The 115,343-nt window shown below is 39.3% G+C and carries 75 protein-coding genes and 5 pseudogenes (2 of these 80 cut by a window edge); 48 read left to right on the top strand and 32 right to left on the bottom strand.

Going from position 1 to position 115,343, the window contains the following annotated elements:
- A protein-coding gene (locus ACDG22_RS03605; protein WP_270230299.1) for an esterase crosses the window boundary here: on the top strand, positions 1 to 99 show its 3' portion. The gene continues 1,098 nt to the left of window position 1, outside the view; the window shows 99 of its 1,197 coding nt (coding positions 1,099–1,197); its start codon lies off the left edge, out of view; its stop codon occupies positions 97 to 99.
- 38 nt (positions 100 to 137) lie between these two features.
- Positions 138 to 2,489: a beta-glucosidase gene (locus ACDG22_RS03600; protein WP_270230300.1), complete on the top strand. Its 2,352-nt coding sequence runs from the start codon at positions 138 to 140 to the stop codon at positions 2,487 to 2,489.
- Between the two features lie 496 nt (positions 2,490 to 2,985).
- Here ACDG22_RS03600 and ACDG22_RS03595 read toward each other — a convergent pair.
- A pseudogene (locus ACDG22_RS03595) lies at positions 2,986 to 4,271 on the bottom strand (glycoside hydrolase family 20 zincin-like fold domain-containing protein).
- Between the two features lie 422 nt (positions 4,272 to 4,693).
- On the opposite strand from ACDG22_RS03595, the gene metG reads away from it, so the two are divergent.
- The 9 genes from metG (at position 4,694) to ACDG22_RS03550 (ending at position 15,728) form a co-directional block, all read left to right on the top strand.
- The gene (gene metG / locus ACDG22_RS03590; RefSeq protein WP_007566160.1) at positions 4,694 to 6,736 is read left to right on the top strand and encodes a methionine--tRNA ligase; all 2,043 of its coding nucleotides are present in this window, start codon (positions 4,694 to 4,696) and stop codon (positions 6,734 to 6,736) included.
- Positions 6,737 to 6,843: 107 nt separating this feature from the next.
- Positions 6,844 to 8,298 carry a lipopolysaccharide biosynthesis protein gene (locus tag ACDG22_RS03585; RefSeq protein ID WP_270243147.1) on the top strand — a complete coding sequence of 485 codons (1,455 nt, stop codon included), beginning with the start codon at positions 6,844 to 6,846 and terminating at the stop codon, positions 8,296 to 8,298.
- Positions 8,295 to 9,215 (top strand): hypothetical protein, encoded by a 921-nt coding sequence (locus ACDG22_RS03580; RefSeq protein WP_148315645.1) that lies wholly within the window; start codon positions 8,295 to 8,297, stop codon positions 9,213 to 9,215. The genes ACDG22_RS03585 and ACDG22_RS03580 overlap by 4 nt, the downstream gene beginning before the upstream one ends.
- Positions 9,216 to 9,220: 5 nt before the next feature.
- Positions 9,221 to 10,225, top strand: coding sequence for a hypothetical protein (locus ACDG22_RS03575; RefSeq protein WP_177593078.1), 1,005 nt, complete (start codon positions 9,221 to 9,223; stop codon positions 10,223 to 10,225).
- 22 nt (positions 10,226 to 10,247) lie between these two features.
- Entirely contained in the window at positions 10,248 to 11,141 is an 894-nt protein-coding gene (locus ACDG22_RS03570; protein WP_220445403.1) for a glycosyltransferase family 2 protein, read from the top strand.
- Positions 11,142 to 11,144: 3 nt separating this feature from the next.
- The gene (locus ACDG22_RS03565; RefSeq protein WP_270212184.1) at positions 11,145 to 12,056 is read left to right on the top strand and encodes a glycosyltransferase; all 912 of its coding nucleotides are present in this window, start codon (positions 11,145 to 11,147) and stop codon (positions 12,054 to 12,056) included.
- A gap of 52 nt (positions 12,057 to 12,108) precedes the next feature.
- Complete coding sequence (locus tag ACDG22_RS03560) at positions 12,109 to 13,371, top strand: glycosyltransferase family 4 protein (RefSeq protein WP_278676730.1); 1,263 nt, start codon at positions 12,109 to 12,111, stop codon at positions 13,369 to 13,371.
- Positions 13,364 to 14,119 carry a glycosyltransferase family 2 protein gene (locus ACDG22_RS03555; protein ID WP_007566146.1) on the top strand — a complete coding sequence of 252 codons (756 nt, stop codon included), beginning with the start codon at positions 13,364 to 13,366 and terminating at the stop codon, positions 14,117 to 14,119. The genes ACDG22_RS03560 and ACDG22_RS03555 overlap by 8 nt, the downstream gene beginning before the upstream one ends.
- A gap of 73 nt (positions 14,120 to 14,192) precedes the next feature.
- A complete protein-coding gene (locus ACDG22_RS03550) occupies positions 14,193 to 15,728 on the top strand; it encodes a M48 family metalloprotease (RefSeq protein ID WP_022125779.1) in 1,536 nt (511 codons plus the stop codon).
- 266 nt (positions 15,729 to 15,994) lie between these two features.
- On the opposite strand, the gene ACDG22_RS03545 is transcribed toward ACDG22_RS03550, so the two are convergent.
- Entirely contained in the window at positions 15,995 to 18,490 is a 2,496-nt protein-coding gene (locus tag ACDG22_RS03545) for a hypothetical protein (RefSeq protein ID WP_370858777.1), read from the bottom strand.
- Positions 18,491 to 18,587: 97 nt separating this feature from the next.
- Between ACDG22_RS03545 and ACDG22_RS03540 the strand changes: the two genes are divergently transcribed.
- Together ACDG22_RS03540 and ACDG22_RS03535 are read left to right on the top strand one after the other, a co-directional pair.
- Positions 18,588 to 19,283 (top strand): 5'-methylthioadenosine/adenosylhomocysteine nucleosidase, encoded by a 696-nt coding sequence (locus tag ACDG22_RS03540; RefSeq protein WP_040311757.1) that lies wholly within the window; start codon positions 18,588 to 18,590, stop codon positions 19,281 to 19,283.
- A 17-nt stretch (positions 19,284 to 19,300) separates the two neighbouring features.
- Positions 19,301 to 19,780 carry an S-ribosylhomocysteine lyase gene (locus ACDG22_RS03535; RefSeq protein ID WP_007566136.1) on the top strand — a complete coding sequence of 160 codons (480 nt, stop codon included), beginning with the start codon at positions 19,301 to 19,303 and terminating at the stop codon, positions 19,778 to 19,780.
- Between the two features lie 121 nt (positions 19,781 to 19,901).
- On the opposite strand, the gene ACDG22_RS03530 is transcribed toward ACDG22_RS03535, so the two are convergent.
- From ACDG22_RS03530 to rpsO, 4 genes are all read right to left on the bottom strand, one after another.
- Positions 19,902 to 21,536 carry a DUF5123 domain-containing protein gene (locus ACDG22_RS03530; protein ID WP_370858776.1) on the bottom strand — a complete coding sequence of 545 codons (1,635 nt, stop codon included), beginning with the start codon at positions 21,534 to 21,536 and terminating at the stop codon, positions 19,902 to 19,904.
- A 26-nt stretch (positions 21,537 to 21,562) separates the two neighbouring features.
- Positions 21,563 to 23,632: a RagB/SusD family nutrient uptake outer membrane protein gene (locus tag ACDG22_RS03525; protein ID WP_370858775.1), complete on the bottom strand. Its 2,070-nt coding sequence runs from the start codon at positions 23,630 to 23,632 to the stop codon at positions 21,563 to 21,565.
- Positions 23,633 to 23,645: 13 nt separating this feature from the next.
- The gene (locus tag ACDG22_RS03520; protein ID WP_302973418.1) at positions 23,646 to 26,876 is read right to left on the bottom strand and encodes a SusC/RagA family TonB-linked outer membrane protein; all 3,231 of its coding nucleotides are present in this window, start codon (positions 26,874 to 26,876) and stop codon (positions 23,646 to 23,648) included.
- Positions 26,877 to 27,282: 406 nt separating this feature from the next.
- Complete coding sequence (rpsO, locus tag ACDG22_RS03515; protein ID WP_007566128.1) at positions 27,283 to 27,552, bottom strand: 30S ribosomal protein S15; 270 nt, start codon at positions 27,550 to 27,552, stop codon at positions 27,283 to 27,285.
- Positions 27,553 to 27,731: 179 nt separating this feature from the next.
- Here rpsO and ACDG22_RS03510 point away from each other — a divergent pair, with 179 nt between their 5' ends.
- Entirely contained in the window at positions 27,732 to 31,535 is a 3,804-nt protein-coding gene (locus tag ACDG22_RS03510; RefSeq protein ID WP_370858774.1) for a family 78 glycoside hydrolase catalytic domain, read from the top strand.
- Between the two features lie 108 nt (positions 31,536 to 31,643).
- Entirely contained in the window at positions 31,644 to 33,446 is a 1,803-nt protein-coding gene (gene typA, locus ACDG22_RS03505) for a translational GTPase TypA (RefSeq protein ID WP_270212189.1), read from the top strand.
- Positions 33,447 to 33,714: 268 nt separating this feature from the next.
- On the opposite strand, the gene ACDG22_RS03500 is transcribed toward typA, so the two are convergent.
- Positions 33,715 to 35,679, bottom strand: a complete 1,965-nt coding sequence (locus ACDG22_RS03500; RefSeq protein ID WP_270230302.1) for an LTA synthase family protein — start codon at positions 35,677 to 35,679, stop codon at positions 33,715 to 33,717.
- Positions 35,680 to 35,840: 161 nt separating this feature from the next.
- Between ACDG22_RS03500 and ACDG22_RS03495 the strand changes: the two genes are divergently transcribed.
- The gene (locus ACDG22_RS03495; RefSeq protein ID WP_270230303.1) at positions 35,841 to 37,202 is read left to right on the top strand and encodes a purple acid phosphatase family protein; all 1,362 of its coding nucleotides are present in this window, start codon (positions 35,841 to 35,843) and stop codon (positions 37,200 to 37,202) included.
- A 170-nt stretch (positions 37,203 to 37,372) separates the two neighbouring features.
- Here the strand turns inward: ACDG22_RS03495 and ACDG22_RS03490 are convergent, their stop codons facing one another.
- Both ACDG22_RS03490 and ACDG22_RS03485 read right to left on the bottom strand, forming a co-directional pair.
- On the bottom strand, positions 37,373 to 38,083 hold the full coding sequence (locus tag ACDG22_RS03490) for a glycosyltransferase family 32 protein (RefSeq protein ID WP_270230304.1): 711 nt from the start codon (positions 38,081 to 38,083) through the stop codon (positions 37,373 to 37,375).
- A gap of 5 nt (positions 38,084 to 38,088) precedes the next feature.
- Positions 38,089 to 39,003 carry a lysophospholipid acyltransferase family protein gene (locus ACDG22_RS03485; protein WP_270230305.1) on the bottom strand — a complete coding sequence of 305 codons (915 nt, stop codon included), beginning with the start codon at positions 39,001 to 39,003 and terminating at the stop codon, positions 38,089 to 38,091.
- Positions 39,004 to 39,134: 131 nt separating this feature from the next.
- On the opposite strand from ACDG22_RS03485, the gene ACDG22_RS03480 reads away from it, so the two are divergent.
- The 4 genes from ACDG22_RS03480 (at position 39,135) to ACDG22_RS03465 (ending at position 44,978) form a co-directional block, all read left to right on the top strand.
- Entirely contained in the window at positions 39,135 to 40,967 is a 1,833-nt protein-coding gene (locus ACDG22_RS03480) for an ABC transporter ATP-binding protein (protein ID WP_270230306.1), read from the top strand.
- A gap of 417 nt (positions 40,968 to 41,384) precedes the next feature.
- Positions 41,385 to 42,554: a glycosyltransferase gene (locus ACDG22_RS03475; RefSeq protein ID WP_270230307.1), complete on the top strand. Its 1,170-nt coding sequence runs from the start codon at positions 41,385 to 41,387 to the stop codon at positions 42,552 to 42,554.
- 18 nt (positions 42,555 to 42,572) lie between these two features.
- Complete coding sequence (locus ACDG22_RS03470) at positions 42,573 to 43,730, top strand: glycosyltransferase (protein WP_270230308.1); 1,158 nt, start codon at positions 42,573 to 42,575, stop codon at positions 43,728 to 43,730.
- A gap of 6 nt (positions 43,731 to 43,736) precedes the next feature.
- The gene (locus tag ACDG22_RS03465; RefSeq protein WP_333492523.1) at positions 43,737 to 44,978 is read left to right on the top strand and encodes a glycosyltransferase family 4 protein; all 1,242 of its coding nucleotides are present in this window, start codon (positions 43,737 to 43,739) and stop codon (positions 44,976 to 44,978) included.
- Between the two features lie 41 nt (positions 44,979 to 45,019).
- On the opposite strand, the gene ACDG22_RS03460 is transcribed toward ACDG22_RS03465, so the two are convergent.
- The 5 genes from ACDG22_RS03460 to ACDG22_RS03440 are packed head-to-tail and all read right to left on the bottom strand — an operon-like array spanning position 45,020 to position 49,904.
- Positions 45,020 to 45,940 (bottom strand): glycosyltransferase family 8 protein, encoded by a 921-nt coding sequence (locus tag ACDG22_RS03460; protein WP_270230309.1) that lies wholly within the window; start codon positions 45,938 to 45,940, stop codon positions 45,020 to 45,022.
- Between the two features lie 9 nt (positions 45,941 to 45,949).
- Complete coding sequence (locus ACDG22_RS03455; protein WP_185150260.1) at positions 45,950 to 46,861, bottom strand: glycosyltransferase family 2 protein; 912 nt, start codon at positions 46,859 to 46,861, stop codon at positions 45,950 to 45,952.
- Between the two features lie 6 nt (positions 46,862 to 46,867).
- Positions 46,868 to 47,713, bottom strand: a complete 846-nt coding sequence (locus tag ACDG22_RS03450; RefSeq protein ID WP_007567024.1) for an alpha-1,2-fucosyltransferase — start codon at positions 47,711 to 47,713, stop codon at positions 46,868 to 46,870.
- On the bottom strand, positions 47,710 to 49,176 hold the full coding sequence (locus ACDG22_RS03445; protein ID WP_083779547.1) for a glycosyltransferase: 1,467 nt from the start codon (positions 49,174 to 49,176) through the stop codon (positions 47,710 to 47,712). The genes ACDG22_RS03450 and ACDG22_RS03445 overlap by 4 nt, the downstream gene beginning before the upstream one ends.
- Positions 49,177 to 49,187: 11 nt before the next feature.
- A complete protein-coding gene (locus ACDG22_RS03440) occupies positions 49,188 to 49,904 on the bottom strand; it encodes a glycosyltransferase family 2 protein (protein WP_040311845.1) in 717 nt (238 codons plus the stop codon).
- A 151-nt stretch (positions 49,905 to 50,055) separates the two neighbouring features.
- On the opposite strand from ACDG22_RS03440, the gene pdxB reads away from it, so the two are divergent.
- On the top strand, positions 50,056 to 51,066 hold the full coding sequence (pdxB, locus tag ACDG22_RS03435) for a 4-phosphoerythronate dehydrogenase PdxB (protein WP_270230310.1): 1,011 nt from the start codon (positions 50,056 to 50,058) through the stop codon (positions 51,064 to 51,066).
- Here the strand turns inward: pdxB and purN are convergent.
- Positions 51,052 to 51,621 carry a phosphoribosylglycinamide formyltransferase gene (gene purN, locus ACDG22_RS03430; protein ID WP_007567032.1) on the bottom strand — a complete coding sequence of 190 codons (570 nt, stop codon included), beginning with the start codon at positions 51,619 to 51,621 and terminating at the stop codon, positions 51,052 to 51,054. The genes pdxB and purN overlap by 15 nt on opposite strands.
- A gap of 152 nt (positions 51,622 to 51,773) precedes the next feature.
- Here purN and ACDG22_RS03425 point away from each other — a divergent pair, with 152 nt between their 5' ends.
- The 3 genes and pseudogenes from ACDG22_RS03425 to rnc form a co-directional block, all read left to right on the top strand.
- On the top strand, positions 51,774 to 52,010 hold the full coding sequence (locus tag ACDG22_RS03425; RefSeq protein ID WP_007567505.1) for an acyl carrier protein: 237 nt from the start codon (positions 51,774 to 51,776) through the stop codon (positions 52,008 to 52,010).
- 15 nt (positions 52,011 to 52,025) lie between these two features.
- The gene (gene fabF / locus ACDG22_RS03420) at positions 52,026 to 53,291 is read left to right on the top strand and encodes a beta-ketoacyl-ACP synthase II (protein WP_007567508.1); all 1,266 of its coding nucleotides are present in this window, start codon (positions 52,026 to 52,028) and stop codon (positions 53,289 to 53,291) included.
- Positions 53,292 to 53,294: 3 nt separating this feature from the next.
- Positions 53,295 to 54,033: pseudogene (gene rnc, locus ACDG22_RS03415) on the top strand (ribonuclease III); the annotation flags it as partial.
- A 266-nt stretch (positions 54,034 to 54,299) separates the two neighbouring features.
- Here rnc and ACDG22_RS03410 read toward each other — a convergent pair.
- Positions 54,300 to 55,286 carry a DUF5106 domain-containing protein gene (locus tag ACDG22_RS03410; protein WP_270230311.1) on the bottom strand — a complete coding sequence of 329 codons (987 nt, stop codon included), beginning with the start codon at positions 55,284 to 55,286 and terminating at the stop codon, positions 54,300 to 54,302.
- A 127-nt stretch (positions 55,287 to 55,413) separates the two neighbouring features.
- Entirely contained in the window at positions 55,414 to 56,427 is a 1,014-nt protein-coding gene (locus ACDG22_RS03405) for an ATP-dependent 6-phosphofructokinase (RefSeq protein ID WP_270669069.1), read from the bottom strand.
- Positions 56,428 to 56,579: 152 nt separating this feature from the next.
- On the opposite strand from ACDG22_RS03405, the gene ACDG22_RS03400 reads away from it, so the two are divergent.
- From ACDG22_RS03400 to ACDG22_RS03385, 4 genes are all read left to right on the top strand, one after another.
- Positions 56,580 to 58,085 carry a GH3 auxin-responsive promoter family protein gene (locus ACDG22_RS03400; protein WP_007567513.1) on the top strand — a complete coding sequence of 502 codons (1,506 nt, stop codon included), beginning with the start codon at positions 56,580 to 56,582 and terminating at the stop codon, positions 58,083 to 58,085.
- Positions 58,082 to 60,004, top strand: coding sequence for an Ig-like domain-containing protein (locus ACDG22_RS03395; protein ID WP_270230313.1), 1,923 nt, complete (start codon positions 58,082 to 58,084; stop codon positions 60,002 to 60,004). Before ACDG22_RS03400 ends, ACDG22_RS03395 begins: the two co-directional genes overlap by 4 nt.
- Complete coding sequence (locus ACDG22_RS03390; protein ID WP_007567517.1) at positions 60,001 to 60,804, top strand: DUF3108 domain-containing protein; 804 nt, start codon at positions 60,001 to 60,003, stop codon at positions 60,802 to 60,804. Before ACDG22_RS03395 ends, ACDG22_RS03390 begins: the two co-directional genes overlap by 4 nt.
- A 378-nt stretch (positions 60,805 to 61,182) precedes the next feature.
- Positions 61,183 to 63,789: a Kelch repeat-containing protein gene (locus ACDG22_RS03385; protein WP_370858773.1), complete on the top strand. Its 2,607-nt coding sequence runs from the start codon at positions 61,183 to 61,185 to the stop codon at positions 63,787 to 63,789.
- Positions 63,790 to 64,127: 338 nt separating this feature from the next.
- Here ACDG22_RS03385 and ACDG22_RS03380 read toward each other — a convergent pair.
- Positions 64,128 to 65,342 (bottom strand): annotated as a pseudogene (locus tag ACDG22_RS03380) (transposase).
- Between the two features lie 235 nt (positions 65,343 to 65,577).
- On the opposite strand from ACDG22_RS03380, the gene ACDG22_RS03375 reads away from it, so the two are divergent.
- Positions 65,578 to 67,866: a GH92 family glycosyl hydrolase gene (locus tag ACDG22_RS03375; RefSeq protein ID WP_270245268.1), complete on the top strand. Its 2,289-nt coding sequence runs from the start codon at positions 65,578 to 65,580 to the stop codon at positions 67,864 to 67,866.
- Positions 67,867 to 67,874: 8 nt separating this feature from the next.
- Here the strand turns inward: ACDG22_RS03375 and ACDG22_RS03370 are convergent, their stop codons facing one another.
- Positions 67,875 to 68,735 (bottom strand): transposase, encoded by an 861-nt coding sequence (locus ACDG22_RS03370; protein WP_270212257.1) that lies wholly within the window; start codon positions 68,733 to 68,735, stop codon positions 67,875 to 67,877.
- A 205-nt stretch (positions 68,736 to 68,940) separates the two neighbouring features.
- Between ACDG22_RS03370 and ACDG22_RS03365 the strand changes: the two are divergent.
- Positions 68,941 to 71,508 (top strand): annotated as a pseudogene (locus ACDG22_RS03365) (glycoside hydrolase family 3 C-terminal domain-containing protein).
- Between the two features lie 76 nt (positions 71,509 to 71,584).
- Here the strand turns inward: ACDG22_RS03365 and cysS are convergent.
- Positions 71,585 to 73,063, bottom strand: a complete 1,479-nt coding sequence (gene cysS, locus ACDG22_RS03360; protein WP_022125373.1) for a cysteine--tRNA ligase — start codon at positions 73,061 to 73,063, stop codon at positions 71,585 to 71,587.
- 269 nt (positions 73,064 to 73,332) lie between these two features.
- On the opposite strand from cysS, the gene mnmA reads away from it, so the two are divergent.
- From mnmA to ACDG22_RS03340, 4 genes and pseudogenes are all read left to right on the top strand, one after another.
- On the top strand, positions 73,333 to 74,463 hold the full coding sequence (gene mnmA, locus ACDG22_RS03355) for a tRNA 2-thiouridine(34) synthase MnmA (protein WP_260401376.1): 1,131 nt from the start codon (positions 73,333 to 73,335) through the stop codon (positions 74,461 to 74,463).
- Positions 74,464 to 74,725: 262 nt separating this feature from the next.
- Complete coding sequence (locus ACDG22_RS03350; protein WP_177593737.1) at positions 74,726 to 75,628, top strand: serine O-acetyltransferase; 903 nt, start codon at positions 74,726 to 74,728, stop codon at positions 75,626 to 75,628.
- A 42-nt stretch (positions 75,629 to 75,670) separates the two neighbouring features.
- Positions 75,671 to 76,120 (top strand): annotated as a pseudogene (locus ACDG22_RS03345) (copper resistance protein NlpE); the annotation flags it as partial.
- A gap of 12 nt (positions 76,121 to 76,132) precedes the next feature.
- Positions 76,133 to 76,483 (top strand): copper resistance protein NlpE N-terminal domain-containing protein, encoded by a 351-nt coding sequence (locus ACDG22_RS03340; RefSeq protein ID WP_227994775.1) that lies wholly within the window; start codon positions 76,133 to 76,135, stop codon positions 76,481 to 76,483.
- 91 nt (positions 76,484 to 76,574) lie between these two features.
- Here the strand turns inward: ACDG22_RS03340 and ACDG22_RS03335 are convergent, their stop codons facing one another.
- Positions 76,575 to 78,596 carry a glycoside hydrolase family 65 protein gene (locus ACDG22_RS03335; protein ID WP_370858772.1) on the bottom strand — a complete coding sequence of 674 codons (2,022 nt, stop codon included), beginning with the start codon at positions 78,594 to 78,596 and terminating at the stop codon, positions 76,575 to 76,577.
- A gap of 267 nt (positions 78,597 to 78,863) precedes the next feature.
- On the opposite strand from ACDG22_RS03335, the gene ACDG22_RS03330 reads away from it, so the two are divergent.
- From ACDG22_RS03330 to mnmD, 6 genes are all read left to right on the top strand, one after another.
- On the top strand, positions 78,864 to 80,270 hold the full coding sequence (locus tag ACDG22_RS03330; protein ID WP_007567433.1) for a THUMP domain-containing class I SAM-dependent RNA methyltransferase: 1,407 nt from the start codon (positions 78,864 to 78,866) through the stop codon (positions 80,268 to 80,270).
- A gap of 20 nt (positions 80,271 to 80,290) precedes the next feature.
- Positions 80,291 to 82,573: a S9 family peptidase gene (locus ACDG22_RS03325; RefSeq protein ID WP_370858771.1), complete on the top strand. Its 2,283-nt coding sequence runs from the start codon at positions 80,291 to 80,293 to the stop codon at positions 82,571 to 82,573.
- A gap of 32 nt (positions 82,574 to 82,605) precedes the next feature.
- The gene (gene purD / locus ACDG22_RS03320) at positions 82,606 to 83,880 is read left to right on the top strand and encodes a phosphoribosylamine--glycine ligase (protein WP_007567436.1); all 1,275 of its coding nucleotides are present in this window, start codon (positions 82,606 to 82,608) and stop codon (positions 83,878 to 83,880) included.
- A 97-nt stretch (positions 83,881 to 83,977) separates the two neighbouring features.
- Positions 83,978 to 84,919, top strand: coding sequence for a hypothetical protein (locus ACDG22_RS03315; protein WP_007567440.1), 942 nt, complete (start codon positions 83,978 to 83,980; stop codon positions 84,917 to 84,919).
- The gene (locus tag ACDG22_RS03310; RefSeq protein WP_007567442.1) at positions 84,895 to 85,356 is read left to right on the top strand and encodes a YqaA family protein; all 462 of its coding nucleotides are present in this window, start codon (positions 84,895 to 84,897) and stop codon (positions 85,354 to 85,356) included. Before ACDG22_RS03315 ends, ACDG22_RS03310 begins: the two co-directional genes overlap by 25 nt.
- A 29-nt stretch (positions 85,357 to 85,385) precedes the next feature.
- Positions 85,386 to 86,039, top strand: coding sequence for a tRNA (5-methylaminomethyl-2-thiouridine)(34)-methyltransferase MnmD (gene mnmD, locus ACDG22_RS03305; protein ID WP_040311887.1), 654 nt, complete (start codon positions 85,386 to 85,388; stop codon positions 86,037 to 86,039).
- Between the two features lie 77 nt (positions 86,040 to 86,116).
- On the opposite strand, the gene ACDG22_RS03300 is transcribed toward mnmD, so the two are convergent.
- From ACDG22_RS03300 to ACDG22_RS03290, 3 genes are all read right to left on the bottom strand, one after another.
- Positions 86,117 to 87,736 carry a BNR-repeat neuraminidase N-terminal domain-containing protein gene (locus ACDG22_RS03300; protein ID WP_007567446.1) on the bottom strand — a complete coding sequence of 540 codons (1,620 nt, stop codon included), beginning with the start codon at positions 87,734 to 87,736 and terminating at the stop codon, positions 86,117 to 86,119.
- A gap of 151 nt (positions 87,737 to 87,887) precedes the next feature.
- Positions 87,888 to 91,493 carry a glycoside hydrolase family 2 TIM barrel-domain containing protein gene (locus ACDG22_RS03295; protein ID WP_007567447.1) on the bottom strand — a complete coding sequence of 1,202 codons (3,606 nt, stop codon included), beginning with the start codon at positions 91,491 to 91,493 and terminating at the stop codon, positions 87,888 to 87,890.
- Positions 91,494 to 91,652: 159 nt separating this feature from the next.
- Positions 91,653 to 93,488, bottom strand: coding sequence for an alpha-L-fucosidase (locus ACDG22_RS03290; RefSeq protein WP_007567455.1), 1,836 nt, complete (start codon positions 93,486 to 93,488; stop codon positions 91,653 to 91,655).
- Between the two features lie 267 nt (positions 93,489 to 93,755).
- Between ACDG22_RS03290 and ACDG22_RS03285 the strand changes: the two genes are divergently transcribed.
- The 7 genes from ACDG22_RS03285 to ACDG22_RS03255 all read left to right on the top strand — a co-directional run bounded on the left by ACDG22_RS03285 (position 93,756) and on the right by ACDG22_RS03255 (position 104,744).
- Positions 93,756 to 94,613, top strand: coding sequence for a metal ABC transporter solute-binding protein, Zn/Mn family (locus ACDG22_RS03285; protein ID WP_270230501.1), 858 nt, complete (start codon positions 93,756 to 93,758; stop codon positions 94,611 to 94,613).
- Between the two features lie 4 nt (positions 94,614 to 94,617).
- Positions 94,618 to 95,385: a metal ABC transporter ATP-binding protein gene (locus ACDG22_RS03280; RefSeq protein WP_270230502.1), complete on the top strand. Its 768-nt coding sequence runs from the start codon at positions 94,618 to 94,620 to the stop codon at positions 95,383 to 95,385.
- Between the two features lie 179 nt (positions 95,386 to 95,564).
- Complete coding sequence (locus ACDG22_RS03275; protein WP_270230503.1) at positions 95,565 to 98,900, top strand: DUF2723 domain-containing protein; 3,336 nt, start codon at positions 95,565 to 95,567, stop codon at positions 98,898 to 98,900.
- A gap of 117 nt (positions 98,901 to 99,017) precedes the next feature.
- Positions 99,018 to 99,629 (top strand): polysaccharide deacetylase family protein, encoded by a 612-nt coding sequence (locus ACDG22_RS03270; RefSeq protein ID WP_007567466.1) that lies wholly within the window; start codon positions 99,018 to 99,020, stop codon positions 99,627 to 99,629.
- A gap of 169 nt (positions 99,630 to 99,798) precedes the next feature.
- Positions 99,799 to 102,189 (top strand): TonB-dependent receptor, encoded by a 2,391-nt coding sequence (locus ACDG22_RS03265; protein WP_270230504.1) that lies wholly within the window; start codon positions 99,799 to 99,801, stop codon positions 102,187 to 102,189.
- A gap of 23 nt (positions 102,190 to 102,212) precedes the next feature.
- Entirely contained in the window at positions 102,213 to 103,610 is a 1,398-nt protein-coding gene (locus tag ACDG22_RS03260; protein ID WP_270230505.1) for a DUF4374 domain-containing protein, read from the top strand.
- Positions 103,611 to 103,619: 9 nt separating this feature from the next.
- Positions 103,620 to 104,744 (top strand): PepSY-associated TM helix domain-containing protein, encoded by a 1,125-nt coding sequence (locus tag ACDG22_RS03255; RefSeq protein WP_270230506.1) that lies wholly within the window; start codon positions 103,620 to 103,622, stop codon positions 104,742 to 104,744.
- 90 nt (positions 104,745 to 104,834) lie between these two features.
- On the opposite strand, the gene ACDG22_RS03250 is transcribed toward ACDG22_RS03255, so the two are convergent.
- The 5 genes from ACDG22_RS03250 to ACDG22_RS03230 all read right to left on the bottom strand — a co-directional run bounded on the left by ACDG22_RS03250 (position 104,835) and on the right by ACDG22_RS03230 (position 109,382).
- A complete protein-coding gene (locus ACDG22_RS03250) occupies positions 104,835 to 105,629 on the bottom strand; it encodes a gluconate 5-dehydrogenase (RefSeq protein ID WP_007567476.1) in 795 nt (264 codons plus the stop codon).
- Positions 105,630 to 105,758: 129 nt separating this feature from the next.
- Complete coding sequence (dacB, locus tag ACDG22_RS03245; protein WP_007567477.1) at positions 105,759 to 107,159, bottom strand: D-alanyl-D-alanine carboxypeptidase/D-alanyl-D-alanine endopeptidase; 1,401 nt, start codon at positions 107,157 to 107,159, stop codon at positions 105,759 to 105,761.
- 3 nt (positions 107,160 to 107,162) lie between these two features.
- Complete coding sequence (lpdA, locus tag ACDG22_RS03240; RefSeq protein ID WP_270669006.1) at positions 107,163 to 108,503, bottom strand: dihydrolipoyl dehydrogenase; 1,341 nt, start codon at positions 108,501 to 108,503, stop codon at positions 107,163 to 107,165.
- Positions 108,504 to 108,538: 35 nt separating this feature from the next.
- Complete coding sequence (locus ACDG22_RS03235; RefSeq protein ID WP_007567484.1) at positions 108,539 to 108,940, bottom strand: hypothetical protein; 402 nt, start codon at positions 108,938 to 108,940, stop codon at positions 108,539 to 108,541.
- 10 nt (positions 108,941 to 108,950) lie between these two features.
- Positions 108,951 to 109,382 carry a PH domain-containing protein gene (locus tag ACDG22_RS03230; RefSeq protein ID WP_007567486.1) on the bottom strand — a complete coding sequence of 144 codons (432 nt, stop codon included), beginning with the start codon at positions 109,380 to 109,382 and terminating at the stop codon, positions 108,951 to 108,953.
- Between the two features lie 152 nt (positions 109,383 to 109,534).
- Here ACDG22_RS03230 and nadB point away from each other — a divergent pair, with 152 nt between their 5' ends.
- Positions 109,535 to 111,130 carry an L-aspartate oxidase gene (nadB, locus tag ACDG22_RS03225; protein ID WP_007567490.1) on the top strand — a complete coding sequence of 532 codons (1,596 nt, stop codon included), beginning with the start codon at positions 109,535 to 109,537 and terminating at the stop codon, positions 111,128 to 111,130.
- A 333-nt stretch (positions 111,131 to 111,463) separates the two neighbouring features.
- On the opposite strand, the gene ACDG22_RS03220 is transcribed toward nadB, so the two are convergent.
- The 3 genes in view from ACDG22_RS03220 to ACDG22_RS03210 are tightly spaced (at most 18 nt apart) and all read right to left on the bottom strand, a layout consistent with a single transcriptional unit that may run on beyond the window.
- A complete protein-coding gene (locus ACDG22_RS03220) occupies positions 111,464 to 112,171 on the bottom strand; it encodes a DUF3823 domain-containing protein (RefSeq protein ID WP_040311890.1) in 708 nt (235 codons plus the stop codon).
- An 18-nt stretch (positions 112,172 to 112,189) separates the two neighbouring features.
- Positions 112,190 to 114,079, bottom strand: a complete 1,890-nt coding sequence (locus tag ACDG22_RS03215; protein ID WP_270230510.1) for a RagB/SusD family nutrient uptake outer membrane protein — start codon at positions 114,077 to 114,079, stop codon at positions 112,190 to 112,192.
- A 5-nt stretch (positions 114,080 to 114,084) separates the two neighbouring features.
- Positions 114,085 to 115,343, bottom strand: partial view of a SusC/RagA family TonB-linked outer membrane protein gene (locus ACDG22_RS03210; RefSeq protein ID WP_270230508.1) — the 3' portion only. Its footprint extends 1,939 nt past the window's final position; only the last 1,259 of its 3,198 coding nucleotides appear in the window; its start codon lies off the right edge, out of view — the gene reads right to left on this strand; the stop codon is at positions 114,085 to 114,087.

Genomic DNA, 115,343 nt, shown 5'->3' with positions numbered 1-115,343 from the left:
GGATATAAATATACTTACTATGAAACAGGTGAAGGACATATCTGGAAGAACTGGAGAATATATCTGACAGAGTTTGCTCCTCAGCTGTTCAAAAAATAATATAACTAATTTACAATAACATACAACGATTTAATAATATGAAAAAACAACTTTTTTCGGTGGCAATAGCCGCCACAACGTTAGTTGCTTGCGGACCAAGTCTCCCTCAGTTGGGTAAAGCTTCAATAGAAGAAGTCATTGCAGCCATGACTTTGGAAGAAAAAGCGCATCTGGTTATCGGTACGGGTATGGCAGGCTTCTCTGGCGACAGTGCCGTTATCGGAAAAACAAAAAATCTGGTTCCCGGTGCAGCCGGAACAACTTACCCAATCGAACGATTGGGTATTCCGGCTGTCGTACTAGCTGACGGTCCTGCTGGGTTGCGTATTGACCCAACTCGTGAAGGTGACTCTGCAACTTACTACTGTACACACTTCCCTATCGGAACATTATTGGCTTCTACCTGGAATCAGGAACTGGTAGAAAACGTTGGTAAAGCCATCGGTAATGAGGTTTTGGAATATGGAGCCGACGTTTTGCTGGCACCGGCACTGAATATTCATCGTAATCCTCTTTGCGGACGTAACTTTGAATATTACTCAGAAGATCCGCTGGTATCTGGAAAAATTGCTGCTGCTTATGTAAGAGGTGTACAGAGCAACGGAGTGGGAACATCCATCAAACACTTTGCTGTAAACAATCAGGAAAGCAATCGTATGGCTGTAGATGCGCATGTATCGCCAAGAGCCTTACGCGAAATTTACCTGAAAGGATTCGAAATTGCTGTAAAAGAATCGAATCCATGGACCGTAATGTCTTCTTACAACTATCTGAACGGGGTCTATACTTCAGAAAATCCAGAACTGCTTACTACCCTTTTGCGTGATGAATGGGGATTTAAAGGTATGGTTATGACAGACTGGTTTGGAGGTAAGGATGCAGTAGCACAAATGGAAGCCGGAAATGACATGCTGCAACCTGGACTCGACAGACAGTATGAAGCAATTGTAAATGCGGTAAAAGAAGGTACATTGGATGAGGCAATCTTAAACCGCAATGTAGAACGTATTCTTAACATGATTCTGCAAACTCCTCATTTCAAAAAATACAACTATTCCAACAAACCCGATTTGCAGGCTCATGCCAACGTTACCCGCCAATCGGCTACCGAAGGTATGGTTTTACTGAAAAATGACAATCAGACTTTACCATTGAATTCCAACATTCAGAAAGTTGCATTGTTTGGATGTACTTCGTATAATTTCATTGCAGGAGGAACTGGTTCTGGAAATGTCAACCGTGCCTATACAGTCTCTTTGCTCGATGGATTGAAGAATGCTAATTTCCAGGTAAATGATGAATTGAAAAACATCTACCTGAAATATATTGCAGAAGAAAATGAGCGCAATAAACCTAAAGGAGATAATCCATTAGTAAAATTCTTACCCACTCCATTACCTACTGAAATGGCTCTGTCAGCAGATCAATTAAGTAACTGGGCTGCTCAAACAGATATTGCATTAATCACTTTAGGACGTATGTCGGGAGAATTTGTTGACAGAAAGGTTTCTGATTTCAATCTATCAAAAGAAGAATCTAAATTGATCAACGATGTATGCAGAACCTTCCATGCCGCAGGTAAAAAAGTTGTAGTTATCTTGAATATCGGTGGAGTGATTGAAACCGATTCATGGAAAAATCTGCCGGATGCTATCCTCTGTGCCTGGCAGGCAGGACAAGAAGGTGGTAATAGTGTAGCAGATATCTTGAGCGGAAAGGCTTATCCATCAGGTAAACTAACAATGACTTTCCCTGTTAAATTTGAAGATGCAGCTTCATCTGCCAACTTCCCGACAGAAGGTGCTATGGGCAATCTGAGTAACATGGCCGATCCTAAAGAAAAGAAGTCTGATGTAAAACTGTGGGACTATACAGATTATGAAGAAGATATCTACGTAGGTTACCGTTATTTTGACAGTTTTGAAAAACAGGTTTCTTATCCATTCGGATATGGTTTGTCATACACAACATTTGAATACGGAAATCCAAAAGTGAAAACTGAAAATGGAATCTATACAGTAACCGTAAATGTTAAAAATACAGGCACACAGCCAGGAAAGGAAATCGTAGAACTTTATATTTCCGCACCTAAAGGAGGAGAATTGAATAAACCAGAAAAAGAATTAAAAGCATTTGCCAAGACTAAAGAATTAAATCCTGGCGAAACAACATCCGTTACAATGGAAGTAAAAGCATTCGATCTGGCTTCTTACAACGAGAATTCTTCTGCATGGGTAATAGACGGTGGTAATTATCAATTCTTGATAGGAGCTTCTTCACGTGATATCAAAGCTACATTAGATGTAGTAGTTACTGGTGGAGTTGAAAAGACTAATAATATATTGCATCTGCAAAGTCCTATCAATATACTAAAAAATAACCCATTCTGATGAACACATGCTTTTCTACAAATAAAAATGCGGATATAGCATGAACCATATCATCTTTGAGTACAGCAACTTAAAGATTGATAACAATAAATTCACAGCTGAACGATATACTGCCTCTGGTAATAAAATAAAAGCTGACAACCACACCAGATAAAAAGCATATCGTTTTCAGCTGTGATTAGATTACTTCTCTCACACCTGATCTACGCCGCTTACATATCAACAAAGTAATATGATGACTAACCTTTAATAATGAAAATCGGATATTGGAAAAGGTAAATTTAAGATTCAGTGTGGTAACAAAACCTTATTATACCCACTGACAAAAACAACGGCTACCCAAATCTGTGTGAAGACTTCAGGTAGCCGTTTTTAACTTATCGTATAGTTTGGACCAATCTACTTCGGTTTACTTTTAGAAAAGCCCGATATATTCATTAACTTTCAGGGCACTATACGAAACAAGATCAAACTCTTATCATAAAATTATATTGTATCAACGTGGAGTACATATTAAATTTTTCACCTTCCCATTGAATCCCATTTGAGTATCTCCTAATTGCTTCAATGGGAATATCAAGGTTTCCTGATACCATATACGGTCTTTTCTCTGATGCTTAACATTGAATACTTCACCTATGCGTCCTTCCAGTCTTTCCAGAAGTTGCCCGTCTACAAACAAAGAAGTGCCTTTTATATCTCCTTCTATCCGTATCTTAGTCCACTTTTCTACTGGCAAACGATAAGCATGAAATACAAATTCATATCCATCACGACGGAAAGCAAACTTGCCTGTATTTTGCCAGTTCGTTATAAATTCCGAATGAGGCCCCTTGAACAATATAGCATCAATGTTTGGAATAGAATCCGGATAAATTTCAAACTCCACAGCATAAGGATAACCTATTTCGTCAACAGAAGTAGTCACCACATCTGTTTATACAAATCCGGATGATCCATACCATACTCTTTGTTGTCAGCTGCTAATCGAGGATTATAATGGGTAAAAGCTAAGGAATGAGCTGGTACGTCTATTTCCGGAATCACATTCACTCCATAGGTAGCGGCCATTTTCTGAAAATCCTGAAACTCAGCCTTTGTATAAGATCCATCCTTTGCAGTCAGACCGGGATAACGCTCACTTTCTAACCGGAAGGCTGCATACGTCTTGTCCCAGTCATTTCCGAAAAACTCAACAAAGCCATTGTCATTCAAATGAACTTGTAACTCATTCAGTTTATAGAATGAAAGGATTTTTACATAATCACGCAGGTAATCCATTGTAAAGAACTTACGTGCCACATCAATCATGAATCCTCGGTTCGGATACAATGGAAAATCTGTAGCCTGCCCTCTCATCAGCCCCTCCGGCTGATTATGAATCATCTGCAACAAGGTTCTCGTCCCCCAAAATACACCTTTAGCAGTAGGAGCTTCAATAGTTACTCCATTACGTACATCCATCCGATATCCTTCATCACCTAATGTCTTATCTGGTTTACTTAAAGTCAAAAACACAGCCCCTTTTTCTTGTTTACCAATTACCACACGATAATTCCAGCCAAACATCTCTTTCAGATCTTGCACCAGAATCTCAGCACTTTGCTTTAATGCCCCTTCCTCATCTGAAGATATAATCACTTTGCCCGATTCCGGCAATACCATTTTGCCTTTGGCCGGTTTCCACTGCTGCAATGCAGGAATTACTTGTGGTACGTTTTGAGCTACAACTGTCATCAACCCGCATAACCACATTATACCAAATAAAATCAGATGTTTCATTTTATTAGATTTTAAATTTAAGGTTTTGAAATAAGATATCATTGAAAATCAGAATATAAAGCTTAAAGTATTACTAATAATAAAAGATTTTCACTGTCGTTTCAGCAGTTAAAATTACATAGATTATTGTATAGCAAGTGATTATTAGACAGAATTTGTAGAAATGCATAAAAACATTGTAATAACTTTAGCAGTCGGATACAGATTTCTAGAAAAGTCAAACAACAATCAACGCCGTATGTTCCAAGCCATTCCAAATCTTTTTAAAGAAATTTCGATCTTTCTTATAACGATAAATACGATAACCCAGATAAAAAGAAAAGAGAAAATTCTCTTAGCCATTTTCCATCAATGATAATTCCCAAATAATCCTTATCTTTGCGCATCATAAGTTTGCAACTTAAAATAAACTATATACGTATATGGAAAAAAAATTCAAACGAACAACCGTTACATCAGCTCTACCATATGCTAACGGTCCGGTTCATATCGGACATCTGGCTGGAGTTTATGTACCAGCGGACATCTATGTGCGCTACCTGCGCCTGAAAAAAGAAGATGTTTTATTTATCGGAGGATCGGATGAACACGGAGTACCTATCACTATCCGTGCAAAAAAAGAAGGAGTCACTCCGCAAGATATCGTAGACCGCTACCACACACTGATCCGCGACTCATTCAAAGAGTTCGGAATTTCGTTTGACGTGTATGGACGTACCTCTTCTAAAATTCATCATGATACCGCATCTGACTTCTTCCGTAAGCTGTACGATAAAAATGAATTTATCGAAAAGACTTCCATGCAGTATTACGACGAAGAAGCTCATACATTCCTTGCAGACCGTTATATCACTGGAGAATGCCCGCGCTGTCACGCAGAAGGAGCTTATGGCGACCAATGTGAAAAATGTGGAAGTACACTCTCTCCTACTGAACTGATTAACCCGAAAAGTGCAATCAGCGGAAGTCAGCCTGTAATGAAAGAAACTAAACACTGGTATCTGCCACTCGACAAACACGAAAGTTGGTTACGCCAGTGGATCCTGGAAGATCATAAAGAATGGCGTCCGAATGTATATGGACAATGTAAGAGCTGGCTGGATATGGGCCTTCAACCACGTGCCGTAAGCCGTGACTTGGACTGGGGTATTCCTGTACCGGTAGAAGGAGCCGACGGTAAAGTGCTTTATGTATGGTTCGATGCTCCCATCGGATATATTTCAAATACCAAAGAATTATTGCCTGACTCATGGGAAAAATGGTGGAAGGATCCGGAAACACGTCTTATCCACTTCATCGGAAAAGATAATATCGTATTCCACTGCATCGTATTCCCGGCTATGCTGAAAGCAGAGGGTAGCTATATCTTGCCTGACAACGTTCCAGCCAATGAATTCCTGAATCTGGAAGGTGACAAGATTTCAACATCACGCAACTGGGCAGTATGGTTGCACGAATATCTGCAAGATTTCCCAGGAAAGCAGGATGTATTGCGTTATGTTCTGACAGCCAATGCTCCAGAAACAAAAGATAACGACTTTACATGGAAAGATTTCCAGGCTCGCAACAATAATGAACTGGTAGCTGTATACGGAAACTTCGTAAACCGTGCGATGGTACTTACTAACAAGTACTTCGATGGTAAAGTTCCTGCTTGTGGTGAATTGAATGATTACGACCGTGATACACTGAAAGAATTTGCTGACGTAAAAGCAGAAGTAGAAAAACTGTTGAATGTCTTTAAGTTCCGTGATGCACAGAAAGAAGCAATGAATCTGGCACGTATCGGAAACAAGTATCTTGCCGATACAGAACCTTGGAAGCTTGCCAAGACAGATATGAACCGTGTTGCTACTATTTTGAACATTTCATTGCAGTTGGTTGCTAACCTGGCAATTGCTTTCGAACCGTTCCTGCCTTTCAGCAGTGAAAAGTTACGTCATATGCTGAATATGGAAAGTTTTGAATGGGAACAACTGGGACGTACCGACTTGTTATCAGAAGGTCATCAGCTCAACAAGCCTGAATTGCTATTCGAAAAAATAGAAGACGAAACAATTCAAGCACAAGTAGACAAATTGCTTGCAACTAAAAAGGCAAACGAAGAAGCTAATTATAAAGCTAATCCAATCAAGCCAACCATTGCATTCGAAGAATTTGAAAAACTTGATATCCGAGTAGGAACTGTATTGGAATGTGAAGTAGTTCCTAAAATGAAGAAACTGCTGAAGTTCAAGATTGCCGACGGTCTGGAGAACCGTACAATCGTGAGCGGCATTGCCCAGCACTACAAACCGGAAGAACTGATAGGTAAGCAAGTCTTATTTATTGCTAACCTTGCTCCACGTCAGTTTAAGAACGGACTGGTCAGTGAAGGTATGATTCTTTCTGCCGAAAACTTCGATGGCTCGCTTGCCGTAACTTCAGTATTGAAAGAAGTAAAACCAGGAAGTGAAGTGAAATAATTCTTCCTTCTGCAATATTAGTAAGCGGAGAATCTCAAATCCTCAAAACTTGAGATTCTTCGCTTTCATTACCACTACACCTATCCACACTAAAACGCTTGTAACACATGCCCGAACAATCACTTAAAGAAAAAACCGCCAAAGGACTTCTGTGGGGTGCGATCAACAACGGAGTTCAGCAAATTCTTGTTCTTGCTTTTGGCATTATTTTAGGGCGATTGCTTTCTCCATCCGAATACGGTATGGTAGGTATGCTTACAATATTTACCCTGATTGGTAACTCGCTACAAGAAAGCGGATTTCGTGCCGCATTGGTTAATCTGAAGGAAATCAGGCATGAGGACTATAACGCTGTATTCTGGTGCAGCACGTTTATCGGAATAGCAGCATACCTGATTTTATTCTTCTGTGCCCCGTTAATAGCTCGTTTTTACGGAGAGCCGGAATTATTGCCATTATCCCGTTATTGCTTTCTCGCCATACCGATAGCCAGCTTAGGAACCGTACAAGGAGCATATCTCTTCCGCAATCTGAAAGTACGACAGCAAGCCATATCAGGAATACTCGCACACATCATATCAGGATGTCTGGGAGTCACATTAGCCTTTTATGGGTTTTCTTATTGGGGTATCGTCACTCAAAGCCTTACTTACCTGATAGTTGTAACTCTCTGCTCCTGGCATTTTTCATCATGGCGTCCAACATTGCATATCGATTTCAGTCCGCTGAAACCTCTTTTTTCATTCAGCAGCAAAATTTTGATAACTAACATTGCCAATCAGATAAACAACAACATCCTATCGGTTGTACTAGGTAAATTCTTTACTTCGCAATCAGTCGGAAACTATAATCAGGCCAATAAATGGAATGCAACAGGGCATCAGTTTATCACAGGCATGCTAAACAGTGTGGCACAACCTATATTAGTAAAGGTGCGCGACGACCAGGAACGAGAATTACGGGTTTTCCGGAAAATACTCCGGTTCGTAGCTTTCATAGCTTTCCCTGCCATGTTTGGCTTATCAACGGTTACACGTGAACTTATTCTTATCACGGTAGGAGAAAAATGGACAGGCAGTATTTCTCTGATGCAACTATTATGCATAGGAGGAGCTTTCATCCCTATCAGCACACTGTTTTCAAATCTTATTATCAGTCAAGGGAAATCAAACATCTATATGTGGAATATCATATCACAAGTAGTTCTACAGCTGATAACAGTACTCTGCATCATCATGATGAAAGGCAGTATACAAACAATGGTGATAGTTTATGTATGTATCAATATCATATGGCTGTTTGTCTGGCGCACCTATGCCCATCGATTCATCGGTCTTAAGTTTCGTATGCTCATGTCCGACTTGCTTCCTTTCATGTTACCAGCTATTATTGCCTGCTGTATTGGAGGAATAGCAGCTTCATTGATTGGAGGACATATCATTGTGACTTTTATCATTAAGATATTAGTAGCTGCAATCTGTTACATGGGAATTATGAAACTAAGCAATGCAGAAATCATGCATGAATGTATCAATTACTTGCTAAAGAAAAAAGTATCATGAAAGGTAAACTGTATATCGTCAGTGCTCCGCGATTTATCTTCGACGGACTCACTCCCGACAGGCAAGAGAGAATCGTATATCTTCCCGACTTTTTAAGTTTCCCGAAAACTCGCTTCAAGCAACTGACAAGAGCATTACTTGTCGGACGTATACACTTGCCTAAGAAAATACTATATACCTGGTTTCAGAAAGAATATCTGGACCAGATGCTTCAGACCAAAGCAGGTGATGCCATTCTGATATATGAGGGATGTAATGTAAATGTATTGAAGGCAATCCGTTCTTTAATACCATCCGGAGTAACATGCCATATTTATTATTGCAATCCGATTCATACTACGTTCAAAAATCCATCAGAAGATTTAAAGAAAATACAGCAACTGGGATATGAACTCAGTACATTCGATCCGAAAGATGCAGAACGGTACAATATAAAATTCGCCAACCAGTATTTCAGATATCCGGCAGAAGATATACCAGAAGAACCTGCTTCCGACTGTTTTTTCTGTGGCTTAGCTAAAAACCGCATCCATGAATTACAGGCATTAAAAGAGCTGCTGGAAACAAACGCATTAACATGCAACTTTATTATACCCGAAACAGCTAAAGAAGGAATTTCATATGCAGAATATCTGAAACAACTGTCGCTATCACGCTGCGTGATAGATATTAACCAATCCAATCAAACTGGTCTGACCCGACGGCCGTTAGAAGCTTTGTTTTATAATAAGAAGCTGATAACAAACAATGCAGATATCCGGCGATACAACTTCTATAATCCAAAAAATATATTTATTTTTGGGATAGACTCAACCGAATTTCTCAAAGAGTTCGTAAAAAGTCCTGTTGACAAAATACCCGAACAGATACGACAGCAATACGATATTAATACATGGATTGACCAATATTTACCTTGAAAGCCATGCATACACCAGTTAACTATATAACAACCTGGTTCTACAAAGAATCGAAAGAAGAAGCCAGTTTCTACCCCCAACTGGGACAGAAAGGAAGTTCCTCACTTGTACACTCCATTTACATGCAGATACAAGTACCTTTCTTCGTAACGTTCAAGCATTATAATCCAGATGCCCAATTTATCTTCTTCACCAATTTAAATCAGAAAGAGTTGCCCGACTATCTCATCCGGCTTTTCCATAAACTGAATGTAGAGGTCGTAACATTACCCTATACATGCAAACCACCTAAAGACTGGTATCCGGCATGGCAGAACCAGTTTTACTTGTACGATATTCTGAAGTACATGGACGGCCGGATGCTAGAAAATGATACATTACTCATCAGTGATGCCGATTGCTTGTGCCGTACACCTTTGAATACGCTCTTCGACGCTGTCCGTAAAGATGGAAGTGCACTTTATGAATTCATTACCGACAGAACATACTCCATCAACGGTATTACACTTCCCCAGATGGAAGAGGTATACCAGTCGTGCTACGGCAAGGAGGCAACAAGCTCTATCACGTATTATGGAGGGGAGTTCGTTGCCTTACGCAAAGATATAATCAGCAAAATAAATATCGCTTATCCTCAACTGTGGGCATTCAATCTGGAATACGGAAAACAACATCCGTTCAAGCTGAATGAAGAAGCCCATATATTGAGTTTACTTGCCGAACATTTGAGCATACGAAACACAACGGCAAACCGATATGTGAAACGTATGTGGACTACTCCTCATTTCAACAACGTGCAACCCGGCGACGAAAACTATCCGGTATGGCATTTGCCATATGAGAAAAAGCGGGGATTATACTACCTGTACAGATTGATAGGAGAAAAGAGTGAAATAACAGATGAAGCCGATTTCTGGGAAAAAGCAGGAAAATATACAGGCATTCCTCATATCAGTCTGAAGAAAAAAGTAAAAGACCGTCTTACCACATTATGGATGAAATTCAAATAATTTATCACGATAAACGACCAGCATGATGAAAATCCTGACAATCATTGTTTCATATAATTTCGAAAAATGGATAGAGCGATGTTTAGGCAGCTTGAAAGCATCATCACATCCTACCGATATTATCGTGATAGACAACTGTTCGAATGACCGGACGGTAGAGATTATTAAAACCCAATATACTTATGTAAGACTGATAGAAAACCATGCCAATTTAGGATTCGGCAAGGCTAATAATATCGGCATGCAGCTTGCATTAAAGGAAGGATATGATGCAGTTTTTCTGCTGAACCAAGACGCATGGATAGGAAGTGATACGCTTGCGACACTGGCAGAACAGTCTGTAAAGCATCCTGAGTTTGGCATTCTTTCTCCCGTACATTTAAACGGAAGCGGAGAAGAACTCGACAAAGGGTTTGCTTCATACGCTCAGCTCGCAAGCATCAATAACCTTCCCCACAGACATGAGCCCATATCATGCCCGTTCATCAATGCTGCTTTTTGGTTTATTCCAGTCAGCACTTTACAGCGGACTGGAGGATTTTCTCCTCTCTTCTACCACTACGGAGAAGATAAAGATTATGTAAACCGCCTGCACTTCCATCAATATAAGATAGGCTATATTCCGACCATATATGGTTGTCACGACAGAGAATTCCGCAAAGTTTCTTTCGAAGGATTCTTGCGTGCGGAACGTGTCTATCTGCTTTCAGAATATGCCAATATCAATTATCGCTTCACACAAGCATTTGCTTACGGTATTTTGGCAGGAATCAAGAAACTTACAATAGCCCTTTTAAAAGGACATATCAAATATGCCAAAGGATATGCTTCTACCGTTTTCAGTTTACTCAAACAGAGTAAAGCTGTAATTCAAGTTCGTAAGCAAACCAAACAAATTCACGCCAGTTATCTTTAAACCATGACATACGCACCTATTCTGTTATTCGTCTACAACCGTCCGGAACATACCCGACAGGTTGTTTCTTCTCTGCTACGCAACAAAGAAGCAGCAGACAGCCCTTTATTTATCTATGCCGACCAAAGCCAAAAACCTGAAAGTGATGCTGCTGTACAAGAGGTACGCCGATATATACATAGTATCAGCGGATTTAAAACAATAACCATTATCGAACGTGAAACGAACTGGGGACTTGCACGCAACATCATCGATGGGGTAACAACACAAGTCAATCACTTCGGAAGGGTTATTGTACTGGAAGATGACTTGATAGTAGCTCCCTATTTTCTGAAATTTATGAATGATGCACTAGAGGTTTATAAGGACGAACAGCGGGTGGGACATATTCAGGCATGTGACTTTACAAAAGACATATCACTGCCTGATACTTTCCTTATCAAGTGGACAGGCAGCTGGGGATGGGCAACATGGAGCCGGGCATGGAAGCATTTCAACCCTGACGGCAAAGAACTGCTTGCACAACTGGAAGCACGTAACCTGACACGATACTTCGACTTTAACGGCAATTACCCTTTCACTCGAATGCTACGCCGGCAAATAGAAGGGAAAAATAACTCTTGGGCTATCCGCTGGAACGCCAGCCTTTTTCTAGCTGATATCTTATCGTTGAATGTAGGGAAATCACTGATACAAAATACCGGATTCGACGGAAGTGGAACAAACTGTGGTGGAGGTGGTCTGTACGACTCCACTCTATGGCAACAACCTCTTCCTGTAACACTTATTTCCCCGACAGAAGAAAATCAGACAGCACGAAAGGTATTCGAAAGATACTATCACCAGACAAATTGTTTCTGGGCAAAAGCAATTCGACGTATCAAACGCACGTTAAAGGGAGATTTTGGCGCCTGATTCGGAAGAAAAAAAATAAAATGAATTACCTTTGCACAAAATTCAGGAAGCAATGAGAGTATTAATCATCAATACTTCCGAGCGAATCGGAGGGGCAGCGATAGCGGCAAATCGTTTAATGGAGGCACTCAAAGGCAAAGGTATAAAAGCCAAAATGCTGGTGCGCGACAAACAGACAGATCAGGTTACAGTCGTACCACTGAAAAAATCATGGAGACATATCTGGCAGTTTGTTTGGGAACGTGTAATTATCTGGAAAGCAAACCATTTCAAAAAGCACAACCTTTTTGCTGTTGATATTGCCAGCATGGGAACGGATATCACTTCATTGCCGGAATTTCAGCAAGCCGATGTCATACATTTACATTGGATCAACCAAGGAATGCTTTCGCTGAAAGATATACAGAAAATCATTGATTCCGGAAAACCGGTCGTATGGACCATGCACGATATGTGGCCTATCACGGGCATCTGTCACCACGCACAAGACTGTACAAAGTATCAGACTCAGTGTCATACTTGTCCGTTGCTCTATAAAGGCTCCAAGCACGACCTCTCATATCAGGTTTTCCTGAAAAAACAGAAACTATACAAAAAAGCCAATATAACGTTCGTTGCTTGCAGCCAATGGCTCGAAGAACTTGCCAGACATAGTGTACTGGCTTTGGGACATTCGGTTACCAATATACCTAACCCCATTAATACCAACCTTTTCCGTCCGTTAAACAAAACACAGGTACGTAAGAACCTGAATTTACCGACTGACAAGAAACTACTTTTGTTCAGCTCGATGAAAATAACCGACCCGAAGAAAGGTATAGATTATCTGGTAGAAGCATGCAAGCTGATCCAGCAACAGCATCCTGATTTCTGCAGTTCACTGGGAGTAGTAGTCGTCGGAAAAGAGTCACAACAATATGCCGATCTTTTTCCCTTCCCCATCTATTGCCTGAGTTATGTAGGAAACGAAAAAGAACTGGTAAACATTTACAATGCTGTCGATTTGTTCGTAACACCTTCGCTACAGGAAAATCTGCCTAACACGATTGTAGAAGCAATGTCGTGCGGCATTCCATGTGTAGGATTTAACATTGGCGGCATTCCGCAAATGATTGACCACCTGCACAACGGCTATGTAGCCCAATACAAATCATCAGAAGACCTCGCCAATGGTATATGCTGGTCGCTGAATGAAGGAGATTATGCAAGCCTCAGCGAAGAGGCACGGCGAAAGGCTGTAGATACATATTCAGAACAGATTGTCGCCATGAAATATATCAAGATTTACAACCATATTACAGGGGAAAATGCATAATATCACACATCTGCATCCGAAGTTTTCCATTATTACTGTAACCTATAATGCCGAAAACGTTCTGGAGGATACTATTCAAAGTGTCATAACCCAGACTTATAAAAATGTAGAATATATCATCGTAGACGGCAAATCGACCGACAAGACAATGGAAATAGTCGGCCGATACAAGGAACATATCCATACAGTTGTAAGCGAACGCGATAAAGGATTATATGATGCCATGAACAAAGGCATAGCCTTAGCCACGGGAGATTATGTATGTTTTCTGAATGCCGGCGACGAACTGCATGAAGATGATACCTTACAGTTGATGGTGCATTCACTGGCAGGACTTAACGAACTGCCGGACGTAATATACGGAGAAACAGCCATCGTGGATGAAGAAGGACATTTCTTACGGATGCGGAGACTTTCTGCTCCTGAACAACTTACATGGAAAAGTTTCCGTGAAGGTATGCTGGTCTGTCATCAAGCTTTCTTTGCCCGTCGTGACCGCGCAGTCAAATACGATTTGCACTATCGTTTCTCTGCCGACTTCGACTGGTGCATCCGTATCATGAAACAAAGTAAGATACTTCATAATACTCACCTTACTTTAATAGACTACCTGAACGAAGGGATGACTACACGCAACCACAAGGCATCGCTGAAAGAACGCTTTCGCATTATGTGCAAACACTACGGATATGTATCAACTGTCATGAGACATCTATGGTTTGCATTGCGACTGATACTTCACAAATAATAACGATGTTTCTTTTCATGGTCCAGTAAAAAACACTACATTGCGATACAGAAACTATAAACTTATCGCAATAATGAAACAACTTGTCCTAATTTTGTTCTTTTTATGTACTATATGTACAGAATTATCCGCGCAGAAAAATATCACTAGTCTTAGTCCGACTATCAACATCAAAGGAGTAGTAAAAGAAGATATCAGAGAGATAAAAGCCGGCACTCCTTTTACTCTCCAGCGCTTTGTAAAACTGACACAATACCAACCAAGCGACCCCAATTACCGGCAAGCAGTATTGATTGTCAACGGACAACAACAAGGTGTCGGCCTCAACGATATGTATAAGCTGGAGTTTACTCCTACCGATCCGAACACGTTCTGGTTGGCCGCACAGATCAACTCCAGACTGGTACAGTATTACGAAACCAAAGGACTTCAGGAAACCATGAGAAAAGAAATGGAAAATGAAGCCAACACCTATCTCGACGAGTTGGAAAAAGCAGGAATGATTTATGAGGACGCTGCCATGGAAGACTACGTACACTGTATCATGTTGAGTATGATTCCCAAAGAATTCATAGCCGAACGATATGGAATGCCTTATATACGTATACTGAAATCTCCCAATCCAGATATCTTGATGCTAAGCAATAATTGTATGCTGGTTTCAAGCGGATTGCTTACACTGCTCGATACGGAAGATGAATTATTTGGCATGCTTGCCAGAGAAACAGCACATTATGTTCTCGACCATGCTGTAATAACCGTCAACAAAAATATCAACCGCGCCAATCGGGCTGCCTTCTGGGGTGGTGTAGCCGATGTTGCAGGCCTGGCCATCGAAGCTGCGCTTTACAACAAATATGAAAACTATGTACCAGGAGCTATCTTTACAACCAATGCCATTGTACAGACACTGGTCAATTATGATATATACAACCGCATGGGACTGGATTATTCCAAACAACAGGAAAAGGAGGCCGATGACGTTGCTGTCCAGTTTATGCAATTCATGAAAAAAGATCCTTCCGCACTGATTTCAGCACAGAATAAAATCCTGCAATATTATCTGGAAATAAAGGATAAAAGCGTATTGGAAAAATACGGTATATATAGCAGTCTGGAAGAAAGACTTACCAGATTGCAGAAAAAATACCCACTAAAGGAAACGGGAAAAGATCCTATCTACCTGAAACGTACAAGCGGATTGATCAGCTTCTCTGCAGCCATGATGGAATACAATCGGGATTATATACAGGCCATGAAGTTAGCCCAGAAAAATATAAATAACAAGATGGCTTCATCCGATGACTATGTAGTCATGGCAAAGTGTATCATGAAACAAGATAACAGTGCAGAAAGCAACCTGAACAGTTGGGAAATGCTGAAGAAAGCCGAATCACTGGGTGAGTTTTCTAATGTGAATATCTCAAAACAGAAGATTCTCTTATTGTTGCGCGACAATAAACAAAAAGATGCCGTTGCCGAAGTCAATCAATACATCCAAATGTTGAATGATATCAAACAGACTCCTCATAGCGAAACCGATGAACTATGGCTGGCAAAAGAATACCATTGGGCTACCACGTTGATGAAACAGTTATATATTCTGTAATTCTCTCAAAATAAAAGGATTACTACAAGAGAAAATTCATCAGCATAATAACAAGAAAATATCAGCATGTTTTCCTCCAAACATGCTGATATTTTTTTATTTTTCGTACAAATATTTTTCAGAAGAAAAGGAAGAGTTTTCAGAGAGCTCTTCGAGAGAAAATAATATGCCCTTTACTTCTTTATACAAACTCAATAGTATAAAAAGTAAAGGGCATATCTTATGTTAGTCTGACAAACATTTATATCAGACAAGCGGTGTCATACTTATTCTTTTCTTCGTTTACGAAGCTGCAAGACGACAGCAATAACTGCTACAACAGCCAATATTCCCAAAGCAACAAACGCAACAGTTTCGGTAACATGCAATGATTTCGGATCGAAAACAAAACGTACTGTATGTTTACCGGCCGGAACATTCATTGCACGAAGAATATAGTCGGCACGTCCGTGAACTGTTTCCTTATCGTCTATGTAAGATTCCCAACCCGGATAATAGATTTCAGAAAATACTATTACTCCACCCTTCTGAGAATTAACTTCATAAACCAGTTCATTCGGTTCATAACTTTTCAGAACAACTGTACTCAAGCTGTCTTTTCCTGCTCCCGAATCTTTTACAGCTTCGGCAAAGCGTTTGTCTACTACAGCCACTTTGGCAGGATCAATCTGATGAATAGCCTCTACTTCTTCGTTGGCATTGTTCACATACTGAACCTTATCTACAAACCAAGCGTTGCCCAAGGCATACGGATTGAATATAGGAGCTGTAGAACCACCCTGAAGCGGGAAAATAAAGTAACGGGTATTCAACATGTTCAGTACAGGGAAATGAACGGGATCTACCTTTGTCATATCTCCACCTGCTGCCGGAAGTTCTTTAAACAAGGCAGTCATTTCACCCTGGATATGCTCTTCTATCATTTCCTGATAACGGCGCAACTTGGCTGCGTGATAACCTCCGATACTCTTATGCCAGTACGAAGTCTGGTTTTCATTAAATGTATTGCTAGCCAGATTCAGTACACGATAATCGAGTGTCTTGTCTTCCAGAATCTTCTTATCCGTTTCCGAAGGTTGCAGGAAAGGCTGCATCTCTGTTCCTTTAGCCACAAACTGTTCGTCGTACAAATAACGCTTATTCACGCTCCACATATCTACCAGACACAATATAGTCAGCGTAGCGACAAGCAACCCGGCTTTCAGTTTTCCGGCACAATAAGCCCAAAGTAATGCCACACCAATCAATATGATAACAAAACTTCTCCAAGCATCCGACGTAAAGATAGCTACACGCATATCTTCCAGGTTCATCAGGATCGGAGCAAGCTGTTCTGCCGGAATAGCGTTTTGCAAAGCGCTCATTTCCATGCTCGAAACATACGACGGGAAGAATACACGCGGAGCAACAGCAAACAACAAGGCCAGTCCGCCTGTCAATCCCAGACTGATATAAAAAGCTTTTGCTTTTTCTTTTAATACAGAAGGATGTTCAATCACTTCCTTCAATGCCATGATAGCCAACAACGGAATGGTAAATTCTGCTATTACAAGAATAGATGATACAGCACGGAACTTATTGTACATCGGGATATAATCGATAAAGAAATCGGTCAGTCCCATGAAATTCTTTCCCCACGATAGTAAAATAGAGAACAGTGTACCGCCCAGCAAAGCCCATTTCATCGGACCTTTTACTATAAAGCAGCCCATAATAAACAGGAACATTACGAAAGCTCCCACATATACCGGTCCCGAAGTTCCAGGCTGTTCACCCCAGTACTGCCCTATCTGACTGTACAGTCCCATGTATGTCGGATCTGCTTTCTTCATAGCCGTTTCATTCTGTGAAAGAGGAACAGATGCCCCACCCTTTACATTAGGAACAAGCAATGAAAAAGTTTCTCCTATACCATAGCTCCACTGAGTAATATAATCACGCTCCAGTCCACTTCCGGTCTGATTGGCAGAGTGTTCTTTTACCAGTTCACTCTTTCCGCGCATACTTTCCTTACTGTACTGATATGTATGATATATATTCGACAGATTCACACATATTCCCAATATTCCGGCAACAACCAATACTCCAGTCGATTTCAAGAATTGCGGAAAACGTTTCTCCTTCCATGCCGAAACACCATAGGCTATTGCAATGAACAGCATGACAAAAAGGAAATAGTAAGTCATCTGCACATGGTTTGACACGATTTGTAAAGCAACAAACAATGCAGTCAGCAAACCACCCCACAAATATTTTCCTCTATATATCAAAACCATACCTGCGATAGTAGGCGGTATATAAGCAAGCGTTACAAACTTCCAGATATGTCCGGCAGCAATAATAATAAAGAAATAAGAAGAAAAAGCCCAGATAATAGCTCCCAGAGCAGATAGCCAGACTTTAAAATTGAATGCACGAAGCAGGATGTAAAAACCCAGCAGCATGATAAAAATATATCCGGCATAGGTAGGAAGAAACAGCCGGTAGATTTCCTGAACAAAGTTCAATGTACGACTCGACTCATATCCCGGAGCCAGCTGATAAGTCGGCATACCGCTAAACAATGAGTTTGTCCATCGGGTAGCCTTACCATGCTTTTCATAGTATTCCTGATGTTCTCTTCCCGCTCCGATACCTGCTACAGCATCATGTTGTGCCAGGATACGTCCCTCGGTAATAGCCGGAAAGAAATAGGCGACTGATATAATTGCAAAGAGTACAATCGCCACAATATCAGGGACAAGTTTCTTTAATTGATTCATACAGAAATAGTTTATTAATTAATGTTTTCAGGCAGCAAAGATAACACAATAGTCCATGAAAAATAGTAACTTTGCCATCGAAAATCATAAAAATAATATGAAAATAGGAATCATAACCGCCATGTCTTCAGAGCAGAAGCAACTGGCAAACCAACTGAGAGACAAGACAGAATGTACCAAAGGTCCCTTTAACTACATTGAAGGAACAATCAAGAACAATACAATCATACTGATGCAATGCGGTATCGGTAAAGTAAATGCTGCCGCCGGAGCAGTAGAGCTTATCCGCAATTTTGAACCTGACTGCATTATCAGTACAGGAGTAGCCGGAGGCATTGATTCTTGCCTTAAAGTCATGGATGTAGTAGCAAGCCGACAGATTGTGTATCACGATGTATGGTGTGGCGAAGGAAATGCTTACGGACAAATTCAAGGACTTCCGACTTTTTTCGACGGTAATGAAACACTTTACGACTGTGCTCTGTCGCTTGATACAGAAACAGCCATCCACGGTGGACTAATCTGTAGCGGTGATAAGTTCATTACAGATCGCAGTGAACTGGAAACAATCAAGGGAAACTTCCCCGAAGGTCTTGCAGTAGACATGGAATCTGCTGCGATTGCCCAAGTTTGCTACCTGTACAAAGTACCTTTCATCAGCTTCCGCATTATCAGTGACACTCCGGGAGCAGACAAACATTTCGAACAGTACCAGAATTTCTGGGGAGAAATGGCCGACCGTTCATTCCATGTTACTGAAACATTCTTAAAGGCTTTGCCAAACAAATTATAATAAAAGACAAGAAGATTATGAAGAAAATCCCAAGTTTTACTGTCGATCATATCCGTCTGTTACGCGGTATTTATGTATCACGCAAAGATACGGTAGGAAACGAAATCGTAACAACATTCGATATCCGTATGAAGGAGCCGAACCGTGAGCCTTGCCTCAGTCCATCGGCCATCCACACCATGGAACATCTGGCTGCAACTTTCCTGCGCAATCATCCTGTATGGGCCGACAAAATTATCTACTGGGGCCCGATGGGTTGCCTTACTGGCAACTATCTGGTTGTAAAAGGTGATCTTGAATCGAAAGATATCCTTCCATTGATGCAGGAAACCTTCCGCTTCATTGCCGGTTATGAAGGTGATGTACCCGGAGCCAGCGCTAAAGATTGTGGCAACTATCTGATGATGAATCTTCCGATGGCCCGCTGGGAAGCTGCAAAATATCTTCACGAAGTATTAGAGAATATTACCGAAGCACAACTTCAGTATCCGGAATAAAATAGATAATAAAAAAAGAAACTCCCTTATATTTGATCATTAATGATAATATACAATCAAATATAAGGGAGTTTTTAGTTACCTAATTTAAGAAGAAACTCAAATTAGGTAACTAGAAGGTTTAATTAGCCCACCAGCGCGGATCTCCAGCAACACCTTCACCGTCAAATTTCAGTTCTGGTTTAAAACGGAAATCACCATTGGTAGGATCGATAAACAGATCATCGCTTGTGTATTCCAAACTAATGGCATCATTAAATTCTCTCCTATCAATTACCATATCAGATGTCACATAACAACCAGCATAACTTAGCCAACCGGAATAATCACTATTACCTGAATTAACTTTACTTCCTCCATTAGGACCAGAGAAAATACAATTAGTGATAGTAATCATCTTAGGTTGCTTTTCTAAACGGAACATCTTAGGAATACCTGTTTCATTATTATAAAAGGTACAGTTAGAGAACTCAAATTCAGATAAAGCTACACGCAGGTCAATAATCTGATTGCCGATTTCCCATAATGTACAGTCTGTTATAGAAATGGAACTTAACGTTCCAGCTTTCCCTATATTCAATAAACCATATCCACTTAAGCCAATATTCTTTAATATACAATTATCAATATTTATACTTTCAGCCATTGCGTCATTAGAATTCATTCGAATAATGCTACGAGGAACTTCACGAACTGTACATCCAGTAAAACTGATATTCGTAAAGCAATTACCATTACCTATTTCGACAAGGAATTGTGATCCTCCATTACTTAATACATCCATATACTGAACATAGAAGTTACCCATTGGAGCAGAGAAAGTAAACTTACTCATTTCCAAAACAGGATTTATTCCATTCACAATATTACCTGATAAATAAATATTCTTGATTCCTTCAGGAATAATTATTTCATCAGCCTTGTAAACCAACCCTCCCTCAAAAGCAAGAGTCACATCTACAGGTGCTTCAACTGTACCAGCAACGTTAGCTAAAACCATATTAATATCATCTTGAGGAGTGACATTAATCAAGGTTGAAGTAGATGAGCCTAAAGTTCGGAAAGTATACGTGCCTCGTAAGATTCCATCATTTAATATTTGAGCAATATAATTAGTTCCAATTTGCAAATCAGAGATAACTAATTGCCCATTCTGTAATTCGGTATCTGTCAATTGATGATCTTCAATCCAAAGAGTATCCGTATCAAGTTCAGGTTCATCATTTTGTATTAATTGGCCATACTTAATATTTGTTGCTTCCTTTTCAATATCCCACTGCAATGTAGCACTAGTAATTCCTGGAACAACCTTAGTAAAGATTTGCTCAGCAGGTGTATCAAAGCAAAGAGCTGTCCATCCAGACTCTTTACCAGTAAGATCATCCACACCTTTCACTCTAATTGAATAACGGCTAGTACCATGAAGATCTTCAAATAATAAACGATATTCGGTAGCTGTTACTGTACTTTCCTCTTTATAAGCGGTCAGTGTATCAACTAATGCCGTTTCAGTACGTACAATATTATTAAAAAGAAGGCTGTCTCCCTCACTAAATTCAAATACATATTTGGTAGCATCTATAACCCCTGTAAAACTAACAATTACAGATGTAGGCCTTTCCTCCACTATATCAAAATGAATAGGACGATACATATTATCATAATTCGGGTCATATCCCCAGTTATTAGGGTCTTCACAAGAAACAATCAAAAGATTGAGCAGGCCCAATAAAATCAATAACCTATTTAGTTTCATAATTCTCAATTTTAATAAAACAAGTATCAATATCCATACGAATTGGACAAACATCCATTCGATTTATAAACATCTTCATAATAAATAGGATAAAGATGGCGATAATTACATTTGCCATTTCCCATCTGACTTATATTCTTTAAAATATAATCTTGAATCTGTGCTCCCCATTGTAGTTCTTGTAACAATCCAGTATAATCATAGGATGCACGTAATCCAGATGCACAAGCACACACTTTAGCTGAGTTCTGAATTAAAGTTTTTGCTGCACTCTCATCTTTGCGTTCCCAATAGTTTCCGGGGAACCAGCGTATTTCTCGATAAATCTTAGGATTCGGATTGGCATTTCGATTCATATAGAAATTAACAGAAGACCAGTCAATAAGCTCACCATTTAAATTGCTTCCTTCATAAGTATAATATAATACTTGCGGAAAATCACTTGGGTTATAAGTTTTATCAAAAATCTGCACGGTCTTTGTACCATCCATCATATATAGCATAGCCTTCTTCATATCTTCGATTTTACTATCCAATAATCCCCAACGTACTAAATCTAATTTACGGATACCTTCACCTCCAAATTCCCAAGCACGTTCATTAACTATGGCTTCAAAGAAATCTGAATCATATGATGAAACTTGTGGAGAATCAGCTCCAAATGCACGTTGACGTACAGCTTCCAAAGCCTGACGAGGACTGATTCCGGCTACTGAATTTATCATATCGGCACTACCATTCAATGCATAACCAGCTTCCGCAAACATTAACAGCACATCAGAATAGCGCATAATAATCCAATTTATACCGGTCGGAGTTCGACTAGTTGCAGTAGCTGCAATACTGCGGTAAGTGTCAGAAGTCCACCAAAAACTCCATTTACCTAAACGCACATTCATTATATCATTATTCATTATTTCACGGTTGCCACCATCCACATCCGAATCTTTTTTATAAGTAGGCCAATAACATGCATAGTCACGACGCTTATCAGCTCTATCGAATGAATAGAAATAATAAGCATTCGTACTTACATAAGTACCACCGAATCCACGTTGTCCATAACCTATATTTCCATCCATGGCACGTCCCATCAGTGTTCCTATATCCCCACTATATCCAACACCATTAGCAACTTCAAATAAATTCTCGTTATATGCATTATAATCTAACCCACAAACTGTTTTCCATATATCTCCATAATCGGGGTCCAATGCATGAGGATTCTCTGGATCTGCAATCAACTCTGCACACTGCTGCTCAGCAATTTCATAATAATCACGCCAGTTTTTAGGACGTCCTACATAAAAACCGTTTGTTTCTTCCATCCCAGGATTACCTTCAATGTTAGGATAATGTTCTACATTCGTATCATCAAAAGCATTTCCATCACGTACAGACCAACCACCTGCAAACAAAGCAATACGTGCCAATAAACCTTTTGCAAAACCTTTAGTTACACGTTCACTATTATAATCTGAAGTTCCCATCCAAGGCAAATAGTTTATCGCTTCTTTCATTTCTTTTATTATACAAGAATAGATACTGTCACGATCAGTCTTTCCCATATACACATTCGAAAGATCAGAATTAGACATACCTTCTTTATAAGGAACATCTCCATAGCGACGTACCAATTCAAAATAAGCTAATGAACGCAGCACCAAGGCCTCACCTAAATATCCCTGTAAAGTCTTAGATTCAGATAACTTAGTAGATTTACGTAAACCATCAACTGTAGTACTTGCTAATTCTGCCATTTTAAAAATACCTTCCCATTTTGTATTTTCCAAATACCAATTACACCAATAATTAGCAATACCATTATCTGCCCCTGCAGTAGAAGGATCTTTTTGATAGCCACTAGCCAATTCTATATCAGAGACACCTTGCCAATTGACAGACATTTTTTGTCCGTACACATAACTATCACACAGTTGAGAATAAATACCCATTATAGCTGACCGTGTCATACCCTCATTCTCATAAATAACCTCTCCTGTCTGTTCCGACAAAGATTCTGTATCTAGGAAATCACTACATGAAGCCATACACAGGCATCCAAATAGTAATATTATTGATTTATATTTTTTCATTATTCTATTTTATTTAAAATGTTACATTTACTCCTACTATATAAGAACGTGATTTGGGATAAGCTGAATAATCAAATCCCATAACCATCTTATTAGAACTTGTATTCACTTCCGGATCTTGTCCACTGTATCCTGTAATACACAACAAATTACTACCTGTAGCATACAATCGTAAATTACGTACTCCAAACTTTCGAGTTAAATTTTGAGGAAGCGTATAACCAAGTGTTAATGTTCCTAGACGTAAGAAAGAACCATCTTCTATTGCCCAATCTGTCATAATCGAGTTATTCATCAAAGGATGCCAGATTGTAGCATTTGCATTAAGTTCTTGTAAACGAACAGGATCTGCATGTGCACCATAATAGATATTATATCCAGTTTCCGGATCAATTGTAGCAAAACGATTTGCCAGACTCATTTCCGAACTCATATTTTGATAACGTTTTGAACCAACAAACGAGGTGTAATCTATTTTATTAGCATTGAACACATCATTTCCATAAGACCAGTTAAATAAAGCAGTGAGGTCAAATCCCTTCCATCCTGCTGAAACACCAAAACCTCCAGTATGTTTAGGTAATGCATGACCTATTACCTGACGATCGTTATCTGCATCAAGATGCCCATCTCCATTTAAGTCTTTTAATTTCAAATGACCTGGACCAAAATACTGACCACTATTAGTCAACAGTTCTTCTGTCACATCGGGCACTCCTTCTTTTAAAACCCAACGCTGAGTTGTTTCGTCAAAATTAAAATCATCAAAAGTATACATACCGTCACAAACATAGCCATACATCAAACCAACTTCCTGTCCAACAAATACACGATAATTATCACTACCAACTTCTACTTTATCACCTTTAATAATCATTTCAGTATCCTCTGAGCCATAAAGCGCATCTACTCTATTTTTATTGAAAGCTATATTAAAATTAAAATCTAAAAAGAAATCTTTCTTATTTATTAAATTGGCATTCAATGAAAGTTCGACACCACGGTTTGTAGTCTGTCCTAAATTCTGATATTGAGTTCGATAACCAGAAACAGAAGGCAGCTGTATCTCCATGATCAAATCCTTTGTTACATCATTATAAAAATCGAAAGTAACATTTAATCTATTCCAAAAAGTCATATCCAATCCAAGATTGGTAGAATACTTTGACTCCCAGGTTAAATTTTCGTTACGCAAACGAGTTGATGGCTGCAAGCTGCTTTGTCCTATTTCATTCTGATAATAAAGATTCTTTGTATTAGTTACAGGGCTATAAGTCTGACGCCAATAAGATCCTACACGAGCATTACCAGACTTACCATAACTAGCACGCAATTTTAAGTTATTAAACCAGTTCCGAACAGAATCCATAAACTTCTCGTCACTAATTCGCCATGCTAACGAACCAGCAGGAAAAATTCCCCATTTATTACCTGGAGCAAAAACATTTGTACCATCCGAACGTAATGTAAAAGTCAAATAATAGCGGTCATTAAAAATGTAATTTAAACGTCCAAAATAAGACATGCTACGACTAGGTTCCTCAATAGTAGTATAAGTCGGTTCAGAAGTACCGTTATTCCACATTGCTAGAATATTATCTACTGTATAATCTGCAGGATAATAATCTGCATTTATTTCCATTTCATCACGTTGAGAATGTTTAGCTTCCCAACCTGCCATAATACCAAATCTATGTTTCTTCTGAATATCAAATTTATAATTCAATATAGTACGTAATGCCCAGTTATTTCCATTCCAATACTGACGTCGAGCAACAGGCTGTCCTGCCTTACTATTAGCTTCACCTGTATTTGCTAACCAAATATTATCCGTACGATCATAAGAATAACCATATGTACCTTCTGCACGCCACTCCAAACCTTTGATAATATTCCAAATTAAAGCTACATTATAGTTATTGTTAAACTTAGTCTGTTTTTTATACTCATTTGTAATATTAAACATCGGATCATTCAAGTTACTAATATTTTCTATCAGTATTTCATCATCACCAGCCAAATCCTCATCCGAGAGGTCTGTCAATGTTCCGATATTAGGATATTTAATCGCATCACGAAGTTTTGAGCCGCTAGATACACTTGGGCCATCAACCACTCTATTGGTCATTTTTGCATTAAAGTCTAAGCGTAATTTATCTCCAAACTTTTTAGTCAACTTTAAATTCAAATTATCACGTTTAAAATTAGAAACAGACATTATATAGCTTTCATCATCATGCGTATAGCTTAGACTATAGATCAAATCTTTACTACCTCCACTGATATTCAAATTGTAATTCTGCTTAATACCTGTATTTCCGAATAACATATCCTGCCAATTCGTTCCAACACGAGCCTTATAATTATTAATATCCTCCCAACGACCAAATTTGTCAAAGAAACCTGCATTATCAGAAGAATCCAATTCACGCTGTAAATACACATATTCATAAGGAGAAAGCACTTCCGTCTGATTATACATCCGGCTAAAGCCAACCGAAGCGTTAAACGAAACTTCTGTACGTCCAGTACGTCCACTCTTAGTTGTTACCAAAATAACTCCATTAGCACCTTTCGCACCATAAATTGCCGTAGAGGAAGCATCCTTTAATACATCAATACTTTCAATATCTGTAGGTGGTATATCATCAATACCACTAACTTCAAATCCATCTACTATAAAGAGCGGCTCATTACTTTGAGTAATAGAACCACCACCACGTACACGAATACTGACAGAAGCATCAGGAGAACCTTCGGAGGTAATTACGCTAACACCAGCCAAACGACCTGTAAGTGCACTTGAAGCAGAAGTCACAGGAATATTCTTCAATGTATTTTCACCTACAGAAGATATAGCTCCCGTCAAATCACGTTTACGAGCATTACCATAACCAACGGAAACAACCACTACCTCATCAAGCAACTGAGATTCATCCTCCATCTTAACCTTCAAAAGTTTACCAGGCTGAGATACAACTTCTTGAGGTTTCATTCCGATATAGGTAATAACAAGTACCTTTTTCTTCTCAGAAACCGTAATAGAAAACTTTCCATCCAGATCCGTAACTACACCATTTGTTTTATTGCCCTTTTCAATGACAGTAGCACCAATAATAGGTTCACCGTTTGAGTCTGTTACGATTCCTTCCACAGTAATACGCTGGGCTAGAGCCTCTATCGGTATCATAAAACATAACACCCATAAAAAAAATAGCCAGCTTCTTTTCACTTCCTTTTTCATGATATATTATTTTAGTTCAACAAAATCAATTGGATAAAACCACTGTAACAAATTGATATAATATAAATATGGAAAATATTTCTCCTCAATAATTGAGATATATTAAAATCAATAAGCTATAAGATTTTAAGTTTTTTTTGTTTTTGCAGACAAATTTAAGCTACCACATTTTTTATAAAGTGAACTATTTATTCTTTTTTGTATACAATTTGGGATATAAAAATGTAATTCTATAGGAATCAATGAGTTTAAATAATTCAACAAATTTACAAGAAGGTTAGCAAGGTAAAAATTGGTTCATCAATAAAAGCTCGGTTAATTTTTTCTTTAACAACAAAACACAAATCGAGCCGTCCTTCTTTCGAAGAGGCGGCTCGATTTGTGTTTTGTTGCAGCAAGTAATGAATTACTTACGCAGACCGAGTTCCTTAACAATAGCACGGTATCTTTCGATATCGCGGTTCTTCAAGTAAGTCAGCAAAGAACGACGCTTACCTACCAGTGTTGTCAGAGCTCTTTCAGTGCTATAATCTTTTCTGTTGAGCTTCATGTGCTCAGTCAGGTGAGAAATACGGTATGAAAACAATGCAATCTGTGCTTCAGGTGAGCCAGTATCAGTGTTAGACTTTCCGTACTTTTCAAAGATTTCTTGTTTTTTAGCTGCGTCTAAATACATAATTTTGACTGTTTTTTATTATATAATTCTGATTTGCGGGTGCAAAGATAGTGATAATCTTCCGTTATACAACACTTTTCTTCTTTTTTATATACAAAAAATGAAAGAAACATGCAGATTTTCATTATATTTAAAGCTTTGAAAATACAAACAATCCAAAAACACAATAAAACTGCATTATGAAAACTACTTATTTCATCAAGACAGTACTGCTCACTTACTGTCTTATTCCGGCTGTCATACTTGCCGAAAATGTATCAGTTACCCACTTAAAGACTGAACAGCTTAGCAATCCGATGGGAATTGGTACTACCAATCCACGCCTAGGATGGCAACTGGAATCGGACAAGCAAAATGTGATGCAAACAGCCTATCATATTCTAGTGGCTTCTTCGCCTGAACTCCTGGCACAAGACAAAGGCGACATATGGGATTCTGGAAAAGTTCAGTCATCCAGTTCGCAATGGGTTCAATATGCAGGAAAACCATTAAAGAGCAATGATTTATGCTACTGGAAAGTTAAGAGTTACACTACTGTAGGAGAAAGTGAATGGAGCCAGCCTGCAACATGGAGCGTTGGATTATTAGGGGAAGTAAAATGGAAAGGCCGGTGGATAGGACTGGATAAAGTTTTCCCATGGGAAAAAGAAACAGCCCACAGCCGCCTCAGCGCACGCTATTTACGCAAAGAGTTTTCCATCAGTAAACCGATAAAGAGAGCTACTGTATTTATTTGCGGACTCGGACTCTACGAACTTTTTATCAATGGTCAGCATATAGGCAATCAAGTCTTGACACCTGCACCCACTGACTATCGGAAAACGGTGTTATATAATACATTCGATGTTACTTCCCTGCTGACAACCAATAACGCCATAGGAGTTACATTAGGCAATGGACGTTATTACACCATGCAACAAAAATACAAATCATATAAGATTGTCAATTTCGGTTATCCCAAACTACGCCTCAACCTGCTTATAGAATATACTGATGGCAGCAAAGAAACAATTGCAACTGATACCAGCTGGCGCATTACAGCCAATGGTCCCATACGCAGCAATAACGAATATGATGGAGAAATTTACGATGCACGCTATGAATTAGGCGACTGGACAAAACCCGGTTACGATGACAGTCAGTGGCTCGAAGCCGAACGAGTAGGTATGCCAGGAGGTACTCTCCGCTCTCAAATGACTCCCCCAATGACTATCGTACAAACAATTAAGCCCATCAAAATCTCTCCTCTAGGAGATAAATACATACTCGATTTAGGACAAAACATCGCTGGATGGATTCGTATGAAAATAAAGGGAAATACAGGTGATACAATCCGGCTACGCTTTTCTGAAACGCTCTCCGCTAACGGCGAACTGTACCGGGATAACTTCCGACATGCGGAATCTACCGACTATTATATATGTAACGGAAAAGAGAATGGGGCGACATGGGCTCCACGATTTGTTTATCACGGATTCCGTTTTGTAGAAATCAGTGGCTACAAAAATGCTAAACTGTCTGATTTCACGGGAGAAGTTGTCAGTGATAACCTGGAACCAATCGGAACATTCGAATGTTCTGATACCACATTAAACCGCATTCACCAAAATGCATGGTGGGGAATACTTGATAATTACAAAGGTATGCCAGTAGACTGTCCGCAGCGTGACGAACGTCAACCTTGGCTCGGCGACCGTACAATGGGCTGCTGGGGAGAAAGCTTTTTATTCGATAACAGCACATTATATAGTAAATGGACACGTGACATCTGTGAGGCCCAACGCGAAGATGGCTGCATTCCCGATGTGGCCCCAGCCTTCTGGATGTACTACAGCGACAATGTCACATGGCCGGCAGCTTTGCCTTTTGCCTGCGACATGCTGTATACACAGTTTGGAAATCGTGAACCCATAGAACGCTGTTATCCTTACATTCGTAAGTGGATGTTACATCTCCATAAAGAATATCTAAAAGACGGATTAATTACCAAAGACAGATACGGTGACTGGTGTGTTCCACCAGAATCTCTGGAACTGATTCACAGCAAAGATTCTGCACGTATAACCGACGGAACCCTGATATCTACAGCATATTACATTAAGCTTCTTGATATGATGAGCCGTTTTGCATCCCTCCAGAATCTTGAAGAGGATAGAAACCAATGGCAAGCATGGGCCAAAGAAATGAAAGATGCTTTCAATAAAAAATACCTGCATATCGAACGTGGAACATCACAAAAGCCCGGTAACCCACTTTATCCGGATAGTATCCGCTACAGTAATAATACTGTCACAGCCAATCTGTTGCCTTTGGCATTCGATATCGTACCAGAAGATTGCCAGAAAGATGTTACAGGCCAAATCATAGCCAATACCATTCTCCGAAACGGAGGTCATATAGGTTGCGGAGTCATTGGAGTACAATGGCTCTTGCGTGAACTCTCCCGAAGAGGTTTTTCCGATGTAGCATTCTTACTTGCATCAAACAAAACCTATCCTTCATGGGGATATATGGCTCAGCAAGGAGCTACTACGATATGGGAATTATGGAATGGCAATACCGCTAACCCAGCAATGAATAGCGGAAATCATGTTATGCTGCTGGGCGACTTACTGCCATGGTGTTATGAAAACGCAGCTGGAATACGTAGTGACCGTGAAAAGACAGGGTTCAAGCACATTATATTAAAGCCTGACTTCAGCATCCAGAACTTATTCTGGGTAAACGCCTCTTATCGTTCATTGTATGGCAAAATAGAAAGCCGTTGGAAAAAGACACTGACTCATGTAGAGTGGGACATCACCATCCCGTGCAATACCACAGCAGAAGTCCATTTCCCTGATGGCAGCATACAGCAAATAGGATCGGGAAAATATCATTATGCCGTAGAAATACCAGCTATTCATCCCGCTGTCATCCAAAATGAATTTCTATACGAAAAGGCTCCTTTCCCCGAATGTCATGCCTCTACGATTGCAGAACTCGACAATGGCGATTTGGTAACTGCTTTCTTCGGTGGCACAAAAGAACGCAATCCCGATGTATGTATCTGGGTATGCCGTAAATCTCATGACAGCAATACATGGACTGCACCGATAAAAGCAGCCGACGGTGTGTTCGATTTAGACGATCCTGATGCAGCCATAGCCGGTGTAACCGCCGACATAAAAGATCATCGTAAAGCTTGTTGGAACCCAGTCCTGTTTCAAGTTCCGGGAGGCGACCTGCTACTTTTCTTCAAAATAGGATTAAACGTTCCCGACTGGACGGGCTGGTTGGTACGTTCAAAGGATGGAGGAAAAACCTGGAGCAAACGTAAACCGCTTCCCAAAGGCTTTTTAGGTCCCATTAAAAATAAACCCGAATTTATAAACGGAAGAATCATTTGTCCGTCAAGCACGGAAGGAAATGCCGGCTGGCGCATACATATGGAATATTCTGACGACATGGGAAAGACATGGAAAACAACAGGTCCGATAGATGCAGAGCAAGAGTTTCTCAGCCAGCATCAAGGTATTGGAGCTGATGATTCCTTGAAACGCCCCATACAAGTTATCCAGCCCAGTATACTCAAACATAAGGATGGAACGCTGCAAGTAATCTGCCGTACACGAAACTCCCATCTGGCAACCTCATGGAGCAAAGATAATGGAACAACCTGGAGTAAAGTGACTCTGATCGACGAACTTCCCAACAATAATTCCGGAACCGACGCTGTTACATTGAAAGATGGAAGACATGTATTAGTCTACAATAACTCCAAACCACAACTTCGTGCAAAAAAAGCAGTACGTACTCCACTCAACCTTGCTTTATCCGAGGATGGTACCCACTGGACACCTGTACTTACTTTGGAAGATTCTCCGATACGTGAATACTCCTATCCTGCAATCATACAAGGAAAAGATGGAAAACTACATATCACCTTTACCTGGCGCAGAGAACTTATCAAATATATGAAAATAGACTTAGACAAACTCTAAAGACACAGTTTATTACGCTCATATCAGAATAAATAAAAACTTCTGTATCTTTACGTTTTTGCGTTCAATAAAAAAGTAGTAAATTTGCAACCAAATTATAGGTATAGTATGCAAGATATTAGAAACATTGCCATTATTGCCCACGTAGACCACGGAAAAACTACACTGGTGGACAAAATGATGCTGGCGGGACACTTATTCCGCAATGACCAAACCAATGGCGAATTGGTACTGGATAACAATGATCTGGAACGTGAAAGAGGTATAACTATCCTTTCTAAAAACGTATCCATCAATTACAACGGTACAAAAATCAACATTATCGATACTCCGGGACACGCCGACTTCGGTGGAGAAGTAGAACGAGTTTTGAACATGGCAGACGGATGCATCCTGCTGGTTGATGCGTTCGAAGGTCCGATGCCACAGACACGCTTTGTATTGCAAAAGGCTTTACAGATCGGATTGAAACCTATTGTTGTTGTCAACAAGGTAGATAAGCCAAACTGCCGTCCGGAAGAAGTTTACGAAATGGTATTCGACCTGATGTTCAGCCTCAACGCTACAGAAGACCAGCTTGACTTCCCTGTTCTTTACGGTTCTGCAAAGAATAACTGGATGGGCGAAGACTGGAAAACTCCTACCGGCACTATTACTCCATTATTGGATGCTATCGTTAAATATATACCGGCTCCTCATCAATTGGATGGTACTCCACAAATGCTGATTACCTCTCTTGATTATTCTTCATATACCGGACGTATAGCCGTAGGTCGTGTACATCGCGGAACACTTCGCGAAGGCATGAATATCACATTGACTAAACGTGACGGAACAATGGTGAAATCTAAGATCAAGGAAGTTCACACTTTCGAAGGATTGGGCCGCAAAAAGGTAGAATCAGTTTCTTCAGGTGATATCTGTGCACTTATCGGTATAGAAGGATTCGAAATCGGTGATACTATCTGCGATTTTGAAAATCCGGAACCACTGCCACCTATTGCTATCGATGAACCGACCATGAGTATGCTGTTCACTATCAACGATTCTCCGTTCTTTGGCAAGGAAGGTAAGTTTGTTACTTCACGTCACATCCACGACCGCCTGATGAAAGAGCTTGACAAGAACTTGGCATTACGTGTACGCAAGACAGAAAATGAAGATGGAAAATGGATTGTTTCCGGACGTGGTGTATTGCACTTGTCTGTATTGATTGAAACCATGCGCCGCGAAGGATACGAACTTCAGGTAGGACAGCCTCAGGTTATCTTCAAAGAAATAGACGGTGTAAAATGCGAACCGATTGAAGAACTGACCATCAGCGTACCCGAAGAGTTTGCCAGCAAGATGATTGATATGGTAACACGCCGTAAAGGTGAAATGGTTTCTATGGAAACTCAGGGTGACCGCGTAAACATCGAATTCGACATGCCTTCACGTGGTATCATCGGTCTGCGTACCAATGTACTGACAGCTTCACAGGGAGAAGCTATCATGGCTCACCGCTTTAAAGAATATCAGCCATATAAGGGTGAAATTCCTCGCCGTACTAATGGTTCTATGATTGCAATGGAAAGCGGAACAGCGTTTGCTTATGCTATCGACAAGCTGCAAGACCGTGGAAAATTCTTTATTTACCCGCAGGATGAAGTATATGCTGGTCAGGTAGTAGGAGAACATGTTCACGAAAACGACCTTGTCATCAACGTTACCAAATCGAAGAAACTGACAAACATGCGTGCTTCCGGATCGGATGATAAAGCTCGTATCATTCCTCCGGTAATCTTCTCACTGGAAGAAGCTTTGGAATACATCAAAGAAGACGAATATGTAGAAGTAACTCCAAAGAGCATGCGTATGCGTAAAGTCATTCTGGATGAAACAGAACGTAAGCGCGCAAATAAGAACTGATAAAGAATACAGAATAAAAGCTAAATTTCAACTTCAGAAAATAAACTTTTAATCTGATTTTAGATTTAACTATATATAAAACAGCCCTGTCATTCACTTTAAAAGCTGAATCTGACAGGGCTGTTTTATATATAGCTAACTATTAAAACCTTTCGTCCATTAAAAGAAGGAGAGTTTCACTCCATTCTTTTTCAAAATAGAGCAACAACCATAAGCAATAGTTATAGAAAATTATTATATTCTTTGCAGAGTTTGACACAAAGCGAACTTACTCTCTGTAAACCAGATCATTCGAGTTCATACGTTGCATATACTGCTGGATAAACGATTTCACTTGTGTTTCCATAGCCCGAAGTGTGTCCTGAGGCATGGTATCCTTCACATCATCTTTCAGTAAACGGTCGGTACGGTAACGATAAGCTTTCAGCACTTTCTCTCCATCGAACTGAATCATGTAATCTCCCTTTACAAACTGATAGACATTTGTACCCATTACATTATTCACTGAGAATTTCTCAGCAGCCGGAGTTTGGAGTGCATCCTGTCCGAAACTGATATATGGGCGATCATAACCCAGCAATCCCAGTACAGTCGGCATAATATCTATCTGCTCGACAATCTTGTCCTCCATACCGCGAAGTTCCGGCATACCGGGAGCATAAAACAAGATAGGAACACTATACAAACCCAAGTCGGTCATATACTCTGGATATGTACCAAAGCTGGTATGATCGGCAGTTATCACAAACAATGTATTATTGAACCAAGGCTGACGGGAAGCTTTCTCAAAAAAGAGCTGCAAGGCATGATCCGTGTAGCCGATACAACGCTGAAGCGGAGTTGGTCCGTCTGGAAACTTTCCTTCATAACATGCTGGTATTGCAAACGGATGATGTGAACTTGCCGTAAATACGGAAGTAACAAACGGCTGCTTAAATTCTGTCATCTTATCACAATAGTATTGCAGAAACTCTTCGTCCCAGATAGCCCATGTACCGTCGAAATCATCATCACCGTGATAGCGAGGATCTTCATTATACTCCGTACGTCCGTAATAATCAGTAAATCCTACTGAACGAGCAAAGGCCTGAAATCCCATCGAACCGTTCATAGCCCCATGGAAGAAAGCCGAATAATATCCTTTGTTCTTAGTCAGCTCACCTGCAATGCTGGATACATCGTTCAGCGAAGCCGGTGTAAGGAAGAACGGCTCAACAAAACTCGGTATGGACGACAAGACCGAAGGCATTCCCTCGATACTCTTTCGCCCGTTGGCATAAGTATATGTAAAACTCAGACTCTTTGTCAACAGTGAATCGATAAACGGTGTATAACCCTTATATGTCCCGTTATCCAGATCAGGATTCAGCTTGCCTACAAATTCTTTCGTAAAGCTTTCCCAAATAATCACAACCACATTCATCGGCTTGAACTGTACTGAATCGGCAGGAACATGTACCGGAGAATATACGGCAAGTGCTTCACTTTCGGGCATATAGTCGGGAACAATAAAAGCCTTTTTCCCGAGTGTACGGAAAATAGAAAACGGTGTATTCAGCACCACCCCCGCATCCAGCGGCCGGTCGACATACTGATTGGCATTACTAATGGTAATCGGACGTGTAGCAGTTGTCATACCTCCACGCATACCAAATACTGTAAACGGTATGGCAACCAGCAAAGTAACGGTCTGTATCAGATAATATTGCCACTTGCTATATACCGGAATATTCCGTGGTGCCCGATACAATTTATAAATAGCATAACAGAACACTGCCGCCAATACCACCAGATACCAGTGCGAAATAAACTCATCCATGAAGATAGAAGCCAGATTACCCCCACCCTCATTGCTAAATTCCTGAAAGACACTCATGGTAGTACGCCGTCCGGAAAAACGGAAATACACACAGTCTACCAGATTCGATATCAGGAAAAAGCCATTGACTACCGTAAAAATCCAGCGGACAACCTTATAAAAGGTAGCATTCTCTTTCCAATGAAACGGCAGCAGAAACAATAAAATAAACAAGGCATTGCTATACAAAATGGCCGTCGTATCGAAAATAATACCTGCTCCGAACATATTCAGCGCATATTCTCCTGTCAAGTTCTCACTGAACAGACGGAAATTCTCAAGCAAAAAAGTCAAACGGCAAAGCGAATAACACACATAGATAATGAACAAATTCCATATCAAGGAAAAGACATTCGAAAACAATTCTTTTTTCATTGCCAATGTTTTTGGAGGTTAAGAGCGACAAAGTTAACGATTATTTTCCAAACCCTCTCAAGACCTTATTTTAAAATAACTTTTCTGTAAAACAGAACACAATATAAGAAATTTAAAGTACCATTTTCTATCTTTGTAACCGAATAACAATCTGTTACAACATGAAAAAGAAAACTATCATCCGACTTAGCATCACATTGATTGTCATCGCGGCACTCGCACTGTGGATCAATTCACGCTGGAGCGCATGGTTCCACAACGAAGCAGAACTTCCTTATGCACCGCAGTCAGAACCCGGACGAGTACTACTCACTTTCGGCGATGAAAACGAACTGTCGCGCAATATCAGCTGGCAGTACGACTCTATAGTCGTACCGTCGCATGTCGAATTGGTAGATACACTTTCGAAAGATACCATACAAATCGATGCACAAGGAGAAATTTTCCAGTCACGTAGCGGAAAGGCAGCATACTACGTTGCCAAACTCCGTACCTTACAACCTGACCGCTATTATACTTACCGCGTTTGTAATGAAGGCAAGACCTCATCCTGGTATAGCTTCCGTACATACAATCAGTCTACCCGCAACGATTATTCATTCATGTATGTAGGCGATGTGCAAGACAGCATCAACGGGAAAGCAAACCATTTTTTCCGTGAAGCATTGCAACGTCATCCCGATACAGAGTTTTTTGTGTTCGGAGGCGATCTGACCGAACGTCCAACTGAACAACGCTGGGAAGAAACATATCGCGGGCTGGATTCCATCGGACAACAATACCCTGTCATCACCGTTACAGGAAACCACGAATACCTGAAATACATCATTCGCAAACTGGAACGCCGCTTCTCACTGGTATTTTCATACTATCTCGACTCAATGGTAGGCGAAAATCAAGTATATACTCTGAAGTATAACGACATGCAAATCTTCTGTCTCGACAGTAACCGCGAGTTCTTCTACCTGTGGACTCAGAAAAAATGGTTAGAAGAACAGCTCAAGAAAAGCAATGCACGATGGAAGATCGTCGTACTTCATCATCCGCTATACTCCATTAAAGGCAGTATGAACAACCTGTTTCAACGTACCATGTTCAACCCGCTGGTTGAGGAATATGGAGTCGATCTCGTACTGCAAGGACACGAACACGCTTATGCCCGTATGACTGCCCACGGTGAAAATGGAGAAGCCCAAGCACCTGTTTATACAGTCAGTCACTGCTCACCCAAAAACTACTACATTGAGTTCGACAAGCGGTTCGACAAGTTCGGAACAGGTAGCCGTTACTATCAGCAAATCCGTGTACATGGCGACACCCTCACCATGAACGCCTACGATGCCACGACCAACGACTTATACGATGCTGTCGATATAATAAAAGATAAAACCGGAAAATCCCGACTGGAAGACCGTGGAAAAGAGATTCCCGAAGCACTGATATTCCATTCCAACGGCGGAAAAAAAGAAGAAGCCTTCCAGAAGCGAATCGATGAATACAAACAGCGGAAAGGTATCCAATAAATATAAGATGAAAAAAGGATTTATGACTTTTGAAATGTCATAAATCCTTTTTCCATCTTATATTAAGCAATTATCCTTTCTTTTGATTTTCCAGTTTCAACTGAAGCAGAATCCCTACCAACGTAATAGCAATCATGAACCACCAAAAGCGGATATATCCAGTATAAAACTTATTTGCCGAGCAGATAAAATCTTACCGCATTACAGAAATGCTTGAACGAACGTTCCAGTTTCCTGCCAAACTTATGGTCACGCCAGCTTCCGTACACCCGATGTTCCCCAAAAGCATCCGGACTATGCTTGAAGCGGCTTCTTGGCGACAACCAATGAGTAGGATATATATGTATACCATCCAAATGCTGTTCCTCCTCCTTGCAGACATATCCCCTGCGTTCGGCAACACTTCGCATGATATACGGAGAAACCGTCTGGTCCAGCGAACCGTCAGGACGGATAAAGTCCCGTTCCTGATAATACTCAAAGACCTCCTTACAGAAATCATTTCCCTTTGAACCGATAAAGAACGCGGCCTGAATACCATAATCGGTTTCTCCTTCTTCCCACCGCTCATTAAACGTAGCACATCCGGTTTCAGGAATAAACCGGTCGAAACGCTTACGCAGATAAATATCACTGTCCATATACACGCCACCTTCTTTATATACAGCATAAAAACGGACTACATCTGCCGCAAATGCCCATTTTCTGACCGACAGCGCCTGGTCTATATATTTACAACCGATAGCCTTTGCATCCTCGTACGTCCAGACACGTACCTTATAATCAGGAAGAACACGCTTCCAGCTTGCCAGGCAAATCTTGATTTCCAGCGGATAAGGATCCTTACTGAACCAACATAAATGAATAATTTTCGGGGGCATGATATCTACGAATTTTGAGTGTTCCACGACATTTTCAACCATTCTTCTTTTGTCCGTTTCCATCGGTTATGACTCCACAGCCAATACGCAGGAGCTTCCTTTATCTGTTGCTCCAGATGTTCCGAGTACATATCCGTCAGCCGATACTCAGGCAATTCGGCAGGATGCAAGGTCAGCAGTTCGAAAGAAGCATGATAGTATCCGCGCTTTACCCGTGTTACTTTCAGGTAGTAAACGGCAGCATCCAGCCGGCGCCCTATGCGTTCCGTTCCTTGAAAGAAAGCAGTATCCCGGTTAAAAAACTTTGTCCAGTGGCTCATCCCTTCCCATCCAGGCGCCTGGTCGGAAATAAAGCCTATCATCACTTTCTTTTCTCCTCTGCTGAGTGTAACCAGCCGGCGTAACGTCTCCTTCATCGGAATAGACTCACCGCCGAACTGTCCGCGAAGCCGGAGAAACAATTTATCGAAAGCCTTGTTATATAAAGGATGATAAATCTGTCCACAATGTATTTCGGGCAGCCAATATTGTAAAGAAGCCACATACTCCCAGTTACAGTAATGTCCCAAATAAAGAAAGCAGCATTTTTTATTTTCTCTTCCCAATGTTTCCCGCACCTCATCCAGTCCGCTAAAAGTCATACGCTTCATCATCTGCTTTTTCGACATCGAAAACAACTTGATGGTTTCTACTACATAATCGCAGAAAAAATGATAAAACTCTTTTTCTATTTTCAGAATCTCTTCTTCGGTCTTTTCCGGAAATGAGCCGGCTATATTTCGGTGTACGATATCCCGACGGTATTTCAATCCGTAAAACAACGGTACAAACAGCAGGTCGGATATGAAATAGAGTACCCTCAATGGCAGCAAAGAGAGCAGATACCAGAAGAAAAAAACCAGATAATATATGAATTTCATTGAATTGCCATGTTTCTGTTAAATTGCAAATTTATAAAATAATATGCAAAAGCCCCCTCTTTGTATCAAAGAAAACAATAAATTACACTATCTTTGTGCACTATATTTATTATAACAGAAGTATTTCCTGCATGAAAGAATTTTTCCAAATGATGCGGCGGTTCATTTCGCCCTACAAGAAATATGTAGTCGGAGCTGTAGGTCTCAACCTGCTATCCGCTGTATTCAATGTTTTCTCTTTTTCTCTGCTTATTCCGATATTGAATATCCTGTTCAAGACTGGAGAGTCAGAAAAAGTATATCATTTTATGGAATGGGGAAGCGGAGAGCTGAAAGACGTTGCCGTAAATAATTTCTATTATTACGTATCCGAATTGATAGAAATATTCGGCCCTGCCACTACTTTACTCTGGCTGGGACTTTTCCTTGCAGGAATGACCCTGCTGAAAACCGCATGCTATTTCGGTTCTACAGCCATCATGATTCCGCTTCGTACCGGTGTAGTACGCGATATCCGCATCATGGTTTATTCAAAGGTAATGTACCTCCCACTCAGCTTCCTATCTGACGAACGAAAAGGTGACATCATCGCCCGTATGAGCGGCGACGTTGGCGAAATAGAAAACTCCATCACCAGCTCACTCGACATGCTGTTGAAAAACCCGATTCTTATCATCTCTTATTTCGCCACCCTGATCGTAACCAGCTGGCAACTTACCCTGTTTACCATCATCGTGCTGCCAGTTATGGGATGGATCATGGGACGTGTAGGACGTAAACTGAAACGCCAGTCACTCGAAGCCCAGAACAAATGGAGTGAAACCATGTCGCAGCTGGAAGAAACATTGGGCGGCATGCGTATCATCAAGGCATTTATTGCTGAAGAAAAAATGATAAACCGTTTCGTGAAGTGTAGCAACGAATTCCGCGACGCGACCAATCGTGTAGCTATGCGCCAGAGTCTTGCCCACCCGATGAGCGAGTTCTTGGGAACCGTACTCATCGTACTTGTACTTTGGTTTGGTGGTTCACTGATTCTAAGTGCTAACTCTACCATCAACGCTTCTACCTTTATTTTCTATATGGTGATACTTTACAGCATCATCAACCCGTTGAAAGATTTCTCCAAGGCAAGTTACAATATCCCGAAGGGGCTCGCTTCAATGGAACGTGTAGACAAGATTCTGAAAGCTCCAAACAACATTACAGAACGCACCGATGCCGAACATATCAGCGAGATGAAAGAAGGATTGGAGTTCCGCAATATATCGTTCAGCTACGGCACACACGAAGTACTCCACGACGTCAGCCTGAAAGTACGCAAAGGACAGACTATTGCATTGGTAGGACAAAGTGGTTCAGGAAAGTCAACACTAGTCGATTTAGTTCCCCGCTTTCACGATGTGCAGGCTGGTGAAATTCTGATAGACGGAAAAAATATTAAAGATCTGGTAGTAAAAGACCTCCGCGGACTGATAGGTAATGTAAATCAGGAAGCCATCCTGTTCAACGACAGTTTCTTCAACAACATTGCTTTCGGTGTAGACAATGCCACCATGGAACAAGTCGTTGCCGCTGCCAAGATAGCCAATGCCCACGATTTCATTATGGAAAGTGAAAAAGGCTACGACACCAACATTGGCGACCGCGGCTGCCGTCTTTCAGGAGGACAGCGTCAGCGTATCTCGATAGCCCGTGCCATCTTGAAAAACCCGGCCATCTTGATTCTGGACGAAGCTACTTCTGCCCTTGATACAGAAAGTGAACGTCTGGTACAAGAAGCTTTGGAACGTTTGATGAAGACCCGCACTACTATTGCTATCGCACATCGCTTGTCGACTATCAAGAATGCCGACTGCATTTATGTACTCTATGAAGGCCGTATCGTAGAAAGCGGCAAACACGAAGAGCTGCTTCAGAAAAACGGTTACTATAAACGTTTGAACGATATGCAGGCTCTGTAGATTCTTACCATACCAAACGCATAATATACCAAAAGGTCTTGTATAAAAAAGAAAAGTACAAGACCTTTTATTTTTTTCTCTACAAATTTTACTTCTTTTTTGTACAATAGGTTCTATGGATTTGTACAAAAAATAAAAAAAGATGAGGATGTTTTTAGAAAAACATGCTGAAATTTTCTAATAATTAAATATAAAAAGGACATTATAGCCAAAACAATAAAAAAAAATTTACCTTAGAATGGAATATGTAATTTATATTTACAAGCTCTGAAACAAAAATCAATCATAAACCTTCCTTAAACGAAATACTACAGAAGAAGCAATGTTAAATAATATATAAAACAAAAAAAAGGGAATATTATTCCCTAAATTTGTAAATTCATAATATCATAATAATACATTATTTCCTACAAACCTATGAATAAAAAAGTTGCATTTTATCACAATGCATTCCCTTATGGAGGAGGAGAAAGAATAACTATAGATATAGCGAATTATATCTATGATAAAGGTTACGAAGTTTATGTCATAACCTCAAATCTCAACCCACATACATCAAACCATATAAAGGCTGTAGAAGTAACAAAACAAATACCACACACAGAACAAAACACAACTAATTTTATAATTCAATTTATCAAAGAGAATCACATTGATATATTTATTACTTTAGAACTTAATACGCAGTTCCTCTATGAAGTAAAAAAACGAACTCAATGTAAAATTATTTATGCTCTCCATAATGTTCCGTTATGGGAGGCTATTGATCGTTATTATAAACGAAAAGAAAAAAGTCGTCATTCAATTTGGAAATCCCTAAAATGGTACACATTAACCAATTTAGATTATCACCTTTTCAAAAAATGCGACAAAAAATACATTGCAATATACAAACAAATGTACCAAAACGTAGATGCATTAACTGTATTATGTGATGCATATAAAAAACAATTAGCTACTTATTTCGAAGATGATAAACGTATTCATGTGATAACAAACCCTGAATACCCTCGTTTAAATCCTAATTTAGACAAGAAAAAACAAATTATATACTCTGGCAGACTTTTATACTCTCATAAAAGAGTAGATCGTTTACTTACTATTTGGAAAAAAATATACGAAAAAATTCCTGATTGGGAACTTGTTATTGTAGGCGATGGACCAGAAAGAAATAACTTGGAACGTTTAGCAAAAAAATGGGATTTAGAAAGAATTTACTTTATTGGATACACTCCTCATGTAGATAATTATTATAAAGATGCATCAATTCTCTGCTTAACTTCTACATTTGAAGGATGGCCATTATGTTTAACAGAAGCTCAAGCAAATGGGGTTATACCTATTTCTTTTAATTGTTGCGCTGGCATAGAAGCTATTTTAGGTCCCAATAAGGTAAATGGTATCCTCGTCCCTGACGGAGATATAAATGCATTTGCAAAAGAATTAATTGAATTAATCAATAACCCACAATTAATGGAAGAAATCCGAAAAAACGTACTGAAAAAAGTTCTTACTTATTCTCCCGAACTTGTAGGGGAAAAATGGCTAAACCTGTTTAATACCTTATTAGAGAATAGTAATAATTAATCATCTGTTTAATTTCTTATGAATAAAGTACTATTTTATCATGACGCATTCCCCTTTGGAGGAGCAGAAAGAATAACTTTAGACATTGCAAACTATGTTTATAATAAGGGGTATGAGGTATATGTCCTGACCCCCAAACTTCATGTTGCTTCTTTCAAACATTTGAAGGCAATAGAAATAGTACCTAAATCTTCAAAAAATAAGAAAGCATATATAAACCACATCATAAAATTTATTAATGACTATCAAATTGATATATTTGTAGGACAGTCTCTCGACCTTCTTCTCTACCAAAGCATCAAAGAACAAACCCAATGTAAAGTTATCCGAGCTTTACATAATGTACCTATGTGGGAGTCTATCGATCGTTATTACAGGAGAAAAGGAAAAAGCCGTTTTTCCATATGGGAGTTTATCAGATATACATTTACATACATTAATTATTACTTTCTAAAATCTTACAACAAAAAATATATAACTCGATACAAAGCAATGTATGATAACATAGATGCTTTGACAGTATTATGTGATGCATATAAAAAACAATTAGCAACTTATTTTAAAGATGATAAACGTATTCATGTAATCACAAATCCAGAATATCCTCGCTCAAATCCCAATTTGAACAAAAAGAAACAAATTATATATTCAGGCAGACTCTCTTACCCTCATAAAAGAGTAGATCGTTTATTGTCTATTTGGAAAAAAATATATAAAGAAATTCCTGAATGGGAACTTATTATTATAGGTGATGGTCCAGAGCGGAATATATTAGAATTATTAGCAAAAAAATGGAAATTAGAAAGAATAAAATTTATAGGTTATATACCTGATGTAGATATCTATTATAGAAACGCTTCTATTCTTTGTTTAACTTCCACATTTGAAGGATGGCCATTATGTTTAACTGAAGCTCAAGCAAATGGAGTCATACCTATTTCTTTTAATTGTTGTGCTGGCATAGAAGCTATTTTAGGTCCCAATAAGGTAAATGGTATCCTCGTTCCCAACGGAGATATAAATGCATTTGCAAAAGAATTAACTGAATTAATCAATAACCCACAATTAATGGAAGAAATCCGAAAAAACGTACTGAAAAAAGTTCTTACTTATTCTCCCGAGCTTGTAGGGAAAAAATGGCTAAATCTGTTTAATAACTTATTAGAAGTAAAATAAATTCAGATGAAAAAAATTGCATTTATCGTTATAAGATACGGACAAGAAATCAATGGAGGTGCAGAATTACATTGTAAAATGTTAGCAGAAAGATTGGTTGACAAATATCAGGTAGAGGTACTAACAACTAACCTAAAAGGCTATAGCAATCAAGAAAATATATTCAAAGAAGGAGAGGAAGTTATCAATGGCGTATTGGTACGTAGATTTAAAACGGATTCTTATAAGCGAAAGGGACATCGCCCCAATGTGTGGGCTACTCGGTACATACGTTCAATCCGATTCTTTTTATACAAAATGCATCTGCTACAATATATAGCGAACTGCATTCCTATATGGAAATGTGGGAAAAAAGGGAGTATTTATCTCTATCGGAAAAATTGTTTTTACTCTTCCGAATTATTCACTTTTATACGAAAACATAAAGAAGATTATGATGTCTTTATACCTATAACAATAGATTATCCAGAAGTTTACTATACCGTTACACGAGTTAAAGAAAAGGCTTTATTAATACCAACAATGCACTACCAAAAAAGTTCATTCTATCCAGGAATGACTGAAATCTTTACACAAGCTGGATATATTGCTTTTAATACACAAGCAGAACAACAACTTGCAGAAAGAATTTTTGGCAAGCACATGTCCCCCCATGGAGTTGTTAGTGTTGGATTCAACATATTTCCACCAGCAGAATGGAAAGAAACTACAGTAAAATACCAGTTACCACAAGAATACTTATTATATGTAGGGAGAGTGGAGAATAGCAAGCTAGATCACATTTTTGATTATTTTCTGACATATAAACAAAAGCATAAAGAATCTAATCTTAAATTAGTATTGGTTGGCGGTATTTTTATGGATAAAATAGAACATCCAGACATAATTTATACTGGTTTTGTAGAAGAAGAAGAAAAAACTGCCATCATTAATCATGCCAAAATTATTGTAAACCCTTCCAAATATGAGAGCTTATCATTAATACTTTTGGAAGCACTTAGTCAAAAGAAAGTTATGTTGGTAAATTATCAATGTAATGTCATGAGAGAGCATTTCAAAAATAGTAATCAAGCTATTGCTATTTATAAAGGCAAAAATGACTTCATAAAACAACTTTACCAACTTGACACTTCAGATATTCTTAGAAAAGAAATGGGAGAAAGAGGAGCTTTATATATACAAGAAAATTATAATTGGGATATTATTATGCAAAGATTAATTGCCCAAATCGAGAATATCGGTCAATAAATTTATGAGGGTGTGTCAAAACTGACATACCCTCATAAATATTAATAAAATAGATTTAAATACTTACTTCGTTTCAGCCCCAATGTATAGGGAAGAAAATGTATAAAACGATGCAAACGAGGTTTCCAATTATTTAAAACATTTTCTCCTTTCCAAGGTGTCAAATCTTGATACTCAAAATACAAATGTCTTAATGGATGCATACAATGATATTGCCAAGGCTTACGCGAAGAATAATGCAATATTGCAGGATGTAAAATAGTATCTATATACGGTGGACACCAATCGGCTGTTTTACCTTTTGGAACACGATAAGCACCTTCTTGCACATTCCACTTCATATCGACCAATACTCTATGCTCATGTAACAAGCCGTTTAATAAATCCTGATCGTTATATAACACACGCTCCGGATTATCTTTATAATAAGTCTTACATTGCTGCTCGATATTATGCTTCCGCCAATAATCCAAATTCAATAATAATACTCCTCCATTAAAATAATTATATGAAAGATCGTACCCCAAACGATTACAATGCACCGGATTAACGGTAAAATCGTCTGGAACACCAGCCAATGCTTTACCTTCCAGATTTGTATTCCAAAAATCATCTAACGGTTTCAAAACCAAAATATCACTATCCAGATAAAGAGCCTTCTTCACTGAATCAGGAAGTAAAGAAGCCAAAAGACAACGATAAAATACAACCATAGGCAACCTTTGTCCTTCCCAGCGTATAGCATATCCTTCCAATTTTTCCTGAGGAACTTCATAAAAAGCAATGGAAGCTCCATACGTTATCGCCAAGTCCGACAAAACCGTACGGTCTGCTTCCGACAGTCCATTGGCAACTACATGCACTGTAATATCCGAAGGTGTATCATTTTTTAAGATAGAAACCATTGTTACAGCACAAAAACGTACAAACTTATGATCAATGGTAAATACTATATGCTTCATATCTTCCAATTATTTATTCAGGTTCTTGAAAAAATCTGCCATTGTATGGTCTTCGTGTATATATCCGTCTGCCTGCAAACGGTCGAAGACACGGCTTCCTATCACACGGTCGTATTCCTCATTCAGTTTTCCTTCTTTATACAAGCCATAAAAATAGCGCCAGTGACGTCCACCATGTTTACTGGGATTCTGCTCCAACTGCTTTCCGCCATTAATCATTTTCTCCAGAAACTGCTGACGGCCTCGGATATTATAATGATAAATACGGATATCACTTTTGCCGGAACGCTTGGGGAACATGGCTACCTTATGATTTCCCATCGAAATCCGGATGTATCCACGGGTACGGTGCATTACCTTAGGTATTTGTCTGCCAAAAAGTGAATAAGGGGAAAGATCATACTTATCCGTATCTGTTACAGGGTCTACAACATATTTCCATTCACGAAACGACTTACCTTCCTCAGGATACATATTCCGTATGGCGCACTTTATCACATTATCAGAAACATGTTTCAGTCCACTTTTCAAATTACCCGAAGGAGCATACCAAAACTCGTCAGCATCGGCATTGATAACCCAGTCGGCATGAAAAACAGTTTTAGCACACCAAACCATACGATCCACCCATTTTTTCTGGCGATAGTCGGTTGCCGGCTCCTGAATAATTTCTTTTATCCATCCCAATTCTTTATATTTACGAAGAATGTCTGGAGTATGGTCGGTTGAGTTATTATCAGTTACAATAAATCCATCTACCCCCATCTGCTTATGGAATATCAGGTTTTGTTCCAGTAATTCTTCCTCGTTCTTCACCAACAATGTCATATAAAGAATTGGATGAGAAGGCCGGCGCCAGCAGAACAAACTTTCGCACAAAGCATAGGTTACTTTCTTTATTAACGAAAAAATGATACTCATGGCAATTTAGTTTATAGGTACTTTTATCCATCTTGCTGGATAAATATAAGGAGTTTCTTCTTTCATAAACCAGCGAGAAGGAACAATAACAGTTTTATTCTTTCTCGGATTTAACCATGCTCCCCACCAACTGAAAGTACTATTACAGATAATATGGTTTCGACAATGACTCATCAGCATCATATCCTGCCAACTGTCATTTCCTTGATTCCAATCTATGTAATGGGCATTAGATAAAGATAAATTCTGTTTCACCCATTCTATATCATCAGAAAAAACATAAAAAGAAGGAGTTGAGTCATGCTTTTTCAATTCGGCTATGGCATTTTTATAATAGGGCAACTGACAGACACATCCGGCATTTGCCCAGAATTTCGGAAGTAAATAATCACCGCGACGAATGTGTATTGATACAGCATGCTCATCGGCATCTATTACTTTCATCATTTCACGACTCCGGATATTTATCAATTCCATATTAAAACAGAAAGTCTTTCTAACATCATCTTCGATGTCAGCAAAGAAACGCTCCGACTGATAAAATCCTTTGAAATAGATCAACGGCCAAGCATATTTTTTCTCAAAAGCTTCCATGGAGCCGTTTTTCTGTTTTCGCTCATAAACGACCTTACACAGTAAGAATTCCATAAGTTTCTTAAGTGTACGATTTATACAAAACTCGGTATGGGGCAAAGCAAATACCCGGTTCATTTCATATCCGTGATGTACATGGTAATGCATCATATCCGATAAGTCTATCTTTGTATGAGGAAAAAGTTTCTTCATCTTCAGATAGAAGGCATATATAAACATCTGGTTGCCTAAGCCACCTGTCATTTTTATTAGTCTCATATGTGGGCGTTGTTATACTTCAAAATCAGTTTCAAACATTCGTTGGCATCGAAACCTCTTGCCTTGGCGTATTCATCGGCAAGAATGGCAAACATTTCCGGCGTTCCCGGAAGGCGTTCAAAGTTACGGCAACCTTCTTCCATATTGACCGTGCGGAAACGGATACGGTTCAGGTCTATTATTTCTACCTCTACACCTTTGTCTGTATGCCGGAACAGGATATTCCCTCGCGAATAGTCTTTATGCAGATATCCTTTTTCATGGAGTGCAGCCGTTGTACGGGCAATGGCACGCAAAATTTCTTCTTGACCGGGGAAATCACCTCGCATCAGATTGACATACGAATATGGGCATTCCGACTTCAGACTGATATAATAGCTGCGTGTGAAAAGCAGTCCGTTACGCTCGGTATAATAGGCTACTGGAGCAGGACTTCCGATTCCTTCCCGACGGAGCATTTCGGCATACTCGAACGAACGTTGTGCTTTCGACGAACGGAACACTCCGTATGCGATGCGGTTAATCAGGTTAGGAACACGGAAGGACTTGATTACGACTTTCGTTCCGTACCAGTCCATTTCACGCAGTTCGTTGCGTCCTTTATAAATCACCGTTCCACTATCGTATTTAAACAAAGCAGGCAGGGCTTTTACATAACTCGTCAATGTACGGAAATCAGATGCCACATATACTTTCCGTGGATGAAACAAACGATAGATACGGTTCAGCAGTACCGACCACGAACGGCAATAGTGAAGCGGTCCTCCTAACTCACGTTCAAAAAACTCCGGATGACGCGCATTTAAAGCGTCTATCAATTTTCTCTTTAAACTACGATCGGACACACGTTTAGAACCAGTTCGTACCCGATAATACACTGACACCCGAGACAAGGCTACAACCTTTCCACCATCTTTTAACATAGCAATCCAAAAGGCCCAATCCTCTCTTGCAACAATATGCTTATCATAGCCGCCTACCCGTTCCCAATCTGATTTCCGATACAAAGCACAAATAGGTATCATATTCTTCCGGGCCAGCAACTTACGCGAAAAAGGAGGTAATTTCCATTCACCTTTACGGTTACCGAAATATTCAGCACGAGGACATACAGCTTTTATTTTCATGTCAGACAATATCACATGTACTGCATCAGACACAAAGGTTTCACTCATCTTGTCGTCGGCATCAAAAGGCAGTATAAACTCCCCTTTCGCCAGCCGAACAGCCTGATTTCGGGCTGCACAAGCTCCCCCGTTAGGTTGGGTATAAGCGCGTACACGCTGATCTTTCTTTGCATAGTCACATGCGATACGATACGAAGCATCTTTCGAGCCGTCGTCTACCACCACTACTTCGAAGTTCGGATAATCGGAAGCCAGTATAGAGTCGAGTGTTTCCGGCAGAAAAGCCTCCATATTATATACGGGTACTACAACCGAAACCAAAGGGGATTTATCCATATCTGCAATCATTAAATTTTATCGAGTCCTTTCGTATATTTCAACCAATAGTATTTCAAGGGATTCTTATATTTCAGTTGTTTCCACGGACGGCTTCCATGCGGACGATGCCAAACAGGAAGAGTGGTAAACAGATAGTTCTGAAAACCTTGTTTCAGGGCTTCGTGTGAAATGGTTACATCAAACCAGTTTTTTGTCGGGTCGAGCTGACGGAAATCGAAAGCACGGAGAAACTCCGGGGTAAGCAGTGAGCAACAGAAACTGCAATGTTTCTTTTCCGGATATACCTTGCCTTCATTACCTTTGGCATGCAAATATGGATAGTTGATAACTCCATTCTCGTCTACAGTTACAGCTGCCGCAATGGCACATCCTCTACGTGCTGCTGCTCCGTCGTACAATTCCTGTAAGGTGTTCTTCTTTACTACAACATCCGACTCTACAATAAGCAGACCTGCATCGTCGGCAATAGCCTCTTGCTGAGAGCGTTGAAGTACCAGCAGATAGTTTGGAGAAGGATGAGTTGTAATGTCGGATAAATTGACCAGACGAAAATTCAATTCTTTGGAAGCTTCCTCCAGACGTTTGGTGTTCTCTTCTGTACTGAAGTCATTGTACACTGTATAAGTAAAAGGAACTTTAATGTCGGAAGCTAAAATGGCACGCACTGTTTCGAGAGTAAAATCTATCGAATCTTTTACTGGAGTTATGATATGCAAACATTTCATATGAACATCATTATTAAAGTACAAAGGTAGATAAATTACCAACACTAGGTAGACAAAATACCAACATTTTTCAAATCTACACAAAGATTTCATTTCATCCAATTATAAATGTAAAAAATACTACCTTTGCACGACTTTAGAAAAAGCAAGTATGAAAGTTATCGTTGACAATAAAATACCTTATATAAAGGAAGCTATCGAAGCGCTCGCCGATGAAGTGGTTTATTTGCCGGGAAAAGAAATTACTCCGGAAGTCGTAAAAGATGCTGATGCACTGATTACCCGTACACGTACTCGCTGCGACCGTACCTTGCTGGCAGGCAGTAAGGTAAAGTTTATTGGAACGGCCACCATCGGATTCGATCATATCGACACAGTTTATTGTCACGAAGCAGGTATTACATGGAGCAACTGTCCGGGATGTAACGCCGGTGCAGTTGAACAGTATCTGCATTCATCATTATTACTGTTAGAGCAGGAAAAGAGCATCACACTGAAAGATGCTTGTCTAGGCATTGTCGGAGTAGGACATGTAGGCAGCCGCATCCAGCAACTGGCAGAGCGTTTAGGAATGCGCGTGCTCCTGAATGACCCTCCTCGGGCCGATCATGGAGAAAAAGGATTTGCCGATTTGCATACACTGGCATGCGAATGCGATATCATAACTTTTCATACGCCACTGGAAAGAAGTGGGAAATATCAGACTTATCACCTGGGAAATGAATCTTTTTTCAACCAGCTGGAAAAGAAACCGTACATAATTAATACGTCACGCGGAGAAGTTATAGAAACTGAGGCAATTCTGAATGCTTTAGCTACCGGGAAAATATCTGGAGCTATAATCGATGTGTGGGAAAATGAACCGAATATTAACCTTGAGCTGTTAAATAAAGTATTTATCGGCACTCCACACATAGCCGGATATTCTGCCGACGGAAAAGCAAATGCTACCCGAATGATACTGGAATCATTTTGTCGTTTCTTCGGAAAAGAAATGAAATTCTCTATTGTTCCTCCCGAACAACCGCATGTACCTTACGACAGCGACGAAAACGTCCGCCAGTTACAGATGTACAATCCGCATCTGGACTGTGAAGTCTTGCGTGCACACCCGGAAACATTCGAACAGTTGCGTAGTGAATACCATTTACGACGGGAATGAAAGCAAACGTTCTATCACTTGTGGATAGTATGTGTATTCCAGTGCATGCACGCGCTGAGCAAGGGTTTCGACGGTATCATCGGATAAAACGGGACATTTCGCCTGAAAAATAATATCTCCCTGATCGTAATGTTCATTAATATACTGAATAGTAATACCACTTTCATGTTCACCCGACGCCAGAACTGCTTCATGAACGTGCATACCATACATTCCTTTTCCTCCAAATTTAGGAAGTAACGAAGGGTGTATATTTACTATTTTATGTGCATAATCATGCAATATATCTTCTGGAATACGCGACAAAAAACCTGCCAGTACGACAAAATCGACTTTGAAGCTTTTCAAAACCTCAAGTCCCTTACCCGCAGCAAAATCCTGTGGAATTATGATCTCGCATGGAACATTCAGGATATGAGCACGCTCAACAACACGGGCGGTAGGACGTGAGGCTATCACAACTGCTACTTCCACCGTAGCATGACCACTGAAATAACGGATAATGCGTTCGGCATTTGTTCCTTCACCCGAAGCTAAAATGGCAATTTTTTTCATTGATTCACCTTTTTTGTGCACATAATATATAAAATTGTGCAAAGAAATTGCATTTATTTGGCTGAATATTTGTATAGAACGAGAAATATTTATTCCTTTGCACCGAAAAATAATTAAAATTATTCTATTTATAAATTTAAAACAAGAAAATTATGTCTGAAATCGCATCAAAAGTACAGAAAATTATCGTTGATAAATTGGGCGTAGAAGAATCAGAAGTTACTCCAGCAGCTAGCTTCACTAACGACCTGGGTGCTGACTCTTTGGATACAGTAGAATTGATCATGGAATTCGAAAAAGAATTCGGTATCTCTATTCCTGACGATCAGGCAGAAAAGATCCAGACTGTAGGCGACGCTATCTCTTACATCGAAGCTAACGCAAAATAATTTAATTCTACTTTTATGGAATTAAAGAGAGTAGTGGTAACAGGTCTTGGTGCGCTCACACCGATAGGTAATACTGTTCCTGATTTCTGGAACAACCTTATCAATGGAGTAAGCGGAGCAGGGCCTATTACTCATTTCGATGCATCTAAGTTCAAGACTCAGTTTGCTTGCGAAGTAAAGAACTTCAATGTGAACGATTTTATCGATCGCAAGGAAGCTCGTAAGATGGACTTGTATACACAATATGCCATCACTGCTGCAAAGGAAGCTGTAGCTGATTCCGGAATTGATGTCGAAAAAGAAGATTTGAATAAAATCGGAGTTATTTTCGGAGTAGGTATCGGAGGACTTCATACTTTCGAAGAAGAAGTTCTGAATTATGCACAGACTAAAGATACTATCGGTCCGCGCTTCAGTCCGTTCTTCATCCCGAAAATGATTGCAGACATAGCATCTGGTCATATTTCTATGATTTATGGCTTCCATGGACCTAACTTCACTACTACTTCTGCGTGTGCATCATCATCAAATGCTATCGGTGAAGCTTTCAACCTGATTCGTTTGGGTAAAGCTAACATGATCGTTGCAGGAGGTGCTGAAGCAACAATCTATCCGGCTGGAGTAGGAGGTTTTAATTCTATGAATGCATTGTCTACACGTAATGACGACCCGACTCATGCTTCACGTCCGTTCAGCGCAAGCCGCGACGGTTTCGTAATGGGAGAAGGAGCCGGATGTCTGATTCTGGAAGAACTGGAGCACGCTAAAGCACGTGGCGCGAAGATTTATGCCGAACTGGCCGGAACAGGTGCTTCTGCCGACGCTTATCATATAACAGCCTCTCATCCGGAAGGTCTGGGTGCGAAACTGGTTATGACAAACGCTCTGGAAGATGCAGGTATGCAACCGGAAGATATCGACTATATCAACGTACACGGTACTTCTACACCAGTAGGAGATATTTCAGAAGTAAAAGCTATTCAGGCTCTGTTCGGAGAGCATGCTTATAAGCTGAATATCAGTTCTACTAAATCAATGACAGGTCACTTACTGGGAGCTGCCGGAGCTGTAGAAGCTATTGCCAGCGTACTGTCTGTGAAAAATGACATTGTTCCTCCAACAATCAACCACGAAGAAGGTGATAACGACGAACAAATCGACTATAACCTGAACTTCACATTCAATAAGGCACAACATCGTACTGTTCGTGCTGCATTGAGCAACACATTCGGTTTTGGTGGACACAATGCATGTGTAATCGTAAAAAAATACACTGAATAAACTGTGTTTAGCAATATAACTGATAAGATAAGACTTCTTTTCCGCAAGGATAAGGAGCCTTATCTTTGTTTTTACAAAATGCTCGGATTTTATCCGAGAAATATAGAAATCTACCAACAGGCCTTGTTGCATAAATCGTCTTCAATAAAAGCCGGTAAAGGACGATTACTGAACAACGAACGACTTGAATTTCTGGGTGATGCCATTCTGGATGCCATAGTTGCCGATATCGTATATAAAAAATTCGAAGGTAAACGAGAAGGTTTCCTTACGAATACACGTTCCAAGATCGTACAACGCGAAACCTTGAACCGTGTAGCCGTAGAAATAGGACTGGATAAACTGATAAAATACACTACACGCCAGTCTTCACATAACAGTTATATGTGTGGAAACGCTTTCGAAGCACTTATCGGAGCTATTTATCTGGACCGTGGATATCGTGCATGCAAGAAGTTCATGGAAGAACGTATCATCAACCAATACCTGAACTTAGAAAAAATATCACGCAAGGAAGTCAACTTCAAGTCGAAACTGATAGAATGGAGTCAGAAAAACAAGTTCTGTGTAGAGTTTAACCTGATAGAACAATCACTCGACAGCGATCAGAATCCGATTTTTGAAACGCAAATTACCGTAGAAAATATTCCGGCAGGTACAGGCAAAGGATATTCTAAAAAAGAATCCCAGCAAGAAGCTGCACATGCAACTCTGACTAAAATAAAAGGCGACCCACAATTTATTGACGCCATTTTTGCAGCTAAAGCAGAAAGAGAAAAAGCAGCAGAAACTGCCGAATCGGAAAATACAACAGCTATACACGAAGAAGCTATAGCAGTCGAAGAAAGTATTAGCGTTCGGGAAGAGGAAATTCCAGAAGAGCACTTCGTAGATACTGAACGTATTATTGCAGAGGCTGAGGAAGTTGCTTTCCGTGAAAGCAAATAAAAACAAACGAGTCAGAAGTTGTAGTCTAATGGACTTTCCAACTTCTGACTCGTTTGTTTTTCAGTATAATATTTCACTACATATTTTTCTATAAGAAACGTCTTTAAGAATTACTTTTTTATCTCCATCAAGTAGGTAAAGTGATGGCATTGCTTTTAAATCATACAAGCAACGTTGCTTAATTTCTTCACGGTCAGTTCCAACAATCCACTCCTTGGGCAATTCACTTATAGTTGTCTTCCATACATCTAAATTTCCTTCTGTATATATAGCTAGAACAGTAAGATTTCCAGCATCAACCTCTTGCTGAAGCAATTTATCATGTAGCATTTCCATCATGACATCATGGCAACTTGGACATTCTGGATCATAAAAAACTAATAAAAGCCGATTCTTATTAACCCTTGTCTGATATAATGTATGCCTACTGCCATCCGGAAGATAATATATAAAATTCATAGCCCTCTGACCAGGAGAATTCTGATTTATCAACTGTAGAGTAAATAGTAACGAACTCTTTTTTAAGTCATCTACATATTTACTTTCTAACATACGTTTCAAAAACAGAACATATAGACCTTCATTATAATAAGGAGAGTTTGGATTATACAAATAATCTTCCATCATCTGTAGAAATATTTTTTGTGCATAAGCCTGCTGTTCTAAACCACCACAAAAGTTATCTATACATTCTACTTGCTGCCTCTCAGCTAATGTCCCATCTGCCAATATAGCTAAAAAATCAACTATACCCTGTTCTGTTATATTCCGATTATTTACTAACGCCGTATCTGCAAAATTAAAATTATCCCAATAATGCGCTATCAGATAAGCTTTACGCTCTTCTGGCTGTGTAAGCATTGCAGGTATTTCAGGAAAAGGGAAAAATGATCTTATCTTTTCTTGCTGTTGTACTATTTCTTTATTAACAGAATTCTTCTCTTCTTGCACTTTATGATAACAAGAAGTGATTCCCAATATTAACCAAGCATATATCCCAAAACAATTAAACTTACCCCATTTCTTATTATGAATTATTTCCTTCATACTTTCCATTATTTCTTGTGGGACAAATTCATTTATTAAAAATATCTGTATCCTAAATAAGGGAAATTTATAACACAAATGACATCTCCACCATTATTACGGAGAAAATATATAAGCCATTTACTCCCTATCCAAAACAGATTCCCATTCTTCGTCCTTGAATAACCAAATCGTGTTCCTCTGTTACTAATTTCAATTTTCCAGCTACCTCACCTAAAGGTACAGAAGTTATTTCTGAACCTCTCAAAGAAACCATTCGACCAAATTGTCCACTTGCAATCAGCTCTGTAGCATGTCCTCCCATACGAGTAGCTAAATTACGGTCGAAAGCTGTAGGGCCTCCCCCACGCTGTATATATCCCAACACCGTTTCACGGGTTTCAAAGCCTGTTTCATATTCTATTTCCTCTGCAATATACTGTGCAGCTTTCTTGCCTCCCAGTGTAGGAATACCTTCTGCAACTACTACGATGGAATAAGGCTTACCCTTCTTCAGGCGGTTAATAATAGTATCACCGATACGATGTATATCGAAAGGAATCTCCGGCAACAGAATAATATCTCCTCCACCTGCCATACCTGAGTAAAGTGCTATCCATCCCGCTTTGTGTCCCATGACTTCAATAACCATCACACGCTGATGTGCACTAGCAGTGGAATGTAATCGGTCTATTGCTTCAGTAGCAATGCTTACAGCAGAATCAAAGCCAAAAGAGATATCGGTCCCCCACACATCATTATCAATCGTTTTAGGTACAGTCACGACATTTACTCCAGTTGCAGCCAATTTGGCTGCAGTCTTTTGTGTACCGTTTCCACCAATACACACAACACAATCCAGCTTGCGCTCACGAATTGTTTTCAACATCATGGCTGGCTTATCTTCCGAAACAGGTACATTTGCTCTATTCTTAAAAGGCTTCTCACGCGATGTTCCCAATATGGTTCCGCCCATGCTCAGCAGTCCAGTCAGAGAGTTCTCATCCAATGGAATAATATCGTTATCCAGCAAACCACGAAATCCACTGCGTATTCCGTAAACTTCCATCCCATAATGGCTGATTGCCGTTTTGCAAACTCCTCTGATAGTTGCATTTATACCAGGGCAGTCGCCTCCCGATGTTAAGATTCCTATTCTCATAACCTTTAAATTTTCACTACTTGTGGTAAAGTTATAAGAAAAAAGTGTAGATTTGTGATTTCTGAAAGGAAAAATCTCTATTTGAAAGAGAAATAGCCTAACTTTGCAGATAAAGATAAAGATATAGATAAGAAAAAGAAAAATATAAATAAATGGTTTCAACAAAGTTAATCGGAAAGCTATTTGTTTCGCGACAAAAGGAAATAGACCGGTACGCGAAGGAGACAGAAGCTATCCAGGAACATGTGTTCCGAAAACTTATACAAACCGCCGCCGCTACGGAATGGGGAAAGAAATATAATTATGCCAACATACGTACATACACTGATTTTCAGCGTGTACCTATACAACAATATGATGATGTAAAAGGTTATGTAGACCGTATGCGACATGGAGAGAAAAACATTTTATGGCCCGGACAGGTAGTATGGTATGCTAAATCATCGGGAACAACCAACGATAAAAGTAAATTCATCCCTGTCAGCAAAGACGGATTACGCCATATTCACTATAAGGGAGGAACAGACGCTGTAGCCCTTTATCTGCGATCAAACCCTCAAAGTAATTTCTTTTCGGGCAAAGGACTGATTTTAGGAGGAAGCCACAGCCCTAATTACAATCTGAAAGATAGTCTGGTAGGTGACTTGTCGGCTATTCTGATACAAAATATTAATCCATTAGTAAACTTCATCCGCGTACCGAGCAAAGACATAGCATTGTTAAGCGAATTTGAAGAAAAAGTAGAACGGATAGCTGAAACAACTATTCACGAAAACGTAACCAATCTTTCAGGAGTTCCGTCGTGGATGCTTGCCGTAATTAAACGTATCTTGGAAAAAACCGGTGCCAAGCACCTGAACGAAATCTGGCCTAACCTGGAAGTCTTTTTCCACGGAGGAGTATGTTTCACACCATATCGAGAACAATACAAGCAGCTGATTACAAGCGATAAAATGCATTATATGGAAACATACAATGCAAGTGAAGGTTTCTTCGGACTGCAAAGTGATCTGAACGACCCAGCCATGTTGCTGATGTTGGATTACGACGTCTTTTATGAATTCATTCCATTGGAGGAAATAGACAATCCGGCTCCAGCCATCATACCACTGGCAGATGTAGAAATCGGCAAGAATTATGCAATGGTAATCAGCACCTCCTGCGGACTATGGAGATACATTATTGGAGATACGGTCAAGTTTACGCAAAAATCACCGTATAAATTTGTAATTTCCGGCCGTACAAAGCATTTTATCAACGCCTTCGGCGAAGAGTTGATGGTAGATAATGCAGAAAAAGGCCTGGCACGTGCCTGCGCCGCAACAGGTGCTCAAGTACTAGAATACTCAGCTGCACCGGTATTTATGGATGCTAATGCAAAATGCCGACATCAATGGCTGATAGAATTCAGTACTATGCCCGACTCTCTGGAAAACTTCAGACATACACTTGATAAAGCATTGCAGGATATCAATTCTGATTATGAAGCCAAGCGTCATAAAGATATTACGTTGCAGGAACTGGAAATTATCGTAGCACGCCCTAATCTGTTCCACGACTGGTTAAAGCAAAAAGGGAAACTGGGCGGACAACATAAAGTACCGCGTTTGAGCAACAACCGTGACTACATCGAAGAAATGCTAAAACTTAATATATGAAGCCCATACCTAAATACATAGCCATATTACTGGTAATCATCGGATTCTATGCATGTGCAAGTACCGGATCACCTGATGGAGGACCTTATGATGAAGATCCCCCTAAATTTATACGTGCTATACCTGAGCCAAATGCAACCAATAATACTCGTAAGAAGATTTCAATCGAATTTGATGAATTTATCAAACTTGAAAACGCTTCTGAGAAGGTAATCATTTCTCCACCGCAAAAAGAAAGCCCCGAAGTGAAAACTAGCGGAAAGCGTGTACTTGTAGAGTTTTTCGATACTTTACAAGAAAATACTACCTACACAATCGACTTCGGCGATGCTATTGTAGACAATAATGAAGGAAACCCCTTGGGACAATTCTCATATGCTTTTTCTACCGGAGATAGAATTGATACCATGCAAGTATCGGGTACTGTATTAAATGCCGAAAATCTGGAACCTATAAAAGGAATTCAGGTAGGATTGCATAAAAACCTGAATGATTCGGCCTTCACCACACTCCCATTCGATCGTATCTCACGTACTGACAGTCGCGGACAGTTCACTATCCGTGGTATTGCTCCAGGCAGTTATCGAATTTATGCTTTGATGGATGGAAACCAGAACTATCTGTTCGATTCAAAAACAGAAGTAATTGCTTTTCAGGACTCCGTCATTGTACCCAGCATGGAAGGTGCTGTCCGCCAGGATACATTATGGAATGAGAAAGATACAACAAAAATTGATACAATAAAACAAGTCAACTATACTCGCTTTTTGCCAGACAATATCATATTACAGGCATTCAAGGAAGAAAGCAGTCTCCAGTACCTAATGAAGAGTGAGCGCCCCAAAACAACGCAGTTCTCACTCTATTTCAGTGCTAAATCGGATACACTACCCACTTTAAAAGGGTTAGACTTCGATGAAAAAGAATTGATTGTCGAAGCCAATCCGCGCAACGATAGCATTCTTTACTGGATAAAGGATACCGCTCTGTGCGAACGTGATACCCTGACTTTGCAGCTGGATTATCTCGCAACAGATACTCTTGGAAAACTGGTTCCCAAGACTGATACGTTACGTATGATAAACAAAATACCAAAAGCTAGACGACTCGCTTTATTGGAGGAAGAGAATAAGAAAAAAGAAAAAGAGCGTAAAAGACGTGAAAAGAAAGGAGATACGCTAACCGTAGAAACTCAATTTCTGACTGTCAATACAGATGCACCTTCAGTGCTCGACCTAAACCGAAACATTGTACTGAGCTTTGAAGAGCCTCTGGCCAGTATAGATACATCGGCCATACACATGAGTACAATGGTAGACTCTGTATGGCAGGATATACCTTTCATTTTTCAAGCAGACAGTGTAGCTCCACGGCGTTATCAGATACTGGCAAACTGGCAGCCGGGAGTAGAATACAAGCTAACTATTGATTCTCTTTGTTTTAAAGGTATTTACGGTCTGTCTTCTGATAAAATAGAGAACACACTAAAGGTTAAGACGCTTGAAGATTACGGAACGCTTTACCTGAACATCGTAGGTGCAGGACCACACGCTATCGTACAACTGTTGAACAGCAGTGATGCCGTAGTACGCCAGCAACCAGTTACAGATAAAAAAACATGTGACTTTTACTTCCTGCAACCAAGTACGAAATACTATATCCGACTGATTAACGATAATAATAATAACGGAAAGTGGGATACAGGACTTTATGAAGACAAACGTCAGGCAGAAGAAGTTTTTTACTTCCCCAAAGTATGGGAAATGAAAGCTAACTTTGAGTTTGAGGAAACATGGAACCTACATGCTACCCCACTCGACAAGCAGAAACTGGATGAAATAAAGAAACAGAAACCTGACGAAACCAAGAAGATAAAAGACAGGAATAAGGAACGAGCCAGAAATCTAGGAAGGTCATGATAAAGAAAATCTTTTTATGCCTGTGCCTCCTGATAGGAGGTACGGCAGCTAAAGCACAATGCGGCGCTGAAAACGATGCAATTAAACCGGGAGAAACACTAAGTTACGAACTGAAATTCAACTGGAAATTTATCTGGATAAATGCAGGTTGGGCTAAAATGACTGTCAATGAAACGACACACAAAGGTCAGCCTTGCCTGAAAACAGACTTGCAGTCGTACACAAATAAAAAAATAGACTTTTTCTTCAAGATGCGTGATACATTAACATGTATTACTACACAACAGTTGGAGCCTTTATATTTCCGTAAAGGAGCAGAAGAAGGAAAACGCTATACTGTAGACGAAGTGAACTTCAGCTACCGCAATGGAAAATGCATTGTCGACCAGCAACGTACCTTATATGGTAAGACAGATAAAAAGCATGATGAAATGCCTGTGTGTGTTTACGACATGCTGAGTATCTTGCTGCAAGCTCGTTCATACGATCCTTCGGATTACAAACCGGGAGTAAAAATACTATTCTCTATGGCAACAGGTCGCGCCATAGAAAAACAGACTTTGATTTATAGAGGAAAAGAAAACTTCACCTCTGAACAAGGAGTTACTTATCGTTGCCTGGTTTTCTCACTGGTAGAATATGTAAACAACAAAGAAAAAGAGGTTATCACCTTTTATGTAACCGACGACCGTAACCATCTGCCAGTCCGACTGGATATGTATCTGAACTTTGGTTCAGCCAAGGCATTCCTCACCGATATAAAAGGAAATAGGCATCCGTTGACTTCCATTGTAAAATAAATATCAGACACAAGATTATATTAACTCGCCCTAAGCAAGGTTATCTTAAAAATAGATGACATTGTTTAGGGCGAGCTTTCTTTTAAAAAAAAGATGCTGAAAAGCCCAAGAAATTCTGTACAAATTTTCAAAAAAGATCGAGAAGAATTTCCTAAAAGATGCTGTTCTTTTTCCTATACTTTATAAATATGATCTCAGAATAATGCTAAGCTTACTTTAAAACCTTATCCAACACAGGTTTTAAAGAAATTATTCATGCGTTTACTCTTCGCTCCCTTTACTAAATATTTTGCAATTACAATAATTCATAATATTATTAGGAATAAAAGATAAAAGTCATAATTTTGTGATAATTTAATAATAGAAACTCACAATCATATGATATTTCACCGACTCCATCAAATTATAATTTTACTGATATATCTTTCATTATCAGCAACTTCTTACGGGTATACATTTGAGCATAAAATTGAAAATTATGGATTAACATTTGCTGCCCATACAGTAGACCAAGATCATCGGACAAGCTTAATCTTAAACTCAGGAAAAGGAATATCATTCCCTGCAGAAGGTTTTATAATGAACTTTGACATCAAATTACGTCAAGAATTATATACTTATGGATACATATTAAGAGTTATATCACATAATGATCAAAATTTAGATTTAGTTTCTTATCTGTATGACTCTAAGATCAGTATCATTTCTGGATCTAGCCATGAGAAATCTCAAATGGTATATCTTGCCGATTCTATGTTAATAAGAAAAGATCAATGGATGCCAATACAGATTCAGTTTTTTCCAAACTCAGCCAAAATAAAAATCAATGGAAAAAATATATATCTATCACATTCTTTTCGCGATTTTAATGATGTTCAAATTATTTTTGGAGCCAGTAATTTAGGACGTTTTTTTTCTGGAGATGTAGCACCAATGTCTATAAGAAATCTTTCTCTTCAATCTCTTCAAGGAAAAACTTTTTATTATTGGAAGTTAGACAGAAGTAGTAAAACCACTAATAACTTTGTCTATGATAGTATTTCTGACTTACCAGCATATGTAAAAAATGGGAAATGGGAAATAGATAAACATTACCATTGGCAACGGGTTACTTCTTTTGAGATTGATTATAAGAATCCTCAACTTGCATTTGATGAGATAAAAGGTAATTTTTTTGTAGCTTCAGATAAAAAACTATATACATATAATGTCAATAATAAAACTTTAGATACCCTATCATTTAAAGGGGCTCCTTTTTTAGGAGTTTCCAGTCAAATGCTATTTCATCCATTAAAGAAAACTCTCCTTTCATACAATATTTATCATAATAAATTAAATTGGTTTAATCCAACAACATCTTCATGGAGTGTCAATCAAAAAATAACAGTAGATGACAATCAACATCATAATCGTTTTTTTGACAAAGATCACGATAAACTATATCTTTATGGAGGATATGGCAGACATCAATATAGCGGGGCACTTTACGAATATAATCTAAAAGACAATTTTAAATGGTCTCAAATGAATTTAGATACACTGATCTCTCCACGATATTTATCAGCTTTAGGAAAATATTCTGATAATAAACTACTTGTTCTAGGTGGATATGGAAGTCATTCAGGAAAACAGGAAGACTTTCCTCAAAACTTTTATGATTTATATTTATTGAATTTGAACACTGGTACATGCAAAAAACTATGGGAGATGAATCATACTGACGAACATTTTGTAATGGGTAATTCTGCTATCGTTGATACTCTTACTAACAGCATATATGCCTTAACATATAGAAATGATTGTTACAATACAGCTATCTACTTAAGCCAATTCTTAATTAAGACAAACAGACCTATAAGACAAATTGTTAGTGATTCTATTTTATACAAATTCAGAGATATCTATTCATATTGTGATCTTTTCTATCATCCTAATGATACCTCACTTTATGCTGTTATATTAGAACCTTCAAAGAATGAAAGTTCTTTATGCCGTATTTACAAATTAGCATTTCCTCCTTTAATACCAACCAGAACTTCTAATATTGAAAATAAATCAGATAAATGGGGGTATTTGACGGGAATAACCATATTTATTTTAATATTATTGATGCTTCATTGGAGAAAAAAAAGGCAACAAGTAAAGAAGCTTCCAGAAACAAAAACCCTCAATAATTTATCTTTAGCAGAAAAATTAGAACATATACCTTTGGAAATTACTACTCAAAAAATCAATAGAAAGGAAGTTAAATCTACAATTTTTCTAGTAGGAGGCTTTCAAGTTTTTGATTCTTTAGGACAAGACATTACAGGAGATTTTACCCCAACATTAAAACATTTATTCTTATTCTTACTTCTAAATTCTATAAAGAATGAAAAAGGAGTTACTTCGCAACGTCTAGATGAAACTTTTTGGTTTGATATGAGTAAAACAAGTGCTGCTAATAATCGCAGTGTCAATATCCGTAAATTAAGACTGCTGGCAAGCAAAATAGGAGATATTACAATAGTACATAAAAATGGCTATTGGTTTTTAGAATTAGGAACTAATGTTACCTGTGATTATTATCATATATCTGCTTTACTAGAAGATCTAAAAAATAGGAAACAGGAAAATTTGTCTATAGATAAAGAGAAACTAGAGTTATTATTGACCTGGAGTAGTCCTGGAAGTTTATTACCTAATATCAATATTGAATGGCTTGATGAATATAAATCAGATTATTATGTAAATATAACTGACACTTTGTTAGAAATCGCAACTTTAGATAGTATAAAAGATGACCCACGATTATTATTCCGTATTGTAGATGTAATCTTAGCAATCGACTGCATTGATGAGGATGCCATTCGTTTAAAGTGCACTCTTTTATACAAAATGGGACATAAAGGTCTATCTAAACAGTGTTATGACAAATTCTGCTCAGATTATGAGCGAATATTAAATACACCTCCCGAATTTTCTTATGAAGAATTTGTTCGTTAATTTGACAATCTCTCTCTTTAATAAAAAACCGAGGTCGTTTCGAAGTTGAAACGACCTCGGTTTTTTATTAGAGGATACATACCTTTTGTTAAACTTTTAAAATTTCACATTTTTATTACTATTACAATTGCTATTAAGACAAAATTAAGAGTGAATTAATAGGGTAAACCTATATTTGTGCTAAAAATCAATATAATTGTTAAACCTTTAATATTCAATCACTATGACAAATTCAACTTAATTATTTCTGAATTTTCTTTGTTTAATCAGATTCTAATAATGAATAAAACTAATTCCACTAATATTATGATCAATAGTTCGTTAAAAATTCGCCAAGCCTAAGCGGCTCTGGCAGTAAATAAAATGAGTTCTTTGAAAAGTTTGTCAATAACTTGCGGGTCTGGGCTAATCCCAAACACGCAAATAAATCGTTCAAGCATATAAGCATTGTGTATGAAAGACTTGCAGGAGGATATGGAATAGGTTATTCCGAGCCTCTTACATGCCGCTTTGGCCAAGTTGACAGCAGCAAGCGATGCATTGAAGTGAAAATCCAATTTCCTGAAGTCGGTAGACTGGCAGCTGGTGATTCCTGCATGCTGCTTGCCATCTCTAAAGAAATTCCAACTGGAACCTGGTTCTGTAATAATCCAGCACCTCGCGTCCATCCATGGAATCGTCTGTAGAGAAATAAAGTTGCCACTTGTCTGTTCTTCCGTCCATCGGATACCAGATGGCTAAGGAAACATACCTTTTGAAAGCTTTAGCATAAACCCTCAATCCGTATAGCTTTCCTTTGTTCACCTCGTATTCCTTGCACCGGGTCAAATCCAGATTGGCAAAGTCAATCCTGCCGTCAAACCACTTGGGATGACCACGTTTTCCTGTTTTCTTTTCCAATGTCGGATAGTACAGGACAACATCATTCCTAAAGCGGCTGATAACATGGAAACCGTTCTCACACATAGGCGTTACGAAAGTTTCCTTGGAAAAGAATGCGTCTGCAACCACCGTTTTGGATATGCTTTGCAGCTTGTCTTTTCTGCTGATAAGATAGCAGCTGTACCAGTCAACAAGGTTCTTGTCCATATTATCCAAGGTCTTACAATCCGGTGTCTGAATGGAACCTAAAGTCATGCATTCATGGTTGTCGATGTCAATGATACCGATGCCCATGATTTCCAATCCTCGCTTGTACTCTCCTGCACAACCGGACCAGAAGTAACCTATCCAAGGTGTCTTCTTGCCTGATTTGGGAATATGGAAGGGTCGATGGCAATGGCTTTTCTTTTGCCTGTGAGATGCTTGCTGATGATAGATCCGTTGAACGCAAACCAGTCGAAAGTTTCATGCTCAAAAAGGTTACGATAAGTCTGTTCTGAGAAACAGCCATATCTGCCCAATTGAAGGAAATTTATACGATCCGGGATGACCATGAATAATTTCATGGTGTCCATGAATGCTTTTTCAAAAGGTTTGTGTATATTCGCTACTGATTTGAGAGCCGACAGGCACTCGGATTGGTATTGCATAAGGAGTGTTTCTTTAGTCATAATCAGAAGAGTTCAGAGACTTCTAATTTACTAAGAAATAACGAATTATGCAATACTTTCCTCCTTTATTATCAGTAGGTTAGCTCTCTTTTCTCAGCACATTTCTTCATGCTTAACCATTCGTTTTTGACAACATTTCAATGACCTCTTTAGTGTTTCCGAACCAGCTTTTGCCGGTTCTATTGTTTAACTTTTAATCTTTCGGTAAAAATTTACCGAAGTATTGTAAAAAACTATGAAATTATATTACTCTATTATTATAAGCATAACTTTCATGCTTCTCTCTTGTAAATCGAATCCTGATATTAATAAACAGCTAGAACCAGTTGATTATGTAAATCCATATATGGGTAACATAAGTCACCTATTAGTTCCAACATTTCCAACAATTCACCTTCCTAATAGTATGCTGCGAATATATCCGGAAAGAAGTGACTATACAGACCAGCAATTACATGGATTACCCCTAGCTGTAACAAGCCATCGTGGTTGCTCGGCTTTTAACTTAAGCCCTCATCAAGACAACAATCTATCTCCTGTCATCAACTATAGCTATGATCATGAAATTATAAAACCATATTATTATGAGGTTTTACTTGATGAAGAGCAAATAAATATAAAATATGCCCCTTCACATCAATCTGCCATTTACCAAATTGAATATCAACAGGCAGACCGTCCTGCATACATAATGATTAACTCCCGAAATGGAGGAATAAAAATTGATAATGGTACAGTAAGTGGATACCAACAACTAGAAAATAACACGCGCATATACCTATATATGAAACCTGACATCACTCCTCTACAAGAAGGAATTTTAGAGAATAAGCAGATAAATTCCTTTATAAAAGAGGCCAAGGGAAATGATGCATGTGCCGTACTCCACTTCCCTAAAGGAACTAAGACCGTTAATTTATATTATGGTATTTCTTTTATAAGTGTAGAACAGGCCCGTAAAAATATGGAGCGTGAACTAACAGGAGCAGATCTGAATACAATATTAAAAAAAGGACGGGAGATCTGGAACAAAGCATTGAGAACAATTCAAGTTGAAGATAACAATGAAGAAAACAAAAGAGTCCTATATACCTCATTTTATCGTGTATTCGAACGTCCTGTTTGCATCAGTGAAGATGGACGTTATTTTAGTGCATTTGATGGTAAAATTCATGAAGATAAAGGTAAACCATTCTATACGGACGATTGGATCTGGGATACTTACAGGGCTGCACATCCACTACGATTGTTAATTGACGAAAAAACTGAAACTAATATAATTGATTCATATTTACGTATGGCTGAACAAATGGGAAATATGTGGATGCCCACCTTCCCTGAAATCACAGGTGATTCCCGCCGTATGAATTCCAACCATGCTGTTGCAACAATTGCAGATGCTGCAACTAAAGGTCTGAATTTTAATCTAGAAAAAGCTTATGAAGCATGTCGTAAAGGCATAGAAGAAAAAACTTTAGCTCCATGGTCTGATGCTAAAGCCGGTTGGATTGATGAATTTTATAAAATTAATGGATACATACCAGCTTTACAAGAAGGAGAACAAGAAATAGATAAAAATGTACATCCATTCGAAAAACGTCAAGCCATAGCAGTTACGTTAGGAACAGCTTACGACCAATGGTGTTTATCTCAAATTGCTCGTATTTTAGGTAAAAATAAAGAAGCTGACTATTACTCAAAATGTGCTTACAATTACCGTAACGTATATAATAGCCAGACAGGCTTTTTCCATCCCAAAGATCAAAAGGGGAAATGGATAACCCCATTTGATTATCGTTATTCTGGAGGGCAAGGAGCACGCAATTACTATGGAGAGAACAATGGATGGATATATCGCTGGGATGTACCTCATAATATTGAAGATTTAATTTCTTTAATGGGAGGAAAAGAAAAATTTATTTCCAACCTAGATCAGATGTTCCTTGAACCATTAGGAAAAAGCAAATTTGAGTTTTATGCACAATTACCAGATCATACAGGAAATGTAGGGCAGTTTTCAATGGCTAATGAACCTAGTTTACATATTCCATATTTATATAATTACGCCGGACAGCCTTGGAAAACTCAAAAACTTATTCGCACATTATTAAAAACTTGGTTCCGTAATGACTTGATGGGAATACCAGGAGATGAAGATGGAGGAGGCATGTCAGCATTTGTTGTTTTTTCTTCATTGGGATTCTATCCTGTAACTCCAGGGTTTCCCGCTTATAATATAGGAAGTCCTCTGTTTTCCAAGACAAAAGTAAAGCTTAGTAATGGAAAGATATTTGAAATTGAGGCGCAAGGAGTATCGGAAGAGAATAAGTATATCCAATCTGCTAATCTGAATGGTCAAAAATGGAACAAGCCTTGGTTCAGTCATGATGATATAAAGAACGGTGGCAAACTAATTTTAGTAATGGGAAATAAGCCGAATAAAACATGGGGTAATACTCCTGATGCAGTTCCTCCTTCAACTGATAAATTATATAATAATGCCAATCAGCAGTTGGCTTTCTGATTCAAACATTAAAAATTAACAAATGTAAGTAGAGCAATAGCCAACTTTCCAAAGGTATGTACCAACAGCCCTTTGGTAGCTCTTACTTTAGATGCTCTTTGAATTTCTGTTTTTTCATTCAGCCAGTTGAAAAAGGATTCGATAGGTTGTCTGACTTTAGAAACGGCTTGCGAGAAAAGGTCTCTTGCAGCTTTCTCCCTCTGTTTGAGAACTTCCGGTTCCCCTTTAATCTCTTTATGCGGAGTAAGCACTTTAACCGGATTACTCTCATTAAAGAAAGAGAAATCGCTGTAAGTCTTGTCCGCAAGCACCGTCTTTCCGGATAGGTATGGCACGCATTCGCTTTTGAATACGGTCAGGTCGTTGTCCGAAGCCGGTGTCAGAGTTATCATTTCCGGAAAAGGAAAGGTTCCCTCCCTACGCTGTCCTACCATATGCAGTTTCATGCCATAGTAGTACATGTTCTTAGTGGAGCAATACCCTTTTGATGTTATCTCCGTAGCTACTTTCCCCTCTCGGTTTTTCCCTTTACAGGTCACTATCGGCATAGAATCGACAATGGATATAATGGAGTCGCAATCCTTGGGCTTGAATGATTGTATCATGGTTTCCACCAGCACCTTAAATGTTTCTGAAAGCATATTTAGGCGTCCGCAAAACGTTTGATAAGACGGCAATTTTGGAAACCATGATGACAGATACTCCTTAGCGAAGGTATGTATCTCCTTGATGTTGAAGTATCTCTGGCAGTACCCGCAGAACAGATAGATGGTAAGAACCTCCTCATCCGTAAACTCAGGATTGGAATTGTTACTGAATCTCTGGCAGTGGAAACGCAGAGAAGACTTATGGACATCACAGATATACATATACAAACCTATTAGTATTAACTTTTTCTCCTTGGGAATCATAATTAGAAAAATGAGTGGTTTTATTCTTCTAATTTACTGATTTTCAAGGAGATTGTAAAATAAAACAATGAGGTAATTGACTGAATTACAAACTTTTAAATCAAGAATCAGAAGATGTTTTCAACTGCTGATTCGCATTAATAATTAATATTCCCAAAGTGCCATGAACAGAATTAAGAAAATTAATTTTGCCGGACTGTTGCTGATAATAGCCTACGTAATTCCGATGCAGGCTCAGGAATTGTATAAAAACGAAGATGCACCTCTTCACGAACGAATCATGGATTTATTATCCCGACTTACAGTGGAAGAAAAGGTAAGCCTATTGCGCGCCACCTCTCCAGGTATTTCTAGGCTAGATATACCCAAATATTATCACGGAAATGAAGCTTTGCACGGAGTAGTCCGTCCTGGGCGTTTCACTGTGTTTCCTCAAGCTATTGGTTTAGCTGCTACTTGGAATCCAGAATTACAATATCAAGTAGCTACTGTTATTTCAGATGAAGCACGTGCACGCTGGAATGAACTGGACCAAGGTAAATTACAGAAAGGCCAATTTAGTGATTTACTAACTTTCTGGTCTCCAACAGTCAATATGGCTCGTGATCCCCGTTGGGGGCGTACCCCAGAAACATATGGTGAAGATCCTTACTTGAGTGGTACGATGGGAACTGCTTTTGTTCGCGGATTACAGGGAGATGACGCCCGTTATCTAAAAGTCGTGTCCACACCTAAACACTTTGCAGCCAATAATGAGGAGCACAATCGTTTTGAATGCAATCCGCAAATTTCAGAGAAGCAATTAAGGGAATATTACCTACCGGCCTTTGAGGCTTGCATAAAGGACGGAAAAGCTGCTTCCATCATGTCTGCTTATAATGCCATAAACAATGTTCCTTGTACGTTGAATTCGTGGCTGTTAACCAAAGTTTTGCGACATGATTGGGGATTTCAGGGATATGTGGTATCCGATTGCGGAGGTCCCTCCTTGTTGGTTAACGCACATAAATACGTGAAAACGAAAGAAGCGGCAGCTACGTTGTCTATCAAAGCAGGTCTTGATTTGGAATGTGGTGATGATGTTTATTATGAACCGTTGTTAAATGCCTACAAACAATATATGGTAAGTGATGCCGATATTGACTCGACCGCCTATCATGTTTTAAAAGCACGAATGCGGTTAGGCCTTTTTGACAATGGTAAAAACAATCCTTATACTAAGATATCTCCGTCTATAATCGGTTCAAAATTGCATCAAAGAGTGGCACTTGAAGCAGCCCGTCAATGTATAGTATTACTTAAAAATCATAATTGGGTACTGCCACTTGATACAAAAAAATTAAAGTCAATTGCCGTAGTTGGAATCAATGCTGGAAACTGTGAGTTTGGTGATTACAGTGGTTCGCCAGTGATAGCCCCTATTTCTATTTTGCAAGGCATAAAAGAACGGGTAGGCAAAGATATTAAAGTTGTATATGCCCCATGGAGGTCCGCTGTAGATGGCATGGAGCTTATCCAAGGAATTAGTTTCCCAGATGGGCTGAAAGCTGAGTATTTTGATAATATCCAATTGAAAGGTATCCCCAAAGTAAGGAAAGAAGAGTGGATTAACTTCGAACCTGGAAACCAAGCACCGGATCCGTTTCTTTTCAAATCACCTTGATCAGTTCGCTGGACAGGTAAGCTACGTCCTACAGTTACCGGACGATATGTACTCAGCTTCACTTCGGACGATGGTTGCCGTCTGAGCATTGATGATAAAGTGCAGATAGATGCATGGCAAGGACATTCAGTACGTACAGATACAGTTTCCGTATATTTGCAAGCAGGAAAGGATTATCATTTGAAGGCCGAATATTATGACAATCGTGATTATGCCGTGGCAAAGTTACAGTGGAGTGTTCCTAAAGTAGGTAAAACAAGCCGATTAGATCTGTATGGCGAAGCCGGGAAAGCTGTACGTGAGTGTGAGACAGTGATTGCGGTATTGGGAATCAATAAATCGATAGAGCGTGAAGGACAAGACAGAAGTGACATCTTGCTTCCGGAAGATCAACAGGAGTTCCTGCAAGAAATATATAAGGTAAATCCTAATGTCATTGTAGTACTTATTGCTGGTAGTTCATTGGCAGTCAATTGGATGGATGAACATATACCAGCTATTGTTAACGCTTGGTATCCTGGTGAAAGTGGAGGTAAGGCTGTGGCAGAAGTACTTTTTGGGGATTATAATCCAGGAGGACGCTTGCCATTGACTTACTATAAAAGTTTAAAAGATTTACCTGATTTTAATGATTATGATATTACCAAAGGACGTACATATCAATATTTTAAGGGAGATGTGCTTTATCCTTTCGGATATGGTTTAAGTTACACAACATTTAAATATTCAAATTTACAAATAAGTGACGGCCTGAATGAAATTTTAGTTTCTTTTCAACTGAAAAATACAGGTAAATATGCAGGTGATGAAGTAGCACAGATTTACGTACAGCTTCCCTCTCGCAATGAAATAATGCCTATAAAAGAGCTAAAAGGATTCCGACGCATAACTTTAAAAAAAGGAGAGGAACAGGAAATAACAATTAAATTGCGTAAAGACCTACTGCGCTATTGGGATGAAACTCAAGGTAAGTTCCTGCATCCTTCGGGTACCTATACGATTATGGTAGGAGCATCTTCGGCAGATATCCGTCTTCAGCAATCACTAACTATTGACATGAATCAATAATAAAAACACCAACGCGGATTCATGCAGATAAAAGTTGCACAAATCCGCGTTTATTCTATTACTCAAAAATACAGGTTTACTTGTTCAATTTCCAGGTAAATCCGTCTTTTGTATCTTTTACTTCAAAGCCTAATGCAGCCAGTGTATCACGAATCTTGTCGCTGGTAGCCCAATCTTTATTAGCTTTTGCCTGCATACGCTGTTCGAGAAGCATGTCTACCACCTTGCCAAAAGCTTCTTCACGCGCCGCATTGTTTTCAGCCTCAGCTTTCAATCCCAAAATATCGAACACAAAGGTATGGAATACACTCTTCAACTCTTCAAGGTCGTCGGCACTGATAGTTGCTTTCTTATCGATTACAGTATTAATCATACGGATAGCGTCGAACAGATGAGAAATAACAATCGGTGTATTCAAGTCATCGTTCATCGCTTCGTAACATTTCTCACGCAATCCAGCCGGTTCAATGCCCGAAGTAGTCTTCGAAGGAGTAATACGTTCCAAGTTCTTCACACCCTCCATCATACGTTCGAGTCCTTTTTCTGCGGCCTGAAGAGCCTCATTACTGAAATCAACTGTACTACGATAATGTGCCTGAAGAATAAAGAAACGGATTGTCATTGCTGAATAAGCCTGAGTAAGAAGCTTGTTCGAACCAGTGAAGAATTCATCAAGCGTAATAAAGTTACCAAGCGACTTACCCATCTTCTGACCGTTAATGGTAATCATATTATTATGCATCCAGTAACGTACCATATCATGTCCTTGAGAAGCTACACTTTGAGCAATCTCACACTCATGATGCGGGAAAATCAAATCCATGCCTCCTCCGTGAATATCGAAGTTTTCTCCTAAATACTTGCGTCCCATAGCAGTACATTCACAGTGCCATCCCGGGAAGCCATTACTCCACGGTGACGGCCAGCGCATGATATGTTCCGGCTGGGCACATTTCCAGAGGGCGAAATCGGCAGGATTATGTTTTTCCTGCTGTCCGTCAAGTTCACGGGTAGTATTGATAACATCGTCCAGATTACGTCCGGAAAGCTTTCCATAGTGATGGTCTTTGTTATATTTTGCCACATCAAAATAAACAGACCCCTGGCTTTCGTAAGCGTATCCATTCTTCAGAATCTCCTCTACCAACTGAATCTGTTCGATGATATGTCCTGAAGCATGTGGTTCAATGCTTGGAGGAAGTACATTTAAAGCTTCCATAGCCTTATGATAGCGGTTCAGATAATACTGAACAACTTCCATCGGCTCTAACTGCTCCAGACGTGCCTTCTTTGCAATCTTATCTTCACCATCGTCTGCATCATGTTCCAAATGTCCAACATCAGTAATATTACGGACATAACGTACCTTGTAACCCAGATGTGTCAGGTAACGGAAAAGAATATCGAATGTAATAGCCGGACGAGCGTGTCCCAAATGAGCATCACCGTAAACAGTAGGCCCGCACACATACATACCCACATGAGGAGCATGCAACGGAACAAAAAGTTCCTTACGACGGGTAAGCGTATTATAAATAGTCAGCTTATTTTCCATAAATAATCTCTTTTAGTTAAGTCACAAAAGTACGGAAAAAAGAAATAATAAGGAAACAGAGGATATTTTTTTTCACAAACAGGCTTCCTATATGCCTTACCAAATACGGAAAGCTATATATATTCGTCAAAAACTAAGGCAAGAAATTTAGTTAACAAACATAGAAGAGGTGGGCAATTTCTTAAATCATGTTATAAAACATAGTTTTTCGGTCCAAATATTTGCAGATATCCTGAAAGTCCGTACCTTTGCACTGTGTTTTTCATAGTATTAGATTTAAGGTTAACAAAGGTTGGAGTACAGCGGTACTCCTTTTTTTATGCCCATACGTAAAATATATGCAAGAAAACAACAAAGTCCTGTTAGGTATGAGCGGAGGAACAGATAGCTCAGTAGCTGCCCTGCTCCTGCAAGATGCCGGCTACGAAGTAACCGGTGTGACTTTTCGTTTCTATGAAAAAGACAACAATACCGAATACCTGGATGATGCACGCGAATTATGTGAACGTCTGCATATTTCTCATATAACCTATGACGCACGCAATGAGTTCCGCGAACGAATCATTTCCTATTTCATCAATGAATATATGACAGGACGTACTCCTGTTCCCTGTACCCTTTGCAACAATTATCTGAAATGGCCGTTACTGAAGAAACTAGCCGATGAAAAAGGCATCTATCATTTTGCTACTGGACATTATGTACAAAAACGGAATATTGACGGATATTGGCATATCACAACCGGAACAGATGTAGATAAAGACCAGTCATTTTTCTTGTGGGGATTGCCTCAAGACATACTGCAACGTATGCTATTGCCCATGGGAAAACTGACCAAAAATAAGGTACGCGAAATTGCAGCCGAACGTGGTTTCCTGAAAGCTGCTCACAAGCGCGACAGTCTGGGAGTATGCTTTTGCCCTATGGACTACCGCAGTTTTTTAAAAGAGCATGTAAAAAAAGAGCTTATCATGCCCGGTAATTTTTATGATGAATCCGGTAATTGCTTAGGAAAGCACGAAGGCTACCCTTTCTATACCATCGGACAACGCAGGGGGTTAGGAATCTATCTGAATAAAGCATTGTTTGTAAAACAGATTATCCCTCAGACCAACAGTATTATTCTCAGTGACCAGCTCTGCTCACTGGGACAAACAGAAATGTATCTCACCGACTGGCATGTAACGAATCCTTCTGCCTTATTTGAAACAACTGATGAAATCATCGTAAAAATCCGTTATCGCAAGCAGGCCAACCGTTGTACCGTTATCCCTACCCCCGACGGACAACTGCATATCAAACTACACGAGCCATTGACTTCCATCGCAGCCGGACAAGCCGCTGCTTTTTATCGCGATGACGTCGTATTGGGTGGAGGCATTATTTGTTCGTCATTATAACAAGATTATCACTTGACCCTCCTGTTCAACTGATTATTTGCTTTTTCGGGTTTTGATTTTCCTACTCGCTTACCGCTGGATTTCTTTTTCCCCGTCTGCTTTGCTTTCCAAGCAAAAGGATTCTTCTTATTGACTACCATATTATCTGTATTTTTTTGCAAAAATACAATTATAATCCATAAATAAAGACGAAAACATACCTTCTCCCTCATTGACTTAATGAAAATGACTAATTTTGTTTTTCAACCAAATACAGAAAGCTATGAGTCTATCCGATTACACACATACACTGACACAAGCTGTAAGCGAACTTTCTGACAAGCATTCGTACGAAGGTTTGTTTCATCAATATAAAGATGGCGATCCGCTTCCATCAGGGAAATCACTGCGCCGAATTGTAGAACTCTCCCGAGAAATTCTTTTCCCTGGCTATTTCGGAAACTCTACCGTCCACCGAAGAACTATCAACTACCACATCGGAGTAAATGTAGAAGAACTTTTTGGCTTGCTGACAGAGCAAATACAGGCAGGATTATGTTTCGGACTAGAGAATACTCCTTCGGATAATGTAATCAAGAAAACTCCTGACCGAGATACAGCTGCATCCATAGCAGCACGTTTTATCAGCAGACTCCCTGAAATACGACGTATTCTTGCTACCGATGTAGAAGCAGCATATTACGGAGATCCAGCAGCTACCTGTTTTGGAGAAATCATCTGTTGTTATCCTATTATCCGTGCAATTACCAATTATCGCATTGCACACGAACTGTATATGCTGAATGTTCCGCTTATTCCCCGCATCATTACCGAAATGGCTCACTCGGAAACCGGAATTGATATTCATCCCGGAGCACAGATCGGGCATCATTTTACTATCGACCACGGTACAGGGGTAGTAATCGGTGCCACGTGTATCATTGGTAATAATGTAAAGCTCTACCAAGGAGTTACATTGGGAGCCAAGAGTTTCCCACTCGATGAAAACGGAAATCCAATAAAGGGTATTGCCCGCCACCCCATTCTGGAAGATGACGTCATCGTATATTCTAATGCAACTATTTTAGGACGTATCACCATTGGTAAAGGTGCAACAATTGGTGGTAACATTTGGGTAACGGAAAGTGTACCAGCTGGTTCACGCATCGTACAACGCCGGGAATAAATTATATATAAGAACAAAGTTTTAATGATTAATAGAAAAAATATGAAACCAACAATTACAATATGTCTAGCTATATTGCTGGCTGCTTGCAATACTCAAAAAAAGCAAGAAACAGATAACAATAGTGACTCTTTAAAGAATATCCCACAAGCAGTAGGAAACGACCGAGATGAGCATGGTTGTCTTGCTTCAGCCGGATATACGTGGAGCGAAGTACAGAAAGATTGTATCCGTCTTTTTGAGAAGGGAATACGAGTCGATGCGGCTGATGGAAGTGAACGATCGGCCTTTATTGTTTTCAGCCCCGATTCGACATTAGCAGAGCTATTCTTTTCTGACGAACAGCCTAAGGAAATCTTGGAAAGACGTACATTACCTACAGGCAAATATGCTTGGAATATCGAAGATGATGATACAAAAAACGTGCGTTTCATTGATGGTATATGGACTATCAGCCAAAGGAGTAAACTTATCTATACTCAGAGTAAAGATGAACTAGGTCCAATGCAAACCCTTACTTACGAAGGATTGCTTCCTGCCGCCTCCGGTCCCGGGATATTCTATTCGTTAACCATCAAAAGTAAAAAGCATAGCGGAGACGGAACATTTTCGTTGGCTTTGACTTACAAAGAAGCTGAAAACGGGAAAGATAAGACATTTACTTATGAAGGGAAACGCTTCACTTTACGTGGTATGGCCGGAAATGAAAACGCTACCGTATGGCAACTTATAACAAATGACCAAAAGCAAACCTTTAATTTCCTGGTAGAAAATGACCAAACTCTTACCTTACTAAATGATAAACTGGAAAAAAGTCAGTCGAACCTGAATTATCAACTGAAAAAAGTTAACTGATAAAAAATCCTTCTCACAATGTTAAAGTTACCTCTTCAACTGTGAGAAGGATTTTTTTAGATACTTTAGAAAGTTGTTTTATTACATCATACTACCTTTCTCTTACATAAGTCTTTTTATCAGAACCTACACCTGTAACAGTTACCCGTTTCCAGTGAGAAGGAAGCGCTGACGGAAGCTGGACGATTCCTTCATCCGTAATCTGGAGTCCACAAAAGCCATTCAATACAGCCTGCAATAAACCTCCTGCTCCAGTCATAAAATATGGATTGTTACTTGTGGGAGTTTCCGAAATAACTCCGAAAGGCTTTTTCAGATTGGGCTCATAACAACGACGAAACATCTCGTATGCTTTATCTGCTTCTCCCATACGAGCATACTGTACGCAATAAACAGAGTACGACATAGCCGGTCCATCTTTTTGGTCTATACGCTCGGCATAATATTCCAAATCTTGTCTCTGTCTGTATTCATCAGTTATCACCCCTAGTGGATAAGCTAGCAGATTTGCATCAGCTTGTTTGATCATTTCGCCTTTATAAGTGAAATGCTCACGTGTCACACCATTTTCGAATTGTAATATGCGGATATTTTCTCCAATCTCCCACCATATTTCCGGAACCTTTTCTCCACAAATCTCTGCAGCCTGACAAGCATACTTAAGCGCAAGTGACGCTGCACCGTTAGTAAACGCATTATCTGTAACACCGTTTGCATATTCATCAGCTCCGGTCACGTTATGAATTGAATATGAACCATCCTGATTGCGAGTAACACGACTTGCCCAAAAGTCTGCAATTTCTTTGAGCAGTGGATAACCTTCACGTTGCAGCCAACGCATATCACGAGTTACACAATAATAATTCCAGCAGGCAATTCCTATGTCGGCTGTAATATGATGTTCAAACGGACCGGTCAATGCATGAGTAGGCGTAGCTTCTTCACCAGAATCATCACTCTCCCACGGGAACATTGCTCCCCGATAACCATATGCCAATGCTTTTTTACGAGCAGCAGGAAGACGGTCAAAGCGATAATCAAGCATCGACCGGGCTATATCCTGATTCAACAGAAGCATAGGGGGATACATCCACAATTCTGTATCCCAAAAGATATGTCCATTATATCCCTGCAACGATAATCCCATAGGAGGGATACTTAAGCGACTACCTCCACGACAAGAAGAATATAAATTAAATAAGGCAAATCTTACGATACGCTGTGCGTCATCATCTCCTTCAATACGTATATCACCTTGCCATAGTTCATCCCAAAGACGATAATGTGCCTGCATCAATGCTTCTTCTCCCTCATGCACTGCATAAATTACCTGCCGCTCTGCTTCATTATAGGGATCAAAAAAATCACGTGATGAACATACGCTTCCTACTAAAGAGAAACAAAATGTTTCTCCCTTTTTTAGCTGAATCGAAAAAAACAATTCCCGAGTAGCTTCATCATATATAGGCTTTATCTGTTCGCCATTGAAAAGAAAAGAAGAAGTAGAAGCTACCCGACGGTATCCAAACCGAGAAGTTGCATCCGATTCAAGCATGTACATACGATTTCCATCAGCTTCCATTTCACGATGCCGAATTGAAGATTGCGAATAATCGTCTGGAATACCCATTCCTGAACGGACTTCCAACAACATATCCTTACATGCCTGAACAGTCACACGAATTAAACCGGCATAAGGCAAATTGCGTAAAGCACACAACTCATAAGAAACATCTGCTTTTTCTAAAGTCTGGAAACTTGTTTGATGTACAGCACGACGCATATCTATCGTTTGTTGCCAGTCAGAGATATTTGAAGTATCAACTTTTATATTGTCTATTTTCATAGAAAGACAAAACGGATTAATTCCTCTCATTACTCGACTAACAACATGGGGAGATGCAGCATCGAATACATGATTCAACATAACATGCTCTACAGCAAAAGGTTCTTTTTGAGGAAGAATCCCTATACATCCGTTTGCCATAGGAGCAGGAGCATATGGAGCTTGAATATCAACAGCATGCAGTTGCCATAGTCTTTCTTCTTCAGCTCTTATAGACGTTGCAGACAAGATTATTCCCAGTATAAAACATAGAGCATGTATTCTCATAGTAATTTTCATTCTGAAGTACATTTCTTATTATTTTCAATTCAGGCTTTGGCAAAGATACATTTTTCTTCAAAATAAAAATCAACTTCCTTGAGGGTAAAGCGAGCAGCAGTAATATTTTTCACGAAAGCAAGATATTACATAATAAAAATATCAAAGTTGACTTTCTTTACAACAAAATGTATTTAAACCTTATCAAACAGTTGACTGGCTGACCGAAAATTCATATTTTTGCACAATTAATTGAAATTACGTAATTTAGTTAAAATGAATCAAGAATTCGAGCTTATCGCCAAGACCTTCCAGGGACTGGAAGAAGTGCTGGCACAAGAACTCACCGAGTTGGGAGCCGGAAATATTGAAATCGGACGCCGTATGGTTTCTTTTACCGGTGACAAAGCAATGATGTATCGTGCTAATTTTTGCTTGCGCACGGCTATTCGTATCTTAAAACCAATCAAACATTTTACTGCAAAAACAGCAGACGAAGTGTATGAAGCTGTTAAAAGTATTGCTTGGGAAGACTATTTGGATAATATGAGCAGCTTTGCTGTTGATGCGGTAGTATTCTCCAATGAATTCCGTCATTCGAAGTTTGTTGCTTATAAGGTAAAAGATGCTATTGTCGATTATTTCCGTGAAAAGACAGGCAATCGTCCATCTGTACGTATTAGCAATCCGGATCTGGCTATTAATATCCATGTTGCAGAAGACCGTTGTACACTTTCACTCGACAGTTCGGGTGAATCACTTCATCGCCGTGGCTACCGTCAGGAACAAGTAGAAGCTCCTTTAAACGAGGTATTGGCTGCCGGAATGATTCTGATGACTGGATGGAGAGGCGAATGTGATTTAATAGACCCGATGTGTGGCTCTGGAACAATTCCTATTGAAGCAGCACTTATCGCACGCAATATTGCTCCGGGAGTATTCCGTAAAGAGTTTGGCTTTGAAAAGTGGCGTGACTTCGACCAGGATTTATTCGATTCAATCTATAATGATGATTCTAATGAACGTGAATTTAACCATAAAATTTACGGATATGACAACAATCCGAAAGCCAACGAAATTGCTGTGCACAATGTAAAAGCAGCAGGAGTAAGCAAGGATGTCATTCTAAAAATCCAACCGTTCCAGCAATTTGAACAGCCTAAAGAAAAGAGTATCATTGTGACTAATCCACCTTATGGAGAACGAATATCTTCTGATGATCTGCTAGGCCTATACCAAATGATTGGAGAACGCTTGAAACATGCATTCAGCGGCAATGATGCCTGGATATTAAGCTATCGTGACGAATGTTTCGACCAAATTGGACTAAAGCCATCAGTCAAAGTTCCTTTGTTTAATGGTTCACTGGAATGTCAGTTCCGGAAATATCAGATTTTCGATGGAAAATACAAAACCTTCCGTAGTGAAAACAGTGACAAAGAATTTAAGCCTAAGCGGGAAGGAAACGAAACCCGTCCACGGAAGCGTGCAGAAAAAGTAGAATATAAAGGAGATAAAAAAACAAGTTTCCGAACAGAGCGTAAGGAAAACGATAAGAAAAACTTTTCTCGCGAAAATCGTCCTTCACGTCCTTCTACTGATGACGGACGCCCTAAGCAGGCACCCGCACCTCGTTACATGCACCGTCGTCGTGCAAACGAAGAAAATACAGAAAATGAATAAGTAACGTATATCCACTGAAAATGAAGCGTATATTTCAAATAATAGCTCTATTCTGTATGATAGCAACAATTTCATCTGCCCAAGAGAAAAAGACATTCACCCTCAATGATGTAATACCGGGTGGAGATAATTATTTTAATCTTGTGCCGAAAAGCATGCCCGGACTACAATGGTGGGGTGATATATGTGTCCGTACAGATATAGAGAACATCAAAAAAATAGATACTAAAAGCGGAAAAGAAAGTATACTCGTCACACTGGAAGAGGTAAATGAAGCGCTGAAAAATGGCGAAATGCCTTACAAACTTACAGGTCATATCAAACCACTTCGTACACTGATGGCTGCTTCACTTCCTTGGGGTGACCGTAATGTGATTACTTTTACCCAGTATGACGACCGTACTCCCGGACAAAAGTACATGATATGGTATGACTTCAGCAAAAAGAAAATAGTCAATCTATTTAACCTGCAGGGAGAAGGCCCGACAAACTTCGATTTCTGTAAAGAAAATGGCTACATGGCATATACTATCGGGAATGACCTGTATGTAGCACATGAAAGGGATTTCAGCAGCATGGTTAACCCGAAAGTTACAGGTAATCAACAGCAGGAAAAGGATGTCGTATATGGCCAAGCTGTACACCGTAATGAGTTTGGTATCATGAAAGGTACTTTTTGGAGTCCGAAAGGTACTTACTTGGCTTTCTACCGTATGGACCAAAGTATGGTAACCGATTATCCACAGGTAAATACTACAGCACGCATTGCCGAGCTTGTTCCCGACAAATACCCAATGGCTGGTATGACAAGCCATAAAGTAACTGTCGGAATATACAATGTAAAAGATGGCAAGACAATTTATTTACAAGCCGGTGATCCTACTGACCGTTATTTTACTAACATCAGTTGGGTCCCTGACGAAAAGAGTATATTCGTTATCGAACTGAACCGCGACCAGAATCATGCACAACTGGTTCAATATGATGCCGTAAGCGGACAAAAGATAGGAGTGCTTTATGAAGAGAAACATACTCGTTACGTAGAGCCTCAGCATCCTCTGATATTTTTACCTTGGGATGATAGCCAGTTTATTTATCAGACACAGCGAGACGGTTTCAACCATTTGTATCTTATGGATACAAAAACCAAACTGAAAGGTGAATGGAAAACTGGAAAGGATAGTGAAGACCAATATTGTGAATATCTGAAAACAATCCCATTGACCGAAGGCAACTGGCTGGTTCAAGATGTTTTAGGATTCAATACTTCTCGTAAAGAAATCATAATTGCAAGTACGGAAATATCTCCTTTACAGACTAATATATTCAGTCTGAACGTAAAAAATGGGAAACGTACACTGATCGGTATGGAAGATGGTACTCACCAGGCCAAATTATCAGCAAGTGGAACCTATCTTATCGATTACTTCACTTCGAACAATGTTCCACGTGAAATCAGTATTCTTCCTACTACCGGGAAAAAAGGTACAACTCTGTTCACAGCAACCGACCCGCTAAAGGAAAACTACAATTTACCGGAAATTACTGTAGGAACAATTAAAGCAGCCGATGGAGAAACAGATTTGTATTACCGCTTAATTAAGCCTGTTAATTTCGATCCGAACAAAAAATATCCGGCTATTATTTACGTATACGGAGGTCCACATGCACAAATGATACATAATACCCGTTTTTATGATGCACGTGGATGGGATCTTTACATGGCACAACAAGGTTATGTAATGCTTACTGTTGACAACCGTGGAAGTGATAATCGCGGTATTAAGTTCGAAAATTGTACCTTCCGCCATCTTGGTACAGAAGAAATGAAAGACCAAGTACAAGGAGCCAAGTTCCTGCAATCACTTCCATATGTTGATGCAGACAAAATCGGTGTTCATGGATGGAGCTTCGGGGGATTCATGACAACTAATCTTATGCTGACTTATCCGGATATCTTCAAGGTAGGAGTAGCTGGTGGTCCGGTTATCGACTGGCAATTCTACGAAGTTATGTATGGAGAAAGATACATGGATACTCCACAAGCTAATCCTGAAGGATATAAAGAATCAAATCTTCGCTTAAAGGCTGGTAACTTGAAAGGTCGTCTGGAAGTAATTATCGGTGGAATGGATCCTACCTGTGTACCGCAACACAGCATCAGTTTTTTACGTGCTTGTATTGACGCTGGAACTCATCCAGATTTCTTCATCTATCCGGAAGACGGTCACAACATGATGGGGCGCGACCGCGTACACTTGCACGAACACATCACCCGTTATTTTCTTGATCATTTGAAATAAAATAAAGAAACAAATCATAATACTGTAAACATATGAAACTGTTACTGTTAGGTTCAGGTGGACGTGAGCATGCACTAGCATGGAAAATCGCCCAAAGTCCGAAAATAGAAAAACTATACATCGCTCCAGGTAATGCCGGAACACGTGAAGTTGGTGAAAATGTAGCAATAAAAGCAGACGATTTCGAAGCTATCAAAGAATTTGTTGTAGCAAATGGTATCAACATGGTAGTAGTAGGCCCTGAAGATCCATTGGTAAAAGGTGTCTACGACTTCTTTAAGAACGATGCTGCATTGGCCAATATCCCAGTAATCGGTCCGTCAAAAGCAGGTGCCGTACTCGAAGGAAGTAAAGAATTCGCTAAAGGATTCATGCAACGTCATCACATCCCGACAGCTGGATATAAAAGCATTACTTCTGCCAATTTGGAAGAAGGTCTTGCTTTCCTCGAAACATTACAAGCTCCGTATGTATTGAAAGCTGACGGTTTGTGTGCTGGAAAAGGTGTACTGATTCTTCCGACTTTAGAGGAAGCAAAAAAAGAACTGAAAGAAATGCTCGGCGGTATGTTCGGTAATGCATCGGCAACCGTTGTTATCGAAGAGTTTTTGAGTGGTATCGAATGTTCTGTTTTCGTTTTGACTGACGGAAAGAACTATAAAATCTTACCTGAAGCAAAAGATTACAAACGTATCGGCGAGGGCGATAAAGGTCTGAATACCGGAGGTATGGGTTCTGTTTCGCCAGTACCGTTTGCAGACGAAGCTTGGATGAAGAAAGTAGACGAACGCATTATTCGTCCGACAGTAGAAGGCCTGGCAGCTGAAGGGATCGATTATAAAGGATTTATCTTCTTCGGTTTGATTAACGTAAAAGGTGAACCGATGGTTATTGAATACAATGTCCGTATGGGTGACCCTGAAACTGAAAGTGTCATGCTGCGCATTAAGAGTGACCTTGTGGAACTGTTTGAAGGAGTAGCGGCAGGAAACCTCAATGAAAAGACACTGGAAATAGATTCACGTTCTGCAGTATGCGTTATGCTGGTATCTGGCGGTTATCCAGAAGCATATGAAAAAGGATTCCCTATAACAGGAATCGAAGAAGCTAAAGCAGGAGGCAGCATCGTATTCCATGCCGGAACAGCATTGAAAGATAATCAGGTTGTCACATCCGGAGGTCGTGTGATAGCTGTCAGCTCATACGGTACCAACAAGGAAGAAGCATTGAAACAATCCTTTACCAATGCCGGAAAAATTTCATTCGAAAAGAAATATTTCCGTTCTGATATCGGTTTCGACTTATAATATTTCAATTCATCACCACAGCTACACCAATTATTCTGTTTAAAGAGTAAATGAGTGTAGCTGTGGTGACATTTCTTTTGTCATCAATATCCGTCACATGATCCAGACCAGAAACAGATTTCAATACGAAGTTGCGACAGGACGTGCCACACTTCCAGTTGTAAGTACTTTAACACTTATTCTATGGGTCATATCGACTCCACATTTATGGGCAAATATTGGCTCGTTATTAATATTCAGCCTTACTACTTACCTGCTACTGGAAACGGATACGAAGTTTGCACTGATACGTACACGTACGACGCTTCCTGCTTCTTTTTTTCTTCTGTTTTATGCGGCAACACCTTTCTTGCATACATGGAATGTTACACTATTACTTCCAGTATTCTTTCTTTGTATGCTATATTCACTGTTTCAAAGCTATGAATCTCCCCATGCTTCGACCGCCATATTCCATGCTTTCTTGTGGATGGGGTTAAGTAGCCTTATTCTTCCTTGTATAGCTTGGATTACTCCGCTACTATATATTCATATGATTAACCTTCGTTCGCTCGAAGGAAAAACCTTTTTTGCCGGAATCATTGGCTTTACATTACCTTACTGGCTTCTGCTGGGATATGACTTATATACGGATCAAACCGAAGAATTCTACAATGTAATTTCGCATATTCTACAGTTTGATCAAATAAATTATGCACCCATACATTTCAGCTATTATACTTTATGGGGAGTTATCACAATATTATGGATTGCATTTAGTATTCCTTATTTACGATTTGCATATAAAGACAAAGTACAAACTCGTATTTTATTACAAGTGATACTATCCATGGGAGTATGGATAAATATTCTTATGGTTTTACAACCATCTCATATTAAAGCATTACTTCCTTTAGCTATTATTCCGATGGTATTTATGGGAGGACATTTATTTTCACTTACTTTCAGTAAATTTACCCGAATAACTTTTATTACGGTTCTTGTTATCTGGTTTGCATTGTGCTTATTTAATTTATGGATATATTTCTTCAACTTCTGACCGACTGGGGATATTTTGGTATGTTCTTGTCTGCTTTTCTTGCCGGAACAATTTTACCATTCAGTTCTGAAGCAGTCCTACTTGCTTGTGTTGGCTTAGGGCTCGACCCTGTATGGTCTACCATTGCCACAACAGCAGGCAACGTTTTAGGTGGACTTACCTGCTATTGGATAGGCCATCTTGGAAAAATGGAATGGATAGAAAAATACCTTGGAGTAACTCCGAAACAAATGGAACGTGCTACCCGATTTATACATGGAAGGGGAGCATGGATGGCATTATTCTCTTTTTTGCCTGTAGTAGGAGATGCAATTTTAATTGTACTAGGATTGATGAGAGCTCATATTGGGATTGTTACTGTTTCGATGAGCATCGGTAAGCTGGCTCGTTACGCTATATTAGTAGCAGCAACTCTTGGTATTATCAGTCTTTTCTAAAATAATTATTATATCAATTTTAATTTATGATAGAACTAGAACAAACTGCAGATGGAAGTTATACACTTTTCGTACCTGAACTAAACGAACATTATCATTCCGTAAAAGGGGCTTTGACGGAGTCTGAACATATATTTATCAACATGGGAATGAAACATCATCCCTCCTCTACACTGCGAATACTGGAAATCGGTTTCGGAACCGGGCTCAATGCATTTCTCACTCTGTTGGAAGCTGATAATTCAAAACGTCAAGTTCACTATACAACAATAGAACGCTACCCTGTAAGTAATGATATTGTACATCAACTTGCCTATCCAGAACAGATCTGCCCGGAACGTAGTAACGACTTCTATGCACTGCATAATTCAGCATGGAATACAGATATAAGCTTAACACCTTACTTTACTTTACATAAAGTAGAAGGAGATTTTACGAACTATAAATTCCAAGGAGCATTTGACCTCATTTACTTTGACGCTTTTGCTCCAGAAAAACAACCGGAAATGTGGAGCCAAGAACTATTCAACACCCTATATGCTTCTCTAAATTCTGGTGGTATTCTCACAACATACTGTGCTAAAGGAGTAATACGCCGGATGCTGCAAACTGCGGGATTTACCGTAGAACGTCTTCCAGGCCCTCCAGGTGGAAAACGAGAGATATTGAGAGCTTCAAAATAAAAGATTTCCCTTCGTATTCACGTTTCCATGAAATACGAAGGGAAATTCTTATATTAATAAATACATATATTTTTTACTTACTGCACGATATCCTTTAGCTTGATACATTGGAAAGTCATATGTGCAACACTACTTTCATAAAGAATGCCAATCGTTTCTTTATCTACCATCGTAAGACACGAATAACCCCAGTTCTCACCTTCGTCTAAAAGCAACTGATGTGCCCATGTATTTCCACCATCAAGGCTTATTTTTATAGTAATATTTTTACGGGCATTGGTTGTATTCGGGTTCGAAAAAATCAATATATCCTTACCTAAAACATTGTCCGCTGCTTTCACACTGATAAGACTTGCCATACAAACAGGCTCAGGTAATGCTGTTCGTGATGACTCATGTTCTTTCCACGTCATGCCCAAATCAGAAGTTGTATAAACAGCACGGCTTCCTCCACGATTATCTCTCATATTCAACATCAGTGTTCCAGGAACAACTTCAGCAACCTGAGCTTCCGTAGTATTTGTACGTGCATGATTATGAATGGTCCATGTTTCTCCTCTATCCTTACTATACATAATACCAGCATTAGGAATCCGGTCTTTACCTATATATTGAATAGGAAATACCAATGTACCATCCTCCATAGTAATACCTCTACCCGGACCTTGCAACAAAAAATACCATTCAGGGTGTTTTACTTGTTCGGTTATATTAATCGGCTCAGACCAGGTTTTTCCATCATCTGTACTTTTTACTAAAACAAGCTGAGCCGTATGATTTACATCCATACCTTGCTGTGAGCTCCACCATGCACGCTGATTACCCATTCCGTGTGTCCATGCCGCAACAATCCAGATTGTATTTGTTTTTGTATCAACCAAAATTGAGGGATCTCCTACACCATTCTGAGCTGCTGGCAGCCCACCGTATTCTCCAAAAGCTAGAGGCAGACGCATTTTTTCCCAAGTCTTTCCACCGTCAATACTTCGGCTCAAACCGATATCAATATGTTCCTGCAAATCCACACTACTGTTATAACGCACATCGTATACACCTAACAATGTACCTTTATTGGTTGTCACCAAACCTGGGATACGAAAAGCTGCTGCACCATCATCTCCGGCATGACGCACACCTACTCCCAAACGACGTATAACATTCGGTGCTGATACACATTTAACTGGTAACGACTGACCATCTGCTGTTACCCCCGTCACTTCAGCAGTGATTTTTGTAAGCAACGATGCTTCTGGCTTCATTTCTATACTGACCCAAAAGAAATTTACTCCCGGATATAAATTCTGATTTCCAGTCAACAATACAGAATTCTTTTGGGGAACAATTTCAGATTTCTTAATAGCATATGACGGATTGACAGATAAAGTCTTGCCTGGCGCATGAGCGGAAATATATTCTACAGGAGCAAAACGGTTCTTTCCTCTGTCCTGAATAGCTTCAGTACCTCCATAGTATAGTTTTACTGATTTAATCTGCTCTAAAGGTACATCTTGTCCAAATGTCACAGAAACATTATCCAAGACCTTTGCCTCGTGCGCATTAATACGCATGTAACATAAAACATTATCATGCCGCTCTATCAGAATTGGTATTTGAGGATTCTTTATAAAGACTGTATCTGCTGCTTTTATACCGAGAACGCATGAAAGCACAACTAAAAATGATAATAATTTTTTCATAGGCTAACAAATTATCTACGAAACTACCTTCAATATAGTTTCTATTAATACTAAGATATAAATAAAAATCAGAAGTCTAAACTGACTATAAGAATGTCTTCATCAATATTAAACTTCTTAGATATCAGCTTTGACTTCTGATTAATATGACTTAATTATTCAGAGAACAAGTAAAGAAACGTAATTTATACTTCATTTCTTGTTGTGGAATACGATAAGCAGGTAATGTATCTACATCCTGCCCACAACTAGCATTTCCTACTCCACGCTGTACAGCATCCAGATGAAGCACAATATACGGACGTTTCTCTAACTCCCAAGCATGCTGTCCTTCCATCAAATCTTTATCTGTATATCGCAGAGCAGAAAACGACACATTACCTTCAGTCTGAATCTTTACACCTTTACCTTCTTTATTATATAAAGTCAGTTCACGAAGGCCTTCACGATTTCCCATAGACTGAGGTTTCATATAAGGAACTTCCATATCCTCCACTGTTGTCGTATAACGACCTACCATACAACCGTCTTTTCTGTCATTATAATTTTCCCATGGACCATATGCATAATAATCGATATTGCTCAATGTTGAGTCAATGTTTGCCACCAAGCCGCAACGACGTAAATCAGCTGTATGCGGACGGAAAACAACCTCCATATCCATGACTCCCGTTTGAGTAAATGTATATACGATATCCGTACTACATAAACTACCTTCACGGTTAGTGGTAACAATAATATTGCCTTTCTCTTCGGTCACCGTACATGTTCCTTTTTCCGACAGTCCATTAGCCGTTTCAGTAAATTTATCATTCTCAATCCAACGATGATTATCGTATACAAATCCTCCTCCCTGACTGACAACCTGCTGGCCGTTCATAACTAATGTAACCAATTGCCCCGTTGTCTTATCGAAAGAGGCTTCTATATAAGCATTTTTGACCGTCAATAAGTTTTCATTGTCAGAAACAGCCAACTTCTGTTTCTTTCCATGTAAGCTCTTTAACTCAGGTAATTCCTTTCGTGCAGACAATTCATATTGCTGTTTTGCAACCTCATGCCCAGCACCAGCCCAAGTTTCAGCATCTGTACGACATACATACAAATCAAGCATGACTTCCTCACCATTCTTTATAGCCTTCTTTAAATTAATACCTTTTAGATTCAATGCCACCAACAGTGAATCATCAGGCATTACAGCTGGAAGCATCATGCTATCCGGTTGCATACGAAAACCGTCTTTTACAACTTGCCACCGCAAATAGAATTTATCAAGTGAAAGGAAATCATATGTGTTTTTCAGCAACACTTTAGCCTCATTTCTTTTTACATCAACTCCCTTATCAGCAAAATGTACATACTGATATACAGCTTTTACTTCTTTCAACTTAGGCGATTCTTCACGAGTTGCCGGAATTATTCCATTCGAACAGAAGTTACCCTGATGAGGACCTGGAAAATCATACCCTGTATGCAGACGATAAATACCTTTTTTCATTTCATGAGGCTCATAGATAGCCTGATCTACCCAGTCCCAAATAGCTCCACCAATAGTAGCCGAACTTCCTTCAATGCTTTCCCAGTATTCTTTTAAATTTCCAATAGCATTACCCATGGCATGAGCATACTCACAAATAAACATCGGTTTATCCAATGAGCTTACATATGTATTCATCCATTTCATACCCGGATACATCTTCGAATACAAGTCACTAAAACGATTTCCGCCATATTCTTTTCCATCGCGTGTACCCTCATAGTGTATGGGGCGGTTATCCAATCGTTTGGCAGCATCATAACAAGCCTGGAAATTACTTCCTCCTCCAGCTTCATTACCCAAGCTCCAAAAAATTACACTTGGATGATTGCGATCTCTAAGTACCATACGGTCAATACGATCAACAAAAGCAGGTATCCAAGAAGGCATATCACTGATCGACTGATTAGCATGGTCTTCCAAATCAGCCTCATCCATTGTATAAAGTCCGAAATAATCGAACATAGCATACATTTTCGCATCATTCGGATAATGAGAAGTACGGATAGTATTAATATTATTCTGTTTCATCAGTGTCACATCACGCAACATTGATTCTACAGTAACAGCCCGACCATAAACCGGATGTGTGTCATGTCGATTAGTTCCCTTGAAAAATACTCTTTGTCCATTAATATATACCACTGTACCCTTCAGTTCTATATTGCGGAAACCATACTTGGTAGAAAAGACCATTTCATCATTATCCCCATTTCGCTGGATAATATGAACCGTATACAAGTTAGGAGTTTCAGCTGTCCATGTTACAAGATTCTTCAGCTTGAATGTAGCTTTTGAATATACAGTTTCTTTCTTATCTGAATAATTAACCTGTTGCTCTGTTTCTGCTACCAGTCTTCCATCTGGATCGAATAATTTTACAATCAGATTCTTCACCCCTTTCATCCGATCACGGTTATCAAGCATCATATTAACAGACATTTCGCCACTGGTATATTCTGAAGCTGCATCTAACTTAGAAGTAATATAATGGTCACGTACACTTACTCGTGGAACATTATATAAATAAACATCCCGGAAAATACCACTCATACGGAACATGTCCTGACATTCAAGATACGAACCGTCGCTCCAGCGAAATACTTGAACAGCCAAACGATTTTTTCCTGTGCGCAGATATTTGCTTAAATCAAACTCTGCCACATTATTCGATCCTTGTGTATAACCGACATATTCTCCGTTCAGATATACAAATGCAGCACTATATATACCACTAAAATGGATAAATGTACGCTGTTTTTCCCATCCAGCAGGCAAATCAAAGAAACGCACATAGGAACCCACCGGATTAATCCCATAATTAGCTCCACCATCATTGAATCCCTTTCGAGCATCAATATAAGGAGGTGTATTGGAATGAGGATACTCTACATTCGCGTAAATAGGACGGTCATACCCCTGCATTTCCCAATTTGAAGGAACTGGAATAGTCTCCCAACTCGATACATCATAATCTTCTTTATAGAATGATTCCGGACGTTGAGAAGGTTCTGATACAAAATGAAAATACCAGTTGCCATTCAACAATTTAAACGAAGAGCTCTGGCTATACACCCATGGTGTACGATAAAAATCTTTATCAGCCAGCATTTCTTTCTCGGTTATATAAGGAATGTAAGTTGCACAACCCGGCTCTTTATTTTCTGCAAACATAGTCTCGTCTTCCCAATAAACCTTAGGACGTTCTAATGTACCAGAAGCAGCTTCCGCAGGCATTGCTACTTTACTAACATTAATATAAAAATACGTTTCTGGATTATTCAGAAACTTTACCTTATCAACTAAAACCAACCGCCCTTTCTGTTGGCAAGCCAATATCAAATCAGGGCTATTAGAAGGATATATCTGCAAGAACTTGCCACTCTTCTTTATAATCCATAACTGAGATTCATCTGAACCATTGTTTTCTGTTATTCTCAATGTATTATCCCCTGTAGCATGAATTGCTTTATTCTCAAAAGGATTTATAAAACGGAAACTACCAGATAAATTAGTGACACTCCATTGCTGCAATTTATCAGCATCATTACTAACACTCAAAACCACCCTTTTGCTATCAGGATCATATCCTACAGCCTTACCAGAATAATTTACAGGTACAATATTGTACAATTTATTCCGAGCAAAGCCAACTTGAACATGTGCTGTACAAACAGCACTTACCCATACATATATCAAACAAATAAGTATCTTTTTCATAAAACCAATATTGGAACTTTCATTTTTATAGTTTTTCAATGTCTATTAATGATTACAACAGACAATACAGAAACAAGTAAATACACTTTCATTTTAACACTCGATGATAAAAACACTCCACAAATACCAAGCTATTATATCAGACAATAAATATGTACATTATTTATTGTCATCAGAAATAACAGTTACCCCCAATTCCTCCAGTTCAATTACAGCTGTCGATGCATTAGGAGTAGTTGCCTCAATCTTTATATACCGTGCCTGTTTACTCTGAGGAAGTGCCACTGTTTGAGGTAATGGATTATGCATAATATTGCTAAACTCTCCGTTTGATATAACTTCCTGCCAGTCTGTTCCATTCAAACTAATGTAGAGTTTATAATGATATGCCATAGTAGGTTTAGCCTCTTCGTTCAAAGGAGCATAAGTAAAAGCTTTTACCGTAACAGTTTTGCCAAAATCAACTGTTAAAGGAGAAACCGATATTTTTTTCCAAGAATCTCTAGAAAGATTATTCCAAGTAGTCAGTTGCTCCTCATCAATCAAAGGCTGTGCATAATAAGCAGCTACATTCATAATATTCGCATCCAAACGAGTAGATTCTATACATATTCTGAGTGAATCCGTCATAACTTCTGGAAAACGAAGCATTCGCTTGTACCCAATCGTAGTTCCTTTTCCTAATAACTGCCAGCTTCCATTTAACCACGCCTCAATTATAAAGTTTTCAACACGTTGTCCTTTTGAAATATCTTCCTGTAGCATTACCACGTTTACCGGAGTATTTTGGCGAACAGTATAAACATGTTTTTCACCTTGAGCAGCCTTCCAATACGTATTTCCATTTATCAGTTTATTGTCACAAAAGACCTGTTGACGATAAGCAGCAAATTCCTTTAAACGGCTGATATCTGCCTCATTTATCAGTCCACGACGGTCAGGAGGTATATTCAACAGTAATACAGAATTATAACCAACCGACCGAAAATAAATATCAGACAATTGTTTCAAGCTTTTTATTTTAGAGTTCTCCTCTTCATGCCAAAACCATCCCGGACGAATCGAAACATCAACTTCCGAAGGATACCAAAATAATTCTGTTGCATTCTCTAACATTTTACGGCTTCCCAGATCCGTTGCTGTTTCATAAACTCCAAGACGTTTATTATTTTCTTTTGAGCGCGCATAAATCCCTGGAGTCAAAACTGTCGCACTCCATTCAGTATCACGACCAAGTCCTTTTTCATTACCAACCCAACGCACATCATCTCCCATAATAGCCATTACAGCTTTCGGCTGTAAACGTTGAATTGTTTTATAAAATGTATCCCAGTCATATTCCTGTTTCTTCCCATTAGGGCCTTCCCCATTTGCACCATCGAACCAAACTTCATGTACCTCGCCGTAATTGGTCAATAACTCTGTTAATTGCGCAACAAAAAACTTATTATATTCTGGAGAGTTTCCATAACAAGAAGCATTACGATCCCATGGAGACAGATAAACTCCAAATTTCATTCCATATTTACTACATGCATCACGAAGTTCACGCACAACATCTCCTTTACCATTTTTCCAAGGTGAAGATGCAACTGAATGTTTAGTTGTTTTAGTTGGCCACAAACAGAATCCATCATGATGCTTCGCTGTAAGCAAAACCATCTTGAATCCACATTCTTTCAATGTACGTACCCATTGCTCAGCATCTAAATCAGTCGGATTAAACAAAGCTGGATCTTCCGTTCCATCTCCCCATTCTCTACCGGTAAAAGTATTAATACCAAAATGTAAAAAAGCAGTAAGTTCCATCTTCTGCCACTCTAACTGCTGCGAAGAAGGAATCAGACGTGCCGCCATAACAGCCTTTTGCTCTAAACTTTCATTACCAGAAAACTGCAAATGCTTAACAAAATAAGGAGTATTCCGCTGAGCTTGTCCTACAACTGATAATAAAGAGAGAAATAAGCACACAAGAAATTGATTAAGATTTTTCATCTAGTTTTAATTTATCAGATTAGTATTAGTTTTTTTACTGCTACTTGTTTTTTAATCTTAGCTAAACAATAACTTTAGGTTTCCTGCGTAAATTTAACATAATGTCTGATAATATCACTTATTTATACCAATAAATATTTAATAAATTTTCATTTTATGAAATCAAAGTTGTTTAGTAGCCGTAATACACATTAGGATATGTCAATATACTAATAAAAAATAAGTTTTTGTATCTTTGTCAAAACTTAAATTATTGATAATAATTTTATGAAAAAATATATCATTCTTCTTTTAAACCTTTTGTTGCTGGCTGCATGTGGCAGTCAACAACAAAAGTCTCAGCCAATGACCCTAACAGTAAGCATTGAACCACTCCGTTATTTTACGGAAATTATAGCAGGAGATAAATTTCAGGTAATCAGTATGGTTCCCGAAGGAAGCAATCCAGAGACATACGACCCTACCCCACAACAACTGGTCACTTTAAACAAAAGTTGTGCCTTCCTGCGTATCGGTTACATTGGATTCGAACAAGCTTGGGCTGAAAAATTACAAAGCAATGCTCCGGAAGTTAAATTCTTTGATATGTCGGAAGGTATCGAACTGATACGGGAAGACGAAGTCCACCACGGAAATCATTCACATTCCGGAGGAGTAGAACCGCATGTATGGAATTCTACTCAAAATGCCTATATCATAGCCGAAAACATCTTTCATACTCTCTGTAAACTAGATTCAGCAAATATTTCTTATTACAAAGAAAACCTTGCAAAACTAGAATCAGAGATAGAACGCACAGACCGCGAAATCCGGACTTACTTACAGAATACAACATGTGCTTTTCTTATCTACCATCCTGCACTTTCATATTTTGCACGCGATTACGGGTTAGAGCAAATCAGTATAGAAGAAGGAGGAAAAGAACCTTCACCCGCACATTTACAGGCACTTATCCGACGATGTAAAGAAAGACACGTTCGGGTAGTCTTTGTGCAGAAAGAGTTTGATAGCCGCAATGCAGAGATCATTGCCCGGGAAGCAGGTGTAAAAATTGTTTCCATTAACCCTTTAAGCTACAAATGGAGTGAAGAAATGATAGCTGTTGCCAAAGCATTAAGCGAATAAACTTATGACTAAACAATCCATTATACAGTTAAATCATATCTGCGCTGCATATGAGCGCAAAAAAGTACTGGAAGATATTAATCTGACTGTGTACGAGAAAGATTTTCTTGGAGTAATCGGACCGAATGGAGGAGGAAAAACAACACTGATAAAAATCATTTTGGGATTGTTACATCCCATTTCGGGGGATATTCGGTTTTACCATGAAGGAAAAGAAGTTCAGGAAATCAGCATGGGATATCTGCCACAATACAGTTCTATCGACAAAAAATTTCCTATATCTGTATATGATGTGGTACTGTCTGGACTAAACAGACAAAAAGCATTATTGCGCTCTTTTACAGCACAACAGCACGAACAAGTAAAAAATGTTATAGCCCGTATGGGACTGGAAGGACTTGAAAAGAGAGCCATCGGGGAACTAAGTGGCGGACAGTTGCAACGTGCACTATTAGGCCGGGCATTAGTTTCTGATCCTCAAGTCATAATACTGGATGAACCCAATACTTATATCGACAAACGTTTCGAAGCAAAACTTTATTCACTCCTTGAAGAAATCAATAAAGAACGTGCTATCATTTTGGTAAGTCATGACATCGGTACCGTATTGCAAAATGTAAAATCGATAGCTTGTGTCAATGGTACGCTAGATTACCATCCTGATACTGAAATCCCCGCAGAATGGCTGGAAGAACACTTTGGCTGTCCGATCGAATTATTAGGACATGGTGATTTACCTCACCGGGTGCTGAAATGCCATCATCACGACTGATTCAATAAAAAAGTATGACGATCTATGCAAAGGGTATGAAAGCTGGCAACGAAGCCGATACCATATTCTTTTAAATCAATATGCTAAAAACCATGAAAATCGGTGTAATCTGTTATGAAAAAAAAGATTATCACTATCTTTGCGGACAATGAACTTTAATGAGAAATAAAACAACTCACATGAAACAGTACAATAAGATTAACAATCTGGTTGGATGGCTGGCATTTGTGATTGCAGCTTTTACTTATTGCTCTACCATAGAGCCGACCGCCAGTTTTTGGGATTGTCCCGAATTTATAACAACAGGATATAAACTGGAAGTTGGTCATCCCCCTGGCGCACCTTTCTTCATGCTTACAGCAAATCTTTTCAGTCAGTTTACAAGTGATCCGTCGCAAGTAGCTCGAATGGTGAACATTATGAGTGCACTGATGAGTGCTGCATGTATATTGTTCTTGTTCTGGAGCATTACTCATCTGGCAAAAAAGCTAATATGCCCGCGTGAAGAAGACATGACGACAGGACGCCTGATTGCTATCATGGGATCAGGACTTGTAGGAGCTCTTGCTTACACATGGAGTGATACGTTCTGGTTCAGTGCCGTAGAAGGTGAAGTATATGCATACTCCAGCTTGTTCACAGCTCTGGTATTCTGGCTAATCCTGAAATGGGAAAACCGTGCACATGAAGCTCACAGCGACCGGTGGCTTATCCTGATAGCTTATCTGACAGGTCTCTCTATCGGAGTTCACTTGTTGAATCTGTTGTGTATTCCTGCTATTGTACTGGTATATTACTACAAGAAAAATCCGAATGCTAACCTCAAAGGCAGTCTGCTTGCCCTCATAGGTTCAATGGTACTTGTAGCAGCAGTATTATACGGTATTGTTCCAGGTATTGTAAAGGTAGGCGGATGGTTCGAGCTGCTGTTTGTCAACGGTCTGGGATTCTCTTTCAACACTGGCTTGATTATCTATATCATAGTATTGGCAGCCAGCATTATATGGGGAGTATACGAAAGCTTTACCGTTCGCAGCCGCAAACTCATGAATATCTCATTCCTGACAACTGTCGGACTTGTGGGTATTCCTTTTTACGGACATGGCTGGAGCAGCGTGCTGATCGGTATCATCGTATTGGCAATACTGGCTTTTTATCTGTTTGCCGATTTGCCTGAGAAATTACGTGTAAGTGCTCGTACGCTAAATACATTCCTATTAAGCCTGATGATGATTGTTGTAGGATATTCTTCATACGCAGTCATCGTAATCCGTTCATCGGCAAATACACCTATGGACCAGAACTCTCCAGAAGATATCTTCACACTGGGAGAATATCTGGGACGTGAACAATATGGTACACGCCCATTGTTCTACGGTCAGACTTATGCTTCCAAAATAGCATTAAAGGAAGTAGACGGAGGCTGTACATACGACATGACTGAAGGAGCTCCGGTATACCAGCGTAAGGAAAAAGAACGCCCGGATGAAAAAGACAGTTATGAAGTTGTACGCAATAAAACGGAATACAAGTACGCTCAGAATATGCTTTTCCCACGCATGTGGAGTCCTGATCATGCCAAAGCTTATGAAGACTGGTTGGGAGGAGTAGAAGGACGACAAGTACCCTACGACCAATGTGGAGAAATGCTAATGGTGAAGATTCCTACTCAATGGGATAACATTAAGTTCTTCTTTATTTATCAGTTGAACTATATGTACTGGCGTTATTTCATGTGGAATTTTGCCGGACGTCAAAATGATATACAGGGACAAGGTGAAATAGAACATGGTAACTGGATAACAGGTATATCGTTCATTGACAAGTACCTGGTAGGCGACCAGAGTTTACTGCCTTCTGAGTTGAAAAACAACAAAGGGCACAACGTATTCTATTGTCTTCCTTTGATACTCGGACTTATCGGTCTGTTCTGGCAAGCATATAAGGGAGAAAAAGGAATCCAGCAGTTCTGGGTTGTATTCTTCCTGTTCTTTATGACAGGTCTTGCCATTGTACTTTATCTGAATCAGACACCTCAGCAACCACGTGAACGTGACTATGCATACGCCGGTTCATTCTATGCATTTGCTATCTGGATAGGATTGGGAGTAGCTGCTATTGCCGAATGGCTGAATAAACGTATGAGTGAAAAACCGGCAGCTATATTAGCTAGTGTAGTTTGTCTGCTCGTGCCTATACAAATGGTAAGTCAGACATGGGACGACCACGACCGTAGCGGACGTTATACATGTCGTGACTTTGGACAGAATTATCTGAGTACCGTACAAGATAAAGGAAACCCGATTATCTTTACAAATGGTGACAACGATACATTCCCGCTTTGGTACAATCAGGAAACCGAAGGATTCCGTACAGACGTACGTGTATGTAACCTCAGTTACCTGCAGACAGACTGGTACATCGACCAGATGCGCCGTCCGGCTTATGAATCACCTTCAGTTCCTATCAACTGGGAACGTATAGATTACGTACAGGGACATAACGAAGCTGTATATGTACGTCCGGAAGCTATGGAAACCATCAATAATTATTATAAGCAAAATCCGGAAGAAGCTAAAAAGGAATTTGGAGATAATCCATACGAACTGAAAAATATCCTGAAATACTGGGTACGCTCTCCGAAGGAAGGCTTACAGATGATTCCAACAGACAGTCTTGTGATTAAACTAGACAAAGAGGCTATCAAACGTTCCGGTATGCTGGTTCCTGATTCTATACCAGACTACATGAGCATTTCACTCAAAGGTAAGCGTGTGTTATATAAGAGCGAACTGATGATGCTGGAAATGCTTGCCAATACAAACTGGGAACGCCCGATGTACATGGCTATTACTGTAGGTGCAGACAATCACCTGAATCTGACAAACAATTTCTTGCAGGAAGGTCTTGCCTATCGTATTACTCCGTTTGACAATGCCAAACTGGGACGCCGCATTGACAGCGAGAAGATGTACGATAATCTGATGAACAAGTTCAAGTTTGGAGGAATTGACAATCCGGATATCTATCTAGACGAAACTGTACTCCGTATGTGTGATACTCACCGCCGCTTGTTTGTTCAGCTTGCCAGCCAGTTAATAAAGGAAGGCAAGAAAGACAAAGCACTGAAAGTGCTAGATTACTGTGAAAAGGTTATTCCAAGTACAACTGTACGTCACGACTATATATACAGCAGTTCTAAAGAAATGGCTGACAACTATATCCAGTTGGGACAAACACAGAAAGCTGAAAATATCCTTGAGCAGCTGGCAAACAACTCAGTAGAATATGCAGCTTGGTATCTGAGCCTTGACAATGACCGTTTTGCCGGATCGTATGAAGAATGCATGCGTCATTTCTACATTCTGGATGATGTATGTAAATCTTTATCGAATCTGAAAGATGCTAAAACAGGCAAAGAACCAGAATCGGCAGCCCACTATGCACAAAAGTTTGAACAATTATACCAATTGCTTGAAAGTCGTGTAGGTGGAACGCATCAGGAAAACAAATAAGATTATCATATAATCAATATATAGAAAACACAGAGGAACAAAACCTTGTAACCGAATAAACTTGTTCCTCTGTGATTTTCTTTTTTCATCGCTAACTAACAAAGAGTTAATCGATTCATGTTAATAGAACAACCTCCTCAAATCTTACGTATGCTATACCCCAGCGCTATGTGGCGTATGGATAAAAATGAAAAATCGGTTTATCTGACATTCGATGACGGCCCCATCCCCGAAATAACCCCATGGGTGCTCGACTTGCTGGACAAATATGGCATAAAAGCTACTTTCTTCATGGTCGGTGATAATGTACGCAAACACCCCGCTGAATTTCGTATGGTAGTAGAGCGCGGACACCGCATAGGAAATCATACATTCAATCATATCCGTGGATTTGAGTTTCTCAGCAAAAATTACCTCGCTAATACAGACAAGGCAAACGAATATCTCCACACAGATTTATTCCGTCCGCCACACGGACACATGCGATGGCTTCAATACATGGTATTAAAGAAAAAATACCGCATCGTAATGTGGGATCTGGTAACCCGCGATTATAGCAAACATTTAAACGGACCACAAGTATTCGAAATAGTAAAACGCTATGTTCGCAACGGTTCCATTATCACCTTCCACGATTCAATTAAATCAGAACCACGCATGAAGTATGCTCTTCCCCGGTCTATAGAATGGCTGCTGGAACAAGGGTATACGTTTAAAGTATTCGACTAAAAACAGCATAATACCAACTTTTAGGTATTGCTGTTTTAGTTATATCTGAGATTTTCAGCCAGACAAATACCAAATTTTTGCGATTGATTCTTTTTTCCTGCCTGAATAACTTTGCACCATCGAATAAAATGGTTTTTAAAAGGTATAATTTTTAAGGAAAAAAGAATTAATGATAAAAAACGGCATACTCATTTTAATAGCAGTTATTTATTCTGCTTCTCTTTTTGCACAACCACGCACATTACTGTCAGGTAAAGTAGTATCTACCGATAAAAGCGTTATCGATTTTGCTACTGTATATCTAAAAGGTACACAGTATGGATGTACTACCAACGAACAAGGCATTTACCATTTACACGCACCGGCAGGAAAATATACGCTGATTATTTCAGCCGTAGGCTTTGAAACATACGAAAAAGCGATAGAAATCGTACCAAACGAGCGTAATAAACAAACAGTTGTGCTAAAACCTTCAGTTACAGAACTGGACGAAGTGGTAGTAACATCTACCGGAGTAAACCGTGTAAAAAAATCAGCTTTCAATGCTGTAGCAGTCGATACAAAAGAGCTTCATAACTCAACTAAAAGCCTAAGTGAAGCCTTAAGCCAACTTCCCGGAATGAAACTTCGCGAATCGGGTGGTGTAGGATCGGATATGCAGCTGATGCTGGACGGGTTCAGTGGTAAGCATGTAAAAGTCTTTATCGATGGTGTCCCCCAGGAAGGAGCAGGAACAGCTTTCGATCTGAACAATATTCCTGTAAATTTTGCCGAACGCATTGAAGTATACAAAGGTGTTGTGCCTGTAGGCTTCGGAACAGATGCGTTGGGAGGAGTTATCAACATTGTAACCAACAAGAAACGCCGCAACTGGTTTCTTGACGCCTCATATTCATATGGTTCATTCAATACACATAAATCGTATGTAAACTTCGGTCAGACATTCAAGAATGGACTGATGTATGAAATCAATGCTTTCCAGAATTATTCTGACAATGATTATTATATCGACAATTACATTACCGAGTTTGGTGAAGACGGTATTACCGAGAGTACAGATAAAAATAAAATATACCATGTAAAACGTTTTAACGATACATTTCATAATGAAGCTGTTATCGGTAAAATAGGAGTCATGGATAAAACCTGGGCAGACCGTCTGGTATTCAGTTTCAACTATTCTCACTTCTATAAAGAAATCCAGACAGGAGTATATCAATATGTCGTATTCGGACAAAAGCACCGTAAAGGATACTCGTTCGTTCCATCAGTAGAATACCGTAAGCGTAACCTGCTCATCGAAGGACTGGATATTTCGGCTACAGCCAATTACAACCATAACATCACACATAACATTGATACCGCAGCCTATAAATACAACTGGTTGGGAGATAAAAAATATACCGGTACACCGGGAGAACAGTCGCATCAGAATAATGAATCAAAAAATACGAACTGGAATGGAACATTTACAGCCAATTACCGTATAGGAGAAGCACATACTTTCACCCTGAACCATGTAATCAGTACCTTTCACCGTACTACACGTTCATATATCTCGGGAAGCTCCAAGCTGTCTGATTTCAGTATTCCTAAAAAAACACGAAAGAACATCACCGGACTCTCATACCGGTACATGCCTTCCGATAAATGGAATATCTCGGCTTTCACTAAATACTATAACCAGTACAACGAAGGTCCTGTATCACAAAATTCAGATGGAATAGGAAACTATACCACCCTGAAGAAACACCTTAGTTCATTAGGATATGGAGTAGCCGGCACGTATTTTATCATAAAGGACTTGCAAGCAAAATTATCCTACGAAAAAGCATACCGGCTTCCCACAACCGAAGAGCTTTTCGGTGATGAAGACTTGGAAGCAGGAAAAGCCGATCTGAAACCAGAAAGAAGCGATAACTTCAACCTGAATCTGAGTTATGCTTATCATATTGGCAAACATGCCATTTACGTAGAAGGAAGCCTCATCTACCGCGATACGAAAGACTATATCAAGCGAGGACTTTCACAAGTAAGCAATATGAGTTTCGGATATTACGAAAATCACGGCAGGGTAAAAACTAAAGGATATAATATCTCACTGAGATACAATTATTCACGGTGGTTCAACATTGGAGGAACGTTCAATTCCATGAATGCACGCGACGAAGAAAAATACCGTGCAGGAGGTACACAGCAGGAAAGTCTGACTTATGGCCAGCGTATACCTAACCAGCCTTACTTGTATGCTAACTTCGATGCTTCGTTTACCTGGCATGATCTGTTTGCCAAAGGGAATGTACTGACATTGGGTTACGACGGATACTACCAGCATGAATTTCCGTTATACTGGGAGAATCTGGGAGATCCGACAACCAAAATCCGTGTACCTGAACAGATTTCACATAATCTCAGTATCGGATACAGTTTGAAAGGAGGCCGTTACAATCTCTCTTTCGAATGTCGGAATCTGACTAATGCCAAACTGTATGACAATTTCAGCCTGCAAAAAGCAGGGAGAGCTTTTTATGGAAAAATAAGAGTGAATTTCGGAAAATAAATTAAACTAAAACATAAAAGAACATGCAAAAAAAGTATTTTACACATGCCCTGGCAATAGCAGTCTGCTCAAGCAGCCTGTTCAGTTCATGCAGCGATGAATATTCAAATGGAAATTCAGGAGGTTCAGTAACCGAAACTGATAAATATGTAATTGCAGCAAAAACCGGTGATGCAACTTATCTCATTACAGCCGAATCGCTTGATGAAGGAAGTGTCACCTCCATAGGAAGTGGAACTGAAACTATCGGAGGATCTTACTGGGTATTTTACGGAACAGATTATCTGTTCAGCTTAAAATACAATAATGGAGAGGCTGGAACCGGTGCATCGTATATATTGAGCCAGTCTACCGGTAAACCAGTTGAATATAACTCTTACACTTTTAACCGAATTACTACATATGGTATTTGGGGAAACAATGTCATAACAGCCTCTACCAACGACGGGAACAAAGAAACAGACGGAGAACATTATGCCAAATATATTCAGTTCAATTATCTGAACGCTACAAATGGTAAAACAACTACAGGCACACAGATTGCAGAAGACTTCCTCGGAAATGGTGAGTTTGTCAGCTTCGCCGGATTTGTAGAAGCAAACAATAAACTTTATACCTCGGTCATTCCGATGGGAATGAGTCATTACGGTGTCAATACATATCCCGATAAAATAACAGACACTGACTTAGTTGCCAAATCTGATGGAGGAACCGGTTCAGGTTCGTATACGGCAGGACAAATACCGTCTACCCAATATCCAGATAAGGCATTCATCGCAATCTACAACGGAAGCAGCTTCGATGAAACACCGACCATTGTAGAAACAGACAAAATCGGATTTGCCTGTGGAAGAAACCGTTCTCAATATTATCAGACAATCTGGGCTGCCGACAACGGCGACTTGTACGTTTTCTCTCCAGGATATGGACGTACAGCAACTTCTTCCAGCGATCTGAAAAAAGTTACCGGTACACTCCCTTCAGGAGTAATGCGTATCAAGGCAGGAGAAACAACTTTCGATTCAAGCTATTACTATAATCTGGAAGAACTGGGCAGTAAAAAGCCAATGTTCCGATGCTGGCATATTACTCAAGACTACTTCCTTCTGCAAATGTACACTGATGGAGTTGCAGGTATGATGACCGGAAAAAATGCTGTTGTAACCGAACTTGCCATTTTCAAGGCCGAAGAGGGAAAACTTACAACTGTATCAAGCGGCATGCCACAACAAAGTAGCATAACGTCGCTAGGAGCTCCTTTCTGTACAAACGGAGTAGCCTATATTCCTGTAGTAACAAACGATGGCAGTAGTCCGGCTCTGTATAAAATTGATCCGACAACGGCAACGGCAACTAAAGGTGTAAGTATCGTAGCAGATGAAGTTGCTGCTGTAGGCATGTTGTCACCAAAATCATTCTAAAACACAACAATGAGAAAATTATTCAAACAAATACACTTATGGATATCTGTTCCTGTCGGGCTGATTATTTCAATTGTCTGCCTGACAGGGGCACTCCTGGTATTCGAGAAGGAAATAACCCGTGCAGTCAGTCCTCATCTATATACCGTAGACTATACAGAAGGGGCTACGCCGCTAAAACCTTCGCAGATTGTCGCACTTATTAATAACCAAATAAGTGATACCCTGGAAGTAAACAGCCTGCAAACAGCCCAAAATCCTGAAGAAGCCTGGATGGTAAGCTTTAAAAATGCCGGACGCCGCCAGTTAAGTATTAATCCCTATTCGGGAGAAATAAACGGATGGGTAGAAGGAAGTTCTTTCTTCCAGACTGTCCGCAAATTGCATCGCTGGCTACTGGATGCTCCTGCTCAGAAAGGAACTCCGTCAACAGGAAAAACCATTGTAGGCATAAGTACCCTGCTCATGGTGGTTATTCTGATATCAGGTTTAGTAATCTGGTGGCCCCGTAGCCGCAAAAGTCTGCAAAACCGGCTTAAATTATCATGCAACAAAGGCTGGTTCCGTTTCTGGTACGACAGTCATGTATCATTAGGTTTCTATGCAACCATCTTTCTGCTAATCATGGCTCTTACCGGACTAACGTGGTCGTTCCGATGGTATCGTACCGGATTTTATGCACTCTTTGGTGCTTCTACCGAACAGCCACAGCAGACTGCCGCACATGGAGAAGGACATAATAATAAAGAAAAAAGAAAGCGAGCAAAGCAAACAAACTATCTGGCCTGGGATACTGCCCTGACGGAACTGCAAACAAAGTATAACAGCTATGGCACAATCCAGTTAAACAAAAATAATGCACAGACCATTCAGACAGGAAAACGGAAAGGTGACACAGCATTGTTTGATGCTCATACTGGAAAAATTACAGAAATAACAATCTATGATACCAATGAACAACCTATATCCAGCAAGATGAAAGGAATCATATATTCATTCCATACCGGACAATGGGGAGGTATCATAACCCGTATTCTATATTTTCTGTCTGCGTTCGTAGGAGGTATTTTACCACTTACAGGATATTACCTTTGGATAAAGCGCATAAGTCGGAAAAAACATCGTGAAGTTTGACCGAAAATTCGTACAAAAAATAAAAAAACTAGCTGAAGTTTTAGGAAAAACTTCAGCTAGTTTTTTTATATCGCTCGGGAAGAGCTAAAATTATTTAGGCTGCTTTCCGATATAAGCCAGAATACCACCGTCTACGTAAAGCACATGACCGTTTACGAAATTTGAAGCATCCGAAGCAAGGAAAATAGCCGGTCCCATCAGGTCTTCCGGATTTCCCCAGCGTGCAGCAGGAGTCTTGGCAACAATGAAAGCATCGAAAGGATGACGAGAACCGTCTGCCTGACGTTCACGCAAAGGAGCGGTCTGAGGAGTAGCGATATAACCCGGACCGATACCGTTACACTGGATGTTGAATTCACCATATTCAGATGCGATGTTGCGGGTAAGCATCTTCAAGCCGCCTTTTGCTGCTGCATAAGCCGATACTGTTTCACGGCCAAGTTCACTCATCATTGAACAGATGTTGATAATCTTTCCGTGACCTTTCTTGATCATGCTAGGAATAACAGCTTTTGATACGATGAACGGAGCATTCAAATCAACATCGATTACCTGACGGAATTCGGCTGCTGACATCTCACACATCGGAATACGCTTGATGATACCTGCATTGTTTACCAGAATATCGATAACACCTACTTCCTTTTCAATCTGGGCAACCAGAGCATTTACAGCTTCTTCGTTGGTTACATCACAAACATAACCACGAGCATCAATACCCAGTTCCTTATATGCTGCAAGACCTTTGTCTACCAGTTCCTGCTTGATGTCGTTGAATACAATTTTTGCACCAGCCTGTGCAAAACCTGTTGCAATTGCAAAACCGATACCGTAAGAAGCTCCTGTTACAAGAGCTACTTTACCTTCGAGTGAAAAATTAACCATAGTTTTCTTTAGTGTTTATATTGTTAATAACTAATATCAACCTTAAAAAAGCAAATTGTTTTTCCGTTTACGAACACGGATTTATTTATTCTAATTTTCTAAGTTCACAAATATACTAATTTCTTTTTATTAGTGTGCTAATATTTCGCAAATCTTATCTTGAAACGCACGAGCTTCCTTACCTCGTAAAACATTCTGGTTGATAATAACAAAAGCAAGCATATCGCCATTTCCTGCTTTTACATATCCGGCAAGCGAACTTATCCCTGTAACAGTACCGGTCTTGGCACGTACATTCCGATATGCTTTTCCCTGCTTCATACGATAATGCAGTGTCCCATCTACTCCCGCAACGGGAAGAGCCTCATAAAATGTATGAAAAATCTCAGGATGTGCATAAGCATATTTCAGATACTCCATCATCAAATCAGGAGAGATATAATTGTAAAGTGATACACCACTGCCATCTACGATACTGTAATTATCGGGATTACGCCCGATCTCATGCTTCATAAAGGAGTGAATAACTTCCTGCGCATCCTTAAAACCTACATTTTTTTTCCCAGAACGACTGATAGCCAGATGATAAAACATTGCTTCGGCAGACAGATTATCACTTTTCTTCAACGCACGTTTTAATACAGGTTCCAACGGTCGTGAAAATGTATACATACCAGTTGCCTCATCCGGACATATTCCATACCGGACTGACTGTATAGAAATACCCGTTTCTTTTAAACGATAAGCAAATGTATGCAGAAAAAAATCTTTTGACGAATACATATTCAGTGTCTTTGTACATCTGTAATTAGCATTTCCATCTACACAAATCGTATTACCATTATCCAGCCAGTTACGGGTAACTTTCAGTTTCCCACATTGCGGAGCATAGCTCTGAGCTAAATTGCAAACGGTGTAATAATCAGATTCTGGTATAACCTCTATTTTCGGCTTTCTTCCCTTCGATGTGGGAATTACTGTTACATTTACGCATCCTCTGTTTAACATGAGCGGAGATAAATATGGCTGAAAGGCTTCGGGAGTATCATCCCAAGACCATCCTGCCCCCCAATAAATAGAGTCTGTCAACGATACATCTGCAATCAGGCTCCCTTGAATGCAACGTATTCCGGAGTTATGAACAGCTTCTACCAGTTTATTCATATCCTCATCCATAAACTCCGGATCGAATCCACCGACTAGGTATAAATCTCCCTGTAATATACTGTCCTGAACGATAGTTCCTGTATAAGCAATCCGTGTATTGAAAAGATAATATTCTCTAAGCTCTGCCAATGCAGTAACCGATGTTATCACTTTTTCAATGGAGGCAGGACGATAAAGTTTTTTATCCTGATAGGCATACATCTGCTTTCCTTGTGTCAAATTGAAAACACTAATGCCAACCTCCGAAGTCGTCAATACTTTTTCTGAAGAAACCAATGCATCCAGCTTTCCGGCAATAGACTGGGCAGCCAGTGTACAACAACATATTATGAGAGAGATTAATACTAGTCCTGTTCGCTTCATATATTACAATTCTCTAAAGATTTCACCTACTGTTGGGTGCGGAAAAACAAAACGTTTAAAATATTCCAGATTACGGTGTTCTTCTACCATCATACCTCCCAAGACAATTAACTCGGAAGCAGGATTTCCCAATATATGTACGCCAAGCACCGTATCTTTATCGTCTACCAAAACTTTAATAACTCCATTTGAGCCTTCATTTTCAGCAACAAACCGTCCTGAATATGCCATGGGCAATTTCACTGTACGATATGAAGTACCATTTGCCTGCAACACCTCTTCTGTCTGCCCTACAGAAGCAATTTCCGGATTGGTATAAACAACTCCTGGAATAGCACGGTAACTCATTTCTTCCGGCTCACCCAAAATATCTTTTACGGCTATTTCTGCTTCTCTCACAGCCGTATGAGCCAGTAAAGAAACGCCATTCAGATCACCACATACATATACTCCAGGAACAGAGGTACGTAAATGAGCATCGACACGGATATGCCTACGCTCTGTTAGCTCCAGATTCAGATTTTCAAGACCAAAGCCTTCTGTAACAGGCCGACGACCTACACTCATCAACAGCTTATCGGCACATATACTGTTTGCTCCATCCGCATTTTCATAATGTACATGTATTCCTTCGTCATCCTGTGAAAGACTGGTTACTTTGGCGCCAAGCAGGAATTTAACTCCTTTCTTTGAATATTCTGTGCGAAGAGAAGCCGCAAGTTCACAATCGATGCCATTCAAGATTTCATTCATCATTTCGATGACGGTTACTTGTACTCCCAAGCTGGAAAAGAAAGAAGCAAACTCCATTCCGATAACTCCTCCTCCTACAATAGCAAGCGAACGAGGCAATTCTTTATTATCGAGTGCATCACGGTGAGTCCAATAACTAACCTGATCAATACCTTGTATCGGAGGAATAACAGTCTGACTACCTGTACAAATAATCAGATGTTCACATTCGTACGTTTCATCTGCACAACGTACAGTATTCTTATCCACAATATAAGCTTCTCCATTAACAACAGTAACCTGCTGTGCTGCCAGTTTAGCCTTAATGCCTAAAACCAGTTTACGGACAACCTTGGCTTTTCGTGAAATAATTTTCGGCAAATCAAAAGAAGCGTCTGGTACACTTACAGCATATTTCGATGCATGACGGGCATAATCGTATACTTTAGCTGAATAAAGCAATGTCTTCGTCGGTATACATCCTTCATTCAGACAAACACCTCCCAAACTATTCTTTTCGAACAGAACAACACTCAATCCAGCCTTACCGGCAGCTTCGGCAGCTGTATATCCGGCAGGACCTCCACCAATAATTGCAAGTTGGAATTTCATATTATTTTATTTAGATTAATAGGTTTCAATTTATATCAGCTCCAGTTTTCGTATTCCATATCCGGATAATATTCGTATAGAGTATCTACAAACAATTCCGGCTCCTGTAAAGGATACCACCTGTCACTTTTTTCAGCAATGATACGCAGAGCTTTACGCTGGGGGTCAAAATACACTTTGGTAATTCCCTTCAAAACGACCTTTGAAAAGCCTAAATAACAAACTACATGTACTGTTCCATCATCATCTATCCGGTATTCTTTTATTTCTTCGAACATGCAGAACAATACATCAAGTATAAAAATCAATACCATAGCAAGTACCCAAAGTCTTTCCTGATAATAGATTATACCTAATATAACAGTCAGGACAAGAGCACTTATAAGAGTTTCACATATAAATCTCTTTACCGATTTTCGAGGTTTGAAATTTTTCATAAAACATATTTTAGTTATCGATCATATCTGTATTTTCGCCACTTTTCATTTTTTTCTGTACCCATCGGATAAAATCTTCCGCATTTTGAGGAGAGACAAAAACTTTTTCATGTTTATCACCGACACGATAAGTTATCTCAACTCGATGAACAGAAAGGGCAGGAGCAATGGAGAAAGAATTTACTTCGCACATACCGACAATAGTATTCAGTAATATAGTTTTATCAGCCACAAAGCGTCCTGTTTCAATCAATAACTTGCCACTACCCGTAACAATATAACGTGTATGTATTAACATTTCAATTTCAAATATCATCACAGCAGCAACCAATAATGTGGCTATGGTATAATGAAACCAAAAGAAATCGAACAATAAAAAAGCAGTTACAGCCATCAGTAACCAGTACCACCAGTCTACTTTAGAGTGAAAAGTCCTGTCCATTATATCTACAAGATTTATTAATTCTTTGTGAAGATAGCAATTTATCACCGAAAACCATACTTATCATAAGGTTCTTTAGAAAAAAAAACAAAGAGACAGTGCTCTCATGTCAGTTTTTTTGTAGTTTTGCAACAATATATACATATTTTATTATGGTAAGAAAATTCGATTTTCTCGTTATCGGTTCAGGAATTGCCGGAATGAGCTTTGCGCTGAAAGTTGCGCATAAAGGTTCGGTTGCACTGATCTGCAAAGCCGGACTAGAAGAAGCCAATACCTACTATGCACAAGGAGGAATTGCTTCTGTAACGAATCTGAAAGTGGATAACTTCGAAAAGCATATCCACGATACAATGGTAGCTGGCGACTGGATTAGCGACCCGGAAGCTGTAGAAAAAGTAGTGCGTAATGCCCCTGCTCAGATTGAAGAATTAATAAACTGGGGAGTTAACTTCGATAAAACCGAAAACGGAGAATTCGATTTACATAAAGAAGGAGGGCACTCTGAATTCCGCATTTTACACCATAAGGACAATACTGGAGCAGAAATTCAGACGAGCCTGATCGAAGCTGTAAAAAAACATCCTAATATCACAGTATTTACCAGCTTCTATGCTGTAGAAATTATCACTCAGCATCATCTTGGCATCATCGTAACCCGTCATACACCAGGCATTAAATGTTTTGGTGCTTATGTATTGAATGAAAAAACAGGAGATGTAGATACCTTCCTTTCAAAAGTCACAGTAATGGCTACAGGAGGATGTGAAGCTGTATATACCCATACAACCAATCCGCTGGTTGCCACTGGTGACGGTATCGCAATGGTTTATCGTGCTAAGGGACTTGTAAAGGATATGGAATTCATCCAGTTCCATCCAACAGCCTTGTATCATCCGGGAGACCGTCCTAGTTTCTTAATAACAGAAGCCATGCGTGGATATGGAGCTGTATTAAGAAATCTCGGCGGAGAAGAATTTATGCAAAAATATGATCCACGTTTATCACTTGCTCCGCGCGACATCGTAGCCCGTGCCATAGATAGTGAAATGAAACAACGGGGTGAAGATCATGTATATTTGGATGTAACCCATAAAGATCCGGAAGAAACAAAGAAACACTTCCCCAATATTTATAAAAAATGTCTTAGCCAGGGTATAGATATTACCAAGGATTATATTCCGGTGGCTCCTGCTGCTCATTACTTGTGTGGCGGTATCAAAGTTGACTTGGACGGACAATCTAGCATCAAACGTCTGTATGCTATTGGAGAATGCTCTTGTACCGGATTGCATGGAGGAAACCGTCTTGCTTCCAATTCGCTTATTGAGGCTATCGTGTATGCAGACTCTGCTGCGAAACATGCTTTAAGCGTTCTCGACCGTTATGACTTCAATGAAGATATTCCTGAATGGAATGCAGAAGGTACAATCAGCAATGAAGAACGCATCCTGATTACTCAAAGCATGAAAGAGGTAAATCAGATAATGGAATCATACGTAGGTATCGTACGAAGCAATCTTCGTCTTGTTCGTGCATGGAATCGTCTGGACATCTTATACGAAGAAACAGAACGATTGTTTAAGCGTGTAAAGGCTTCACGTGAAATCTGTGAACTGCGTAATATGATTAATGTCGGCTATTTAATTACGCGTCAGGCTATGGAACGTAAAGAAAGCAGAGGGCTACATTACACCATAGACTATCCGCATCCAGCCAAACAACAAGACAATACCGAAGTTTTATAAAATCCACTGTTGATAAAACAAAAAGGAGTTGTATCTCGTTGATACAACTCCTTTTTATATTATGCATCCCAAAATTCTAGATTTAAATCCCTATTCTTTAAACCAATACTTCGGTAAATTTTTACCGAAGTATTGTATGAGAATACAGATTTTTTACAAAACAACTCACTTATTGCAAAGAAAAATTGTTCTTATTTCATTCACCGATAATTCTTGTGCAATTAATGGCATTTTCTATTCATTTATATACAAAAAGGGACTTACATTAAAATTATATCTAAAGTAAGTCCCTTTATAGCCTATAAATGTAAATTTAGAAAGATATAACCATTATCATTTTAAACGTATTACTTCAGAATATATAGCTTGGTCAGAACCGGAAGGCCATAATGCAATACGACCAAACAAAGTACCACGTTTCAGAGCAGTTTGAAACATTTGATGTTCGGCATAATCTCTTGTTTGAAATACATAAGTCTTACCTCCGTCTTTGTATTCAGCCATGTTATCAGTTTCATCATATCTATCCACATTATGATTATCATCACATAAGAACTGTGTAGTTCCCAATAATAACATCACACGGTCAATACCCTTTCCTGCAACATTATTAACATCGAAGGAAGCATTAACCTTATTTCCATCAAGAGTTATTTTTGCATTATCAACCAAATAATATGGTTGCACATTTACATCAACATTAGCATAACCATTCAGATCAATATATATTGTATCTCTTCCTTCAGAAGTCCATGGACCATGTCCTGCTTTTGTTATCAACTGATATTGCCCATCAAAAATACAAATCGAAAATTCTCCATTTTGATTAACATGTACATTAAATGGATCATGAAGTTCATAACCACTTTGATACAATTGTAAAACAACACCTTCATTTCCTTTTAACTGAAGTGGTCTACCTTGATATACAACTCGTCCGGTTATAAAAGATTCAGGTTCATCATAATTATCTTTCCGACAACCAGACAATACGACAATCATCAAAACAAAAAATGATAATATTTTAATCAACTTTTTCATCATTGTATTATTTTTATATTATTGATAAGGATTCTTTACTAACTTAGGATTATTATTTAACCATCCATTGTCTATTTCTCCATAATAATCAGCTTCTGTACACTTATATGGATTAGTCCACAAGCCTAACTTAGCCATATCTTTTTCAATAAAGACCCATTTTCCATCATTCGGATCTCCTGGTGCAACAACTTTATACGGCCATAATCCGTGACGCTGTGCTGTTCTCGAGTTGGGATCTCCATTCCATAACTTATGAGCCTCCATAAATCTTTTTAAAGTCCACCAGCGATGTCCCTCAAATGCAAATTCCACACGATACTCATGAATCAACTTATTTTTATCAATAGAAGTAAGTGGATTTACACCAGCGCGTTTACGTACCTCATTAATATAAGACAAAGCTTCAGAATCACCTTCATCTCCACTTATCATCCACTGAGTTTCAGCCGCAATTAAATAGGCCTCTGCAATACGAAAATGTACATTCCACATAGCAGATCCTCTACCAATAGTACCAGCAGCAGGAGTTTCATCCAAATATTTACGAATATAGAAGCCTGTACGATTAATCTCTCGATCGTCACCTCCTAATGGACCATTATTAGCAGTAATCAATCGATGTTCATCATCATATGAATTACGTGCTCCCGTTAATTCAACCCATTTTCCATCTTTTTTTATCAGCTGTCCAGCCTGTATTTCAATATTTTGTCCTGCAAAAGTAGAACCCGGCACAAGAATTGTCCCCATCAATCTAGGGTCTCTCTGTTCAAATAACTCTGTAGGAGAATCATAGAATACCAGATTATTCAATTCGGTATTACCTTCATTCCATTTACTTGCATCGAATTGTACAGATGTACCCAACTGTGATGCATCAGCATCAATAGGTTCAAACGCTTCAACAAGTTCCAAAATTACTGAAAGTCTATCACTACCTGTATCCTGTTCTATACTCTTAGGCAGATTGTTTTTGGTAAACTGATGAGTTTTTCCAGGAGAAACAAAGTCAAAAGTCCAAATAACTTCACTATTACCATCCTTTTGACATACTGCCTTATAGAAATTATCAGCTAAAGCTTGATGGCTCTGATCATTTGAAAACATTAACTTATATGGACCATCGTTTATAACTTCTTTAGCAGCAGTTAAAGCTATTTGATAATATCCCTTTGCTTTTTCAGCAGGAATTCCCACTTCTCCTCCTTTTGTTCTAAGTCCCGGATGTTCTTCTACATTATTATAAGTAGCTAACGAAGCTGCATATAAAGCAGCACGCGCCTGAAGCATTTTGGCTACCCAATAATTTGCACGCGCATTATTTTTATTGGTTTCCTTCGACAAGCCTTTAGCAGCCTCCTCACACTCACTGATAATGTAGTCGTATAAATCAGACTCAGTACTACGTGGAATCTGTAAGGTAGAAATATCCATTCCTGGAGTATATGAGAAAACCTGATCACCAATAATAGGAACTCCTCCAATAGAACGACCTATACAGAAATAAGTCCAAGCACGAATAAATCTAGCTTCAGCAATATATGCTTTTTTAGCATCTTCACTTAAAACAGGAGAAGACTGTACTCCATTCATAAAAACATTCAGGTCATGAAACAAAACGTAATTATATCCGTTTCTCCAATTATTACGTCCCCAAGCTCCTTCTTGGCTACGGTCATATGTGATTACTTCATCTAATAAACGCCAAGCATCAGAATCTTCAATTTTCTGACCAAACATTACACGACCATAAAAATTAGCCAATACAGATTTCATCAAAGCTTCGTCACCATAGGTTTGATCCTGGGTCAAAATAGTATCTGGTTCTTGATCAAGAAAATCACTGCAGCTGCCAAACATCATCATTAGACATAAAGAAGCAGTATACAAATATTTAGTTTTCATCATTTTTAAAATTTAAGATTTACACCAAGATTTATTACACGCATTGGAGGATAATCCAATCCATTATCACTAGCACATTCAGGGTCCATTAGACTTTTAATATTAGATATAGTTAATAAATTTGTGGCAGATAAATATACTCGTACATTAGTGATACCAGTATGAGTTAACCAAGATTTAGGCAATGTATAACCAAACTCTAAGTTACGCAACTTTATATAACGCACATTATGTAACCAATAAGTACTGCTATCATATGCACTTGTCTCATCTGAAGGCAAACGGAGCATTGGATATTTTCCTGGAATTAATTCACTATCTGGATCAAATGGATCGGACAAATGCCAAGCATCTGTCAAGACTTCACTAGGATTGTTTCCATCATTTTGAAATGGACGAGCAGTTTCATAACGTTGCCACCAAGAAGTCATTCCAGAACCAGTCCAATCCATTGCTAAATCAAAACCTTTCCAAGAAGCAGATAGATTAATACCATAATTCAAAGTTGGAGTACTGTCTACTCGATAGCCAATAGGACGCTCATCATATCCATTGATCACTCCATCACCATTTTGATCTTTATACATAATATCTCCAGGAACAACAGTACGATTACCTTTACGGTCATTATCTATTGGATAGTTAGCAATCTGTTCCCAACTTTCAAAACGTCCAATAGCTTCATATCCCCAATTAACATATCCTACACGATGCCAAATACTGTTTCTATATTCATGCCATGAGTTGCTAAAACGAGGCTTATACTGTTCCCAATCCCAAAAACGAGAATAAGTCATATTAGCACCTATACTATAATGAAAATCATTTATATTATCAGACCATGAGATGGATGCATCAAAACCACGATGCATATCTGAATTCAAGTTTTCTTGTGGCAAGCTAAAACCTGCTTCAACAGGTATAAGAACGTCATATCTTTGGGCAGGTAGTCCTTCACGTTTACGCTGGAAAAAATCCACCTGAGCATTCAATCGATTATTTAAAAATCCCAAATCTATACCAATATCCAAAATCTTTGCTGTTAACCAAGACAATGTTTCATTAGGAAGTCCACGAGTAGCAGATCCGACAACCCATTCACCGTCAATTACAGCTCCACCATTATTATAGGTATATCCCGGTAAGAAATCATATGGAGAATAATTACTTACATTATCATCACCTACTTCTCCATATGAAGCTCTAATTTTTAAATTAGTAACTATTTCACCTATTTTATTTTCTTTCCAAAAATTTTCCTCTG

This window comes from Phocaeicola coprocola (assembly GCF_041333015.1).
Taxonomy (GTDB): domain Bacteria; phylum Bacteroidota; class Bacteroidia; order Bacteroidales; family Bacteroidaceae; genus Phocaeicola; species Phocaeicola coprocola.
The sequence above is the reverse complement of the archived record's forward strand: the minus strand, read 5'-3'. Positions and strand labels throughout refer to the sequence as shown.

Excerpts from the sequence above, each read along its gene's own strand:
- ACDG22_RS03600 (WP_270230300.1), top strand. The coding sequence starts at position 138 with ATGAAAAAACAACTTTTTTCGGTGGCAATAGCCGCCACAACGTTAGTT.
- metG (WP_007566160.1), top strand. The coding sequence starts at position 4,694 with ATGGAAAAAAAATTCAAACGAACAACCGTTACATCAGCTCTACCATAT.
- ACDG22_RS03585 (WP_270243147.1), top strand. The coding sequence starts at position 6,844 with ATGCCCGAACAATCACTTAAAGAAAAAACCGCCAAAGGACTTCTGTGG.
- ACDG22_RS03580 (WP_148315645.1), top strand. The coding sequence starts at position 8,295 with ATGAAAGGTAAACTGTATATCGTCAGTGCTCCGCGATTTATCTTCGAC.
- ACDG22_RS03575 (WP_177593078.1), top strand. The coding sequence starts at position 9,221 with ATGCATACACCAGTTAACTATATAACAACCTGGTTCTACAAAGAATCG.
- ACDG22_RS03570 (WP_220445403.1), top strand. The coding sequence starts at position 10,248 with ATGATGAAAATCCTGACAATCATTGTTTCATATAATTTCGAAAAATGG.
- ACDG22_RS03565 (WP_270212184.1), top strand. The coding sequence starts at position 11,145 with ATGACATACGCACCTATTCTGTTATTCGTCTACAACCGTCCGGAACAT.
- ACDG22_RS03560 (WP_278676730.1), top strand. The coding sequence starts at position 12,109 with ATGAGAGTATTAATCATCAATACTTCCGAGCGAATCGGAGGGGCAGCG.
- ACDG22_RS03555 (WP_007566146.1), top strand. The coding sequence starts at position 13,364 with ATGCATAATATCACACATCTGCATCCGAAGTTTTCCATTATTACTGTA.
- ACDG22_RS03550 (WP_022125779.1), top strand. The coding sequence starts at position 14,193 with ATGAAACAACTTGTCCTAATTTTGTTCTTTTTATGTACTATATGTACA.
- ACDG22_RS03545 (WP_370858777.1), bottom strand. The coding sequence starts at position 18,490 with ATGAATCAATTAAAGAAACTTGTCCCTGATATTGTGGCGATTGTACTC.
- ACDG22_RS03540 (WP_040311757.1), top strand. The coding sequence starts at position 18,588 with ATGAAAATAGGAATCATAACCGCCATGTCTTCAGAGCAGAAGCAACTG.
- ACDG22_RS03535 (WP_007566136.1), top strand. The coding sequence starts at position 19,301 with ATGAAGAAAATCCCAAGTTTTACTGTCGATCATATCCGTCTGTTACGC.
- ACDG22_RS03530 (WP_370858776.1), bottom strand. The coding sequence starts at position 21,536 with ATGAAACTAAATAGGTTATTGATTTTATTGGGCCTGCTCAATCTTTTG.
- ACDG22_RS03525 (WP_370858775.1), bottom strand. The coding sequence starts at position 23,632 with ATGAAAAAATATAAATCAATAATATTACTATTTGGATGCCTGTGTATG.
- ACDG22_RS03520 (WP_302973418.1), bottom strand. The coding sequence starts at position 26,876 with ATGAAAAAGGAAGTGAAAAGAAGCTGGCTATTTTTTTTATGGGTGTTA.
- rpsO (WP_007566128.1), bottom strand. The coding sequence starts at position 27,552 with ATGTATTTAGACGCAGCTAAAAAACAAGAAATCTTTGAAAAGTACGGA.
- ACDG22_RS03510 (WP_370858774.1), top strand. The coding sequence starts at position 27,732 with ATGAAAACTACTTATTTCATCAAGACAGTACTGCTCACTTACTGTCTT.
- typA (WP_270212189.1), top strand. The coding sequence starts at position 31,644 with ATGCAAGATATTAGAAACATTGCCATTATTGCCCACGTAGACCACGGA.
- ACDG22_RS03500 (WP_270230302.1), bottom strand. The coding sequence starts at position 35,679 with ATGAAAAAAGAATTGTTTTCGAATGTCTTTTCCTTGATATGGAATTTG.
- ACDG22_RS03495 (WP_270230303.1), top strand. The coding sequence starts at position 35,841 with ATGAAAAAGAAAACTATCATCCGACTTAGCATCACATTGATTGTCATC.
- ACDG22_RS03490 (WP_270230304.1), bottom strand. The coding sequence starts at position 38,083 with ATGCCCCCGAAAATTATTCATTTATGTTGGTTCAGTAAGGATCCTTAT.
- ACDG22_RS03485 (WP_270230305.1), bottom strand. The coding sequence starts at position 39,003 with ATGAAATTCATATATTATCTGGTTTTTTTCTTCTGGTATCTGCTCTCT.
- ACDG22_RS03480 (WP_270230306.1), top strand. The coding sequence starts at position 39,135 with ATGAAAGAATTTTTCCAAATGATGCGGCGGTTCATTTCGCCCTACAAG.
- ACDG22_RS03475 (WP_270230307.1), top strand. The coding sequence starts at position 41,385 with ATGAATAAAAAAGTTGCATTTTATCACAATGCATTCCCTTATGGAGGA.
- ACDG22_RS03470 (WP_270230308.1), top strand. The coding sequence starts at position 42,573 with ATGAATAAAGTACTATTTTATCATGACGCATTCCCCTTTGGAGGAGCA.
- ACDG22_RS03465 (WP_333492523.1), top strand. The coding sequence starts at position 43,737 with ATGAAAAAAATTGCATTTATCGTTATAAGATACGGACAAGAAATCAAT.
- ACDG22_RS03460 (WP_270230309.1), bottom strand. The coding sequence starts at position 45,940 with ATGAAGCATATAGTATTTACCATTGATCATAAGTTTGTACGTTTTTGT.
- ACDG22_RS03455 (WP_185150260.1), bottom strand. The coding sequence starts at position 46,861 with ATGAGTATCATTTTTTCGTTAATAAAGAAAGTAACCTATGCTTTGTGC.
- ACDG22_RS03450 (WP_007567024.1), bottom strand. The coding sequence starts at position 47,713 with ATGAGACTAATAAAAATGACAGGTGGCTTAGGCAACCAGATGTTTATA.
- ACDG22_RS03445 (WP_083779547.1), bottom strand. The coding sequence starts at position 49,176 with ATGGATAAATCCCCTTTGGTTTCGGTTGTAGTACCCGTATATAATATG.
- ACDG22_RS03440 (WP_040311845.1), bottom strand. The coding sequence starts at position 49,904 with ATGAAATGTTTGCATATCATAACTCCAGTAAAAGATTCGATAGATTTT.
- pdxB (WP_270230310.1), top strand. The coding sequence starts at position 50,056 with ATGAAAGTTATCGTTGACAATAAAATACCTTATATAAAGGAAGCTATC.
- purN (WP_007567032.1), bottom strand. The coding sequence starts at position 51,621 with ATGAAAAAAATTGCCATTTTAGCTTCGGGTGAAGGAACAAATGCCGAA.
- ACDG22_RS03425 (WP_007567505.1), top strand. The coding sequence starts at position 51,774 with ATGTCTGAAATCGCATCAAAAGTACAGAAAATTATCGTTGATAAATTG.
- fabF (WP_007567508.1), top strand. The coding sequence starts at position 52,026 with ATGGAATTAAAGAGAGTAGTGGTAACAGGTCTTGGTGCGCTCACACCG.
- ACDG22_RS03410 (WP_270230311.1), bottom strand. The coding sequence starts at position 55,286 with ATGAAGGAAATAATTCATAATAAGAAATGGGGTAAGTTTAATTGTTTT.
- ACDG22_RS03405 (WP_270669069.1), bottom strand. The coding sequence starts at position 56,427 with ATGAGAATAGGAATCTTAACATCGGGAGGCGACTGCCCTGGTATAAAT.
- ACDG22_RS03400 (WP_007567513.1), top strand. The coding sequence starts at position 56,580 with ATGGTTTCAACAAAGTTAATCGGAAAGCTATTTGTTTCGCGACAAAAG.
- ACDG22_RS03395 (WP_270230313.1), top strand. The coding sequence starts at position 58,082 with ATGAAGCCCATACCTAAATACATAGCCATATTACTGGTAATCATCGGA.
- ACDG22_RS03390 (WP_007567517.1), top strand. The coding sequence starts at position 60,001 with ATGATAAAGAAAATCTTTTTATGCCTGTGCCTCCTGATAGGAGGTACG.
- ACDG22_RS03385 (WP_370858773.1), top strand. The coding sequence starts at position 61,183 with ATGATATTTCACCGACTCCATCAAATTATAATTTTACTGATATATCTT.
- ACDG22_RS03375 (WP_270245268.1), top strand. The coding sequence starts at position 65,578 with ATGAAATTATATTACTCTATTATTATAAGCATAACTTTCATGCTTCTC.
- ACDG22_RS03370 (WP_270212257.1), bottom strand. The coding sequence starts at position 68,735 with ATGTATATCTGTGATGTCCATAAGTCTTCTCTGCGTTTCCACTGCCAG.
- cysS (WP_022125373.1), bottom strand. The coding sequence starts at position 73,063 with ATGGAAAATAAGCTGACTATTTATAATACGCTTACCCGTCGTAAGGAA.
- ACDG22_RS03350 (WP_177593737.1), top strand. The coding sequence starts at position 74,726 with ATGAGTCTATCCGATTACACACATACACTGACACAAGCTGTAAGCGAA.
- ACDG22_RS03340 (WP_227994775.1), top strand. The coding sequence starts at position 76,133 with ATGCAAACCCTTACTTACGAAGGATTGCTTCCTGCCGCCTCCGGTCCC.
- ACDG22_RS03335 (WP_370858772.1), bottom strand. The coding sequence starts at position 78,596 with ATGAGAATACATGCTCTATGTTTTATACTGGGAATAATCTTGTCTGCA.
- ACDG22_RS03330 (WP_007567433.1), top strand. The coding sequence starts at position 78,864 with ATGAATCAAGAATTCGAGCTTATCGCCAAGACCTTCCAGGGACTGGAA.
- ACDG22_RS03325 (WP_370858771.1), top strand. The coding sequence starts at position 80,291 with ATGAAGCGTATATTTCAAATAATAGCTCTATTCTGTATGATAGCAACA.
- purD (WP_007567436.1), top strand. The coding sequence starts at position 82,606 with ATGAAACTGTTACTGTTAGGTTCAGGTGGACGTGAGCATGCACTAGCA.
- ACDG22_RS03315 (WP_007567440.1), top strand. The coding sequence starts at position 83,978 with ATGATCCAGACCAGAAACAGATTTCAATACGAAGTTGCGACAGGACGT.
- ACDG22_RS03310 (WP_007567442.1), top strand. The coding sequence starts at position 84,895 with ATGGATATATTTCTTCAACTTCTGACCGACTGGGGATATTTTGGTATG.
- ACDG22_RS03300 (WP_007567446.1), bottom strand. The coding sequence starts at position 87,736 with ATGAAAAAATTATTATCATTTTTAGTTGTGCTTTCATGCGTTCTCGGT.
- ACDG22_RS03295 (WP_007567447.1), bottom strand. The coding sequence starts at position 91,493 with ATGAAAAAGATACTTATTTGTTTGATATATGTATGGGTAAGTGCTGTT.
- ACDG22_RS03290 (WP_007567455.1), bottom strand. The coding sequence starts at position 93,488 with ATGAAAAATCTTAATCAATTTCTTGTGTGCTTATTTCTCTCTTTATTA.
- ACDG22_RS03285 (WP_270230501.1), top strand. The coding sequence starts at position 93,756 with ATGAAAAAATATATCATTCTTCTTTTAAACCTTTTGTTGCTGGCTGCA.
- ACDG22_RS03280 (WP_270230502.1), top strand. The coding sequence starts at position 94,618 with ATGACTAAACAATCCATTATACAGTTAAATCATATCTGCGCTGCATAT.
- ACDG22_RS03275 (WP_270230503.1), top strand. The coding sequence starts at position 95,565 with ATGAAACAGTACAATAAGATTAACAATCTGGTTGGATGGCTGGCATTT.
- ACDG22_RS03270 (WP_007567466.1), top strand. The coding sequence starts at position 99,018 with ATGTTAATAGAACAACCTCCTCAAATCTTACGTATGCTATACCCCAGC.
- ACDG22_RS03265 (WP_270230504.1), top strand. The coding sequence starts at position 99,799 with ATGATAAAAAACGGCATACTCATTTTAATAGCAGTTATTTATTCTGCT.
- ACDG22_RS03260 (WP_270230505.1), top strand. The coding sequence starts at position 102,213 with ATGCAAAAAAAGTATTTTACACATGCCCTGGCAATAGCAGTCTGCTCA.
- ACDG22_RS03255 (WP_270230506.1), top strand. The coding sequence starts at position 103,620 with ATGAGAAAATTATTCAAACAAATACACTTATGGATATCTGTTCCTGTC.
- ACDG22_RS03250 (WP_007567476.1), bottom strand. The coding sequence starts at position 105,629 with ATGGTTAATTTTTCACTCGAAGGTAAAGTAGCTCTTGTAACAGGAGCT.
- dacB (WP_007567477.1), bottom strand. The coding sequence starts at position 107,159 with ATGAAGCGAACAGGACTAGTATTAATCTCTCTCATAATATGTTGTTGT.
- lpdA (WP_270669006.1), bottom strand. The coding sequence starts at position 108,503 with ATGAAATTCCAACTTGCAATTATTGGTGGAGGTCCTGCCGGATATACA.
- ACDG22_RS03235 (WP_007567484.1), bottom strand. The coding sequence starts at position 108,940 with ATGAAAAATTTCAAACCTCGAAAATCGGTAAAGAGATTTATATGTGAA.
- ACDG22_RS03230 (WP_007567486.1), bottom strand. The coding sequence starts at position 109,382 with ATGGACAGGACTTTTCACTCTAAAGTAGACTGGTGGTACTGGTTACTG.
- nadB (WP_007567490.1), top strand. The coding sequence starts at position 109,535 with ATGGTAAGAAAATTCGATTTTCTCGTTATCGGTTCAGGAATTGCCGGA.
- ACDG22_RS03220 (WP_040311890.1), bottom strand. The coding sequence starts at position 112,171 with ATGAAAAAGTTGATTAAAATATTATCATTTTTTGTTTTGATGATTGTC.
- ACDG22_RS03215 (WP_270230510.1), bottom strand. The coding sequence starts at position 114,079 with ATGAAAACTAAATATTTGTATACTGCTTCTTTATGTCTAATGATGATG.